This window comes from Oryzomonas japonica, assembly GCF_008802365.1.
GTDB classification, from domain to species: Bacteria; Desulfobacterota; Desulfuromonadia; order Geobacterales; family Pseudopelobacteraceae; genus Oryzomonas; species Oryzomonas japonica.
In genome coordinates this window covers 344,069-459,411 of record NZ_VZQZ01000001.1, presented here as the reverse complement: position 1 = coordinate 459,411, position 115,343 = coordinate 344,069, and the positions used below count along the sequence as shown (strand labels likewise).

General features: G+C 59.9%; 93 protein-coding genes, 3 tRNA genes and 1 riboswitch (1 of these 97 cut by a window edge). Of the genes, 42 read left to right on the top strand and 54 right to left on the bottom strand.

Features of this window, described 5'->3' with window-relative positions; all coding sequences use genetic code 11:
- Positions 1-111 precede the first annotated feature (111 nt).
- Entirely contained in the window at positions 112-822 is a 711-nt protein-coding gene (locus F6V25_RS02035) for an RluA family pseudouridine synthase (protein WP_151126753.1), read from the bottom strand.
- A 193-nt stretch (positions 823-1,015) separates the two neighbouring features.
- Between F6V25_RS02035 and F6V25_RS02030 the strand changes: the two genes are divergently transcribed.
- Entirely contained in the window at positions 1,016-1,468 is a 453-nt protein-coding gene (locus tag F6V25_RS02030; protein ID WP_246166929.1) for a hotdog fold thioesterase, read from the top strand.
- A gap of 224 nt (positions 1,469-1,692) precedes the next feature.
- Here the strand turns inward: F6V25_RS02030 and F6V25_RS02025 are convergent, their stop codons facing one another.
- The gene (locus F6V25_RS02025) at positions 1,693-2,721 is read right to left on the bottom strand and encodes a transglutaminase family protein (protein WP_151126751.1); all 1,029 of its coding nucleotides are present in this window, start codon (positions 2,719-2,721) and stop codon (positions 1,693-1,695) included.
- 344 nt (positions 2,722-3,065) lie between these two features.
- Here F6V25_RS02025 and F6V25_RS02020 point away from each other — a divergent pair, with 344 nt between their 5' ends.
- From F6V25_RS02020 to F6V25_RS01970, 11 genes are all read left to right on the top strand, one after another.
- Complete coding sequence (locus tag F6V25_RS02020) at positions 3,066-3,695, top strand: nitroreductase family protein (RefSeq protein WP_151126749.1); 630 nt, start codon at positions 3,066-3,068, stop codon at positions 3,693-3,695.
- Positions 3,696-4,146: 451 nt separating this feature from the next.
- The gene (gene fdnG / locus F6V25_RS02015) at positions 4,147-7,179 is read left to right on the top strand and encodes a formate dehydrogenase-N subunit alpha (protein WP_151126747.1); all 3,033 of its coding nucleotides are present in this window, start codon (positions 4,147-4,149) and stop codon (positions 7,177-7,179) included.
- A complete protein-coding gene (locus F6V25_RS02010; protein WP_151126745.1) occupies positions 7,176-8,024 on the top strand; it encodes a 4Fe-4S dicluster domain-containing protein in 849 nt (282 codons plus the stop codon). Before fdnG ends, F6V25_RS02010 begins: the two co-directional genes overlap by 4 nt.
- Positions 8,021-9,232: an NrfD/PsrC family molybdoenzyme membrane anchor subunit gene (gene nrfD, locus F6V25_RS02005; RefSeq protein WP_151126743.1), complete on the top strand. Its 1,212-nt coding sequence runs from the start codon at positions 8,021-8,023 to the stop codon at positions 9,230-9,232. The genes F6V25_RS02010 and nrfD overlap by 4 nt, the downstream gene beginning before the upstream one ends.
- A gap of 91 nt (positions 9,233-9,323) precedes the next feature.
- Positions 9,324-10,739: a formate dehydrogenase accessory sulfurtransferase FdhD gene (fdhD, locus tag F6V25_RS02000; protein ID WP_151126742.1), complete on the top strand. Its 1,416-nt coding sequence runs from the start codon at positions 9,324-9,326 to the stop codon at positions 10,737-10,739.
- Positions 10,740-10,794: 55 nt separating this feature from the next.
- Positions 10,795-10,911: riboswitch (molybdenum cofactor riboswitch) on the top strand.
- A gap of 112 nt (positions 10,912-11,023) precedes the next feature.
- Positions 11,024-11,842 (top strand): ABC transporter substrate-binding protein, encoded by an 819-nt coding sequence (locus tag F6V25_RS01995; RefSeq protein WP_338045575.1) that lies wholly within the window; start codon positions 11,024-11,026, stop codon positions 11,840-11,842.
- Positions 11,843-12,529 (top strand): ABC transporter permease, encoded by a 687-nt coding sequence (locus F6V25_RS01990; RefSeq protein WP_151126740.1) that lies wholly within the window; start codon positions 11,843-11,845, stop codon positions 12,527-12,529.
- A gap of 3 nt (positions 12,530-12,532) precedes the next feature.
- The gene (locus F6V25_RS01985; RefSeq protein ID WP_191966041.1) at positions 12,533-13,267 is read left to right on the top strand and encodes an energy-coupling factor ABC transporter ATP-binding protein; all 735 of its coding nucleotides are present in this window, start codon (positions 12,533-12,535) and stop codon (positions 13,265-13,267) included.
- Positions 13,268-13,293: 26 nt separating this feature from the next.
- The gene (gene mobB / locus F6V25_RS01980) at positions 13,294-13,806 is read left to right on the top strand and encodes a molybdopterin-guanine dinucleotide biosynthesis protein B (RefSeq protein ID WP_151126737.1); all 513 of its coding nucleotides are present in this window, start codon (positions 13,294-13,296) and stop codon (positions 13,804-13,806) included.
- Positions 13,793-14,773 (top strand): GTP 3',8-cyclase MoaA, encoded by a 981-nt coding sequence (gene moaA, locus F6V25_RS01975; protein WP_151126735.1) that lies wholly within the window; start codon positions 13,793-13,795, stop codon positions 14,771-14,773. Before mobB ends, moaA begins: the two co-directional genes overlap by 14 nt.
- Position 14,774: 1 nt before the next feature.
- Positions 14,775-15,215 carry an MOSC domain-containing protein gene (locus F6V25_RS01970; RefSeq protein WP_149307379.1) on the top strand — a complete coding sequence of 147 codons (441 nt, stop codon included), beginning with the start codon at positions 14,775-14,777 and terminating at the stop codon, positions 15,213-15,215.
- Between the two features lie 70 nt (positions 15,216-15,285).
- Here F6V25_RS01970 and F6V25_RS01965 read toward each other — a convergent pair whose 3' ends face one another.
- From F6V25_RS01965 to F6V25_RS01915, 11 genes are all read right to left on the bottom strand, one after another.
- A complete protein-coding gene (locus F6V25_RS01965) occupies positions 15,286-17,259 on the bottom strand; it encodes a sensor histidine kinase (RefSeq protein ID WP_151126733.1) in 1,974 nt (657 codons plus the stop codon).
- Positions 17,259-18,653: a sigma-54-dependent transcriptional regulator gene (locus tag F6V25_RS01960; RefSeq protein ID WP_151127198.1), complete on the bottom strand. Its 1,395-nt coding sequence runs from the start codon at positions 18,651-18,653 to the stop codon at positions 17,259-17,261. The genes F6V25_RS01965 and F6V25_RS01960 overlap by 1 nt, the downstream gene beginning before the upstream one ends.
- Positions 18,654-18,921: 268 nt before the next feature.
- A complete protein-coding gene (locus tag F6V25_RS01955) occupies positions 18,922-19,338 on the bottom strand; it encodes a F0F1 ATP synthase subunit epsilon (RefSeq protein WP_151126731.1) in 417 nt (138 codons plus the stop codon).
- Between the two features lie 39 nt (positions 19,339-19,377).
- Positions 19,378-20,793, bottom strand: a complete 1,416-nt coding sequence (atpD, locus tag F6V25_RS01950) for a F0F1 ATP synthase subunit beta (RefSeq protein ID WP_151126729.1) — start codon at positions 20,791-20,793, stop codon at positions 19,378-19,380.
- A gap of 54 nt (positions 20,794-20,847) precedes the next feature.
- Positions 20,848-21,714 (bottom strand): ATP synthase F1 subunit gamma, encoded by an 867-nt coding sequence (gene atpG, locus F6V25_RS01945; protein WP_151126727.1) that lies wholly within the window; start codon positions 21,712-21,714, stop codon positions 20,848-20,850.
- A gap of 18 nt (positions 21,715-21,732) precedes the next feature.
- Positions 21,733-23,241, bottom strand: a complete 1,509-nt coding sequence (gene atpA, locus F6V25_RS01940) for a F0F1 ATP synthase subunit alpha (protein WP_151126725.1) — start codon at positions 23,239-23,241, stop codon at positions 21,733-21,735.
- 8 nt (positions 23,242-23,249) lie between these two features.
- Positions 23,250-23,792 carry an ATP synthase F1 subunit delta gene (atpH, locus tag F6V25_RS01935; RefSeq protein ID WP_151126723.1) on the bottom strand — a complete coding sequence of 181 codons (543 nt, stop codon included), beginning with the start codon at positions 23,790-23,792 and terminating at the stop codon, positions 23,250-23,252.
- Positions 23,789-24,403 carry a F0F1 ATP synthase subunit B family protein gene (locus tag F6V25_RS01930; RefSeq protein ID WP_151126721.1) on the bottom strand — a complete coding sequence of 205 codons (615 nt, stop codon included), beginning with the start codon at positions 24,401-24,403 and terminating at the stop codon, positions 23,789-23,791. Before F6V25_RS01930 ends, atpH begins: the two co-directional genes overlap by 4 nt.
- 1 nt (position 24,404) lies before the next feature.
- Entirely contained in the window at positions 24,405-24,830 is a 426-nt protein-coding gene (locus tag F6V25_RS01925; protein ID WP_151126719.1) for an ATP synthase F0 subunit B, read from the bottom strand.
- Positions 24,831-25,020: 190 nt separating this feature from the next.
- Complete coding sequence (locus F6V25_RS01920; RefSeq protein ID WP_151126717.1) at positions 25,021-25,875, bottom strand: ParB/RepB/Spo0J family partition protein; 855 nt, start codon at positions 25,873-25,875, stop codon at positions 25,021-25,023.
- Positions 25,868-26,641, bottom strand: a complete 774-nt coding sequence (locus tag F6V25_RS01915) for a ParA family protein (protein WP_151126715.1) — start codon at positions 26,639-26,641, stop codon at positions 25,868-25,870. The genes F6V25_RS01920 and F6V25_RS01915 overlap by 8 nt, the downstream gene beginning before the upstream one ends.
- A 195-nt stretch (positions 26,642-26,836) precedes the next feature.
- Here F6V25_RS01915 and F6V25_RS01910 point away from each other — a divergent pair, with 195 nt between their 5' ends.
- Positions 26,837-27,103, top strand: a complete 267-nt coding sequence (locus tag F6V25_RS01910; protein WP_151126713.1) for a cytochrome c3 family protein — start codon at positions 26,837-26,839, stop codon at positions 27,101-27,103.
- Between the two features lie 159 nt (positions 27,104-27,262).
- Here F6V25_RS01910 and F6V25_RS01905 read toward each other — a convergent pair whose 3' ends face one another.
- Positions 27,263-28,141, bottom strand: coding sequence for an RluA family pseudouridine synthase (locus F6V25_RS01905; RefSeq protein ID WP_151126711.1), 879 nt, complete (start codon positions 28,139-28,141; stop codon positions 27,263-27,265).
- Between the two features lie 270 nt (positions 28,142-28,411).
- Here F6V25_RS01905 and mnmM point away from each other — a divergent pair, with 270 nt between their 5' ends.
- From mnmM to F6V25_RS01865, 8 genes are all read left to right on the top strand, one after another.
- A complete protein-coding gene (gene mnmM / locus F6V25_RS01900) occupies positions 28,412-29,002 on the top strand; it encodes a tRNA 5-(aminomethyl)-2-thiouridylate-methyltransferase MnmM (RefSeq protein WP_151126710.1) in 591 nt (196 codons plus the stop codon).
- Position 29,003: 1 nt separating this feature from the next.
- A complete protein-coding gene (gene hpnI / locus F6V25_RS01895; protein ID WP_151126708.1) occupies positions 29,004-30,143 on the top strand; it encodes a bacteriohopanetetrol glucosamine biosynthesis glycosyltransferase HpnI in 1,140 nt (379 codons plus the stop codon).
- A gap of 267 nt (positions 30,144-30,410) precedes the next feature.
- Positions 30,411-31,181: an MlaE family ABC transporter permease gene (locus F6V25_RS01890; protein ID WP_246166928.1), complete on the top strand. Its 771-nt coding sequence runs from the start codon at positions 30,411-30,413 to the stop codon at positions 31,179-31,181.
- On the top strand, positions 31,178-31,924 hold the full coding sequence (locus F6V25_RS01885) for an ABC transporter ATP-binding protein (RefSeq protein WP_151126704.1): 747 nt from the start codon (positions 31,178-31,180) through the stop codon (positions 31,922-31,924). Before F6V25_RS01890 ends, F6V25_RS01885 begins: the two co-directional genes overlap by 4 nt.
- A 30-nt stretch (positions 31,925-31,954) precedes the next feature.
- Positions 31,955-32,398 carry an outer membrane lipid asymmetry maintenance protein MlaD gene (mlaD, locus tag F6V25_RS01880; protein ID WP_275937951.1) on the top strand — a complete coding sequence of 148 codons (444 nt, stop codon included), beginning with the start codon at positions 31,955-31,957 and terminating at the stop codon, positions 32,396-32,398.
- A gap of 16 nt (positions 32,399-32,414) precedes the next feature.
- Positions 32,415-33,797 carry a TolC family protein gene (locus tag F6V25_RS01875; protein WP_151126702.1) on the top strand — a complete coding sequence of 461 codons (1,383 nt, stop codon included), beginning with the start codon at positions 32,415-32,417 and terminating at the stop codon, positions 33,795-33,797.
- A 13-nt stretch (positions 33,798-33,810) separates the two neighbouring features.
- The gene (locus F6V25_RS01870; protein WP_151126700.1) at positions 33,811-34,401 is read left to right on the top strand and encodes an MlaC/ttg2D family ABC transporter substrate-binding protein; all 591 of its coding nucleotides are present in this window, start codon (positions 33,811-33,813) and stop codon (positions 34,399-34,401) included.
- Positions 34,402-34,618: 217 nt separating this feature from the next.
- The gene (locus F6V25_RS01865) at positions 34,619-34,822 is read left to right on the top strand and encodes a cold-shock protein (protein ID WP_149307399.1); all 204 of its coding nucleotides are present in this window, start codon (positions 34,619-34,621) and stop codon (positions 34,820-34,822) included.
- A gap of 37 nt (positions 34,823-34,859) precedes the next feature.
- On the opposite strand, the gene F6V25_RS01860 is transcribed toward F6V25_RS01865, so the two are convergent.
- From F6V25_RS01860 to F6V25_RS01835, 6 genes are all read right to left on the bottom strand, one after another.
- Positions 34,860-36,695 carry a YgiQ family radical SAM protein gene (locus F6V25_RS01860; RefSeq protein ID WP_151126698.1) on the bottom strand — a complete coding sequence of 612 codons (1,836 nt, stop codon included), beginning with the start codon at positions 36,693-36,695 and terminating at the stop codon, positions 34,860-34,862.
- Complete coding sequence (gene argC, locus F6V25_RS01855) at positions 36,692-37,732, bottom strand: N-acetyl-gamma-glutamyl-phosphate reductase (protein ID WP_151126696.1); 1,041 nt, start codon at positions 37,730-37,732, stop codon at positions 36,692-36,694. The genes F6V25_RS01860 and argC overlap by 4 nt, the downstream gene beginning before the upstream one ends.
- Positions 37,733-37,974: 242 nt before the next feature.
- Positions 37,975-38,367, bottom strand: coding sequence for a 30S ribosomal protein S9 (rpsI, locus tag F6V25_RS01850; RefSeq protein WP_149307402.1), 393 nt, complete (start codon positions 38,365-38,367; stop codon positions 37,975-37,977).
- A gap of 21 nt (positions 38,368-38,388) precedes the next feature.
- A complete protein-coding gene (rplM, locus tag F6V25_RS01845) occupies positions 38,389-38,817 on the bottom strand; it encodes a 50S ribosomal protein L13 (RefSeq protein ID WP_151126694.1) in 429 nt (142 codons plus the stop codon).
- Positions 38,818-39,075: 258 nt separating this feature from the next.
- Positions 39,076-39,480, bottom strand: a complete 405-nt coding sequence (gene mce, locus F6V25_RS01840) for a methylmalonyl-CoA epimerase (RefSeq protein ID WP_151126692.1) — start codon at positions 39,478-39,480, stop codon at positions 39,076-39,078.
- 156 nt (positions 39,481-39,636) lie between these two features.
- The gene (locus tag F6V25_RS01835) at positions 39,637-41,292 is read right to left on the bottom strand and encodes an acyl-CoA mutase large subunit family protein (RefSeq protein ID WP_151126690.1); all 1,656 of its coding nucleotides are present in this window, start codon (positions 41,290-41,292) and stop codon (positions 39,637-39,639) included.
- A gap of 170 nt (positions 41,293-41,462) precedes the next feature.
- On the opposite strand from F6V25_RS01835, the gene F6V25_RS01830 reads away from it, so the two are divergent.
- Entirely contained in the window at positions 41,463-41,678 is a 216-nt protein-coding gene (locus F6V25_RS01830) for a hypothetical protein (protein WP_151126688.1), read from the top strand.
- A 114-nt stretch (positions 41,679-41,792) separates the two neighbouring features.
- Here F6V25_RS01830 and F6V25_RS01825 read toward each other — a convergent pair whose 3' ends face one another.
- The 10 genes from F6V25_RS01825 to F6V25_RS01780 form a co-directional block, all read right to left on the bottom strand.
- Positions 41,793-44,693, bottom strand: coding sequence for an ATP-binding protein (locus F6V25_RS01825; protein WP_151126686.1), 2,901 nt, complete (start codon positions 44,691-44,693; stop codon positions 41,793-41,795).
- Between the two features lie 33 nt (positions 44,694-44,726).
- A complete protein-coding gene (locus F6V25_RS01820; protein WP_151126683.1) occupies positions 44,727-46,451 on the bottom strand; it encodes an acyl-CoA carboxylase subunit beta in 1,725 nt (574 codons plus the stop codon).
- Between the two features lie 138 nt (positions 46,452-46,589).
- A complete protein-coding gene (locus F6V25_RS01815; protein WP_149307409.1) occupies positions 46,590-47,153 on the bottom strand; it encodes a helix-turn-helix domain-containing protein in 564 nt (187 codons plus the stop codon).
- Positions 47,154-47,293: 140 nt separating this feature from the next.
- Positions 47,294-48,571 (bottom strand): (Fe-S)-binding protein, encoded by a 1,278-nt coding sequence (locus F6V25_RS01810; protein WP_151126681.1) that lies wholly within the window; start codon positions 48,569-48,571, stop codon positions 47,294-47,296.
- A gap of 414 nt (positions 48,572-48,985) precedes the next feature.
- Complete coding sequence (locus F6V25_RS01805) at positions 48,986-50,467, bottom strand: glutamate synthase subunit beta (RefSeq protein WP_151126679.1); 1,482 nt, start codon at positions 50,465-50,467, stop codon at positions 48,986-48,988.
- A 60-nt stretch (positions 50,468-50,527) separates the two neighbouring features.
- On the bottom strand, positions 50,528-55,108 hold the full coding sequence (gene gltB / locus F6V25_RS01800; protein ID WP_151126677.1) for a glutamate synthase large subunit: 4,581 nt from the start codon (positions 55,106-55,108) through the stop codon (positions 50,528-50,530).
- Between the two features lie 354 nt (positions 55,109-55,462).
- A tRNA-Lys gene (locus tag F6V25_RS01795) sits at positions 55,463-55,538 on the bottom strand.
- A gap of 43 nt (positions 55,539-55,581) precedes the next feature.
- A tRNA-Glu gene (locus F6V25_RS01790) sits at positions 55,582-55,659 on the bottom strand.
- Positions 55,660-55,667: 8 nt separating this feature from the next.
- A tRNA-Lys gene (locus F6V25_RS01785) sits at positions 55,668-55,743 on the bottom strand.
- 64 nt (positions 55,744-55,807) lie between these two features.
- Positions 55,808-57,109 carry a sensor domain-containing diguanylate cyclase gene (locus F6V25_RS01780; RefSeq protein WP_151126675.1) on the bottom strand — a complete coding sequence of 434 codons (1,302 nt, stop codon included), beginning with the start codon at positions 57,107-57,109 and terminating at the stop codon, positions 55,808-55,810.
- 104 nt (positions 57,110-57,213) lie between these two features.
- Here F6V25_RS01780 and F6V25_RS01775 point away from each other — a divergent pair, with 104 nt between their 5' ends.
- Positions 57,214-58,362: a DUF362 domain-containing protein gene (locus F6V25_RS01775; protein ID WP_151126674.1), complete on the top strand. Its 1,149-nt coding sequence runs from the start codon at positions 57,214-57,216 to the stop codon at positions 58,360-58,362.
- On the opposite strand, the gene F6V25_RS01770 is transcribed toward F6V25_RS01775, so the two are convergent.
- From F6V25_RS01770 to gatC, 9 genes are all read right to left on the bottom strand, one after another.
- The gene (locus F6V25_RS01770) at positions 58,359-58,799 is read right to left on the bottom strand and encodes a TraR/DksA family transcriptional regulator (protein ID WP_149307415.1); all 441 of its coding nucleotides are present in this window, start codon (positions 58,797-58,799) and stop codon (positions 58,359-58,361) included. The genes F6V25_RS01775 and F6V25_RS01770 overlap by 4 nt on opposite strands.
- Positions 58,800-58,901: 102 nt before the next feature.
- Entirely contained in the window at positions 58,902-60,218 is a 1,317-nt protein-coding gene (gene rimO, locus F6V25_RS01765; protein WP_246166940.1) for a 30S ribosomal protein S12 methylthiotransferase RimO, read from the bottom strand.
- Positions 60,219-60,316: 98 nt separating this feature from the next.
- The gene (locus F6V25_RS01760; RefSeq protein WP_149307416.1) at positions 60,317-60,802 is read right to left on the bottom strand and encodes a YajQ family cyclic di-GMP-binding protein; all 486 of its coding nucleotides are present in this window, start codon (positions 60,800-60,802) and stop codon (positions 60,317-60,319) included.
- A 116-nt stretch (positions 60,803-60,918) separates the two neighbouring features.
- A complete protein-coding gene (locus tag F6V25_RS01755) occupies positions 60,919-61,635 on the bottom strand; it encodes a LolA family protein (RefSeq protein WP_151126670.1) in 717 nt (238 codons plus the stop codon).
- Positions 61,636-61,734: 99 nt separating this feature from the next.
- The gene (locus F6V25_RS01750; RefSeq protein WP_151126668.1) at positions 61,735-63,366 is read right to left on the bottom strand and encodes a chemotaxis protein CheA; all 1,632 of its coding nucleotides are present in this window, start codon (positions 63,364-63,366) and stop codon (positions 61,735-61,737) included.
- Positions 63,367-63,369: 3 nt separating this feature from the next.
- Positions 63,370-63,735, bottom strand: a complete 366-nt coding sequence (locus F6V25_RS01745) for a response regulator (RefSeq protein ID WP_151126666.1) — start codon at positions 63,733-63,735, stop codon at positions 63,370-63,372.
- 87 nt (positions 63,736-63,822) lie between these two features.
- Complete coding sequence (gene gatB, locus F6V25_RS01740) at positions 63,823-65,265, bottom strand: Asp-tRNA(Asn)/Glu-tRNA(Gln) amidotransferase subunit GatB (RefSeq protein WP_151126664.1); 1,443 nt, start codon at positions 65,263-65,265, stop codon at positions 63,823-63,825.
- 197 nt (positions 65,266-65,462) lie between these two features.
- A complete protein-coding gene (gatA, locus tag F6V25_RS01735) occupies positions 65,463-66,920 on the bottom strand; it encodes an Asp-tRNA(Asn)/Glu-tRNA(Gln) amidotransferase subunit GatA (protein ID WP_151126662.1) in 1,458 nt (485 codons plus the stop codon).
- Positions 66,921-67,078: 158 nt separating this feature from the next.
- Complete coding sequence (gene gatC, locus F6V25_RS01730) at positions 67,079-67,366, bottom strand: Asp-tRNA(Asn)/Glu-tRNA(Gln) amidotransferase subunit GatC (RefSeq protein ID WP_151126660.1); 288 nt, start codon at positions 67,364-67,366, stop codon at positions 67,079-67,081.
- A 513-nt stretch (positions 67,367-67,879) separates the two neighbouring features.
- Here gatC and F6V25_RS01725 point away from each other — a divergent pair.
- From F6V25_RS01725 to F6V25_RS01710, 4 genes are all read left to right on the top strand, one after another.
- Positions 67,880-69,460: an alginate export family protein gene (locus F6V25_RS01725; protein WP_151126658.1), complete on the top strand. Its 1,581-nt coding sequence runs from the start codon at positions 67,880-67,882 to the stop codon at positions 69,458-69,460.
- Between the two features lie 168 nt (positions 69,461-69,628).
- Positions 69,629-71,164: a VCBS repeat-containing protein gene (locus F6V25_RS01720; RefSeq protein WP_151126656.1), complete on the top strand. Its 1,536-nt coding sequence runs from the start codon at positions 69,629-69,631 to the stop codon at positions 71,162-71,164.
- Positions 71,165-71,297: 133 nt separating this feature from the next.
- The gene (locus F6V25_RS01715; protein WP_151126654.1) at positions 71,298-72,620 is read left to right on the top strand and encodes an ATP phosphoribosyltransferase regulatory subunit; all 1,323 of its coding nucleotides are present in this window, start codon (positions 71,298-71,300) and stop codon (positions 72,618-72,620) included.
- A 140-nt stretch (positions 72,621-72,760) separates the two neighbouring features.
- Positions 72,761-74,053 (top strand): adenylosuccinate synthase, encoded by a 1,293-nt coding sequence (locus F6V25_RS01710; RefSeq protein ID WP_151126652.1) that lies wholly within the window; start codon positions 72,761-72,763, stop codon positions 74,051-74,053.
- A 74-nt stretch (positions 74,054-74,127) separates the two neighbouring features.
- Here F6V25_RS01710 and F6V25_RS01705 read toward each other — a convergent pair whose 3' ends face one another.
- The 5 genes from F6V25_RS01705 to F6V25_RS01685 all read right to left on the bottom strand — a co-directional run bounded on the left by F6V25_RS01705 (position 74,128) and on the right by F6V25_RS01685 (position 83,412).
- A complete protein-coding gene (locus F6V25_RS01705) occupies positions 74,128-76,104 on the bottom strand; it encodes a hypothetical protein (RefSeq protein WP_151126650.1) in 1,977 nt (658 codons plus the stop codon).
- Between the two features lie 196 nt (positions 76,105-76,300).
- Positions 76,301-77,119 carry an AAA family ATPase gene (locus F6V25_RS01700; protein ID WP_151126648.1) on the bottom strand — a complete coding sequence of 273 codons (819 nt, stop codon included), beginning with the start codon at positions 77,117-77,119 and terminating at the stop codon, positions 76,301-76,303.
- Between the two features lie 4 nt (positions 77,120-77,123).
- The gene (locus tag F6V25_RS01695) at positions 77,124-77,879 is read right to left on the bottom strand and encodes an NADH-quinone oxidoreductase subunit B family protein (RefSeq protein WP_151126646.1); all 756 of its coding nucleotides are present in this window, start codon (positions 77,877-77,879) and stop codon (positions 77,124-77,126) included.
- Positions 77,818-81,372 carry an alpha-amylase family protein gene (locus F6V25_RS01690; RefSeq protein ID WP_151126644.1) on the bottom strand — a complete coding sequence of 1,185 codons (3,555 nt, stop codon included), beginning with the start codon at positions 81,370-81,372 and terminating at the stop codon, positions 77,818-77,820. The genes F6V25_RS01695 and F6V25_RS01690 overlap by 62 nt, the downstream gene beginning before the upstream one ends.
- A gap of 96 nt (positions 81,373-81,468) precedes the next feature.
- Positions 81,469-83,412: a tetratricopeptide repeat protein gene (locus tag F6V25_RS01685; RefSeq protein WP_151126643.1), complete on the bottom strand. Its 1,944-nt coding sequence runs from the start codon at positions 83,410-83,412 to the stop codon at positions 81,469-81,471.
- A gap of 181 nt (positions 83,413-83,593) precedes the next feature.
- Between F6V25_RS01685 and F6V25_RS01680 the strand changes: the two genes are divergently transcribed.
- Positions 83,594-84,439 carry an HDOD domain-containing protein gene (locus tag F6V25_RS01680; RefSeq protein WP_151126641.1) on the top strand — a complete coding sequence of 282 codons (846 nt, stop codon included), beginning with the start codon at positions 83,594-83,596 and terminating at the stop codon, positions 84,437-84,439.
- A 19-nt stretch (positions 84,440-84,458) separates the two neighbouring features.
- Here F6V25_RS01680 and F6V25_RS01675 read toward each other — a convergent pair whose 3' ends face one another.
- Positions 84,459-84,644, bottom strand: a complete 186-nt coding sequence (locus F6V25_RS01675) for a hypothetical protein (RefSeq protein ID WP_151126639.1) — start codon at positions 84,642-84,644, stop codon at positions 84,459-84,461.
- Between the two features lie 166 nt (positions 84,645-84,810).
- Between F6V25_RS01675 and def (F6V25_RS01670) the strand changes: the two genes are divergently transcribed.
- Genes def (F6V25_RS01670) through F6V25_RS01660 form a run of 3 tightly spaced genes read left to right on the top strand, consistent with a single transcriptional unit; the run spans position 84,811 to position 87,079 of the window.
- Positions 84,811-85,326, top strand: coding sequence for a peptide deformylase (gene def, locus F6V25_RS01670; RefSeq protein ID WP_151126637.1), 516 nt, complete (start codon positions 84,811-84,813; stop codon positions 85,324-85,326).
- Positions 85,323-86,282 carry a methionyl-tRNA formyltransferase gene (fmt, locus tag F6V25_RS01665; RefSeq protein WP_151126635.1) on the top strand — a complete coding sequence of 320 codons (960 nt, stop codon included), beginning with the start codon at positions 85,323-85,325 and terminating at the stop codon, positions 86,280-86,282. Before def (F6V25_RS01670) ends, fmt begins: the two co-directional genes overlap by 4 nt.
- Positions 86,282-87,079 carry a DUF116 domain-containing protein gene (locus F6V25_RS01660; protein ID WP_151126634.1) on the top strand — a complete coding sequence of 266 codons (798 nt, stop codon included), beginning with the start codon at positions 86,282-86,284 and terminating at the stop codon, positions 87,077-87,079. The genes fmt and F6V25_RS01660 overlap by 1 nt, the downstream gene beginning before the upstream one ends.
- Positions 87,080-87,124: 45 nt before the next feature.
- Here the strand turns inward: F6V25_RS01660 and F6V25_RS17350 are convergent, their stop codons facing one another.
- Genes F6V25_RS17350 through mtnA form a run of 3 tightly spaced genes read right to left on the bottom strand, consistent with a single transcriptional unit; the run spans position 87,125 to position 91,612 of the window.
- Complete coding sequence (locus tag F6V25_RS17350) at positions 87,125-87,379, bottom strand: GSU3128 family (seleno)protein (RefSeq protein WP_274596130.1); 255 nt, start codon at positions 87,377-87,379, stop codon at positions 87,125-87,127.
- An 18-nt stretch (positions 87,380-87,397) separates the two neighbouring features.
- Complete coding sequence (glnE, locus tag F6V25_RS01645; RefSeq protein ID WP_151126632.1) at positions 87,398-90,568, bottom strand: bifunctional [glutamate--ammonia ligase]-adenylyl-L-tyrosine phosphorylase/[glutamate--ammonia-ligase] adenylyltransferase; 3,171 nt, start codon at positions 90,566-90,568, stop codon at positions 87,398-87,400.
- A gap of 3 nt (positions 90,569-90,571) precedes the next feature.
- Positions 90,572-91,612 carry an S-methyl-5-thioribose-1-phosphate isomerase gene (gene mtnA / locus F6V25_RS01640; protein ID WP_151126630.1) on the bottom strand — a complete coding sequence of 347 codons (1,041 nt, stop codon included), beginning with the start codon at positions 91,610-91,612 and terminating at the stop codon, positions 90,572-90,574.
- Positions 91,613-91,915: 303 nt separating this feature from the next.
- Between mtnA and F6V25_RS01635 the strand changes: the two genes are divergently transcribed.
- Entirely contained in the window at positions 91,916-94,423 is a 2,508-nt protein-coding gene (locus F6V25_RS01635; RefSeq protein WP_151126628.1) for a helicase C-terminal domain-containing protein, read from the top strand.
- Between the two features lie 98 nt (positions 94,424-94,521).
- On the opposite strand, the gene F6V25_RS01630 is transcribed toward F6V25_RS01635, so the two are convergent.
- On the bottom strand, positions 94,522-95,010 hold the full coding sequence (locus F6V25_RS01630) for a hypothetical protein (protein ID WP_151126626.1): 489 nt from the start codon (positions 95,008-95,010) through the stop codon (positions 94,522-94,524).
- 98 nt (positions 95,011-95,108) lie between these two features.
- Here F6V25_RS01630 and F6V25_RS01625 point away from each other — a divergent pair, with 98 nt between their 5' ends.
- From F6V25_RS01625 to F6V25_RS01605, 5 genes are all read left to right on the top strand, one after another.
- Positions 95,109-96,029 carry a metal ABC transporter substrate-binding protein gene (locus F6V25_RS01625; RefSeq protein ID WP_151126624.1) on the top strand — a complete coding sequence of 307 codons (921 nt, stop codon included), beginning with the start codon at positions 95,109-95,111 and terminating at the stop codon, positions 96,027-96,029.
- A 1-nt stretch (position 96,030) separates the two neighbouring features.
- Complete coding sequence (locus F6V25_RS01620) at positions 96,031-96,966, top strand: sensor histidine kinase (RefSeq protein WP_151126622.1); 936 nt, start codon at positions 96,031-96,033, stop codon at positions 96,964-96,966.
- A gap of 13 nt (positions 96,967-96,979) precedes the next feature.
- On the top strand, positions 96,980-97,684 hold the full coding sequence (locus tag F6V25_RS01615; RefSeq protein WP_149307441.1) for a response regulator transcription factor: 705 nt from the start codon (positions 96,980-96,982) through the stop codon (positions 97,682-97,684).
- Between the two features lie 193 nt (positions 97,685-97,877).
- Complete coding sequence (selB, locus tag F6V25_RS01610; protein ID WP_151126620.1) at positions 97,878-99,788, top strand: selenocysteine-specific translation elongation factor; 1,911 nt, start codon at positions 97,878-97,880, stop codon at positions 99,786-99,788.
- Positions 99,789-100,399: 611 nt separating this feature from the next.
- Entirely contained in the window at positions 100,400-104,755 is a 4,356-nt protein-coding gene (locus tag F6V25_RS01605; RefSeq protein ID WP_151126618.1) for an NACHT domain-containing protein, read from the top strand.
- An 84-nt stretch (positions 104,756-104,839) separates the two neighbouring features.
- Here F6V25_RS01605 and F6V25_RS01600 read toward each other — a convergent pair whose 3' ends face one another.
- The gene (locus F6V25_RS01600) at positions 104,840-106,852 is read right to left on the bottom strand and encodes a molybdopterin oxidoreductase family protein (protein WP_151126616.1); all 2,013 of its coding nucleotides are present in this window, start codon (positions 106,850-106,852) and stop codon (positions 104,840-104,842) included.
- Positions 106,853-106,965: 113 nt separating this feature from the next.
- On the opposite strand from F6V25_RS01600, the gene F6V25_RS01595 reads away from it, so the two are divergent.
- From F6V25_RS01595 to F6V25_RS01580, 4 genes are all read left to right on the top strand, one after another.
- The gene (locus tag F6V25_RS01595) at positions 106,966-107,526 is read left to right on the top strand and encodes a glycine cleavage system transcriptional repressor (protein ID WP_151126614.1); all 561 of its coding nucleotides are present in this window, start codon (positions 106,966-106,968) and stop codon (positions 107,524-107,526) included.
- A gap of 3 nt (positions 107,527-107,529) precedes the next feature.
- Complete coding sequence (gene def, locus F6V25_RS01590; protein ID WP_151126612.1) at positions 107,530-108,036, top strand: peptide deformylase; 507 nt, start codon at positions 107,530-107,532, stop codon at positions 108,034-108,036.
- Between the two features lie 8 nt (positions 108,037-108,044).
- Entirely contained in the window at positions 108,045-108,593 is a 549-nt protein-coding gene (amrA, locus tag F6V25_RS01585; RefSeq protein WP_151126610.1) for an AmmeMemoRadiSam system protein A, read from the top strand.
- 120 nt (positions 108,594-108,713) lie between these two features.
- A complete protein-coding gene (locus F6V25_RS01580) occupies positions 108,714-109,895 on the top strand; it encodes a methyl-accepting chemotaxis protein (protein ID WP_151126608.1) in 1,182 nt (393 codons plus the stop codon).
- Positions 109,896-110,119: 224 nt separating this feature from the next.
- Here F6V25_RS01580 and ppdK read toward each other — a convergent pair whose 3' ends face one another.
- Positions 110,120-112,780, bottom strand: a complete 2,661-nt coding sequence (gene ppdK / locus F6V25_RS01575) for a pyruvate, phosphate dikinase (RefSeq protein WP_151126606.1) — start codon at positions 112,778-112,780, stop codon at positions 110,120-110,122.
- A gap of 136 nt (positions 112,781-112,916) precedes the next feature.
- A complete protein-coding gene (gspG, locus tag F6V25_RS01570) occupies positions 112,917-113,357 on the bottom strand; it encodes a type II secretion system major pseudopilin GspG (RefSeq protein WP_151126604.1) in 441 nt (146 codons plus the stop codon).
- Between the two features lie 441 nt (positions 113,358-113,798).
- Between gspG and F6V25_RS01565 the strand changes: the two genes are divergently transcribed.
- Positions 113,799-114,065, top strand: coding sequence for a cytochrome c7 (locus F6V25_RS01565; protein WP_149307450.1), 267 nt, complete (start codon positions 113,799-113,801; stop codon positions 114,063-114,065).
- Between the two features lie 205 nt (positions 114,066-114,270).
- Here the strand turns inward: F6V25_RS01565 and F6V25_RS01560 are convergent, their stop codons facing one another.
- Together F6V25_RS01560 and uvrB are read right to left on the bottom strand one after the other, a co-directional pair.
- Positions 114,271-115,137: a winged helix-turn-helix transcriptional regulator gene (locus F6V25_RS01560; RefSeq protein WP_246166927.1), complete on the bottom strand. Its 867-nt coding sequence runs from the start codon at positions 115,135-115,137 to the stop codon at positions 114,271-114,273.
- A gap of 185 nt (positions 115,138-115,322) precedes the next feature.
- Positions 115,323-115,343 carry the final stretch of an excinuclease ABC subunit UvrB gene (gene uvrB, locus F6V25_RS01555; protein ID WP_151126602.1) on the bottom strand. It continues 2,037 nt past the right edge of the window, so 21 of the gene's 2,058 nt are visible here — the last part of the coding sequence; the start codon falls outside the window, past its right edge; it ends in the stop codon at positions 115,323-115,325.

Here is a 115,343-nt window from a genome sequence, read left to right as displayed (position 1 = left end):
GCATTGTGGACAAATCGCCAGCCCCGCCCCCCTCCGCTCAACGGCCTTTCCTGCCCCCATATATCCTACCCCGCAGCGCAGAACTATTCCACGCGACGACGCAGGCAGACATCAGGCCACCGATATGTCTATTCGCCCCATCAGGCGGATAAAAAAGTCAGGGATCGCAGTTTCGAAGGAGAGCCTCCTGCCGTTCACCGGATGGGTGAAGGAGATGGAGCGGGCATGGAGCGCCAGGGTGGCGTAGCCGTCGTTTCTGCCGTATTTCCGGTCCCCCGCCACCGGATGCCCCTGCTCCGAGAGATGTACCCGGATCTGGTGCTTGCGGCCGGTGAGCAGGTGGATCTCCAGCAGGCTGAGCCCTTTAGCCTCCTTCAGGACCGTGTACTCGGTGCGGGCCAGCTTGCCCAGCGCCGGGTCCGGGGTGGAGTAGACGTTCAGGGCGCTGTTCTCGGCCAGGTAGCTGGTGATCGTCCCGCTCTTCGGGTCGAGCGTGCCGTGGACGATGGCGAGGTAGCGCTTGTCGGTCTCCTCCCAGTGCCCCTGGAGGAAGATTTTGGCCGCTTCGCTCTTGGCGAAGATGAGGATGCCGGAGGTGTCCCGGTCCAGGCGGTGGACGATGTAGACCCGGTTCCGGGAGCGTGGGTCGCCCTTGCGCACGTAGTCGTTGAGGATGGTGTGGGCCGTCCGCGACTTGTCCCGGTCGGTCCCCATGGTCAGGAGGCCGCACGGTTTCTCCACCACGATGATTGCACTATCCTCGTACAGGATCGGGAGGCCTTTGGGCTGGTATTTCCCCGAGGGGCGTTTGGCAGGAGCCATGGCATCTTTCGCACAAAAAGAAGGGTCACACGCGAGGCCGCGGTGTTTGAGACGCGAGAGACGTACAATCCCTCGGCTCCAGGTGAGGCTATCATATCTTGAAGCGCGGGAACAGCATTATGCCGGCCCGGTTCCCGGCGAGCTTGACACGCCAGACCACTCTGCTACCCTCCATACAAGACAAGAAGTGCCCGTGCGACGCCAGAGAAAGGAAACCGCCATGCCCATCTGGAAATCCCCGGCAACCCTGGAGCAGATCACGGAGAGATCGAGAAACACCCTGATGGAACACCTGGGGATCGAGTACCTGGAGATCGGCGACGACTATCTGAAGGCGCGGATGCCGGTGGACGAGCGGACCCGGCAGACGGCTGGCATCCTCCACGGCGGGGCCTCGGCGGCCCTGGCCGAGACCCTGGGGAGCATCGCGGCCGGGTTGTGCGTGGACCGGGAGCGGCAGCGGATCGTGGGGCTGGAGATAAATGCGAACCACATCCGCCCGGTGACGGAGGGGTGGGTGACCGGTATCACGAGACCGATCCACGTGGGCAAGACGACCCAGATCTGGGAGATCAGAATCCACGACGAGCGGGACAAACTGGTCTGCATCTCCCGGCTGACCGTGGCCAACATCGCCAAAACCTAAAACATCTGTCCACGAAAAGCACGAACGGCACGTACACAAACAGATGACCGCAAAAAACGGCTACACCGTGCGGTTCCCGTACCTTTAGCGGTATCGGCCCGACGTTTTGTGCTTTTCGCGTCTTTCGTGGACCGGAAGGCCTTCCATGAGTGGGGATGCACAAAAAGGGCGTGGGATAGTTCCCCACACCCTTTTTGCGTTTGCAGGCCGTGCGCTGTTACGACCTAGCGCGCCGTATAGATGATTGAATACTTGAAGGTGGCCGGATCGAGGGAATCGATGATCTTGTCCCCCACCCGGGCAAAGGGGTACATGAGGTAGTTGACCGGGCCGCCCGGCTGGGGCGGGTTGAGGGTCAGGTCACGGCCGGCGGAGAGCTTGACCCGGTAGGCGTCGATGGCGCCCCAGAAGTAGGTACGGTATTCCTTGGTCTTGGCGTCCTGCAGCTTGAGGTTTTCCACCAGCATGGCCTTGCGCACATCGGCCGGGTCAACCGGCACCCAGCCGTAGCCCGGGAGGTAGAATTCGGCCCAGCAATGCTGCCAGGTGGACACATCTTCGGTCTCCTTCTTCCCCATGCGGATGCCGAACGCCTCCCGTGCGGGGACGCCGGCCGCCCGGGCCAGGGCGATGAACACGGAATGGATGTCGGCGCACTTGCCCCCCGGCTGTTTGAGCAGGGCGCACACATCACCGGCGCCGCAGCCCCGGGTCTTGGGATCGCGGTAGGTGTTTTCGCAGGTCCAGTCGTAGATCGCCTTGGCCTTCTCTAGCACCGTAGTCTTGCCGGCGGTAATGGTCTTGGCCAGTTTGCCCACCTCGCCATCCAGCGGTCCCAGGCTGGTGGCGGCCAGATATTGGGCGAAATCGGCCCGGTTCCAGGCCCCCTCCACGGCGGGGAAGTCCCGGCGGATGACCTCGCTGCGCTCGGCCTTGAACGTGAAGGTCAGCTTGCGGCTCGTGGCCCCCTTGCTCCAGCGGGCATACAGCATGGGGGTGCTGAAGGTGGCATCGGCGTACACGGCCGAGGCGGCGAAGTTGCCTTTGACCGTGACGTCGGTGATCTTCTGGTCCCGGTCCGAGACCGGATAGGGGAGCCACAGCTCCGCTTCCCCGGCCGGATCGTAGGCGGACAGGTCCACGGTGGTGGTGATGGTGCCGGAATGCTTTTTAGGGGCCGCCCACGAAGCCGGGGCAAGGGCAAGGACCGCGAGCAGCGCCGCTGTCGTGGCCAGAAAGCTACTGGTTTTCATGTACTTCTCCTTTGTGGTTCAGTCAACAAATGCGGCCACACTTATAGCGTGACGTCCCGGCCAGGTCAAATTGGTAGTTTCAATCGATACTGCTGCCATGTAGTCATAAAATAGATACGTCACCCGGCCACGGCAGGCAAGACTGCCAGAGGTGCAGCAAGGAAACTGGATCCCTGCCCTGCAGGGCAGGTCCAGGGAAAATCACTTTCAAGAGGCGGGAAATTGTGCTAATGAGGGAATGACGCATCGGGCATCTGCGGTGCCGGTCCCAGCCCTCACCTTTGCCCCGCAAATTGTGGCAATCCGCCACCGTTGCTCTCCCCCATATTTCAATCGAGGTAATCATGCTACCAGAAGAAACCATCTTTTCCACAAACGAAACCCTGAAAACCATAAAGGCGCGGCGGAGCATCAGGACCTTTGCCAAGGAGGAGGCGGTCTCCGATGAACAAATCCATATACTCCTTCGAGCGGCAAACGAGGCCCCTTCCGCCCACAATCAACAGTCATGGCGGTTTATCGTCCTCAAGGGGCAAAAGAAGCATGAGCTTGCCGAGCTGGTGTCTGAAGGCGCTTCCCGTTTCTCCAAGCCGGCCCAGGCACTCCTGCGCATGTCGGCACGGAGCATCGCCAGTGCGCCGGTCGTGATCGCCGTTGCGAACACAGGAGACCTGATCGATCACGGCACGGAACTCTTCAAAATGGAGAAGGAGATGGCCTACGACTGCTTCAGGACCATGGAGATCCAAAGTTCCGCGGCGGCCGTTGAAAATATGCTGCTTGCGGCCACATCCCTGGGGCTTGCGGCGGTCTGGCTCGGCATCATGTTCCTGATGAAGGACGAGGTGCTGGCATTCCTGGGGGAACCAGCGGGGGAGTTCATGGCGGTGGTCCCCGTGGGGTATGCCTCCAGGGAGGGAGGGAGCGGGCCCAAGAAAGAGCCGTTCGAGATGAAGGTGAGATACCTGGATTGACCCGCACTCGGCGCATGAAATCGGGAGCGGAAACGGGGCAGGCCACGGTATCTGCACGTAATGATTAAGAATCAGCCCGTACCGTTTCCCCTCCTGAGTCCACTTCACCCTCCAGCCACAAAACCCTATCCCCCATGACAACGTCGCCGCCCTAACGCGGCCTTGCAAACACCCCCACCAGGCTCCCAACCACCATTAAAGACCCATTTAATCCGATTGACAAAAGGGTGCACCACCTGGTCAAAAGGGATCACCTCGCCATACCTTTCCCAATGTCCCCGCAAAGACGGCCAACAATAAATATTAAATAATTACGAATACTTGACAAATACATCCGCCATTTTTCCCGTTGGGCATACCATTTGCTGTATACGCGTGACCTCAAAGGCGCCGGGTAGCCATCTGTCCTCAGCTACCCGGACAATTATTCATAGTGAAGGGAGTTAGCTGTATGGGAATGTCACGAAGAGACTTCCTGCGGGGAGGAGCGCTGGCGGCAGCCGGCGTGGCCCTTACCGGCAGGCCGGGCGAGGCGAGCGCCGATGCCCCGCAGACGAGGATCAAGGGACTTAAGAGTTCCACCACCATCTGCCCCTATTGCGCGGTCGGCTGCGGCCTGCTCGTCCACACCAAGGACGGCAAGATCGTCAACATCGAGGGTGACCCCCAACATCCGATCAACCATGGCTCGCTCTGTTCCAAGGGGAGTTCGCTCTTCCAGGTGGCGGTCAACGAAAACCGGTTGCAGAAGGTCATGTACCGGGCACCGGGTTCGGACAAGTTCGAGGAAAAATCGTGGGACTGGGCCATGGACCGCATCGCCCTGCGCCTGAAGGAGACCCGCGACAAGAACTTCAAGGCCAAAGAGATCAATAAGAAGGACAACAAGGAATACGTGGTGAACCGCACCGAAGGCATGGCGTTTTTCGGCGGGGCCGGACTGGACAACGAGGAATGTTACCTCTGGTCCAAGTTCTCCCGCGCCATGGGCGTCGGGATGCTGGAACACCAGGCCCGACTTTGACACTCCGCTACAGTCGCCGGTCTGGCGGCTTCATTCGGTCGTGGTGCCATGACCAACCATTGGATTGACCTGAAAAACAGCGACGCCATCTTCATCATCGGCTGCAACCCGGCCGAGAATCACCCGATCTCCTTCAAGTGGATCGAAAAGGCCATGGACGACGGCGGAAAGCTCATTGTCGCCGATCCCCGCTACACCAGAAGCGCCTCCAAGGCGGATATCTACGCCCAACTCCGCCCGGGGACCGATATCGCCTTTTTGGGGGGTATGATCAATTACGCCCTGCAAAACAACATGATCCACGAGGAGTATGTTCGGGAGTACACGAACGCCGCCTTCATCATCAACGAGAAGTTCAATTTCCAGGACGGCCTGTTCTGCTCTTTCGACGATCAGGAAAAGAGTTACGACCTGAAATCCTGGGCCTACGAGAACGACGCAGCCGGCAACCCCAAGCGGGACATGTCCATGAAAGACCCGCGCTGCGTCTATCAGTTGCTCAAAAAGCATTATAGCCGTTACGACGCGGACATGGTCTGCTCCATCACCGGCACCAAGAAAGAGGATTTCCTCAAGGTGGCCAAAACCTTCTGCGCCACGGGCCGCGCCGACAAGGCCGGTACGATCCTCTATGCCATGGGCATCACCCAATCGACCCACGGCACCCAGAACGTGCGCGCCGTTGCCATGCTCCAGATGCTGCTGGGCAACATCGGCATCGCCGGCGGCGGGGTCAACGCCTTGCGCGGCGAGTCCAATGTCCAGGGTTCCACCGACTACGGCCTGCTCTTCAACAGCTTGCCCGGCTATCTCAAGCTGCCCGAGTTCGCCAACACGGACTTCAAGGCCTACATCGAGAAGTACACCCCCAAGACCAAGGACGCCAAAAGCGCCAACTGGTGGGGCAACACCCCCAAATACATCACCAGCCTGCTCAAGGCGTGGTACGGCGACAACGCCACGCCGGAAAACGACTTCTGCTACAACTACCTGCCCAAGTGGAGCAGCAACTATTCCTACTCCAAGATCATCGAGCGGATGGGCAAAGGCGAGGTGGAAGGGCTGGTCTGCATGGGCATGAACCCGGCCATGGGCGGTCCCGACTCAAACAGCGCCCGTGGCGCCCTGGACAAGCTGAAGTGGCTGGTGACGGTGGACCTGTGGCAGACCGAGACCTCCATCTTCTGGAAACGCCCCGGCGTCAACCCGAAGGATATCCATACCGAGGTATTCATGCTGCCGGCCGCCTCTTCCGTGGAGAAGGAAGGTTCCATCTCCAACTCGGGGCGCTGGGCCCAGTGGCGCTACAAGGCGGTGGAACCGGTGGGCGAATCCAAGAGCGATCTCTGGATCATCAACCAGTTCTTCAAACGCGTGCAAGCTCTCTACACCAAGGACAAGGGGGTATTCCCCGAGCCGATCACCAAACTTGCCTGGAATTACGGCGACGGGCACGAGCCCGACGTCCACTTGGTGGCCAAGGAGATCAACGGTTACTTCACCAAGGACACGACCATCGTGGACAAGGACAAGACCCTGGAGTTCAAGAAGGGGGACCAAGTCCCGATGTTCAAGTACCTGCAGGCCGACGGTTCCACCACCAGCGGTTGCTGGATCTACTGCGGCTCCTATACCAAGGAAGGAAACCAGATGGCACGACGCGACGCGTCCGACCCCACGGGCCTGGGGCTGTTCCCCAAATGGTCCTGGTGTTGGCCGCTCAACCGCCGCATCATCTACAACCGGGCATCGGTCACGCCGGACGGCGCGCCGTTCAACCCCAAGCGGCCGGTCATCGCCTGGGACGCCCTTGAGAAGAAGTGGAAGGGCGATGTGCCGGACGGCCCCTGGCCCCCCATGAAGGACGCAAAGGAAGGCAAGTACCCCTTCATCATGCTGGCCGAGGGGCATGGCCGGCTGTACGCCCTGGATATGAAGGACGGCCCCTTCCCCGAGCACTACGAGCCGATGGAGAGCCCGGCCCGGAATCAGCTCTCCAAGGTGCAGAACAACCCGCTGGTGAAGATCCCGGCCAACATCAGCAGCGACCTCGTCAAGTTCCCGCTCATCGGCACAACCTACCGCATGACCGAGCACTGGCAGACCGGCGGCATGACCCGCAGCCTCCCCTGGCTGGTGGAACTGGTACCGGACATGTTCGTGGAGATCAGCGAATCCCTGGCAAAGCAGAAGGGGATCAAAAAAGGGGACAAGGTCAAGGTAACCACCGAGCGTGGCGCCATCGAGGCGGTGGCCCTGGTCACCTCCCGCCTGAAGCCTTTCAACGTGGACGGTAAGTCGGTGGAACAGGTCGGCATGCCGTGGCACTTCGGCTACTCCGGCCTGGCCAAGGGGGACAGCGCCAACCTGCTGACCCCGACCGTGGGATGCGCCAACACCAATATCCCCGAGTTCAAAGCGTTTCTCTGCAATATCGAGAAAGGGGGTACGAAGGCATGAGTGGCGGACACATTGATTTCAATAAAACCAAGTCGTTCCTGATCGATACGACCAAATGCACCGGCTGCCGCGGCTGCCAGGTGGCCTGTAAGCAGTGGAACCAACTCAAGGCGGAGAAGACCGTGTTTTTCAGCGGCGAAGGGTACCAGAACCCCCCCGCCATGTCCGAGTACACCTTTACCCGGATCAAGTTCCGGGACTACCAGAAACACGGACAGAACGAGTTCGCCTTTTACAAAGAGATGTGCATGCACTGCAACGAGCCGGCCTGCGCCTCGGTCTGCCCGGTGGGTGCCTTCAAGAAGACCGCAGAAGGCCCGGTGGTCTACGACGAAAAACGCTGCATCGGCTGCCGTTTCTGCATGGTGGCCTGCCCCTTCGGCATCCCCAAGTATGAATGGAGCAAGGCCTTCCCCCTGGTGCGCAAGTGCACCGGCTGCTACAGCCGGGTCAAGGAAGGGCTGCAACCGGCCTGCGCCACCGCCTGCCCCACGGCCATCACCTACGGCAACCGGGCAGACATGCTGCAAGAGGCGGAACGACGCATCAAAAGCCGGCCTGATCGTTATTTCCAGGCCATCTACGGCAAGGAAGAGGCCGGCGGTACCAGTGTCCTCTACCTGACCCACCAGCCCCTGGACGAATTGGGCTTTAAACAGGTGACCAAGCGTCCCCTCCCCTCCTACACCTGGCAGGCCCTGCGCCTGGTGCCGGGCATCTTCCTGGGGGTCGGCGGCACCCTCTCGGCCATTACGTGGTTCCAGCACCGCAAGGAGCGCATACGTCGTGAGGAGGAGTTCAAAAATTCCCGCGTGAAGCCGGAGCAGAAGGAGGAGGACCAATGACCGCGGCCAAGCTGGTTATCAATGAAATCAAAGGCTATCACCGTTTCATCCAACTGATGATCGCCCTGACCGGAGTCGGCGCCCTGGCCGCCCTGGCACGCTTTATCTTCGGCCTGGGGGTCACCACCAACCTGAACGACACCTACCCCTGGGGCCTGTGGATCTCCTTCGACGTCGTCACCTCGGTGCCCCTGGCGGCCGGGGCGTTCACCATCGGCGTCGTGGCCCACGTGTTCCACATCAAGAAGCTGGAGCCCCTGGTCAGGCCGGCCATCATCACCGGCTTCCTGGGCTACTCCCTGGTCTGCATCGGCCTGCTGCTCGACCTGGGGCAGCCCCAGCGCGGCATCAACGTCCTTCTGTACTGGAACGTTCACTCCCCCATGTTCGAGGTTTCCATGTGCATCATGGCCTATACCACGGTCCTGACGCTGGAGTTCCTTCACCCGGTGGCCGAGCGCTTCGGCTGGCACCTGCCGCTGCGCCTGCTGCGCACCCTGGAGATCCCCTTTGCCATCCTGGCGGCCATGATCTCTACCCTGCACCAGTCAACCCTGGGCACGTTCTTCCTGATCGCCGTGGATAAGCTGCACAACCTCTGGTACAACCCGCTTCTGCCGCTCCAGTTCTGGCTTTCCTCCATCTTCACCGGCCTCTCCATCGTCATCTTCGAGGCCAGTTTGGTGCATAAATACATGGGGCAACCGGACGAGTCGGACCTGTTGGCCACCCTGACCAAGATCATCCCCTGGGTCATGGGGGTCTATATCGCGGTGAAGGCCTACGCCCTGGCGTTCCTCTCCCACGGTCCGCTCTTCGACCGGCCGGTGCTCCTGGCCCTGTTTTTGGTTGAGATGGTCATCGGGGTGTTTGTGCCCTTTTGCATGTACCTGACCAACCGAATCCGCACCGACAAGAAATTGCAGCTGCGGGCCGCCAGCTTTGTGTTGTTCGGGCTGGTCCTGAACCGCTTCAACGTCTCCATGTTCGGCATGGAACAGGCGGGACAGCAGATCTACGTCCCGTCCGTCATCGAGTCGCTGGTGACCATGGGCATCATCTCGGCACATATCCTCTTCTTCGTGCTGATCGCCAAGTATTTCCCGATCTTCGAACACCATCCCGAGGCCACCGACTACACGATCCCGGACCATTTCCGCAAATTGGAAAAGGGCTCCGAGGGACTCAAGGCGGCACACGAAGCATAGATCAAGCATCTTGTCCGGGGGTACGGAAGTCATACCGTTCGCGGTGCAGCTTCCGCGCCCCCTTCAACAACTCATAATAGGTTATGCGCGTATGAAAACAACCCATGTGTACCACCAGGGGAGGCTTGAAGAACAGCAGGGCGATACCGTCCGCGAGTTTCCGGTCGTTCTCCATGTCAACGGCCGGGAAATAGCCACCCTCATCGCCTCGCCCCACGATCTCCGCTTCCTGGTGGCCGGCTTTCTCCGCCTACAGGGCTTCGTGACCTGCATCAGTGATTTCCACATGCTGGCGGTGTGCGAAGATTTCGGCACCGCCAATGTCCGCATCAAGGGCGAACTGCCGGAGCGTCTCAAGCCGGTCCTCACCTCCGGCTGCGGGACCGGCATCACCTTCAACCTGCCCAGCGCCGAAGCGCGCACCGTCCCGGCCCCGCCCGCCCGGGTGACGGCGGATACGATCTTTCGCCTGATGGACGAGCTGAACCGCCGGTCGGAACAGTATCGCAGCCACGGGGGTATCCATTCGGCAGCGGTGGGCGACGACCAAGGCATCATCCTCGCCGCCGAGGATATCGGCAGACACAACACCCTGGACCGCATCGCCGGCGAAGCGCTCATAAAGAACATCGACCTGGCCGGCAAGCTGCTGGTCACGTCGGGCCGGATTTCCACCGAGATGGCGGCCAAGGCCGCGTTGCTGGGCATCACCCTCATCGCTTCCCGCACCTCCCCCACCGATATGGCCATCACCATGTGCGAGGAGGCCGGCATCACCCTCATCGGTTACGTGCGCGGCGGCAAGTTTACCGTGTACAGCCACCCCGAGACCATTGCCGCCGAGGTGGGCCGGCACGCTTCCCCCACGGGCAGGTCGATTCCAGGCGTCACGGGCGTCATCCTGGCCGGGGGCAAATCCAGCCGCATGCGGAGCAACAAGGCGCTCCTCCCCTACAAGGGGGGACGCTTCATCGAGGCCATCTACCGCCAGATGTCGGAATTGTTCGACGAGGTCATTCTCGTCACCAACACCCCGGATGAATATGCCTTCCTCCCCTGCCGCAAAGTGCCCGACCTGCATCCCGGCATGGGAGCACTGGCCGGATTGCACTCGGGCCTGCATCACAGCGACACCCCCCATATCTTTGCCGTGGCCTGCGACATGCCCTATCTGAACAGCGCCTTGATCAAGAGGCTGGCTACCCTGAGGACCAAGGCCGACGTGATCATTCCCGAAGGGGAAAAGGGGTTGGAACCGCTGCACGCCTTTTACGGCAAACAATGCCACGACGCCATGGAAAAGGCGCTCCAGTCGGGTAGCAGGAGGATCGTCTCCTTCTTTCCCGAGGCCAGGGTCTGCGTCTTTTCCCGGGACGAGGTCACAACCTTTGACCCCTCGCTCGACTCCTTCAGGAATATCAATACCCCGGCCGACTACTTCGAGTTGCGCGACGGCGAGCGGGTAAAGAACCATCCCGAAGCCGCCCTTGCCGTCCACAGCGGCTAGGGAGACGTCGTTAAGAGGAAATTGACTCGGCTCTACTGAACAGGTAGTATATATAAGACATACACATCTCCGAGCCGTTCCGCCTGTCGGGTTACCCCGTGGCGGCCGGTCAATGGGCACTGCGGGAAACGGCTGCGCCTCCCTTTTGGAAAGGAGACCCGATAGCGATATGCTGCTGTCTTGCACGCTCAAAGGGTTCTTTCCATAAGGAAGGAGCCCTTTTATGTATCGAGGTTTCAATGTTTTTCCAGAGAGCATCACATCTATCCGTGCGGAGGAATGCAGTGAAAACGCTTTTGAAATTCGGAATGACCCTTGCCCTTATGCTGGGCCTGTGCAGCGTTGCCGCAGCCGGCGAACGCCTGCGCATGTCCACCACCACCTCCACCGAAAACTCGGGGCTGCTCAAGGTGCTCCTGCCCCCTTTTGAAAAGAAGTACAACTGCGCGGTGGATGTCATCTCCGTCGGCACCGGCAAGGCCCTGAAACTGGGGGAGACCGGCGATGTGGACGTGGTGCTGGTGCACGCCCGCGCCCTTGAAGACGCCTTTGTGGCCGCCGGTTTCGGGGTCAACCGCAGGGACGTCATGTACAACGACTTCATCATCATCGGACCGGCCGGCGACCCGGCGCGGGTCAAGAGCGCCAAGACCGCGGCAGAGGCCTTCAAGCGCATCGCCGCCGCCCGCTCCCCCTTCGTCTCCCGCGGCGACGAGTCCGGCACCCACCAGAAGGAAAAAGAGATCTGGAAGGCTGCGGGCATGAAGCCTGGCGGCTCGTGGTATGTGGAATCGGGCCAGGGCATGGGTGAGGTGATCACCATGGCCACCGAACGGCGGGCCTATACCCTGGCCGACCGGGGCACCTACAACGCCTACCGCTCCGGCAAGACCGACCTGAAGACCGTCTTCGAAGGGGAAAAGGGGCTTTTCAACCCCTACGGCGTCATCGCCGTCAACCCCAAACGCTTCCCCCATGTCAAGAGCGCCCTGGCCATGAAGTTCATCGACTACATTACCGGCCCCGAAGGGCAGAAGGTCATTGCGACCTTCCGGGTCCACGGTGACCCGGTCTTCTTCACCTACGGCACGAAGGGGCGTTAAGTGGGGTTTATCGCCGAATCCCTGCATACCTCGGTCGCGCTGATCGCCTCCTTTGACCCGGAGGTCTTTGCGACGGTGACGACGTCCCTGGCGGTTTCCGGCTGTGCCATCGTCCTGGCGGCGGCGGTCGGGATTCCGGCCGGGGTTGCGGTGGGGCTGCACGAATTCCCCCTGAAGCGGGCCGTCATTACGCTGCTGAATACGCTCATGGCCATGCCGACCGTCGTGGTGGGTCTCGTGCTCTACGGGATACTGAGCCGCCAGGGGCCGTTGGGGGCCATGGGGCTCCTGTTCACGCCATCGGCCATGGTCATCGGCCAGACCCTCCTGGCGGTGCCGATCGTTGCCAACTATACGGTCAGCGTCATCCAGGGGGCCGACCCGCGCATCCTGCCCACGGCCCTGACCCTGGGGGCCAGCCCGCTCCAGGCGGTGTTTCAGTTGATGCGCCAGGTGCGTTTCGGCATCATCGCCGCCCTGATCGCCGGCTTCGGGCGGATCATTGCCGAGGTAGGGGTGGCCATGATGCTCGGCGGCAACATCCGCGGCTATACCCGGACCATGACCACCGCCATCGCCCTGGAGACCAGCAAGGGGGAGTTCGCTTTCGGTCTCGCCCTGGGCATCATCCTGATGACCGTGGCCCTGGTGATCAACCTGTTTCTCAATACACTCCAGCAAAGGTAGTCCGTGGACGACATCTACAACATACATGAGCTTACCATGGTTTTCGACGGCCAACGGGTGCTTGACGTGCACCGTCTGGCCATCGGGGGGAGCCGCCTCCACATCCTGACCGGCGCCAACGGGGCGGGCAAGAGCACCCTCCTCAATGTCCTGGCATTTCTGGCCCCTCCCACGTCAGGCCGGGTCATCTTTGACGGTACCCCGGTGCCATGGGGGAGCCCCTCCCTCTTCAGGTTGCGGCGCAACGTCACCCTCATGCAGCAGTTTCCCTATCTCTTCGCCGGCAGCGTCTTTGAGAATGTCGCCTACGGCCTCGGAGTGCGGGGCATCGGTGCAGCTGAGCAGCGGCAGCGGGTTGACGCGGCCCTGGCCCAGACCAATCTGGGCGGTTTCGCGCGGCGCAATGCGCTGCAACTTTCCGGCGGCGAGATCCGCCGGGTGGCCATGGCGCGGGCACTGGCCCTCAAGCCGCGGGTGCTTCTGCTGGATGAGCCGCTCGCCAACGTGGACCACGAAACAGCCCGGTTGCTGGAATCCCTTATCATCTCCCTCCCCCGGCAAGGGGTATGCACCATCATGACAACCCACGAACCGAACCATGCGGACCGCCTCGGCGGCAGGACCATTCACCTGGTTGCCGGGGGTATCGGGCAGGCGGATCTCGTCGCCGAGCGCCCCGTCCCGGCAGGCATCGGTGTTCCCGTTCACCAGATCGCGGCGTCGGCCGCGACGTTTTAAACCCCAAAGCCTGTCTGGAGGTACCTATGCTCTCCCACGCCGTTTCATTCGTCGCCAAATCGGGCACCGGCAAGACCACCCTGCTGGAGAAGGTGATTGCCGAGCTCAAGAGCCGGGGCTACCGGGTCGGGGTCATCAAGCACGACGCCCACCACTTCGACATCGACCATCCGGGCAAGGACAGCCACCGCCTGACCCAGGCGGGCGCCGACACCATGTTGATCTCCTCGCCGGAGAAGCTGGCCGTGATCAAGAAGCACGCGGAATCGCCCCCTATCGAGGAGTTGATCGCCGTCTACTTTGGCGATGTTGACTTGGTTCTGACCGAAGGTTTCAAGAAAAGCGGCCTCCCCAAGATTGAGGTCCATCGCCGGGAACGGAGCGACACCCTGCTCTGCCGGGGCGAGGCGCATGATCCCAGCCTGCTGGCGGTGGCCAGCGATGAACCATTGCAGTTGGATGTGCCGGTACTGGATCTCAATAGCCCGTCACAGGTAGCCGATTTCGTGGAAAAACGGATCATCCATGCAACTGACTGACTCCCTCGGGAGAACCATAAACTATTTGCGTCTTTCGGTGACCGATCGCTGCAACATGCGTTGTTCCTACTGCATGCCCGCCGAAGGTGTCACCCGGAAACGCCATGAAGACGTCCTGCGCTACGAGGAACTGCAGCTGATCGCCGAAACCGCGGTCAGCCTGGGGATCGAGAAGATCCGCATCACCGGCGGCGAGCCGCTGGTGCGTGCCGGCATCGTCGAATTCCTCTCCCGCCTCGCGCATATCGACGGCCTGCGCCACCTGGCCATCACCACCAACGGCCTCCTGCTGGACAAGATGGCCGGAGACCTGTATCAAGCGGGTGTGCAGCGCCTGAACGTCAGCCTGGACTCCCTCCACCGGGAGACCTTTGCCGCCATTACCCGGGGCGGCGACCTGGACCGGGTCTTGTCCGGGCTGGATGCGGCCGAACGGGCCGGTTTCCCGCCGCCCAAGATCAACATGGTCGTCATGCGCGGGGTCAACGATGGGGAGATCCTGGATTTCGCCGAACTGACCCGGAGCCGGGGCAACTCGGTACGCTTCATCGAATACATGCCGGTGATCAAGGAAGATGCTTGGCAGCGCTACTGCATCTCCGGTGAGGAGATCCTGCAACGTATCGCAGCCCATCACACCTTGGAGCATGTGTGCAAGGGGGCCTTTGCCGGTCCCTCCTGCGACTTCCGCATCCAGGGCGCCCAGGGGACCCTCGGCATCATCACCGCCGTATCGGGCCACTTCTGCGGGGAGTGCAACCGCATCCGGGTGACCTCCACCGGCCAGGCCAAGGGCTGCCTGTTTTCCGACGAGACAACGGACCTGGTGCCGTATCTGCGGCCGCCTGATCCCGCAGCCCTGACGGAGGTCATGAAGGGGATCGTCATGGCGAAACCGAAGGGGCACCACATCACCAGCAACGGGTATGAACACAAAAATTTTACGATGGCACAGATTGGAGGATAGGATGGCACACGTCGTCGCCGTCTGCATCAGCGAGAAAAAGGGCGAGCGTAAAACACCGGTGGCAGAGGTTGCGGTGAAAGAGAACCACGGCATCGTGGGGGACGCCCACGCCGGTGACTGGCACCGCCAGATAAGCCTTTTGGCCGAAGAGAGCATCGACAAGATGCGGGCCCTGGGGTTGAACGTGACCGCCGGTGCCTTTGCCGAGAATATCACCACCAGCGGTATCGAACTGGTAACGTTGCCCATAGGAACCCGCCTGCAGGTGGGGGAAACCCTGCTGGAGGTAACCCAGATCGGCAAGGAGTGCCACACCCGCTGCGCCATCTACTATCAGGCCGGCGACTGCGTCATGCCCAAGGAGGGCATCTTCGCCAAGGTCATCACCGGAGGGAAGATCCGGTCGGGGGACCAGGTGCAGATCATCGGCCCCACCTCATAGGACGTATAAGGCTTATAGGACCTATACGTCCCATAGGCCCCATAAGTCCTGGCAACCCTGCGGCCTATCCCTAAGGGATGGTCACCCGGAATGTCGTCCCTTTCCCCTCCACACTCGACACCTTGATGTCCCCGCCGTGATCCTTGATGATGCCGTAGGAGATGGAAAGCCCCAGGCCGCTGCCCGTATCCTTGGTGGTGAAAAAGGGGGTAAAGATCTTCTTCAGGTGCTCGGGTCCGATCCCCGGGCCGGTATCCGAGATGCTGACCTCACAACCATCCAGAGGGGCCACCCCCTTGGTCGCCAGGGTCAGTACCCCCTTGCCCCCCATGGCCTGAACCGCATTGAGAATCAGGTTGGTGAAGACCTGCCGGAGTTGGTCCCCATCCCCCCGGATCATGGCCAGATCAGACGCGTACTCCCTCACCACGGTGATGGCGTCCATGGGAACCTGGTGGCCGATCTGGCCAAGGATGCCGTCCAGAAGGTCATGGATGTCGACCTGCCCCTGGTGCAGCTTTTTCTGCCGGGCGAATACCTGCAGATTACCCACGATCTTGGCGATCCGCTCCACCTGCTGGCTGATGATCCCCACCTCCTCCCGATTGGCGTGATCGGGCGGCAGACACATCTCCAGAAACTCGATGTTGCCCCGGATGACGGCCAGGGGGTTGTTGATCTCATGGGCCACGCCGGCGGCGATAACGCCCAAGTCCGCGAGTTTTTCCGCCTTGGCGAGATCCGCCTGGGTTTCCAGAAGAAGCGCATTCTTTTCTTCGAGTTGCGCCGTCCGCTTCAGCACCTTCTGTTCCAGGCTGCGATTCAGCATGGTAATCTCGGACTCGCGGTGGGCCAGGGCGCGCGTCATCTGGTTGAAGCCTCCGGCGAGGTCCCCCAGTTCATCGGCCGAACGGACGTCTATGTGCAGATTCCGCTCGCCGAGCGTCACCCTGCGGGTGAGTTGCTCCAACTCCTTGATGGGGGTGGCCAGGTGGGTGCCGATAACGCCGGAAACCGCCAGCCCGATCAGTGAGCTGATTAACAGGACAACGACCAGGATGGTATTGACGTTGTTCTTCAGGGCGCTGTACTGCTTTTCCAGCATCCCCACATACAGGGAGCCTATGACCTCGCCCCGCAGGCCTACAATCGGCTCGTAGGCGGTCAGGTACCAATCGTTCACCACAAACGCCCGTCCCACCCACTTTCGGTTTTCCAGGATGACCCTGTTGTAGACCTCTGCGGAGAGTTGCGTGCCGATAGCCCTTCTGCCGTTTGACGCGTGCACGTTGGTGGCGATGCGGGTATCGCCGAGGAACAGGGTGGCGGTGCCCACATCCTGCCCCTTGAACTTCACCCCCTCGTAGACGGTGTCCTTGATCTTGTCCACCAGGTCGTTATTGTTGTTAAGCAGTTCCGCGCAATACAGCGCGCCGGCAACCCGGCCGGCGCTATCGAGCACCGGCGCCGCCGAGACCATGACCATCCCCGCCCGCTCCACGGAACTCTGGCGGGGCCGGGAGTGGGGTGTCGTCACCACGTCGATACGCGCCTGGGCCGTCAGTTCGTCTTTTTCAGCGGCCAGTTGCTCGGGGGAGAGGACCGTGGTGCCGGTGACCGTTTTCCCCCTCAACGCCTGGTCGATAAAATAGGTGTCAACCGGTGTGTCGCCGAACCGGGCCGGATTGTGGGCCCGAAACAGGACCCGCCCCTTCTTGTCCACGGCGGTCAGGATATCCAGATGTTTCTTATGCAGGAGGGGGGTGAGGAGTGACGAGATGGCCGGACGGTTGCCGGAACTGATGGATAGGGCGGCAAAGGGGTTGTCGGCGGTGAGTTCCAGCAGTTCATTGATATGGTGCAACTCGTTGCGGTACGCCTCACGGGCCGAGTTCAGGTCGGTTCTGACCTTTTCCTGGGCCTGGCTGGTGATTTTGGCGTCGATGATATAGAGACCGGTGAGCGAACAGATGAAAAAGGCGACAAACAGCGGCGCCAGCGCCCCAACGGTCAGTTTGGCACGGATGGGAAAGCGCCGCGGCATCAGGGATCGTCCGCATCCGCCGGAGCGGCCTTGTCCTGCATGCCGTATTCTTCAAGTTTCCGGTCCAGGGTCCGGCGGGCGATATTGAGGATCTTGGCCGTCCGGCTCTTGTTGCAACCGGTTTTCTGGAGCACGTGGAGGATATGCTCGCGTTCCACGACCTCCAGGGGGAGAAGCCGCTCCCCTTCCTCCCGCTGTTCGGCAGCAAGCGGGGCGCTTTTCCAGACCGGCAGGTTTTCGGCGGAGATCACCGTGCCCCGCGCCAGGATAGCCGCTCGTTCGATGGCGTTCTCCAGCTCCCTGATATTTCCCGGCCAGGAGTAGGATTGCATGAGCAGCAGGGCCTCCGGGGTGAAGTTGACGAATTCCTTCTTCATCCGCTGGGAGATCCTGTGTAAAAAGTACCTGGCCAGGGGCTCGATGTCCTCGGCACGTTCGCGCAGAGGCGGGAGGTGGATGGAGATGACGTTCAGCCGGAAGAACAGGTCTTCCCGAAACCGCTTCTGGCGTACCTCCTCCTCGAGATTCTTGTTGGTGGCCGCCAGAAAACGTATATCCACGGACCGGGCTTTGGTTTCACCCACGGGGATGTAGTCACCCTCCTGCAGGACCCGCAGCAGCTTGGCCTGGATGGTGGGGCTCATGTCGCCGACCTCATCCAGGAAGAGGGTTCCGTTGTTGGCCTCCTCCAGGAGCCCCTTCTGGTGGGTTACCGCGCCGGTGAAGGCCCCGCGCACATGGCCGAAGAGCTGGCTTTCCAGGAGCGTATCCGAGAGGGTGGCGCAGTTGATGGAGAGAAAGCGTTGCTCCTTGCGGGGGCTCACGCTGTGGATCAGACCGGCGATCAGCTCCTTGCCGGTTCCCGACTCCCCAAGTATGACCACGTTGGCATCGCTTTGGGCCACCTGAACGGCCATCTCGTGGACTTGGCGGAACGCATCGCTGGTATAGACCAGGTAGCCCGACGGGGCGGACTTGCCCAACTCGTCCTTCAGGGCGGAGTTTTCCTTGAGCAGTTCCTTGCGTTCCAGCACCTTGTCCAGTATCCCGAAGATCTTCTCCTTGGGGAACGGCTTGGTGACATAGTCGTACGCCCCCAGCTTCATGGCCTCAATGGCCGAACTGATGGAGGCGAAGGCGGTCATCATGACCACCGGTATTTCCAGCTTGAGTTCCTTGACCCGCCGGAGGATCTCGATGCCATCCACATCGGGCATCTTCACATCCAGCAGCAGCAGATCGCTTTCCTCCAGTGCGCGATGCTCCAGGGTGCGCAGCAGGGCCTCGCCGGAAGTGAAAATCTCCACCTCAAGTCCCCGGGTGGTCAGGATCTTGTTCAGATAGCGCACTATTTCGACTTCATCGTCGCAGATGATCACCCGTGCATCGTACATTTCCGGTACCCGTTGTTTTTTGCCGCTCGTGGCGACAGCAAGGCTGTTATCCATCTCTAATATCATGTAGTGGATTTTACACCGCTTGGAAGTAATGGACAACTATTAGAAAAGCTGAGACCCCAATTATTCATCCCCATCGACCGGGGCTTTGAATTGCTTGCCGTGCCGACGAGTGATTGCAGTGGCTCGACAGCCAGGATCGGCAGAGTACAAACAAAAAGAGCGGCATTGCTGCCGCTCTTTGCATACGGATATTTCAATAAAGCTACTTGCGAACCGCCTTGCCCGCAACCTGCATGCGGATCAGGGCGCGTTCCAGGGCTGCTTCGTAGACCTTGAACTGCTTGTCTTCCGTGGTCAGGTGCTTGAGCTTTTCCTCGGCGCGCCCCTGGGCTGCCTTGGCCCGCTCGACGTCGATCTCTTCGGCCAGTTCGGCGGTCTCAACCAGGACGATGATCCGGTCGTCCTTGATCTCGAAGTAGCCCCAGTTGAGGGCCATGTGCTCGGCCTTGCCATCATACTTGTAGGCCAACTCGCCGATCTTGAGCGAGGTCAGAAACGGGGCATGACCCGGCAGGACGCCAAACTCGCCCAGTTTGCCGGTGGCGGTGACCTCATCCACTTCTATGTCAACCACCTTCTTGTAAGGGGTGACGATCTCCAGCTTCATCTTTTCAGCCATATATCAGTCCTTGAAAGGGGTGTCCCCCGTAAGGTTAATTTATACCGCAGCCAGCTTGGCGGCCTTTTCGATGGCCTCTTCAATGGAGCCGACCATGTAGAAGGCCTGCTCGGGCAGGGCGTCGTGCTTGCCGGCCACGATTTCCTGGAACCCCTTGATGGTGTCCTTCAGTTCGACGTATTTACCGGGAGAACCGGTGAAAGCCTCGGCAACATGGAACGGCTGGGACAGGAAGCGCTGGATCTTGCGGGCGCGGGCCACGACCAGCTTGTCTTCTTCGGAGAGTTCGTCCATGCCGAGGATGGCGATGATGTCCTGGAGGTCCTTGTACTTCTGGAGCACGAACTGGACGGAACGGGCCACGGCGTAGTGTTCCTCGCCGATGACCTGGGGATCGAGGATGCGCGAGGTGGAGTCCAGCGGGTCAACGGCCGGGTAGATACCCAGCTCGGCGATCTGGCGGGACAGAACCGTGGTGGCGTCCAGGTGGGCGAAGGCGGTGGCCGGAGCCGGGTCGGTCAAGTCGTCGGCCGGGACGTAGATGGCCTGGACCGAGGTGATGGACCCTTTTTTAGTGGAGGTGATGCGCTCCTGCAATTCACCCATCTCGGTGGCCAGGGTCGGCTGGTAACCGACGGCCGAGGGGATACGGCCCAGAAGGGCGGAAACCTCGGAACCGGCCTGGGTGAAACGGAAGATGTTGTCAATGAACAGAAGAACGTCCTGGCCTTCTTCGTCGCGGAAGTATTCGGCGACCGAGAGGGCGGTCAGGGCGACGCGGGCGCGGGCGCCTGGGGGTTCGTTCATCTGGCCGTACACCAGGGCGGCCTTGTCGAGAACGCCGGATTCCTTCATCTCCATCCAGAGGTCGTTCCCTTCGCGGGTACGCTCGCCGACGCCGGCGAAAACGGAGAAACCGCCGTGCTGTTTGGCGATGTTGTTGATCAGTTCCATGATGAGAACGGTCTTGCCGACGCCGGCGCCGCCGAACAGGCCGATCTTGCCGCCGCGGGCATAGGGGGCCAGGAGGTCAACGACCTTGATGCCGGTGGTGAAGGCTTCGACCTTGGTGGACTGGTTTTCGAACGAGGGGGCTTCGCGGTGGATGCCGTATTCCTTCTCGTTGCCGATGGGGCCCATCTCGTCAACCGGCTCGCCGATAACGTTCATGATCCGGCCCAGGGTCTTGTGACCGACCGGGGCGCAGATCTGCTTGCCGGTGTCGATAACGGCCTGGCCTCGTTTGAGGCCGTCGGTGGAGTCCATGGCAATGGTGCGGACCGAATTCTCGCCCAGGTGCTGGGCGACTTCGAGAACGAGGTTGTTCTCCCGGTCATCGATGGCCGGATTGGTCACCCTCAGGGCGTGGTAGATCTCCGGCAGCTTGCCGGGCTCGAATTCGACGTCGATAACAGCGCCGATGACCTGCGAAATTTTACCGATGTTCTGACTCATGGAACTCTGTCCTCCTGTGGCCGTGAAGCCTCATATAGTGATTCGGTTCTCTTGTTATCCTTTGATCGATTCGGCGCCGGAGATGATCTCCGTCAGTTCGGTGGTGATGGCGGCCTGGCGCGCCCTGTTGTACTGAAGGGTCAGCTTGCCGATCATCTCGTTGGCGTTCTTGGACGCGCTGTCCATGGCGGTCATGCGGGCGCCGTGCTCGGCGGCCACCGACTCCAGCATGGCCTTGAAGATCTGCACCTCGATGTTCTTCGGCAGGATCTCTGCCAGAAGCTCGGCAACCGACGGTTCGTAGATGTACTCCACCGGGGTTTCGTCGCCCAGGGTCTTCTCCTCAGGCTCCACCGGCAGGAGCTGCTGGAAGGTGATGTCCTGGGACATGACCGTACGGAAGGCGTTGAAGAGCAGGATGACCTGATCGTACTCCTCGGCCAGATAGCCGTCGATCACCTCGTGGGCCAGCATGGCCGCGGTCTGGTAGTTCGGCTTGGCCAACACGTTGGGGAAGTTCTTGGCGATCTCGTGGCGGTGCCTGAGCGCTTCATACCCCTTGCGCCCGACCGTCATCAGCGAAATTTCCTCGAACTCGCCCTGTTTGTCCTTGATGAAATGCTCAGCGGCCTTGCACAGGTTGCCGTTGAAACCACCGCACAGGCCGCGGTCGGAGGTGACCACGATCAGGAGCAGCTTCTTGGCGTCGCGTTTCTCCAGAAGCGGATGAAGGTCCCCCTCCAGATTGCCGGCCAGGGACTGCAACACTTCGGCCAGCTTGCCGGCATAGGGACGCGCCGCAACGACGTTTTCCTGGGCGCGGCGCAGCTTGGCGGCCGAGACCATCTTCATGGCCTTGGTGATCTGGCGGGTATTCTTTACGGATGCGATCCGTTTTTTTATGCTTTTAAGGCTTGCCATGTCTCAAACCGTCCTTGTTTACGCGGTGAATTCCTTCTTGAACTGCTCCAGGGCGGCAACGATCTTGCCCTTCAACTCATCGCCGATGGCCTTCTTGTCGCGCAGTTCGGCCAGCACATCGGCCTGGCGGTTATCGAAAAAGGCGTACATTTCCGGCTCGTAGCGTTTGAGCGCCGCGACCGGGTAGTCGTCCAGGAAACCGTTGTTGGCGGCGAAGATGACCAGAACCTGCTTCTCGTTGGGAATCGGGCGGTACTGGGGCTGCTTGAGAATCTCCACCAGGCGCTCGCCGCGGGCCAACTGCATCTGGGTGGCCTTGTCCAGGTCGGAACCGAATTGGGCAAAGGCGGCCATCTCGCGGTACTGGGCCAAGCTGAGGCGCAGCGTGCCGGCTACCTGCTTCATGGACTTCGTCTGGGCGGAACCGCCGACGCGGGAAACCGAGAGGCCGACGTTGATGGCCGGGCGGACGCCGGAGAAGAACAGGTCGGTTTCCAGATAGATCTGGCCGTCGGTGATGGAGATGACGTTGGTCGGAATATAGGCGGACACGTCGCCGGCCTGGGTCTCGATGATCGGCAGGGCGGTGAGCGAACCGGCGCCGCACTCGTCGGACAGTTTGCAGGCACGCTCCAGCAGGCGGCTGTGGAGATAGAAAACGTCGCCCGGGTAGGCTTCACGCCCTGGGGGGCGACGGAGCAGCAGGGAAAGCTGGCGATAGGCGACGGCCTGTTTGGAAAGGTCGTCGTAGATGATCAGGGCGTGCTTCTTGTTGTCGCGGAAGTACTCGCCCATGGTGACGCCGGTGTAGGGGGCGATGAACTGGAGCGGGGCCGACTCCGAGGCGGTGGCGGCGACAACGATGGTGTAATCCATGGCACCGTGTTCGCTCAGTTTGGAAACGACCTGGGCGACCGTGGAACGCTTCTGGCCGATGGCGACATAGATACAGACCACGTCGCCCCCCTTCTGGTTGATGATCGTGTCGATGGCTACGGCGGTCTTGCCGGTCTGACGGTCGCCGATGATCAACTCGCGCTGACCGCGCCCGATCGGGACCATGGAGTCGATGGCCTTGAGGCCGGTGGCCATGGGCTGATGCACCGACTTGCGGCTGACGATGCCGGGGGCCTTGATCTCCACCTTGCTGAAGCTCGTGGTGTTGATGGGGCCTTTGCCGTCGATGGGCTGACCGATGGCGTTGACAACGCGGCCGATCAGGGCGTCGCCCACCGGAACCTCGGTGATGCGGCCGGTACGCTTGACCGTGTCGCCTTCCTTGATCTCGGCGAATTCACCGAGAATAGCGGCGCCGACGTTGTCTTCCTCCAGGTTGAGAACCATGCCGGACACGCCGCCGGGGAACTCCAGCAACTCGCCGGCCATGGCGCCAGCCAGGCCGTGGATACGGGCGATACCGTCACCGATGGAGATAATTGTGCCGGTTTCCGACACCTCTACCTCCTTACCATACTCCTTGATCTGTTTCCTGATGATCTCGCTGATCTCTTCGGCTCTGATTTCCATGGAAGCATTTACCCCTTCTGTAGTATATCTTGAATCCGTTTAAGCTGAGTTTTCACGCTGCTGTCAAAGGCTGTATCGCCGATCTGGGTCACGACGCCGCCCAGCAGGGTCTGATCGACCGTCACCTGCGGCACCACCTTCTTGCCGGTCTTCTTCTCCAAGGCGCCTTGAATGGAGGCCACCTGGGCGGCGTCCAGAGGGAAAGCGGTCCTGATGAAGGGACGGATCACGCCGGAATGTTCATCGGCCAGTTTCTTGTAGGTTTGAACGATCTGGTCGAGGAAGGCCACGCGGTTTTTGTCCACCAGAAGGAGCAGGAAGTTGCCGACCAGTTCGGAGCAGTTGGCCTTTGCCACCAGATCCTTCATGATCCCCTTCTTCTGCTCGGCGGTGAAGGCCGGATTCCCAAATGCGGCCCGCAATTCCCCATTGCCGGCGAAGAGGCGATCCATCGCAGCCAATTCCTCGCTGAAGCGGTCGATCAGGTCGGCCTCCGAGCCAAGCTGCACCAGAGCCTTGGCGTATCGTCTCGCAATCGTATTGTTGATCACTGGATCTGTACCACCTTGTCAAGATATTCGCCGACAAATCGGTCGTGGTCGGCCTTCTGGATGGCGCCGGTCAACTTGCCGGTGGCAATCTCCACCGCCAGGCGGGCAGCCTCGGCACGCAGTTCGGCACGGGCCTTGAGGGTTTCCTGCTCGGCCGACTGGGTCGCCTGGAGGGCGATTTTCTGAGCGGCGACCTTTGCCTCGGCGATAATACGCTCTTTCTCCTGCTCCCCTTCACGGATGATGGCGGCATGGAGTTCATCGATTTCCTTGGATGCCTGATCGAGCTTGGTACTGTACTCGGCCAGCTTGGCCTCGGCAGCGGCCTTCCCCTCCTGGGCATCCTTCAGATCCTTTTCGATCTGGGTCTGCCGGGCGGCCAGCGTGCCCTTGACATTGGCCTTTTTCAGGGCCCACACGATGATGCCGACCAGAACGGCAAAGTTGAGCACACGCCAACCCAAATCCTTCATCTGGGCGGCGGCGTGGTCGGCTTGGTGCGCGCCTTCGCCCCCCTCGTTGGCAAAGCCGGTCGAGGCGGCCAGAACGATGGCGGCAACATAGACCAGGGAGAAGGCGATTTTTTTCGTACGATCGGATACCATCAACATGTTACAGGCTCCTCCCCAGGATTTTCTCGCAGATGTCGCCGGACAGGGCCTCGGCCTGCTGTTTCAGCAACGCGCGGGCATCGGCGGCCTCCTTGGCCACTCTATCGCGAATGGCCTCCAAAGAGGCGGTTGCCTCCTTGCGCGCCTTCTCCAATACCGCCGTCTCCTCACTCTGTGCTTCCTTGAGGGCCTCGGCCCTGCGGCCGGCGGCTTCGGTTTTGGCGTCCCGCAGGCGGGCCTCATAGCGGGCCATCTTTTCCTGGACCTCCAGATCAACGGAGGCGGCCTTTTCACGGGCAGAGTCGATTACCTGGCGGCGGTCGGCCAGAACCTTGCGGATCGGCTTGTAGAGGAAAACGTTGAGAACAAGGACGAGGATTCCGAAGTTAATGACCTGGACAACGAATGCTAAATTTAATTCAATCACGACCTACCCCTTGCAGGCATGCATAAATTGTATACTTGTATACTGTATCCATCAGATATCGGACCTAGCTACCACATATTTCAACACTTTGTCAAGATGTATTGCAAAGAAAACTGTCGGATTTCAGCGGGAAGCGGTGGCAGGCACCTACCAACGGAACGGGGACAAGCGGTATTCAGCCCCGCAGTTCTCACTGTTCGAGCAGATCGACGATACGGGTCAGTTCATCGGGGTCGCTGAAGTGGATCTCCAGCCTCCCCCCCTTGGTGCCGACCCTGCGGATGGCGACCCGCGCCTGGAATCGTTTCTGCAACTGCTCCTCCAGGGCGCCCATGAGCAGGTCGGGTTGCTGCGGGCGCTTATGCGGCCCCGGGTGGGGGTTCATCTTCAGCCGCCGCACCAGGTTTTCAGCTTCACGGACGCTCAACTGGCGCTGCACGATCTCATGGCGGGCCTTGAGGATCAACTCGGGACTTTCCAGGGCCAGGAGCGTGCGGGCATGCCCCATGCTCATGCGTTCCTCCACGATATCCTGCTGAACATCAGGGGGCAACTTGAGCAGGCGCATGGAGTTGGTGACGCTGGTGCGGTTCTTGCCGACCCGCTTGGCCACGTCCTCATGGGAGATGCCGAAATGCTCCACCAGGGAGCGATAGGCCTGGGCCTCCTCGATGGCGTTCAAATCCTGGCGCTGGATATTCTCTATCAGAGCCAGTTCCAGCACCGCATCTTCGCTGGCCTCGCGGATAACCACCGGCACTTCCCTGACACCCGCCTTCTGGGCGGCGCGCCAGCGGCGCTCGCCGGCAACGATCTCGTAGAAGTCGTCCTTCTTGGTCACCACCAGCGGCTGGATGATACCCTGCTCACGTATGGAGGCGGCCAACTCGTCCAGCTTGTCCGCTGCGAAAAACTTGCGCGGCTGGTTGCGGTTGGGCCGAATTTTTTCGATCGGGCAGATGAAATAATCGGAGCGGCCCTCGGCCGTATCCACAACTTGCAGCAGCGATGCCATCCCTCTCCCGAGGCCGCCTTTCTTAACCATTGGCTGTCTCCCTCTGGATTATTTCCCGGGCCAACTGTAGATAACTGGCGGCGCCGCGTGACGATATGTCGTAGTGAATGACCGGCTTGCCGTGGCTGGGGGCTTCGGCCAGGCGAACGTTGCGCGGAATGACCGCATCGAAGACCTGATCGGGGAAGTGGGTCCTGATCTCCGCGACCACCTCTTTGCCCAGATTACCGCGGGAATCGAACATGGTCAGCAGGATACCCTCTATCTTCAGCAACGGATTAAGCCCTCTCTGAATCAGACCGATGGTATGCAGTATCTGGGAAAGCCCCTCCATGGCGTAAAACTCGCATTGGAGCGGGATCAGCACGGAATCGGCCCAGGTCATGGCGTTGACGGTCAACAGATTGAGCGATGGGGGGCAGTCGATGATGATGTAACGGTACTGTTCCACCAGGGGGGCGAGGGCGAACTTGAGTTTCAACTCCCGGCCGATTTCGGAGGCCAGCTCCAGTTCCGCGCCGGCAAGGTCGGAGTTCGCCGGTATGACGTGCAGGAAGGGCTGTCCGATGTCCACGATCAGGCTCTGGGCATCGACCTCGTCGACGAGGGCGTCGTAGATGGTCTGCTTCAGCCGGGACTTGTCGATTCCCACCCCGCTGGTCGCGTTGCCCTGCGGGTCGATGTCAACCAGCAGCGTCGGCTTCTCGGCCGCCGCCAGCGAGGCGGCCAGATTGACGGCGGTGGTGGTCTTGCCGACCCCACCTTTCTGATTGGCGATGCAGATTATCTTGGACATGACAGCATGGGCCTTGCCTGATACGAATTGCGATTATGGAGCTGAAGAGCGAAAAATTACCATAAAGTTCCCAAGGTGCAAAGCATATTTTTCCAGAGACCATCCGTGGTTTATTGACAACGGTCAAGTATTTTTCGTCGGGAGCGGCTTAAGATCAGGTCGAATTGATCATGTATGAAGCGAGGTTACATCCACATGCAAAAATTGCTCACGCCACTCTGTGCCCTGGCAATCAGCCTCTGCGTGACTACGGGTGCCGAGGCATTCGAATGCAAGGTCTGCCACAGCAAGAATCCCCGCATGGTTGCCATGCACACGGCCCTTCAGGGACAGAACTGTTTCGGCTGTCACAAGGTAGGAGACCGGCTGATGGGCAAGAGGGAACCAAAAGACATGGAGAGCTTGCTGAAACGCAGGGTCGCCGCCGCGGAATGCATAAGGTGTCACGGCAAAAAGGAATGAATGCGGACGATTAAATATTCCGGACGGCGTATCGCTCCAGGATTTTCATCCCGTCGGGGTCGAGTTTTCCAAGATCCGGGCATAGCATGTTTCTACGGTCCGGGCACTGACGGCAAAGGCCGTGCGCAACCGGTATGCGGCAAAAGATCGCCCGCGGCATCAGGGGATCCCGCACTGCCGCAGACAGGCTTCGAATGCCCGGTCCAGGGGGGCTTCGAGACGGATCTCCGTACCCTTTTCATTTTTGAAGGAGAGCCGCGCACAGTGCAACATCATACGCTCCGCCGGTGCGCCGCCATAGGTGGCGTCGCCGACGATGGGCAGCCCCGATGCCTCCAGGTGGACGCGGATCTGGTGGGTGCGTCCGGTCAGGGGATGCGCCTCTACCAGGGCGCCCCCGGCGGCGGCAGCCACCACACGGAACTCGGTCAGGGCCGACCTGCCTCCCGCCATGATGCCGTAGCGCGACGTGCCCAGCTTGCCGATAGGGCCATCCATCCGCCAGGCCTCCTGCTGCGGCTGTCCGCTGACCAGGGCCAGGTACCGTTTGTCCGCCAGCCCGTCGTGAAAGCGGGCCGAAAGCCAGGCAGCGGCCCTCTTATCCTTCGGGAACACCATCACCCCCGAGGTGCCCCGGTCGAGGCGGTGGATCACCCGGGCCGGCTCGTTGATCCCGTGCTGACGAAAGTATTCGGCGACCCAGAACTCCATGGTTCCCTTGAGTTGATAGGGGGTTCGCTGGGTATTCGCCCCGGCCGGCTTGTTGACCGCAATCAGCTCGTCGTCCTCGTACAACAGCGCCTCGGGCGGAAGGACGAGCTCCTGGAACCGACCCGGCTCCATCACGCCGACCTCAACCGCATCCCCCTGTTTGACGGTGCGCGACGCCACCCGGACCATGGCGCTGTTGACGCTGCAGCCGCCCCGGTCGATGATCCGCCGTGCCTCGGACTTGCTGAGGCCGTCGAACAAGAGCGCCACGGCATCGTCCAACCGGCGTCCCCCCTGATTTTCTGCCACTGTTTTCTTACATATCATGATCCCGTTACTACCCCGATTCCCTGTTGCGATGCAATCAAAATCCTGAATCCGCGATACCGGAATGCCGCAGTGGCCGGAAGAGCCGGAGCTCGCACGCCGCCCGTGACGTAGCAAACCACTCACTCTGCCGGTCCTCCGCCGAGTTGTCGTTATCTGCCGTACAGGCAAAGGCTGAGGCCTTCCGGACAAGCGGAGGCATGGAGGCGTCACGGATTCAGGAAAATTCCCTGTGGAAAAAGGGGTCCGACTCTGGTACCCTCTGCCGCCATGACTTCTGACGCCCCCCAGCATATCCCGCTCTTGCGCGGCCCGGTACCGTTGACGCATCTGCTGTTGCGGCACTTTGTCCGCTCCGGCGACAGGGCCGTCGACGCCACCTGCGGCAACGGCAACGACACGCTCCTGCTGGCGGAGCTGGTGGGGCCAACCGGCAGGGTCTGGGGCTTCGACATCCAGCAGGAGGCCGTGGACGGCACTGCCCGCAAACTGGCGGCACGAGGGCTCGAGGAGCGGGTTACCCTGGTGGCCGTGGGTCACGAGACCATGGCCGAACAGGTCGAGGCCGGCCTGAGCGCCGTGGTCTTCAACCTGGGGTACCTGCCGGGGGGCGACCGCAGCCTCATCACCCGGCCGGAAACCACCGGGGCTGCGCTGGAGCAGGCCTTGGACCTCCTGGCGCCGGGTGGCATCGTGGCGCTGACCGTCTACCCCGGCCACAGGGGAGGCGACGCAGAGCGGCGCCTGGTGGAAGAATGGGCGGGGCAACTCCCGGCACCACTGTTCCACGCCTGGCGCATGGGGCAGACCAACGTCACGGCCGACGCGCCCTACGTCATCTGTGTCCAGAAGGGTGCCTGACATGCTGCGCTCCCTGCTCCCCTTCATCGTCGTCCTGCCCTCTTTGGCCTACAGCCTGATTGCATTTGTCTGCGCCCGCCGCTTCTTCTCCGTACCGCCACCCCGCTCGCCGGAGGCCCCGGCCGTGACCATCCTGAAACCGGTCAAGGGGATGGATGCCGGGAGTTATGAGAACTTTGCCTCCTTCTGCCGGCAGGAGTACGACGGGGAGGTGCAACTTCTATTTGCCGCGGCATCGGCCGATGATCCGGTCATCCCGGTCATTCAGCGGCTCAGGGAGGAGTTTGGCGGTAACCGCGTTGCTCTGGTGATCAACCCGGCCATCCACGGGCCGAACTACAAGGTTTCAAACCTGATCAACGCCTTTCCCCACGCGCGGCACGACATCATCATCGTCTGCGACAGCGATATCCGCGTCCCCCCGGACTACCTGAAAAGCGTGACCGCCCGCTTCAGCGATCCCCGGGTGGGGCTGGTCACCTCGCTCTACCGCAGCTCCAGCGTCCCAACCATCGCCACCGCCATCGAGGCGACCGGCTTTACCGCCGAGATGATCCCCAACGTACTGGTTGCCCTCCAGTTGGAGGGTCTGTCGTTCGCCCTGGGCGCATCCATGGCCGTACGTCGGGAAGCCCTGGCGTCCATCGGCGGTTTTGAGGCCCTGGCCGACTACCTGGCCGACGACTACCAACTGGGGAACAAGGTGCATCGCGCCGGCTGGCGCATCGCACTGGACGGCACCTTTGTGGAAAGCATGCTCAAGGCGGAAGATGTGGTGACGGTGCTCGCACGGCAACTGCGCTGGGCCCGCACCATGCGGGCCAGCAGACCGGGAGGCTACCTGGCGTCCGGCATGACGCTCCCCTTTCCCGGGGCGCTCCTGGCGGCATTCGTCGCCCCATCGTTCCCCCTGGCATTGGCCGCAATTGCCCTGCTCTATTGCGTGCGCTTGGCCGTCACCACCGCCTTCAGCCGTCGCTTCGTCCGCGACAACCTTCTCCCCGCCTGGCTCTGGCTGATCCCGCTCCGGGACATGCTGGGCTTCTTCACCTGGGCGCTCTCCTTTCTGGGCAACCGCGTCGAATGGCGCGGCAGCCGTTTCCGGCTCAGGCCGGGGGGCAAGATCGAAGAACTCGCCTGACGATTTCGTCCCCCTGGCACATCAAGGACACCCGCGAGGCAAGCTGAAGAGGCAACGTCCACAGGCTACCGGACGGCAGCCCGCTTGGCCGTCGTTTTTCCCGATACACAATTCTCTTGATTGGGAAAATTCCATGAAGTGCTTGACAAATGGTTGTGCGAACACTATAAATATGAATGACTATTCATTCAAAACCAGTTTATGCTTTACGTTTGCCAATGACGTGTCGTAGAGGATGATCTTTCATTATTTCAGAGGATGTGCGGCGTGTTCAGTCCGGTTCAGGCCTTAGGGCAGATAACAATAAAACATGTGCGGGACCTGGGGAGGATGGGATGGTTCATCCTGTATTCCCTCTATATGATTGCCCGCCGGCCGGGCCGTCCCCGTTACATACTCAAACAGATGCGCTTCATCGGCACCAAGTCGCTGTTCGTCATCGTGCTGACCGCCGCCTTCACCGGGATGGTCCTGGGCCTGCAAGGCTATTACACCCTGGCAAAATTCGGTTCCGAGGGGATGTTGGGGACCGCCGTGGCACTCTCCCTGATCCGCGAACTGGGCCCGGTACTGTCGGCCCTGATGGTGACCGGCCGGGCGGGCAGCGCCATTACCGCCGAGATCGGCATCATGCGCATCAGCGAGCAGATCGACGCCATGGAGACCATGGCGCTGGACCCCTTCAAGTACCTGATTACCCCGAAGTTCATCGCCGCCATGATCTCGCTGCCGCTGTTGTGCGCGCTCTTCGATGTCGTCGGCATCTATGGCGGCTGGCTGGTGGGGGTCAAATTGCTGGGCGTCAATCCCGGTGCCTATTTTTACGAGATGGAGAAATCGGTGGAATGGCGCGATGTCTACTCAGGCATCGTCAAATCATTCTCGTTCGGGATTATCATTGCCTGGATCGGCTGCTACAAGGGCTATTTCAGCGGCCATGGCGCCGAGGGCGTATCCCGGGCCACGACGGAATCGGTCGTGCTTACCTCCGTCATCATCCTGGTGTGGGACTACTTCCTGACCTCAATACTCTTATGATCAAACTGACCGACGTACATAAATCCTTTGGCACCCAGAAGGTTCTCAACGGCCTCGACCTCGAGATCCCCGAGGGTATGATTACGGCCATCATCGGCCCCAGCGGCGAGGGCAAGAGCGTTCTGCTCAAGCACATCATCGGCCTCCTGCAACCGGATAGCGGCAGGATCGAGGTGGACGGCGAGAGCATCCAGGGATTGCGGCGTTCCCAGTTGAACCGGATCCGGGAAAAATTCGGCATGCTGTTCCAGAATGCGGCCCTGTTCGATTCCATGAGCGTGTTCGAGAATGTAGCCTTCCCGCTCCAGGAAAAAACGAAGTTGTCCGGGGCCGAGATCCGCCGGCGCGTGCTTTCGGCCCTGGAGGATGTGGGGCTCAAGAACGTGGAAAACAAATTCCCGGACGAACTCTCCGGCGGGATGAAAAAACGGGTCGGACTGGCGCGGGCGGTGGTTCTCAACCCCAAGATCATCCTCTTCGACGAGCCGACCACCGGGCTCGATCCGGTCATCAAACGGGCCATTCACCACCTGATCCGTGAAACCCATGCCAAATTCGGCTTTACGGCGGTGATCGTTTCCCATGAAATACCGGAGATTTTCGATATCGCCCAGAACGTGGCCATGCTCTACCAGGGCAAGATCCTCCAGCACGGGACGCCGGAGGAGATCCAGAATTCGACCCACCCGGTCGTCAGGCAGTTTATCAGCGGAAGCCTGGACGGCCCCATTCATATGGTGTAAAAATATAATGAGGAAGCAGGAATCATGAACATGGCAAAATTGGAAATGATGGTCGGCGCATTCATGATCATCGGCATACTCTGCCTGGGCTACCTTTCCGTCAAACTTGGGAAGATGGAGTTGATGGGGGGCGACTACTACACGGTTTCGGCCAAATTCGACTCGGTGTCGGGGCTGAAGCAGGGGGCGCGGGTGGAGATCGCCGGCGTGGAGGTCGGCAAGGTTGACCGCATCGAGCTCGATCCCAAGGGATGGGACCAGGCTCTGGCCTACCTCAAGATCAAGAGCGGCACCCGGATCGGCGACGACGTCATCGCCTCCGTTCGTACCAGCGGCATCATCGGCGACAAGTTCATCAAGCTCAAACCGGGCGGCTCCGACCACTTTCTCAAGAACAACGACACGATCCGCGAGACTGAATCTGCCATCGACATAGAAGAACTGGTCAGCAAGTTCATCCACGGAAAGGTATGATCCAAGGGAAAGCGCCATGAAATCGCTCTTCACATCTTTTTTGATCGCCGGAGTGCTCCTCGCCCCCCTTTCCAGCAGCCACGCCGCAGAAGAGGCCCCCCAGGGAAAGCTGGTGCTGGGGCTGAACGACTGCATCCGCATGGCCCTGAAAGCAGCGCCGGAACTGGGCGAGGCCCAGGCCGACATCGAGCAGACCGCCAGCAAGCTGGATGAAGCAAAATCCTACCGTTATCCCCAGATAGAGGTCATGAGCTTGTTCGGCCCGGCACCCCAGGCCCGTGCCCAGGATATTACCCCCATCATCGCCACCGACAGAAGTACCAGATTCAGCAAGCTCACCTGGTTTACCAGCGCCGACGCCACGCTGATCCAGCCGCTCTACACCTTCGGCAAAATCTCGGAGAACATGAAGGCCGCCACCCACGGCATCGAGGTAGACCGTTCCCGCAAGGAGCAGCGCGCCAACGAGATAGCCCTCAAGGTGCGGGAGTACTATTACGGCCTGATGCTGGCCAGGGAACTGAAAGAGGTGGTGCTCGAGGTCCAGGAAGACTTGGCAGCGGCGCGGAAAAAGGCGCAGAAACTTCTGGACGATGGTTCCGAATCGGTCGACCAGATCGATATCTACAAACTGGACGCCTTCTCCGGTGAAGTCGCCAAACTGCTGGAAGAGGCCCAAAAGGGCGAGAAGCTGGCCCTGGCGGCACTCAAGACGCGCCTCGGGCTTTCGGCTATTACCCCGCTGGACATCGGCAGCGAGCGGCTGACCATGGACGAGGAGGCGGTCCCCTCCTATGACGCCTTTGTCGACAAGGCACGTTTGCGCCGCCCCGAATTCCGCCAGATAGCGGAGGGCATCAAGGCCCGGGCAGCGCTGGTCGAGGCGGCAAAGGCCAACTATTATCCCGATGTCTTCCTGGGCGGCCTTGTCTCCTGGGCCTACGCCGATGACCGGGACCGCATCAACAACCCCTATATTACCGACCAGTACAAGCATTTTTACGGCGGGGCCGCCCTGGGGCTGCGCTGGAAACTGGATTTCGGCATCACCGGCGCCAAGGTGGCCGGCGAGCAGGCCCAGTATAACCGACTGCTCAGCACCAAGGAGTTTGCCGACGCCAATATCCCGTTGCAGATCAAAAAATTCTACCTGGACCTGAAGGAAGCCGAACAAAGCGTTACGGCAACCCAATCGGCCTACTCCAACGGGAAAAAATGGGCGGTGGCAGCCCTGGCCAACTTCGATTTCGGCGTCGGCCCCGCCAAGGAGATATTCGATGCCCTGCAGGCCTACGCCCGCATGCGCGCCGCCTATTTCCAATCCATCTACAACTACAAGATTGCCAGGGCAAACCTGGATTATGCCGTCGGCGAAGCACCCCTGGACGGCGCCAAATAAGCGGGAGGAAGCGATGTTGAAACGTTACACCGTAGCTGTCGTCACCGGACTGTTCCTGGCAAGCAACGCCTTTGCCGGGGTGACCGACGATGTGAAAAAGACCGTGGACGAGGTGGTCCGCGTCGTCTCCGACAAGAACCTGAAGAAGCATGACCAACAGAGGCGTCAGGCCCTCAAGAAGACCATCAGCGTTATCTTCGACTATTCCGAGATGGCGAAACGCTCCCTCGGCAAGCATTGGAACCAGCGTAGTCAGGCGGAACGCAGGCAGTTCACCGACCTCTTCGCCTCGCTCCTGGAAAACTCCTATGCCGGCAAGATCGAGTCCTACAACAACGAAAAGATCATGTACCTGAAGGAAACCGTCGACGGGGACCATGCCGAGGTCAGGTCCAAGGTGATCACCCCGAAACGCGACGAATACTCGCTGGACTACCGCCTGCTCAAAGAAAACGGCAAATGGATGGTGTACGACGTGGTCATCGAGGGGGTCAGCCTGGTCTCCAACTACCGCACCCAGTTCAACAAGATCATCACGACCAACGGCTACAATGAACTGGTAAAAAAACTCAAGACGAAAACCGATGAACTGAAGGCCCCGTAACAGCTTAACAAGGCACGAATTTTTATCGTTAAAAGTTCTTGACACGCGCTTTGTGTCTATGATAAACGACACGGGCAGCAAGTTTCGGAAGTTTTTGCAGAACGTTGCAGCAGCAAGTTTTACCAAGCTTGGCGGTTTTCCTGCATCAAGACTCCGGAAACTTAAGCGGTAACCCATCTGTTCCGGCGACGGTCCGGAGAAAAAAGGAGGTAGGAAAATGGCACAGGGCAAGGTTAAATGGTTTAACGACACCAAAGGTTTCGGCTTTATCGAGCAGGAAGGCGGCGAAGACGTATTCGTACATTTTTCCGCCATCGCAGGCGACGGCTTCAAATCCCTCGCTGAAGGCGACGCGGTCACCTTCGACATTACCCAGGGCCCCAAGGGCCTTCAGGCTTCCAACGTCAACAAGATCAAGTAAGTTAAACCACCTAGAACGCCAAAAACCCGCTGCCACCTCAGCGGGTTTTTTTTGTCCTTGGCTTCGCAACAGACGGCCGGACAGCTATCTTGCCCGCCACCCCCAACATCACCGCCGCATCTTCACGCCCCATCTCCCTGAGCGCTTCCAGCACCTTGTTCCGCTCGTCCGGCTGGTGCCACAGCAAGAGCGCCTTCTGCTGCCCCTTCTCCCGGTCGCTGGCCGGGACATACACCCGATTGCCGTTTTCCGGATCGATGCCGGTGTAGTACATGCAGGTGGAGAGCGTCCCCGGTGTGGGGGTGAAATCCTGAACCTGTTCGACGGTCAGCCCCAACTTCTTGAGCGCCAGGGCCAGATCCAGCATATCCGCCACGGTACAGCCGGGATGGCCCGAGATCAGGTAGGGTATGAGGTGCTGCCGTTTGCCGAGGCGAATGCTCTCCTCGCGAAAACGGGCCAGGAAACGTTCGAAGGCCTTCCTCCCCGGCTTGCGCATCAGGGCCGTGACATGCTCCGCGAGATGCTCAGGGGCGATCTTGAGCAGGCCGCTCACATGGTGCCCCACCAGTTCCCGGAAGTAGCCCGGCTGCCGTTCCATGAGGTCGTAACGCACCCCTGACGAGACCGCCACGTGCTTAACCCCCTGCCGGTTCCGTACCCGCTGCAAGAGGGCGACGGCACGCTTGTCGGTCGTATCCAGATGGGCGCAGATGGCGGGAAAAATACAACTCTCCCGGCGACAAACCCGCATGGCTTCGGGGTTCTTGCAGGCAAGACCGTACATATTGGCGGTCGGCCCGCCCACGTCGCTGATGCTGCCCCGGAACCACCCCTGACGGGCCAGGGCGTCCACCTCGGCGATGATGGAGGCCTCGCTGCGGGACTGGATCACCTTGCCTTGGTGCATGGTGATGGCACAAAAGGCGCAACCGCCGAAACAGCCCCGATGGCTGGTGATGGAGGTCTTGATCTGCTCCCAGGCCGGTATCTGCTCGCGGTAGGAGGGATGGGGCGTCTTTTCATAGGGAAGCGCATAGACCTTATCCATCTCCGCCTGGTTCAGGGGGAGGGCCGGCGGGTTGCACACCAGCAGGCGGTCGCCGTGAGGCTGGACAAGCGTCCGGGCGGAGAAGGGGTTTTGCTCTCGGTAGGCCAGGCGGAACGCCTCGGCGAACTTTTTCTTGTCAACGGCCACATCGTCAAAGGAGGGGATGGACACGCTCCCCTTGCTCTCGGGATCTGTCGGGCCGTCTTCAGCCCCCCGCCCGACACGGCAGGTGCCCCGCAGGTTGCGTATCTCCGCAAAAGGTTCTCCACCTGCCATGCGCTTAGCCAATTCCAGCAGGGGCGATTCCCCCATGCCGTAGATCAGCAGGTCGGCCTTGGCGTCCAGGAGAATAGAGCGGCGCACCTTGTTCTCCCAATAGTCGTAGTGGGCAAAGCGGCGCAGGGAGGCCTCGATGCCGCCGATGACCACCGGCACGTCCTTGTAGGCCTCTTTCAGCCGCGAGGTGTAGATGATGGTGGCGCGGTTGGGGCGGGCACCGTGGCGGTTGCCCGGGGTGTAGGCATCATCGTGGCGCAGCTTGCGCGCCGGCGTATAGTGGGCCACCATGGAATCCATAGCCCCGGCCGCTACGGCAAAGAACAGCCGGGGACGCCCCAGCGCCATGAAGGGTTCCTTTGAGCGCCAGTCCGGCTGGGGGATGATTCCCACCCGGAAGCCGTGGGCCTCCAGCCAGCGGGCCAAGAGCGGAATCCCAAAGGCCGGGTGGTCGATGTAGGCGTCCCCGCTGACAAAGACGACGTCCAGCTCGTTCCATCCCCTGGCCCTCGCTTCAGCGAGGTGTATGGGCAGGTGTCCGGTCACGGGAAGAGCGCCAGGCCGTCCAGGCCCAAGGTCTCCGGGAACCCGCAGGCGAGGTTCATATTCTGCACCGCTTGGCCCGAGGCACCCTTGACCAGATTGTCGATGGCCGAAACCACGATGATCCGCCCGGTACGGCCATCCACCAGTGGTGCGATATCGCAGAAGTTGGAGCCGCGCACGAAAGCGGTCGAGGGAAGACTCCCCTGGGGGAGCACTCGCACGAAGGGCTCGCCGCTATAGAACTCCTCGTAGAGGGCGACCAGCTTTTCGGTTGTCGCCACCTTCGTCGGGGTCGCGTATATGGTGGAGAGTATCCCCCGGTCCATGGGGACCAGATGCGGCGTAAAGGTGATTTTAAGCCCCGCCCCGGCCAACAGCGACAATTCCTGCTCGATCTCCGGCGTATGCCGGTGAGCCCCGCCGACGCCGTAGGCCTTGAAACCTTCATTAACCTCGCAGTATAGGCCGTCGACCTTGGCCGACCTGCCGGCGCCGCTCGTGCCCGAGGCGGAATCGGCGATGATGCTGTGCGGATCGATCAGCCCCTTCTTCAACAGCGGCGCCAAGCCAAGAATGATGCTGGTGGGGTAACAGCCGGGGTTGGCCACCAGCCGGGCGCCCTTGATCTTGGTCCGCCTGATCTCCGGCAGGCCGTAGACCGCCTTTTTCAGGTTGGCCGGGTTGAGGTGTTTTTCATACCAGGCTCCATAAACCTCAGGGTCGGAGAGCCGGTAGTCGGCCGACAGGTCGATCACCGTTTTGCCCAGCTTCAGAAAGGTGGGCACCACCTCCATGGCCGCCTTGTGGGGCAGGGCCGTGAAAATGACGTCGGCTTTTTCCGCAACCCGCACCGGCTCCAGATTCTCAAGCACCAGATCGCAGCGCCCCCGCAGGGTGGGAAACACATCGGAGACCCGCTTCCCGGCGCTCTGCTCGGAGGTCAGGCAGGTCACCGCGACCTCGGGATGACAGTACAGGATGCGGATCAACTCCAGGCCGGTGTAACCGCTGGCTCCAACAATGGCGACGTTCAACATGGCAACCCCCCTCTGGGCGGTTGTTGAAAAACAGCCATCTCGCCGTCGTCCTCGAAAGCCCTTTTGTGCGGCGTAGCGCTGCTACGCCTCCGCGGGTCTTTCTGCGGGTACGACGATCTGACTATTTTTGAACAACCTGAGTTTTTCAACAGTCTACTAGTGGTCTTCGATCCTGAAAAGCAAAAAGGGGAAACCCTTGCGGATTTCCCCTTCTACCATACCAGTGCGGTGTAATCCAGCGATTAACGCTTGGAGAACTGGAACCGTGCGCGGGCTGCGGCTCTACCGTATTTCTTACGCTCTTTCACGCGGGAATCACGGGTAATGAAACCTGCCTTCTTGAGCACGCCGCGCAATTCGGCGTCGGTTTCCAGCAGGGCCTTGGTGATGCCGTGCTTGATGGCGCCGGCCTGACCGGAGTCGCCGCCCCCCTGAACCGTTACGTAGATATCGTACACGCCGACCTTCTCGACCAGCTCCAACGGCTGACGCACGACCATTTTGGAGGTCTCGCGGCCGAAATACTCGTCAAGAGTCTTGTCGTTGACCGTGATCTTGCCGGCGCCCGGCTTGAGCCATACGCGGGCTATCGAGCTCTTGCGTTTTCCTGTACCATAATAGCTGACTGCTGCCATATCGTGTATCTCCTCAGAGTATTAAAATGCCAGGTTCTTGGGCTGCTGGGCGTCGTGGGGATGGCTGGCGCCTGCATAGACCTTGAGCTTCTTGAGCATGTGCCGGGCAAGTTTGTTCTTGGGGAGCATGCCCTTGACAGCCTTGCGGATGAGGTCTTCCGGTCTTTTCTCCAGAAGCTTGCCAGCAGTGATCTCTTTCAGTCCACCCGGAAAACCGGTATGGCTGTAGTAGACCTTGCCATCCAGCTTGCGGCCGGTCAGCGCGATCTTCTCGGCGTTCACCACGATGACGAAATCACCGGTGTCCACGCTGGGGGTAAAAATGGCCTTGTTCTTGCCGCGCAACACATTGGCTATCTGGGTGGCAAGGCGTCCCAACACGACATCCTGCGCGTCCACAACATACCAATCACGTTTTACGTCTTCCGCTTTTGCAACTTCGGTTTTCATAGCTTCCTCACATGCTGCACGATCTGTTAGAGACAGACCATGGTTTTTTCGAAGAGATGTAACTTACTTAAAGAATGTCAGCCTGTCAACAAAAAAATCAGCAGCATCATAGTTTGTGTAAATCTTTTAGTTGCCCCGGTTATTCAAAAATAGTCAGATCGTCGCACCCACAGAATGCCCCGAGGAGGCGTAGCAGCGCTACGCCGCACGAAAGGGCGGTCGAGGAGGAAGGCCTGATGGCTGTTTTTCAACAACCTCCTAGTGCCCCGGCTGGCACAACTCCGTCAGGACGCCGTTACTGCTTTTGGGATGCACGAAAGCGATCCGCGTCCCATGGGCGCCGGTGCGCGGCCTCTGGTCGATCATCCGTGCGCCCTCGGCCAGCAGCCGGGCGATGGCGGCCTCGATATCCTCCACCTCGTATGCCAGGTGATGGATGCCGGGGCCGTTCTTTTCCAGGAACTTGGCCACCGGGCTGTCCTCGCTGGTCGGCTCCAGGAGTTCGATCTTGGATTCGCCCACCTGCAGCATGGCGACCCGCACCTTTTGTTCGGCGACCTCTTCGATGCCCGCAAAGGCCATCCCCAGATTGTCCCGGTAGAACGGCAGGGTCTCATCGAGGGACCGCACGGCAATGCCGATATGATTAATCCTGGTCAGCATGGGAACCTCCTTCTGGAAGGTTGTTGAAAAATCCAGGTTGTTCAAAAATAGTCAGATCGTCGCACCCGCAGAAAGCCCCGAGGAGGCGTAGCAGCGCAACGCCGCACGAAAGGGCTTTCGAGGACGAAGGCCTGATGGCTGTTTTTCAACAACTTTCTACAGTACCACGGTCTCGTGGTGTTTGCCGAACACCTCCCTGAAGACATCCGCGATCTCGCCCAAGGTCGCGTAGGACTTGACCGCCTTCAGGATGTGGGGCATGAGATTGTCATCCCCCCTGGCGGCCGTTTCCAGGGCACCTAGGGCCGCCTGTACCGCCGCGGCGTCCCGTCCGGCCTTCACTGCGCCCAGGGACGCTTTCTGGGAGATCTCCACCTCCTCCTTGACCTTGAGCAGTCCGGAGGGCGGCGGTTCCTGGACGGTGAATTTATTGACCCCCACGATGACCATATCGCTGGACTCGATGGCTTTCTGGTAGGCATAGGCCGAATCCTGGATCTCCTTCTGCTGGAAGCCGCGGGAGATGGCCTCCACGGCCCCGCCCAGCTGGTCGATCTTCTCGATGTACTCCATGGCCGCCTTTTCCACCTGATCGGTCAGGGACTCCACCAGGAACGAGCCGGCCAGGGGGTCGATGGAATCGGCCACGCCCGATTCGTAGGCGATTACCTGCTGGGTGCGCAGGGCGATGCGCACCGAGTCCTCGGTCGGCAGGGCCAGGGCCTCGTCGCGGGAGTTGGTGTGCAGCGACTGGGTTCCACCCAGCACGGCCGCCAGGGCCTGGATGGTGACACGCATGATATTGTTGTCCGGCTGCTGGGCGGTCAGGGTGCAGCCGGCGGTCTGGGTGTGGAAGCGGAGCATCTGCGACTTGGGGTCCTTGGCGCCGAAGCGTTCCTTCATGATCCTGCCCCAGATACGGCGGGCGGCGCGGAACTTGGCCACCTCCTCCAGCAGATTGTTGTGGGCGTTGAAGAAGAAGGCCAGGCGCGGGGCGAACTCATCCACGTTCAGCCCGGCCTTGATGGCGGCCTCCACGTAGGCGATGCCGTCGGCCAGGGTAAAAGCAACCTCCTGCACCGCGCTGGAACCCGCCTCGCGGATATGGTAGCCGGAGATGGAGATGGTGTTCCACTTGGGCACGTGATCCTTGCAGTAGGCGAAGATGTCGGTGATGATCCGCATGGACTCTTTCGGAGGGTAGATATAGGTCCCGCGGGCCATGTACTCCTTGAGGATATCGTTCTGGATGGTGCCGGAGATCTTGTTCGCCGGAACCCCCTGTTTCTCGGCCACGGCGATATACATGCAGAGCAGGATGGCGGCGGTGGAGTTGATGGTCATGGAGGTGGAAACCTTGTCCAGTGGGATGCCGTCGAAGAGGGTCTCCATATCGGCCAGGGAGTCGATGGCGACGCCGACCTTGCCGACCTCGCCGGCGGCCATGGCCGCATCGGAGTCATAGCCCATCTGGGTCGGCAGGTCGAAGGCGACGGACAGGCCTGTCTGGCCCGCCTGGAGCAGGTACTTGTAACGTTCGTTGGACTCCTTGGCGGTGCCGAAACCGGCATACTGGCGCATGGTCCAGAAACGGCCGCGGTACATGGTCGGCTGCACACCACGGGTGTAGGGGTACTGGCCGGGAAACCCGAGCTGTTCGTCATAGCCGGGGTAATCGAATTCCGGTGTAAAACAACGCTCCATCTCGATGTTGGAACTGGTGCGGAACTCCGGTTTACGCTCCGGCGACTTGGCGATACTTTTCGCAACCGCGCCGTCCTGCCACGCCTTCTTGTCTTCGGGAATACTCATGTGATGATCTCCTCACCATTGAAAATGATAGAACTATCCACCTATATACACGATTAGCATGTCTTTATTTTTGTATGCAAAAACATGGATGGCGCTATACTAGAGACATACCTCACCTACCCCTTTGTCGCCACAGTTCTCAATATATCCGACGGAGAAAGGATGAGATCATGAAATGCCCCGTATGCAGCAGCTACGACTACAGCGCTATCGACCTACAGACCGACGGGTTTGCCGAGCAGATCATGGAATGCCGTTCCTGCGGGACCGTATGGTCGGTCAATCACTGCGCTGTCGAGATCGTCAAGGACCCCCACAAAAAATCGTTTCTGCAGGCACAATCGGAGTGCGTGGAGGGGGACGACAATAACTCCTCCGGGCCGTAAGCGTTCACGAAATCAGCGGACCCCCGTTTCAGGCGAGGTCCGCTGATACATCGAAGAATCCACAACCGGCTCCGGTCCTGATGCAGTTCCTTACTCCATGAACCGGATTGCCGGTCAGATGACCGCCTTCAGGTATTCGGCCGTCCGTTCGCGTTTCTCGCGTTCCAGAACTTTGGGGTCTACCTCGACAAATTTCTCGTCAGGCGTGATCTTGAAGAGTGGTTGCCCCTTCTGCACGATCGTCCCGTCGCCGCCGTCCATGATGATCTTGTCGATAGTCCCGGAGAACTGCGCCTTGATCGTGTTGAACATCTTCATGACCTCGATGATGTAGAGCGGCTGGTCCTTCTCGAAATGCATCCCCTCATATACGAACATGGGGAGCCCCGGCGCTTCCTGGCCATAGTACATTCCCCCACAGGCGGCGACGATTTCATCGGCCTTGGTTGCGGGCGGCGGCACCAGAACCTTTTTCATCCGCGCCTGCAGGTCTGGGTCGGTGAGGTAATCGGGAATGACGATCTCCAGATCGTCCTGGACATGCATATCCCAGAACCGGGTGTTTCCGCCGACCAGGAACAGCATGCCGAGCAGTTCGAGTCCGGCTTCGTAGCCGAAATGGGCTGAACGGATCTGGTCCCACTGTTCGGCGTCAAAGCCGCCCTGGGGTTGTTCCTTTTTCAGCAGTTCGTTGAGCTGGAAATATTCGTCGCGCGCCAGGCCCAACTTCTCGCGCAGGGTGCGGTAGAAATGCAGCGACTGTTGGAGCAGTTCGTTGTCATGGTTCCAGATGATCTCGGCCGCCGGTTTGTGCGGACGATAGGACATGTGCATATATTCGTACGTCTCGTTGAGGACGCCGAGGGGATTCCGCAGCCAGATGACGCGGCCCTTCTCGATGCGGAAGTTGATCGTATTCATGCTCAGCCAGCCGGAGAGCAGGTGGGGGTCACCCAGGAGGCGTTCCATGGGACGGGTGATCAAGGTCCCCTTGCGGTCCAGCAGGGCCGACATGTGTTTGCGCTCCCTGGCACACACCTCGGGCTGGTCGGCATATTGTTCGCAGACGAGCTTGTCATAGTGTTTCTTCATCTGCAGGAAGGCGTACACCGGGTCCAGCCTGTTGGCCTCTTCCTTCAGGGTTCCGACCAGGGTCAGGTACGGGACCACGAACCGGGTGGTCGGCTTGGCCATGACGTTCCTGCCCAGAAACCAGTTCACGAGGCCGTAATGGAACTCAAGATTGGTTGCCAGGGCGCTGCCCCGCAAGGTGGTGCTGCGCAGTACCTCGGACAGGTGTTCGTAGCTGGCAAAGCGGTCCTCACCCTTGGTCAGCAGGAGGGCAATATTGGAATCATAGGCCCCGGCCACCTTGTACTTCATGAAGACGGCGGTATCCGGGTTCAGCATGCTGATCCCCTGATCGTCCCGGATCTCCCCTTCGATCGGCTTCGACCAGTAGCGGATCATGCCGCCGGCGTGGGGGGAGAGAGAGGCATCGGTGGCGTTCAGGCGGGCCTCTACGGCCGCATTGAAACGGACGATCCGCTCCGGCTTGGGGAGGCGCTTCTTGTGCCGCGCCAGGAGGGCCATGGCCTCCACCAGGGATTCGACGACAAAGAAGTCGTTTTTGTTCTTGGGATTGACGAACTTGAGGCTGTAGCAGAGTTCCGTGACCCGGTGTTCCACCTGGATGCGGGTGTTCACCTCCATGAAATAGTGCCGGTCGCGGTCAACGATGCACTCAAAGGTCGAGGCCGAGTCCAGGCCGACCGCCTGACCGAAACGGGCCGATTCCTCCTCCATCCGCTGGAGCACCTTGAGGTCGCTCTCCAGGGCCGCGACCTCTTCCTTCCTGCCCGCAGCCTTTGCCTTGGCAATGGCGTCAGCCAGGCTTTCCTGGGTGACGGAGACCTCCAGCAGTTTCTGTTCATGCATCTGCAGGGAACAATCACGCCCGCCCAGGGCGATGCACCATTCGCCGTTGCCCAGCAACTGGATCTCGTTGTGGCGGGTCTGCTCGATGTTGAGTTCGATCAGGATGTTCTTGTTATCGCCGACGCCGTTGGCCTTGACCTCGTTCAGGATCTCCCGGACCATGGCCGGGGCCTCGGCGGCCGCCTTGGCGATCATCTTTTCGTCGGCATTCTTCGCCGCCAAAAGCGCGGCGCCCACAATGCGCTGTCCCTTGCCGCCGCCGCCGCCGATGGCCTTCAGGCGGAAACGGTTGCGGGGGTAGTTGCGGAACAGTCCGGCCACCTCATTCTGGACCTGGGCGCACAACTCCTCGATGGTAAAGAGGTCGATCCCCTTGGCATAGGAGGCGGTCAGGACATGGTCGGCCAACGCTTCAAGCGACACCTTGGCGTCCTTGAGCACCTTGGCATCACAGACGAGCCCCTCGGCCTTGACCAGCGCCAGGAGCTTCTCGCGGGTGGGATGTTTCTTGAGCAGGGTCAGGGCCGTTACGTTGTTGACACCGGGGGTGACGCTGACATTCACCGTCAGGGCGGTCCGCTTGGCTTCGTCCTTCTTGCCGGCCCGGGCCTGGGTGTTTGCGCAGGGGCCGATGAAGGTGAGTCCGGCCTTCTCGATCTCGGCAACGAATTCCTCATCCTCGGCCATGAAACCATAACCGGCAAAGATCGAGTCGTAGCCGTTATCCTGGGCGATCTCGATGATCTGGTGGATACGCTCCACCCGTTCTTCCTTGCTGGCGCCGGTATAGTCGGGCACGCGGTGCACCCGGTTGGAATCGGTCAGCTGGCGCAGTTCGGGGGCCAGGGCGGTGGGATACACGATGGAATCCTTTTCGGAGAGCAGGATACCGAAGTGGGTGATGCCCATCTCCTGGTACACATCCATCGCCTCCTTCCGGATCGGGCCGCGGCAGACGATGAGCGGTTTCAGGTCCTCGCAGGAAAAGGAGCGCACCCACTCGGAAGCGGCACTGCTCAGGCGACGAGCCCGATGGGTCAGGGGGTTGTTCAGGTAGTAATCGGAAGCTTGTGACATGGGTCTCTATCTCCAATCTCTTCGTAAAATAGATTAGTGGAACTCGCGCTGCACCGCCTGCATTGGAGAAGGCTTGTAATGGCGAAGGAAGAAATTCAGGTTCTCGCCAAGCACCTTGCGCAGGTCCGTGGGCATCACGAGTGAGGAGATGGAGCCCAGACTGAGCGCTTCTTTGGGGTTCATCAGCTCTTTTTCATACCGGAGGTTAAGCTCGGCCTCCCGCGCCTTCAGCCACTCGGTCGCATCCTTTTCGGCCTCTTTCTTGGCCTCGCCAGGCTCCATGCCGGCGGCGGTCCGTTCCTGGGTCCCCAGCTTCACCTGCTCGGCGACCGCGTTGCGCACCTTGCGGAGTTCATCCTTGTAGACGAACTCCTTGCCGGCCGGCCCCATGACCGCCAGGCGGGTGGTCGGCAGCGCCAGCACCAGGTCGGCGCCGGTGGGGTAGTTGTTATAGGAGGCATAGGCCCCGCCGTAGGCGTTGCGGATGATCAGCAGGATGCGCGGCGTTCTGATATCCACGATGGAATCCAGCATGGCGCGGCCGGCCTGCACGATGCCGCGGGCCTCCTGCTCGCGTCCCGGCAGGAAGCCGGTGGTATCCTCCATGAAGATCAGCGGGATGTTGTAGATGTTGCAGAAACGGTTGAAGCGGGCGATTTTGTAGGCCGCATCCACGTCGATCTGGCCGGAGGCCACGGCGCTGTTGTTGGCCACGAAGCCGACCACGTTGCCCCCCAAGCGGCCAAAGGCGGTGATGGCATTGCGCGCCCGATCCCGCTGCATCTCGAAATAGTCGCCATGGTCGCAGATCTGCTGGATCATGATCGACACATCGAAGGGGGTATTGAAGCCGGTGGGGGAGTTGAAAGCCTTTTTCAGGAGCGTATTGATCTCCCAGGTCTTGCGGTCCAAGGGGTCGCTCGTCTGTTGGAAGGGAGCCAGGACGCTATTGTTGTCCGGCAGGTAATTGAGTAATTGGAGCGCGCTTCTCAGGGCGCCCACCTCGTCCTCCACGGTGAGGTCGGCGACGCCCGACAGCCCGTGCACCTTGGGGCCGCCGAGCTCCTCGGGGGTGACATCCTCTCCCAGGACCGACTTGACGACGCCGGGGCCGGTCAGGCCGAAGAACGTATCGTTGGGCTGGATCACAAAACTGCCCTGGCGGGGGAGGTAGCTGCCGCCGCCGGCATTGAAGCCGAACATACACATGATGCTGGGGACAACGCCGCTGATCTTGCGAAGCGCCGTAAAGGCCTCGGCATAGCCGTCCAGGCCGCCGACCCCCGCAGGCACGTAGGCACCGGCGCTGTCGTTCATGCCGATCAGCGGAATGCCCTTTTCCCCGGCCATCTGGAACAGGCGGGCCAGCTTGTTGCCGTTGGTGGCGTCCATGGAGCCGGCCCGGACCGTGAAGTCATGGCCATAGATCGCCACATCCCGGCCGCGGATATTGAGAATGCCGGTGACCAGTGAGGCACCGTCGAGATTCTTGCCCCAGTTCTGGAACAGGATATTCGGTTCGTTTTCGGTAAGGACGCGGATCCTCTCCCAGACGGTCATCCGCTTTTTGAAGTGCTGCTTTTCGATCTGATCGATCTTGACCGATCGGATGGGGCGATGAATCAGGTCATGCCCCTCCTTCATCACCTCTTCATAACCGCCGGTCTTACCGGGAATCTCTCCGGGAATCGTGAATTTGACAACCTCAGGCGGGGCAAAGGGGTTTTCCAGTGACGGTTTAATCGCTTTCTTGGACATCTCCGCTATCCTTCCGATACAGGGGATTTTTTAGCAGTGCCAGGTTCTATTCAGAAACACATCTTGTTATTGCGCATGAAATTGCCATGGGAACAGAAGGGGCGGCAGGAGCGGACTTGCCGTATCCCGGAGGGAGAACTATCTCGTCACGACGGCCAGCACCTTCACCTCTTCCCCGTCCTTGGAAAGCAGGCGATGCTTCAGGGCGGAATCGAAGTAGACGCAATCCCCCTCATAGAGCGTGATCTTGCGGTCATCCAGCAGCAGGTCGGCCGTTCCTTTCATGACGAAAAGGAACTCCTCGCCGTCGTGGCTGTAGGTGTTTTCCTCAAGCGCCTTTTCCGCGACCGTAAGAAGAAAGGGCTCCATCTTCTTGCTCTGCTTGCGGAAGGAAAGCGATTCATAGGAATAGCCCTGGCTGGTGCCGGCGCGGGAGATCACCCGCGGAATAACCTTGCGCTCGTGGGAACGGACCACCTCGAAGCGGCATTCTTCCTCGTCCTCGGCAAAGAACATCCCGATTTTGACATCAAAGAACTTGGCAATCTTGGACAACGTGGCAATGGGCGGAGAGACGTTGTTGTTCTCGATCTGCGAGATGAGGGCGGGAGAAAATCCCGTTTCCCTGGCCACTGCCTGAAGGGTCATTTTCTTCGCGAGGCGCAATTTTTTGATTTTTGCCCCAATATTGAAGTCGCTCATTCATACCCTACCAGAAATAGAACCCATTTTTATGCCGGGCTTTGTATACAATTTGTATTGTTATGTCAATAAAAAATTTTTATCAAGAACAAAGAAGATAAGCAGTGATAAAAAACCTTTAGCGACAATAAAAAGACGTATCACAATTTCAGTTGACGGGCAAGAAGTTGCAATGTGTGCAGCACCTGGACGCGGGAACCGTGCTGTTTCAAACCATCGGAAAGTTGCATCATGCAGCCGGGGCAACCGGTCGCCACGACTTGGGCGGCGGTATCGATGATGGCGCGGCTCTTGGCGTCGTTGATGGTCATGGACGAACCGTAGTGGTAGACATTGAACGTGCCGCCCAGGCCGCAGCAGCGGTCGGCCCCTTCCATCTCGGTCAGTTCGATGCCCGGCGTCCCTCGCAAAAGCTCCCGGGGCTGTTTGGTCAAGCCGCGGGTGCGCAGGTGGCAGGGATCATGGTAGGTCACGCGCACAGCGTCGCCCGCGCCGGTCTCGGCGGGGCTGAGCCCCAGGTGGTGCAGCAGTTGGGAGGCATCCACGGTCTTTGCCGCCAGGGCATCCAGCCGCGCCCGCAGTTCGGGATTGCGCTTGCCCACCACCAGCGGGTAGAAGCGATGAAGGGCGCCGCTGCAGGTGGCGCAGGCGCTCATGACATAGTCGGCTTCATATCGTTCCATCTCCGCCAGATTCTTCTCGGCCAGCCCGCGCACCGTGGCGATATCTCCACCGGACATGGCCGGCAGGCCGCAGCACTGCTGCCCCTTGGGGATGATCACCGTGCAGCCCAGGTGACGAAAGAGCGCCAGGGCCGCTTCGCCGATCTCGGTATAGACGAAGTTGGTCATGCAGCCGACAAAGAAGACGATCCGCGGCTTGCCCGGTTCGCCAGGGATAACCTCGGGATGCCGGTCCATGAACGGTTTTTTGGCGATGGCCGGGATATGGCGTTTCCGGCCGATAAACGGCACCGGGAAGCGCAGCCGTAGCCCCGATGTTTCAGGAACCTTTCTGAAAAAGAGCGGGCCGAGGATGCTGGCCATCTTGGCGCCCATCTTCATCAGGGTGCGGTGTTTGATCACCTGGCCGACAGCCGCGTGGAAGGTGGTCAGGCCGCGCCGCGCCGCCAACGCTTCCCGTGCGGCAACAACGATCTCGTCGGTCGGCACCTCGTTCGGGCACTTCTCCACGCAACTGCCACACAACAGGCACTTGGACATGGCCACATAGGTCTGGTCGTCCAAATCGATGTCGTTTTTGAGAATATGTTGGGCCAGGGCCACCTTGCCGCGGGCAACGGCCGGCTCACGCTGGAATGCGGTGAAGGCGGGGCAATTTGCCCGGCAGGCGCCGCATTTCACACATTTTTTCAGGTCTTTTTCAACTCGCTTGAGGGGGTCTTGAGGGTGTTCCACAGATACGTTCCTTTTCCCTGTACTGCAAAGTTTGTCCGTATGCACGCCCCACTGGAATCGGGGAGCAATACGGAATTTCTAACAATACCACAAAAATACAATTGGATACTAGACTAGTACTGCAAGCAACGACTGTCAAACGATTAATCAGGTCTTTTTACTGGTATATGGCACGATGAGGCACGATAAATGTGTGGCGGATACCGCCGGGAGAGAAGGCAACGGGGGAGGCAATTTACCGTGAGCGGCAACGTTCTACGGCGACGACGAGAGGGGATGCGGGACGATTTCTCCACGCTACCCCTGCAACGAAAAAGCGCCGGCAGTCGAATGAAATTCCTCTGCCGGCGCGCGGATGGTTGCATATCCAAGAAGGTTGCAGCGGGGTGCCGTTTCCGGACCGCCACGATTAATTTACGGCAATTCCGTGGAGCCCATCAGGTAGCGGTCGCATTCCCGCGCCGCGCCGCGTCCCTCGTTGAAGGCCCAGACCACCAGGCTCTGGCCGCGGCGGCAGTCCCCGGCGGCAAAGACACCCGGCAGGCTGGTGGTGTACCGGCCATAGTCGGCCCTGACGTTACTACGCGGGTCCCGTTCCAGCCCAAGTGCGTCGAGCAGCGCCTGTTCCGGCCCGAGAAAGCCCATGGCCAGCAACACCAGACCGGCAGGGCGCACCTGTTCGGTGCCCGGCACCGGCTTGGGCGTGAACTGCCCACGGTCGTTCTTTTCCCAGGCGACCTCAACGGTGCGGACCGCCGTGACCGTGCCGTTCCCGTCCCCTTCGAACCCCGTAGCGGTAGTCAGGTACGTCCGCGGGTCGGCGCCGAACTTGGCGGCGGCCTCCTCCTGGCCGTAGTCCACCTTATGTACCTTGGGCCATTCGGGCCAGGGATTGTCGGCGGCGCGTTCCTCGGGCGAACGGGGCATGATCTCCAGTTGGGTGACCGAGCGGCAACCATGGCGCAAAGAGGTGCCGACACAGTCGGTGCCGGTGTCGCCGCCGCCGATGATGACCACATCCTTGTCCCGGGCCGAGATGACGTTGCCGGTTCGGTTGAGCACCGCCTTGGTATTGGCTGTCAGGAAATCCATGGCAAAGTGGACCCCAGCAAGGGCACGCCCCTCGACGGGGAGATCGCGCGGTACGGTCGCCCCGGTGGCCAGAACCACGGCGTCGAACTCGCTACGCAGCCGGTCGGCCGGGAAGGCCGCGCTGCCGATTTCGGTGTTGCAGACAAAGGTAATCCCCTCCGCCTCCATCAGCTTTATACGACGCTGGACCACCTGACGCTTGTCGAGCTTCATGTTGGGGATACCGTACATCAAAAGCCCCCCGGGCAGGTCCTCCCGTTCGAAAACCGTCACGCTGTGACCAGCCCTGTTGAGCTGCGCCGCCGCCGAAAGGCCGGCCGGGCCGGAGCCGACCACCGCCACCCGCTTGCCGGTGCGGACCTGGGGCAGTACCGGAACGATCCATCCCTCGTCAAAACCGCGCTCCACAATGCTGACTTCGATATTCTTGATGGTGACGGGTGGGTCAATGATGCCGAGTGTGCAGGACCCTTCACAGGGGGCCGGGCAGACCCGCCCGGTAAACTCGGGGAAGTTGTTGGTCTTGTGGAGCCGGTCAAGCGCCTGTCGCCAGAGATTGCGGTAGACCAGATCGTTCCACTCCGGGATCAGGTTATTGACCGGGCAGCCGCTGGCCATGCCGCTGATGAGCTTCCCGGTATGACAAAAGGGGATGCCGCAATCCATGCAGCGAGCCCCCTGGGTACGCAGGGACTCGTCGTCCATATGGAGGTGAAACTCGTTCCACCCCTTGATCCGCTCCAACGGCTCCCGGTCGGCCGGCACTTCCCGCTGGTATTCCAAAAATCCGGTTGTTTTTCCCATGTCGTTTTCCTATATCGATGTGTTTGAATTCGAACCCATTCCGCCTAACGCACTGACGGCCTATTTCCCCTCGAGCCGGGCGTTTTCCTCGAAAGCGGCGGCCAGTGCCTCATCGCCGCTCAGGCCGGCGGCCTGCGCCCTTTCCAGGGCCTGCACGACCCGTTTGTAGTCCTTGGGCATGACCTTGACAAACCGTGGAAGGAATCCATCCCAATCTGCCAATACGGCCGCAGCACGCTCACTCCCGGTCAACTCGCCATGGCGGCCGATCATGCCTTTGAGGGTGGCCGCATCCCGCTCGTCCAATTCCTCGAGTCCGACCATCTGGGTATTGCAGCGGCCGCTAAAATCACCCTCTTCATCGAGCACGTAGGCCACGCCGCCGCTCATGCCGGCCGCAAAGTTGCGCCCCGTCGGGCCGAGGATCACTACCGTACCGCCGGTCATATACTCGCAGCCATGGTCGCCCACCGCCTCTACCACCGCATTGACGCCGGAGTTGCGAACACAGAAGCGCTCACCGGCCATGCCGCGGATAAAGGCTTCACCGCTGGTGGCGCCGTAGAAGGCCACGTTGCCGGCTATGATGTTCTCTTCCGCCTTGAAGGGCGACCCCTTGGGGGGATAGACCAGGATCGTGCCGCCGCTGAGCCCTTTGCCCAGGTAGTCGTTGGCGTCGCCGCACAACCCCAGGGTGACCCCCCGGGGAACGAAGGCCCCGAAGCTCTGACCGGCCGAACCGTTGAACAGCAGGTTGACGGTCCCGTCCGGGAGCCCTTGGGGGCCGTGATGGCGGGTGATCTCGTTGCCGAGGATCGTCCCCACCACCCGGTCGACGTTGGTGATGGGCAGTTCCGCGTCAACCCTCTCCCCCTTTTCGATGGCGGGCTTGCAGAGGTCCAGCAGCCTGGTCATGTCGATGGATTTCTCCAGGCCATGGTCCTGGGGCTCCGTGCAGTAGCGTCCCACATCCAGGCCGACCTGGGGCTGGTACAGGATGTTGGAGAAATCGAGCCCCTTGGCCTTCCAGTGGGCAATGGCCTTTCGGGGTTCCAGAACGTCCGCGCGTCCGACCATCTCGTTCAGGGTCCGGAAACCGAGTCGGGCCATGATCTCCCGCAACTCCTGGGCCACGAAGCGCATGAAGTTGACCACGTATTCCGGCTTGCCGGTGAACTTGGCACGCAGGGCCGGGTCCTGGGTGGCTACGCCGGTCGGGCAGGTGTTGCTGTGGCAGACCCGCATCATGACGCAGCCGAGGGAAACCAGCGGCGCGGTGGCGAAGCCGAACTCCTCGGCCCCCAGCAGGGCGGCGACGGCGACGTCGCGACCGGTCTTGAGCTGACCGTCCGCCTCGATGACGATGCGGCTGCGCAGGTTGTTCAACACCAGGGTCTGGTGTGTTTCCGCCACGCCCAACTCCCAGGGGAGGCCGGCGTGCTTGATACTGGATACCGGCGAGGCGCCGGTGCCGCCGTCGTAGCCGCTGACGAGCACCACATCGGCATGGGCCTTGGCAACGCCGGCCGCGATGGTGCCGACCCCCACCTCGGACACCAGCTTGACGCTGATGCGGGCGCGGCGGTTGGCGTTTTTCAGGTCATGGATCAGTTCGGCAAGATCCTCGATGGAATAGATATCGTGGTGCGGCGGCGGCGAAACCAGACCGACCCCCGGGGTGGTATGGCGGGTCTTGGCGATCCAGGGAAACACCTTCTGGCCGGGCAGCTCGCCCCCCTCCCCCGGCTTGGCCCCCTGGGCCATCTTGATCTGGATCTCCCGGGCGTTGGTGAGATAGTCGCTGGTAACACCGAAGCGGCCCGAGGCCACCTGTTTGATGGCGCTGTTCTTGGAATCGCCCAACTCGTTGGTCCAGGTGAAGCGTTCCGGGTCCTCCCCCCCCTCGCCGGTATTGGAGAGACCGCCGATCCGGTTCATGGCGATGGCCAGCGCTTCGTGGGCCTCCTGGCTGATGGAGCCGTAGGACATGGCGCCGGTCTTGAAGCGCTTCATGATCTCTTCCACCGGTTCGACCTCCTCAATCGGCACCGGGACGGTCGTTTCCCGGAAATCCATCAGGCCGCGCAGGGTGTACAGGCGGGTGTCCTGTTCGTCGATCAGCGACGAGAACTGCTTGAATTCATGGTAGTCGCCGGTGCGGACCGCTTTCTGGAGCGAACTGATGGTGAGTGGGTTGTACTGGTGTTCCTCCCCGGCCTCGCGCCACTGGTAGACCCCGCCGGCGTCCAGGGTGGGATCGGCGGGCACCCGCTCGGGCCAGGCCCGGTGATGCCGCGCCAGTAATTCGGTGGCGATCCCGTCCAGATCGGTGCCCCCGATACGTGACGGCGTCCAGGTAAAGTACCGGTCGATTACCGACTGATGCAGGCCGACCGCCTCGAAGATCTGGGCGCCGCGGTAACTCTGCACGGTGGAGATGCCCATCTTGGCCATGGTCTTGACGACCCCCTTGATGGAGGCCTTGATAAAGTTTTTCACCGCCTTCTTGTAGGTGATGTCCGTCAGCATCCCCTGCCGGATCATGTCGTCCAGGGACTCGAAGGCCAGATAGGGGTTGATGGCGTTGACGCCGTAACCGAGCAGCACGGCAAAGTGGTGGACCTCTCGCGGCTCGCCCGATTCGAGCACCAACGAAACCCGCGTGCGGGTGGCCGTCCGGATCAGGTGATGGTGAAGCCCGGAAACCGCCAGCAGGGCGGGAATGGCGGCATGGTCCTTATCAACTCCGCGATCGGAGAGGATCAGAATGGTGGTGCCAGCCTCGACCGTTATGACGGCGGCTTCGAAAAGCCTCTCCAGGGCCTTCTCCAGTCCCGCGGTCCCCTGTGCCACCGGGAAGAGCAGCGACAGGGTTACGGCCTTGAAATCGGGTTTCTCCACATGGCGCAGTTTTTCAAGTTCCTCGTTGGAGAGCAGAGGGTGTTCCAGCCTGATCATGCGGGCGCTGGTAGCGGTCGGCTTGAGCAGGTTGGCCTCGGAGCCGATCAGGGTGGTTGTGGAGGTGATGATCTCCTCGCGGATCGGGTCGATGGGGGGGTTGGTCACCTGGGCGAAGAGCTGCTTGAAATAGTTGTAGAGCAGTTGCGACTGATCGGACAGCACCGCCAGCGGCGTGTCAGTGCCCATGGAACCGAGCGGCTGGACGCCGTTCAGCGCCATGGGCCCCAGGATGACGCGCTGATCCTCGAAGGTGTAGCCGAAAGCCTGCTGGCGCTGAAGTACCGTATCATGGTCCGGTCCGTACACATGGAGCGCATCGGGCAGGTCCTCGAGAAGGATATGATTATCCCGCAACCACTCGCCGTAAGGACGGGCGTCCGCCAATTCGCGTTTGATCTCCTCGTCCGGCACGATGCGTCCCTGTTCCGTATCCACCAGGAACATCCGGCCGGGCTGCAGGCGCCCCTTCAGCAGGACGCGCTCCGGCTCGATCGGCAGCACCCCGGCCTCGGAGGCCATGATCACGAGATCATCGCTGGTGACATAATACCGTGACGGCCGTAGGCCGTTGCGGTCGAGTACGGCGCCGATGCTGCGGCCGTCGGTAAAGGCGATGGCCGCGGGACCGTCCCATGGTTCCATCAGACAGGAATGGTACTCGTAAAAGGCCTTTTTGGCGGGCTCCATGGTCTCATGGTTTTCCCACGGCTCGGGGACCATCATCATGACGGCATGGGGCAACGAGCGGCCGGCCATGACCAAAAGCTCCAGGCAGTTGTCGAACATGGCCGAATCGGAACCGTCGGTGTTTATGATCGGCAGCGCCTTCTTGATGTCGTCCCCGAACAGGTGGCTGGCAAAAAGCGACTGGCGGGCATGCATCCAGTTGACGTTGCCGCGCAGGGTGTTGATTTCGCCGTTATGGGCCAGGAAGTGATAGGGGTGAGCCCGGTCCCAGCTGGGAAAGGTATTGGTGGAAAAACGCGAATGCACGAGCGCCAGGGCGGTCTCCATGTCGGGATCGCGCAGGTCGGGGTAGTACTGGTCCACCTGAACCGGCATGAGCATGCCTTTGTAGATCATGGTCCGGCTGGAGATGCTGACCACGTACCAGCACTCGTCGACCCCGGCCCGGCGGATCTCGTTGATGGCGCGTTGATTGACGATGTACAGCTTGCGGTTGAGCTCCTGTTCGTCGGCGCACTCCTCGCAGGTTTTGAAAAACAGTTGGCGCACCACCGGTTCGCTGGCCCGGGCGGTAGCGCCAAGGGACGCGTGGTCAGTGGGCACATCACGCCAGCCGATGATCGCGAGCCCTTCCTCGGCCACGATCTTTTCCAGCACATGGCGAGCGCTGTTGCGCTCGGTCGGGTTGGGCGAGGTGAACACCATGGCGACCCCGTAGCGGAACGGCTCGGGCAACTCTATGCCCAACGGCGCGCAGACTTTGCGCAGAAACCGGTCCGGCATCTGCAAGAGAATGCCCGCGCCATCCCCGGTATTGGGTTCGCAGCCGCAGGCACCGCGGTGATCGAGATTTACAAGGACTGTCAGGGCCTGCCGCACGATTTCGTGGGATTTTGCCCCCTTGATATTGGCCACAAAGCCGACACCGCAGGCATCGTGTTCGAACTGGGGATCGTAGAGGCCCTGTTTTTTAGGTGGTTCGATGTTTTTCATATGGCTACCTTTATGTATGGTGCTGGTATCTTATTATGTACCGCTCGACGGTGAGGCGGGTAGAGGATGAACGTGATACGGTGCATGCTCTTGCAACGGGGATGTTCAAACGGCGTTTAAAGGAGTTAACATACCTATTTGCACGGATATTTTCAACACCAAATGCCGAGTGTGACAAGAAAGCGCGATATTCGGGCGCACGAGGGGAGAGGGAGATGAGTCGGGAACCGGGGCACGGACAAACGGGATGTCTGCGCCCCGCTCGGGAAACGGTGGTGTTCATCGCCCCGGGGTGCGGAATCCTGGACATCAAAACAAAAAAAGGACCTGACAAGGTGTCAGGTCCTTAAATTTTGGTGGGCACAGACGGGATCGAACCGTCGACCTGCCGATTAAGAGTCGGCTGCTCTACCAGCTAAGCTATGTGCCCAACGAAATAAGGCCCCGGACGTAATGTCCAGGGCCGTTGTTTTTGGCGTCCCCTACCGGATTTGAACCGGTGTCGCCGCCGTGAAAGGGCGGTGTCCTGGGCCGGGCTAGACGAAGGGGACGTTTTCAGTGGTGAGCCGCGTTGGGATCGAACCAACGACCACCTGATTAAAAGTCAGGTGCTCTACCAACTGAGCTAGCGGCTCAAAGAGAATTGCATTTTTACAATATAAATAAGATTGAGTCAACAATTATTTTCATCCTTAACAATTAATCTCCGACAATGCCATCATCCTCAACGAGAGGCTGCTCTGCCGTGCGCCCTTTTTTGTCGTACTTATCCTGATACATGCGCCGGTCGGCCAGCTTGAGGGCGGCGGGGAGTTCGGATGCGTCACAGGCAGTTGCCACCCCCAGGGACAGGCCGCGCGAATAACCGTTTTTTTCCCTTCTTGGGTGGCATTCATCTTGGATGATGCGCCGCACCGCTGCCTGGGCGGTTTCCAAGTCGGTGTGCGGCAGCAGCACGGCGAATTCATCCCCGCCGATACGGGAAACGACGTCACCGGCCCGAAAGGCGGACAGGAGCAAATCTGCAGCCATGCGAATCAACCGGTCCCCCTCATCATGACCGTAGTTGTCATTGATCGTCTTGAGGCCATCAATATCGGCGATGACAATACTGACCGGAAAATCCCGGCTGGCCGCCAGCCGGCTCATCTCGGCCTCGAAATACGCCCTGTTATAAAGGTTGGTGAGCGAGTCGTGGGTGCTGAGATACCGCAGGTTCTCTTCATAGTGCTTGCGCTCGGTAATATCCTGGGATACCTTGAGATACTTGATGACGGACCCCTCGGAGTTGCGTAGCGGGCAAAACTTTGCCAACTCCCAATAAACCTGGCCGTCCTTGCGGCAATTGGCCAACTCGCACTCCCACTCCTCTCCCGCCCTGATACTGTTCCAGAGTTCCTGGTAAAGTTCGGGGGGGGTGAGATCCGACTTGAGGATGCGCGGATTCTGCCCGATGACCTCCTCAGCGCTGTAGCCGGTCACCTTGGTAAATGTCGCATTGACATATTCTATGGTGCCGTTGAGGTCCGTGATGAGAACCGAGGTGGGGGCCTGTTCCATGGCCTGGGAGAGCAGATTGAGGGATTCGTCCTGTTTTCTGAGACGGCGCTTGAGGTTGACGTAATCACAGCATTGGGCCACCGCCTCCGTAAGCTTGGCGAAATCGACCGGTTTGCCGATGTAATGGTTGATGCCGATCGAGACGCAATCCAGCAGGTATTCGGTATCGCTGAATGCCGACAAAACGATGACGGGGCAATCCGGCTGAAGGCGACGAATTTCGTGAACCATGGTCATACCGTCCATGGCCGGCATCCTGATATCGGTCACCACGACATCAGGGGCATGGGCCCGGTACATATCGAGCCCCGCCCTGCCGTTGGCGGCGACATAAAGGGTACCGACCACACGCATGAGCAGGCGTGAAACCGTATCCCTGGTGATTTGATCGTCCTCGACATACAGCAAGGATATGTCGTTATAGAGAACCGGTGGCGCCATGGCTTCAAACCGATTTCGTATTGGATTCCCCTGTATCCACCAGTGTATCGCATAATCGGCCCGCCGCAAGTAGGTCGGCGGGGCGCCCGACAAAGGAAGCCAGAATGAAAAAAGTAAGCCTTGCCCAGTGCAACGATTATGATCCCACCCGGGTGCGGGAGGCAATAGTCTCGCTTCTGGAGCCGTTGGGCGGCATCGGGGCCTTCGTACGGCCGGGAGAGCGGGTCTTGCTCAAGCCCAACCTGCTGGCCGCCAAAGCTCCGGAAGCGGCGGTAACCACCCACCCTGCCGTTGTGAAGGCTGTTGCGGAATTGGTCAGGGAGGCCGGAGGCCGGGTTCTGATCGGCGACAGCCCCGGTATCGGCGGGTTCCGGAAGGTGGCCGACAAAAGCGGCATCAGCCAGGCGGCCCGGGAGAATGGCGCCGAACTGGTTGCATTCGACGAGACCATCGAGCTCAATGGCGCGGGGACCTTCCGCCGCATCGCCATAGCGCGGGCTTACTGGGAGGCGGACAAGGTCATCAACCTGCCCAAGCTGAAGACCCACGAGATGATGACCATGACGTGCGCGGTGAAGAACCTTTTCGGCGTAGTTGTGGGGGCGGAAAAGCCGGCGTGGCACCTCAAGGCAGGAACCTCGCGCGAACAGTTCGCCCGGCTGCTGCTGGAGATCTATCTGCTGAAAAAACCGGCCCTGAATATTGTGGATGCCATCGTGGCCATGGAGGGGAACGGCCCCGGAAGTGGCGACCCGATCAAATTGGGCGCATTGATCGCCGGCGTCAATCCGGTGGCGGTGGACACGGTGGCCGGCCGCCTGGCCGGGATACCCGCAGAGCTGCTCCATGTGGAACGGGAAGCGGCACGCATGGGGCTGCCGGGGACGGAGATCGGCGCACTGGAACTTTTCGGCGTGCCCCCCGACCGCTTCGGGGGGAAGCGGTTCAAACTCCCCACCGGCCTGGATGTTCAATTCGGCCTGCCGACCTTTATCAAAAATGGCCTCAGGCGCCACCTTCTGTCATTCCCCGTGGCCGACGCCCGCCGCTGCGTGCTGTGTGGCATTTGCCGGGACGCCTGCCCGCCGAAAGCCATACAAATAAAAAACAGCTCCCTGGTGGTCAACCAAAAGAGCTGTATTCGTTGTTGGTGCTGCCGCGAATTGTGCCCCCACGACGCCATGCAGGTGCGGCGAGGGGCGCTATTGAGGATAGCAACGGCCTTCAGCCGTTCACGGGGAAAACGGCGCTAGGCGTCTTCTTCCTCGCCGCCGAGGGGAATCTCGCGGTAGGTGCGGTCCTCCTCAAAGCGCTTGGTCTGGGCCTGGAGCTTTTCCAGATCGGATTTGCACTTGACGCAATACCGCGCGAACGGCATGGCCTTGAGCCGCCCCAAGGGGATTTCCTCTTCACACTCTTCGCAAAGGCCATACTCTCCCTCGTCGATTCTCAGGAGGGCCTCGTCGATATTGTGCAATTTTTCCCGTTCCCGGTCACCCAATAAAAGCCCGAGTTCGCGATCCCGCTCCGATGAGGCCTGGTCATAGATGTCGCCGCTCGGTTCTCCGACGGCTGTGGTTTCGGCGCCGTTCTTGACAGTTTTGGATATTTCCCGCAGGGTATCCTCCTTCATTTGTTGAAGGATTTCCCTAATTTCCTGCCATTTCTTTTTTGCCGGTTTCGTGGCCATGTTGCCCTCACTCCCCTGGTCTGCTTTCGTACCACCCCTGAAAAGGGGGCAAACTATTGCAGAAAACAGATTGTTTGTCAAGCCAAACAACCGGAGGCATTATCAGACGACTATTTCACCGATCAGGTCGTAATCCGACGAGTCCGTGACCTTGAGAGAAACGATATCACCCACCTCGGCGGTTCCGGCGGTGATATAGACCTGCCCGTCGATATCCGGCGCCTGGCGCGACGAGCGTCCCCTCAGGAGCAGGTCGGTTTCTTCGCTGTACCCCTCCACGATGACCTGTTCCGTGGCACCGATGAGGGCCCGGTTGCGACGGAATGACAGTCGCGCCTGGGCGCGCATCAACTTGCGGTAGCGCTCGCGCTTGACCCGTTCCGAGACCTGGTCCGGCATGGAGGCTGCCGGCGTATTCTCTTCCCGGGAGTAGCAGAAGACCCCGAGGCGATCGAATTGGGTCTGCTCGATGAACTGCATCAGGCTGGCAAAATCGTCCACCGTTTCGCCCGGAAAACCGACGATCAGCGAGGTGCGCAGCGCAATGCCGGGGATCTCCCGGCGCAAGGTAGCGATCAGGTTCCGAATCTGAGCCTCGCTGCTCCGGCGGTTCATCCGTTTGAGAACCGGGTCGGCGATATGCTGGATCGGAATATCCAGATACTTGCAAATCTTGGGTTCGTCGCGAATCAACTCGATCAGGCCGTCGGTGATCCCGTCGGGATATGCGTACAAGAGACGAATCCACCGAATCCCCTCAATGGCAGCCAACCGGCGCAGCAATGTTTCTAGGGTGGAACCGTCGTCCAGGTCGCTGCCGTAACGGGTGACATCCTGGGAGATGACATTGATCTCTTTGACCCCGCGGGCGGCCAGCCGCTCCGCCTCGGCCACCAGCGACTCCAGCGGCCGGGACCGGTAGGCGCCCCGTAGCTGGGGGATCACGCAGTACGAGCAGCAATTGGAACAACCTTCGCCGATTTTGAGATAGGAATACCATGCGGGCGAAGAGTTGAGGCGCGGCAATGTTTCGTCATAGATGTAATCCGGGTCGCCGACGTAGCGCAGCTGGCCGTCGGAACCTTTCTTCTCCGCCAGAATCTCGGCAATGCGGGGGTAATCGCCGGTGCCGATAAAGATATCCACCTCGGGCAGGTCGTTGGCCAACTCCTCCTGATACCGCTGCGGCAGGCAGCCGGAGACGATCAGGGTGTGGCAGCGCCCGTCGTGTTTGCGTTCCGCCAAGTCCAAAATGGCGTCGATGCTCTCCTGCTTGGCCTCCTTGATGAACGAGCAGGTATTGACGATGATCACGTCCGCATCCTTTTCGTCGGTCGTAATCTCGTAGTCATCCTTGGCAAGCACACCGAGCATGACCTCGGCATCCACGAGGTTTTTGGGGCAGCCCAGGCTGACCATACTGACTTTTTGTTTAACGCTTTCGCTCACGAACACCCCTTTTATTTGAATAACTGCGCAGAGGATGGAAAATCCCCCGCTCTTCATACCGGCCGAAGCTACTCCCTGAAATTCACGAACTGCATCTCCACCCCCAGGTCCTTCCCCTTGAGGAGTTGAATCGTTTCCTGCAGGTCGTCCCGGTTCTTGCCGGTTACCCGCACTTGGTCATCCTGGATTTGCGCCTGCACTTTCACCTTGCTTTCCTTGATGACGGCTATGATCTCCTTACCCTTCTCCTTGGAGATTCCTTGCTGGACCGTGATGAGCTGCCGCACCATCCCACCCGAGGCAGGTTCGACCTTGCCGTACTGCAAGGCCTTGATGGAGATATTGCGCTTGAGGAACTTGGACTGGAGCACGTCGACCACGGCCTTGAGCTTGTAGTCGTCGTCAGCCAAAATCTTGACGGCATCCTTCTCCTGGCTGATCTCGCTCTTGGACCCCTTGAAGTCGTAGCGTTGGCCGATTTCCTTGATCGCCTGATTGATCGCGTTGTCCACTTCCTGCATATCCACTTTTGAAACGATGTCGAATGACGGCATAGAGACACCCTCCGAAGATATACTAGTATAATACATCCCATCGAAACCGTACAGGGGATGCACTGCAAACGTTCGGCCCGGCATGCTTGCGAGCCCTTGTGATGGATAGCGCCGCCTTATGGCTTGACGACTGCAACCCCTGCGGGGACCTTGAAGTTGAACTTGTTGCTGTCCAACCCCTTGTTGACCCTGACATGGCTGTAGTCGATGCGGGTCTGGTTGCCGCCGGCATCATGCACGACCGACGCCTGCACCGGGAAGAGGTCCTGCACGTTTCCCTGGCGCAGAAAACGCTCCACCGCCTCTGCCGAAACCGTCAACTGGAGCCGCGCCAGGACCGGCGTAGGCTTTTTGGGGATCAATTCCAACTGGTAGTCGCCGTGTTTATCACGCTGTTCCTTGGCAAAGGAAACGGTGAAATCCCGCGACACATGGCCCAGGCCGGTCAGATAGGAGAGCGCGATGGCATTGCCACCCTTGAACATTTCGGCCACCGTGCTGACCATCACCTGCCGGTTTTCGGGCAAGTAGAACCAGACCTGTTTGCCGTTGGAAACGATCTGCTGTTTGGGCTTTGCATAGTTGAAACGGAACATGGCTGTGCTGGAAGCGGGCCGTTTCAGGAATACTTCGCCGCTGCCCTTCTGTTCGCGGCCGACCCCGGCGATAAGCGTCCGTTGAGAAAAATCGGCGTGAACATCCTGCAGGCCTGCATACCCTTTTTCCAGCGCCCCGATCACATCTTTGAGACTTGCAGGCTTATCGGCAGCCTGCAACGGTGTCCAGACCAAAACCAGCAGAAGGGACAAACTGCATGTTAACCAGCGTATCATGGTGTAACCTTTCCTGAAAAATGCAAAATGGCGTAACCCGGTCGTTAATTTTGCCACAGGACCGCATCTATCGCAACCGCTTTTGAAAATTGGGTCGCATTACAGCGCAGTGGCATCAATGACATATACGATACGGCCATCCCCCGTGATGGCCCCGCCGGTAAGTCCTTTGATGCGGCTCAGCGGAATACCGAGCGGCTTCACAAAGATCTCTCTCTGGCCGAGCAGACGATCCGTAGCCAGTCCGAGCGTTGTGTCACCCGCTTCGATCACGACCGTCGGGACAAACGCCCGCGCATCTGGTGTCGGCGCTTGTCCGAGCAGACGGTTGAGATTTTTGAGAGGCACCTGCCTGCCGTCGAGCATGAAAAAGAACTGCTCCCGCTCCTGGAATATCTCCTCGCGCCTGAGTTCAATGGTGCGCTTGACGGCATTGACCGGAAAGGAGACCGTCAGGGGGCCGCACTCCACCAAAAGGGCATGGATGATCGAGACCGAAATGGGGAGTCTTAGCAGGAAACGACTTCCCCGTCCCACCTCCGATTCGATGACGAGTCCGCCCCCCAAGGCGTGCACAGCAACCCTGACGGCATCCATGCCAACACCACGGCCCGAGATGTCGCTTACGGTTTCAGCCGTGGAAAAACCGGGGGCACAGATCAGCATGAGCGCCTCATGCCGCGTCAGGGCATTGGCCTGTTCCCTGTTGATCATCCCCTTTTCCACCGCCTTTTCGGCGAGCCTTTCGGGGGCCATGCCCCGCCCGTCGTCGGCAATGACGATATTCACACAATCCTTGTCGCGGGTTACGACGATGCGGATCGTACCGAGGCCGGGCTTGCCGACAGCGATCCGCTCTTCGGGCATCTCCATGCCGTGGTCAACGGCATTGCGCAGGATGTGCACCAGCGGTTCGCTTATCTCCTCGAGAATCCCCCGATCCAGTTCAATCTCCTTCCCCTCCACCTGGAAGAGGATCTCCTTGCCTTGCTTGCGAGACAGATCGCGCACCAAGCGGGGGAAACGGTCGGCAACAAAGGAGAAGGGGAGCATGCGGGCCTGGAACACCTCGTCCCGCAGTTCCCGCAGCAGCATGGAAAGACGGTTGAGCGGCTCTTCGAGTTGTGCGCCCTCGCAGCGCAACGCACGGTCGGCCAGGCGGTAACGTGTTGTGAGCAACTCGCCGGTGATGTTGACCAACCGGTCCAGGGTTTCTGTCTTGACGCGGACGCTTTTGAAGGAATCGGTGTGTCGGGGCTGATGATCCGGGGCCGGGCCGCCCTGATCGCGATCATCGATTCCAGGTGCAACATCTGCGGCGGCGACCGGTGGTGCAGGGGGGGATGGATTGCCGGCAGCGTCGAAGCCGGCCAGTCGATTGATCAGGTCGGTGGTATCCGGCAAGCGCTCGTCATCGGCTTCGATTGCCGAGATCATTGCGGTGAGGGCGTCGCTCCCTTCCAGCAGGATGTCGGCCAGGCCCGGGCTAAAACTGAACGCTCCGCTCCGCACCTTGCCCAAAAGGTCTTCCATGCGATGGGCAAGGTCGGCGATGGCTTGATACTGCATGGTTGCCGCCATCCCCTTGAGCGAATGGGCATGGCGGAACAACTCGTCGATGGCGCTCTGGTCGGCGGGGCTATCCTCAAGCATGACAACCAGCTCATTGAATACCTGGATGTGTCCCTTGGATTCTGAGACGAACAAATCCCGGTATTGGGACATATCCATGGGTCATTCCCCCAGGCTTTCCAGCGCTTCCGCAATCTTTTCCGGGCTGAAGGGCTTCTGGACATAGAACCGGGCGCCCAGATCCAGCCCCTTCTTGACAATCGCCTCCTGGCCGATGGCCGAGCAGAGGATCACCTTGGCCTGCGGCTTCATCTTATGAATAAAATCGAGCAGTTGTATCCCATTGGCGTCGGGCAGGATGATATCCAGGAAAATGATGTCCGGGTCGCAGGCGTGGAGTTTTTTCATGGTCTCTATGCCGCTGGCCGCCTCGGCCGCAACGGTATAGCCCTTGTCTCTCAGGATTGTGCCGAGAATGGTGCGCATGAAAAGGGCGTCATCGACGATCATCACCTTAGCATTACTCATTGTGGCCTCCATTGCACTCATGGGCAGCAAATCGGGTACATAAACAGCGAGATGCGGCGCGAAACCATCCGTGACGGCTACCGGGTATTATCCTTTGAGTTTGGCCAGTAAAAGCTCGTTCACCACCGCCGGGTTGGCCTTGCCCTTGCTGGCCTTCATGACCTGCCCGACAAAGAAGCCGAACACCTTTTCCTTGCCCCCCCGGAACTCTTCCACCTGGGCGGCATTGGCGGCAATGATCTCATCGATAACGGCTTCAATCGCTCCGCTGTCGGAGACCTGGGCCAATCCCTGTTTTTCCACGATCGACTTGGGGTCTCCGCCGTTTTTCCACATCTCTTCAAAGACCGTCTTGGCAATCTTGCCCGAAATGGCGCCACTGTCGATCAGCTTGATCAGTTCGGCCAATTGGCGCGGGATGACGGGACATGCCGCGATGGACGTTCCCGAATCGTTGAGCGCCCGGGTCACCTCGCCCATCAGCCAGTTGGATACGGCCTTGGCATTGTGGTGAAAGGCCACGCACTCTTCAAAGTAATCGGCCAGTTCGTGGCTGGCGGTGATAACCTCCGCATCGTACTCCGACAACCCCATCTCGGTGATGAAACGCTGCTGCCGATGCTCGGGGAGTTCCGGCAATTCCTTTTGCGCACGCTGTACCCAATCGGCGCTGATTACCAAGGGCACCAGGTCGGGATCGGGGAAATAACGGTAGTCGTGGGCCTCTTCCTTGCTGCGCATGGAACGGGTCGCCCCACTGTTCGGGTCAAACAGGCGCGTTTCCTGAACCACGCTGCCCCCGTCCTCGATCAGGTCGATCTGGCGCTGGATCTCGTACTCGATGGCCTGTTTGACGAATTTGAACGAGTTGACGTTCTTGATCTCGGCCCGGGTGCCGAGGGTATCGGAACCGACCGGCATGACCGAGACGTTCGCGTCGCAGCGAAAACTGCCCTCTTCCATGTTGCCGTCGCAGATCCCCAGCCAGGTCACGATCCGGTGCAACTGTTTCAGATAGGCCACCGCTTCATCCGATGAGCGCAGATCCGGTTCGGAAACGATCTCAAGAAGCGGCGTGCAGGCCCGGTTCAGGTCAACCCCGGAGCCGTTCTCCAGGCCGGGGACGTCGCCATGCACCAGTTTGCCCGCATCCTCTTCCATGTGGATACGGGTGATGCCGATACGCTTGGGCCCCTGCCCTTCCAACTGGATATCGAGCCACCCCTTGCGGCAGATCGGATCCTCGAACTGGCTGATCTGGTATCCCTTGGGGAGGTCGGGATAAAAGTAGTTCTTGCGGGCAAAGACGCTATGATGGGCGATGGTGCAATTGGTGGCCAGCCCGGCCCTGATGGCAAATTCAACCACCTTCTTGTTGAGCACCGGCAAGGCGCCCGGCAGCCCCAGGCAGACGGGGCAGGTCTGGGAGTTGGGCTCGGAACCGAAGGTCGTGGAACAGCCGCAGAATATTTTTGACCCGGTTTTTAGCTGAGCATGGACCTCAAGGCCGATAACAGGTTGGAATTTCATGGGTAGTTACTCCGAAAAACTAAGTTTAAACCCTCAATACACAAATAAACCTGCCACAGGGACACGGAGACACAGAGGTTCACAGAAATTTCATCGAGAAAAGCAGCCGTGACCATGAAAAGGGGTTGTTTCTTGAAGACACACAAAGATTTTCTCCGTGTCTCTGTGTCTCTGTGTCTCCGTGGCAGATTTTAAAATTAAATCTCCGCCTTCCTCATATGCCACTCCGTGGCCTGTTCGAAGGCGTGGCCCGCACGCAGGATGGTCTCCTCGCCAAAGGGCTTGCCGATCAGTTGCAGGCCGATGGGGAGGCCGGAAGCGGAGAAACCGGCCGGTACGGACATGGCGCAGGTACCGGCCAGGTTGACCGGGATGGTGAAGATATCCGACAGGTACATCTGCAACGGGTCATCGACCATCTCGCCGATCTTGAAGGCCGGCGTCGGGGCCACCGGGGTCAGGATCGCATCCACATGCTCGAAGGCGCGGGTGAAATCGCCCATGATCAGCGTGCGCACCTTCTGGGCCTTGACGTAATAAGCATCATAGTAACCGGAGGAAAGGGCGTAGGTGCCCAGCATGATGCGGCGCTTGACCTCGGCCCCGAACCCCTCGCTACGGCTTTTGGTCATCATGTCGATCAGCCCTTCGGCCTGCTCGCTGCGATGCCCGAAACGGACGCCGTCGTAACGAGCCAGATTGGAGCTGGCCTCGGCAGTGGCGATCAGATAATAGGTCGCCACGGCATAGTCGGTGTGGGGCAGGGATATTTCAACGAATTCCGCCCCCAGCCGGCGATAGGTCTCGATGGCCCGGTCCATGGCCGCCTGAACGTCCCGGTCGAGGCCATCGATATAGTACTCCTTGGGCAGGCCGATCCTCAGGCCCTTGATGTCGCCGGTCAAGGCGGCCGTGTAATCGGGAACCGGCGCGTTGACGCTGGTGGAATCCTTGGGGTCGTAGCCGGCAACCGCCCCCAGCATGATGGCACAATCGGTTACGTCCCGCGTGATCGGGCCCACCTGGTCAAGGGAGGACGCAAACGCGATCACGCCGTAGCGCGAAACGCGGCCATAGGTGGGCTTGAGGCCGACACAGCCGCAGTGGGAGGAGGGCTGACGAATGGAGCCGCCGGTATCGGTGCCCAGGGTCGCCGTTGCCTGTCGGGCGGCAATGGCCGCCGCCGAGCCGCCGGACGAACCGCCCGGGATGCGGGCGGTATCCCAGGGGTTGCGGGTAACGCCAAAGGCGCTGGATTCGTTGGATGACCCCATGGCGAATTCGTCCTGATTGAGCTTGCCCAAAAGCACGGACCCGCAGTCGCGCAGCCGCTCCCAAGCGGTGGCGCTGTAGGGGGGGATAAAGTTGTGGAGCATGCGCGAACCACAGGTGGTGCGGATACCTTCGGTCAGAAAGATGTCCTTGAGGGCCAGGGGAATCCCCGTGAGGATGTGGGCATTTCCGGAAGCGATGCGCCGGTCGGCGGCTGCCGCTTCGGCCAGGGCCGACTCAGGGGTCCGGGTGATGAATGAACCGACACGGTCCTCGACCGATTCGATGCGCTCCAGCATGGCCCGGGTCGCTTCAACGGATGACACCCTACCCGCATGCAACCAATTATTTAGTTGCTTAATAGTGCATTCAAAAATATCCATTTGAAGAGCATCTCCAATTTTTAGAGCATTTCACAGCAAAATCTTGCCCGTAACGCAAACGAAACATTACGGCAACTCCATCTCCAATTTTGCAGCGTATGGTGTGCAACTTATGTGCTTTGAACCTTGCGGCAAGCAGGCCCGCCACACAGGCATCATCATTCGATAACCTTCGGCACGCGGTAGAAGCTGTCGGCCTTGTCCGGAGCATTGGCAAGGGCCTTCGCGACACCAAGGGAAGGGCGGGTTGCGTCCTCGCGGAAAGCGTTTTCCACCGGAACGGCATGGGAGGTGGGGCGGATATCGGCGGTGTCAAGCTCATTCAACTTTTCCACATAGCCGAGAATCGCATCCATCTGGCCGGCAAAAAGGTCCGTTTCGGCCTTGTTCAACTCCAGGCGGGCCAAACGGGCCACATACTCAACGTCGGCAACCGATATTTTCATGACACCATGCTCCACTAACAGAGAAATTAGTCCTTGCGAGGAGTGTTTTGTAGCATGAAACAGGGTTCTTGACAACCACGTTCACGGCACCGCCCACGGGCTGTGAAGCCCCGTGGAAACCACTTTTTGCTTGACTTCGGTTTTATTTATTGTATATTTTGCTCAACTTTTTAGAACATATCCTGAAACAGACGATCCGCCAAAATAGCTATCCTGTTGTTATATTGTCACTTTTATTCTTTCAAGCGACAACGACCAAGGGAGCGAATGACACTGTGAACCGTTTCGGAGAATCATCGAAAAAAGCGCGAAGGTCTTCTATTACCTCCAGGCAACCTGTCTCAGACAGGATGTTTGGAGGTATTTGTGTTTTATAGCCATGATTTCACAGCAGTTACGACGTTGCCTGATGCCAAATTTCGTAATGAAAGGTGGTGATCATCGAAAACGAAATTGATCTGTTTGCAGTTCGCAGTAGTATCAAGCATTTAATAAAAATTGAAGGAGGCACACATGAGTATCAAAAAAAGGATTCTGGCAGTTGCAGCAGCAAGCGCCCTCGGCGCCATGGCCGCTGTGCCGGCAATGGCATTCGAGAACGAATTCCACGGCAGCTACACCCTGAAATATTTTCTGTCCAACTATGAGCAGGGCGGCGGCGGCATTATTCTCCCCTCCGCCAACACCGCCACTACGGGTACAGGTGTTTCGGGCAATACGACGGCAAACCTGAAAACCAACAACTATTTCGAGCAGCGCGCCCGCCTGTTCTACACTGCCAAAGCCAATGACGACCTGAAACTGGTGACCGGTTTCGAGATCGACTCCGTCTGGGGCGACAGGGCCCAGGGAAATACATACCGTAACAGCGGCGCCGCCCTCGAATCCGACGCCGTCAACCTGGAAACGAAATGGGTCTATCTGCAATTCAAGATACCGTCCACCCCCACCACGGTCATTGCCGGTGTCCAGCCCTTCAAGGACAACCTCAAAGGAATCTTCGCCGATTTTGACGCCGCCGGCGTCGTTACCTCGACCAAGATGGACAATGCTACCGTTGTTGCCGGCTATTTCCGCGGTTACGATGGCGCCTTCGGCGGCAGCCTGACCACCAACTCCAGCACCGGTACCAACGTCAACGGCACCACCAACGGCGTCGCAAAAAGTGGCATCCTCGGCAACCAGGACCTGAATATCGGCGCCCTTGAATTCAAGTATGCCCTCAGCAAGGATGCAAACATCGGCCTCGACTATTACGTCTATGAGGATGGCCGCAACACCAACCTCAATACTACCGCGTCCCCTGTCACTGCCAGCGACCTCCTGGTGCATGTCTTCGGACTCTACGGCGATGCCAAGGTCGGTCCCGTGACCCTGAGCGGCTTTGCCGCCTACCAGGGCGGGGTTATCAGGAGCATCAACGGCTCTGCCGATAGCGCCTATCTGAACTCCCTGGCCTACAACGTAGCCGCCAAGGCCGCCGTCGGCCCCGGCAGCCTGCACAGCGCCCTGCTCTTCACCTCCGGCAACAGCAGCAACCCCGGCAAGCACTTGACCGGTTGGGTCGGCACCACCCAGACCCAGGGCGCGACTTCGAATGGGTCAGCCGTATGGAACAGCACTGGCGGCAACGGCACCTGCTCCTACAACGAATCCGGCATGATGCTCCTCAACCGCAACGCCCTCAGCCAAGGCACCACTTCCGACTATGGTATCGCTTACAATACCGGCAACGGCACCAATCCGGTCAATGCACAGGGCATGTACCTCTACACCCTGGGTTATGACCTTTCCGTCACCCCCAAGGCCTATGTTAACACGAATGTCGGCTTCCTCTGGACCGCTCACAACAACTCCCTGAAGCCGAAGGATCTCAACACGAATGCCCAGAACAGCAGCAACTTCCAGGGCACTGAAATCAACGTGGAAACTGGTTACAAGATGTACGACAACCTGACCGCCAAGTTCCAGGCTGCCTATGTTATCCTGGGCGGCTACTACAAAAACTCTGCATACAAAGCCGGTAACTCCGGAGCCGCCACAGACCCGGACAACCCCTACACCGCACGTGTTGTGCTGAGCTACGCATTCTAAACCGTTTCATCTGTAATAAACCCTTGAGGGCGGGAGCAATCCCGCCCTTTTTTTTTGACATGTCCGGCCTATTTTGCGATAATCCCACGGCCTACTGTTATTCATCATTTCAATACAGAATTGACCGTCCCGAAACAAATGTTCCCCGAAACAGGCTGAGGAGAAACCATGAAGAAACTAATCGTCCTGCTTGCCGTGCTATTCCTTCCGCTGGTGGCACTGCCTGCTTTTGCAGCCCAGGTGCGGGTGTTCGTGGCCGACATGAACGCCATCGGCGTGCCGAACAAAGATGAGATGAAAGCCACACTCCAGGCCCTGCTGGCCGCACGCCTCAATAGCGACAAGATCATAGCTGTCGGCAGCGCGGCCGAGGCCGATGCCGTGGTGAGCGGAACCTATATCGTTCTGGGCAAGGTTTTTAGCATGGATGCCATGGCCAGGACGAGCGCCGGCAAAACCCTGACTCGCGCCTACATCCAGGGCGACAGCAGTGAGGAACTGATCCCGTCGGTGGGAAAACTGGCGGAAAAGCTGGCTGCCGAACTGGACAAGGTTTATTTCAGCGGGCAACCGGCACCCGGCGCTCCCGTGGCTGCCATTCCCGGGGTTGCAGCAGCAGTCACCGTAGCCGCTCAGGCACCGCTTGCTGCGCCAAAGTCCGATATCATCAAAAAAGAGCAGGTTAGCGTTGCCCCGGTCGCTGAGTTCATCAAACCCAAGGAAACGGAGCAGGGGAACACCGGCGGCTGGCAGAGCAAGCGCCTCACCGGTGCAGCCAATCTGGTGGCCCTGGGGGATACCCTGCCCGACGGCAGCCGCGAGGTGTTTCTGGCCGAGGACCGCCGCCTCTCCTACTATCGCAAGGGCAGCACCATGAAACTGGTTGCGGAGACGGAATTCAGAAATTCCGAGAAGATCCTCTCACTGGATACGATCACAGGCAGCAAGGGCCTTGAGATCTACGTGACGCTCATTCGCGGCGACGAACTCGCCTCCCAGGTCTGGCAGGTACAAGGCGACAAGCTGGTGAAGCTTGCCGGAGACCTGTCCTATTTCTTCCGCACCTTCAGCTTGGCCGGCGGGCCGAAAAAACTCTATGCCCAGGCAATGGGCCGTGACGCCGATTTCTATGGCGAGGTATTCGAGGCGACCCGCTCCGGCAACGAAATTTCCGTGAAAAACCCCATCAAGATGCCGCGCTTCGGCGACATCTACTCCTTTAACCAATTCCGCGACCAGGACGGCAAGATGTTTACTGCCGTCATCAACCCGGATGGTTACCTGATCATATACGACCAGGACCGGAAAGAGCTATGGCGCAGTAACGACAAGTTCGGCGGTTCGGAGTTGTATTTCCAGAAAGAGGACACCACGGTCAATGCCCGTGTAACCGGGGATAAATATCGCTGGATATTCATGAACATGCGTATTCAGGTAACAGCCGGAGGACTTATCCTGGTGGGCAAGAACGACGGGTTCTGGGTGCTGGGCAATGCCCGGGCCTATAAGAAGGGCACGGTCTACTGCATGGCTTGGAACGGCTCGACCCTGGAAGAAAAGTGGCGTACCCGCGATACCCAGAATTACATGCCGGACTATTATTTCGACGAGGCCAAAAACGAGCTTTTGATCCTGCAAACCGTGCAGCGCCCCGGGGTAACCACCCGCGGGGCGTCATCCCTGGCGATCAAGAAGGTGGAATAGTCCACCCACCCGGCCCCTAGGCAACACGGACCGGGAAGCCTCCCCTTCTTGTGGACGGCTTCCCGGTCCGAATTCTTTGTACTCGTCGCAGGCCGGGCGTGTGAAAGACAATCCTTTTCAGGAATAGATCTACATGACCATGTTATCACCCGACATTTCACTCCCCCGCGGCGTCAGCGACTTCCTGCCCGACGCCGCCGCCAAGATCGGTTTTATAGAAGCGAAGATTCGCCACGTCTTCGAGCTGTGGGGGTTTCGGCGCATTATCCCCCCTAAGCTGGAATATGAAGATGTGCTGACCATCGGCATGGGAGAGGAGCTGAAGGGCAAAACCTACCGTTTCGACGACCGTCAAACCGGGCGCCTGCTGGCTTTCCCGCCGGATATTACGCCGCAGATCGCCCGTATCGTGGCGACCCGCCTGTCCGGCTGGCCCCTACCCCACCGCATCAGCTACAGCGGGCGTGTCCTGCGCCAGACCGAAAGCCAGACCGGCCGCAGTCGGGAACTCTTCCAGTCGGGGGTGGAACTGATCGGTCTCGACTCGCCCGAGGCTGATGCGGAAATGGTGACCATGGCGATCGAGGCCATGCAACAACTCGGCTTCGACAACTTCAAGATCGACCTGGGACAGGTGGAGTTCTGCCGCGGGATCATGGCCGCCTCCGGCCTGGACGGCCAGCCGCTGCGGGAGTTGCAGGAGGCCATCGCGCGCAAGGATGTGTCGGCCGTGTCGAAGGTGCTGGCCGCCAGCACGGTTACGGAAGCATCCCGTCGCGAGATCGCAGCCCTGCCGCGCCTTTTCGGCGGGCGCGAAGTAGTGGCGGAGGCAGAGAAAGTGGTAGTCAACCAGCGTTCCCGCTCGGCGCTTGCGAACCTGCGCCAGGTGTTGGATATCCTGGATATCCACGGGGTCAGCGACCACCTGACCATAGACCTGGGAGAGATTCGTGGGCTGGGCTATCATACCGGCATCACCTTCGAGGGATTTGTCAGCGGTCTGGGCGAGCCGGTCTGCAGCGGCGGCCGCTACGACAACCTGACGGCCCGCTATGGTTTCGCCGCCCCGGCCACCGGCTTTACCTTTAACGTGCTCAGCCTGCTCCAGGCGCTGGAACGGCGGCCCGACGTTGAGGCCAGCACCACCCGCGACTTCCTGTTGTTCAACAGCCGCGACGACCGGCGCGAGGTACTGGAGGTGGCGCGCCTGCTCCGTTCCCGCGGTTACACCGCCGCACGGGACATCATCCGCAGGGAGTACGAAGACTCTCTGACCTATGCCCGCCGCATGAATATCCGCAGCATGCTGATCATTGGAGATGAAGCGTGCGGCAACGACACCTATACCGCCGTGCGTGTCCGTGACGGCAAACGGTTCAAAATCACCAGGGAAATGCTACTGAACGAAGATCTTGTTACTTTTATTGAAGAAAACCAGCAGGCTATTGAAAACTAAGGCTGTTCAAAAATAGTCAGATCGTCGCACCCGTAGAATGCCCTGAGGAGGCGTAGCAGCGCTACGCCGCACAAAAGGGCGTTCGAGGATGAAGGCCTGATGGCTGTTTTTCAACAACCTTCATAGGGAGACCACGAGACATGGCAAACGTTGTAGTCGTAGGAGCCCAATGGGGCGATGAAGGCAAGGGCAAGGTTGTCGATATCTACACAGAGCACGCCGATGACATCGTACGCTACCAGGGGGGCAACAACGCCGGCCATACCCTGGTGGTGGGGAGCGAAAAGGTCGTTCTGCACCTGATCCCCTCGGGCATACTGCACGAGGGCAAGCGCTGCATCATCGGCAACGGAGTGGTGCTGGACCCGGAGGTATTCATCCGGGAGATCACGAAACTGAAGGAGTCAGGGCGGATCAGCGACGATTCCTGCCTGCTGCTCTCCGAATCGCTGCACATCATCATGCCCTACCACAAACAGATCGACATCGCCCGTGAGGCCCAGAGCGGCGACAAGAAGATCGGCACCACCGGCCGCGGCATCGGCCCCTGCTACGAGGACAAGATCGGCCGGCGCGGCATCCGCCTGATGGACCTGCTTGACAAGGACATCTTCACCCGCAAGCTGCGGGAGGTACTGACCGAGAAAAACGTCATCCTGGAAAAACTGTTGGGCGAGGCGCCCTGCGACTTCAATGCTATCCTGGCCGAATACAGCGGCTATGCCGAGGTGTTGAAGAAGTACGTCGCCGATACCTCGCTGGTCCTCAGCAAGGATCTGAAGGCCGGCAAGAAGGCGCTCTTCGAGGGGGCACAGGGGACGCTCCTGGACGTGGACCACGGCACCTACCCCTACGTCACCTCGTCATCCACCTGCGCCGGCGGCGCCTGTACCGGCTCCGGTGTCAGCCCGCGTGATATCCACGAGATCATCGGCATCTCCAAGGCCTATGTCACCCGCGTGGGGAGCGGCCCCTTCCCGACCGAACTGCTGGACGCGACCGGCGAGCAGCTGCGCCAGGACGGTGGAGAATTCGGCGCAACCACCGGCCGTCCGCGGCGCTGCGGCTGGTTTGACGCCATGGTGGTCCGCTATGCCGTGCGGGTCAACGGACTGACCGGCATTGCCCTGACCAAGCTGGATGTGCTCTCCGATTTCGACACCGTCAAAATCTGCACCGGCTACACCTGCAACGGCAGGACCCTGGAGACCTTGCCCGCAAGCCTGGAACTCTTCGAACAGTGTCAGCCGGTCTACGAGGAACTGCCCGGCTGGAAGAGCGATATTACCGGAGCCCAGACCTATGAGGACCTGCCGCAGCAGGCCCGCGATTACGTCAAGCGCCTGGAAGAACTGGCCGGCTGCCCGATCGTGCTGGTTTCCGTCGGTCCGCGCCGCGACCAGACCATCATCCTGCGCAACCCGTTCGAATAACCGCTCTTTGACCAATAAAAAGCCCCCCGAGGTCTGAAGACTTCGGGGGGCTTTTTTATTGTCCGCCCCACCCGCTACCAGATGTAGTCCTTAGCAATCTCCCGCTTGTCATGTCCAAACAGCAGGTGCATCACCCTGATCCGCTTCAGCGCGGGGGGAGACAGGCTCCCCAGGGGGATGTAGACAATCTTCTTCCCCATGCCGGCCGCGATGCGCTTGAAGATACTGCGCGGCGGGCGGGCGGCCGCATAGACCACATGGGGATCCGGAGAATAATCGAGGGCGGCCATGAGGAGGATTTCGGCCTTGGTCCCCCATCCCCGGTATGATGGGTCCTGCCACACATCCCGCATCCGGCGCGGCGGATAGGAGAGCAGCAGCCCGCCGTACTCGCAACGGCAGATGCCCGGTCCGCTCACGTTGTCGCTCGGTTCGGTGGCGTAAAAGGCCATGTCGGATTCCTGTTCGTGCTCTCCCAGCCAGGTCATGGCAAAAGGGTAGCGGTTGCGGCGATCCTCGTCGAAGATGACCACCACACTTCCCACGCCGCCTTTGATCCGCATCCGTTCCCACACATAGATACGCCCGTCGTGTGGTTGGTTGCGGATCGTTTCGCGCAGGTCGATGCCGTCCAGCAGCGAGGTACTCAGGGGCTCCACCCGGCTCTGCTCCTCGGAGAGTTGCCGTATCCCGGTCCGCCGCAGAAGCTTGCCGTAGTTTTCGATGATGATGTCCTCGGGCGGCCAGGAGCAGATCGAACCCTCGTTGAATCCCTCCAGCCATTCGCCCGGCCGCTGTTCCCGTTTCCGCTTGAGGAACCGCAAGCCGGAGCGCCCCTTGTCCGACCGCTTGCGGGGGCGAAAGCGGATCGTGCGGCTCTGGTCCCACAGGTCCTCGACCCGCAGGCGCAGCAGCGGAATCTCCGCATCCTCCCGTTGCCAGGGATAGCATTCGGCCAACCGCCAGAAGGCGTAGGCGAAGTTGTCGTCCACGCACCCCCGGGCAGCGGTCAGGAGTTGGAAGAGGTCGGGGAGCAATTGTCCCGAAAGGGCGGCATAGTTGCGACAGAAACGAAAAAAGGCCCGTTTCTGCCAGTAGTGGATCTGTTCTCCCGTTTCCTGCCGGTAATGCCGGGCGGCCTGTTCGAACAGGCGCAGATGGATACGCTGCCGGTCCGGCATCTCCCCGCTCGCTCCCACCTTTCGCGCGCTGCTTTCCATGGCCGCGCGCATGACCTCCTGTTCGGGAATAGCCTGTTTCCCCCCCGCGATCAACTCCAGCGCGTTAAAGCGCCGCCGCAGGGAGGGCGCCGCCCCTTTCCGCTCCGGCGGCAGGCCGTTGCGGCGCATCTCGTAGATGGCCGAGGCAAAGGGAAACTCGCCCATGACCTCTCCGCAGGAGTCGGGATGGAGACTGGAGATGCGGACATCGTTGCGGCGCACCCTGCCCAGCGGTTCGCTGCGCGGTTGCCCGTAAAACTCCTTGATCCGCCTCACATGGGCCATGCCGCCCACAAACAGGATGCGTTCATGGCACGGTGCCAGTTGTTGCAACCGGAAAGCCATCCCCTGTTCGCGCCGGAGGTCCTCTCGGCGCGGTGCTGTACCCTCCGTGGCACGGCAGTATTCCCGAAAATAGTCGGCCAGCCCGATGCGCTGGATGGCATAGGAATCGGGCAAAAACTCCTTCACAGCAGGGTAGTCGTCCAGGTCGACATCCACCAGATGGAGCGGGATTGCCTGTTCCAGGGCGCAGCGGGCGGCCTCCGCCAGCGGGTCGGCCGGTTCCACCAGCAGATAGATGGTTTTGTTTGAGGCGGCGTTGGGAGCGGAACGGGGGGTGGAATCGTAGGAGATGACCGAGACCTGCGGCAGTCTGCGCACCGCCTGGATGAACCGCTCTTCCAGTGTGGAGGGGAGTTCAATGGCGATGCAGTCGGGCCTGACCTGCAGGACGGCTTGGCGCACCAGATGGGCGAACTCCAACCGGTAATGCAGAATGGGCAGGGCGTGGACGGGGCCGAAGGTTTCCAGGTGAAGGCGGCTGGGCATAGGTCAGGACTTTCTTACCTGAAACCGTGACGCCGGAATGCCGCAGTGCCCGGAAGAGCCGGGGCCTGCCCGCCGCCCTGCCGCGTCAAACCACTCGCTTCATCGGTCCTCCGCCGACCAGGTGCGCACCTTCTCGAGGGCAAGGGCAGAGGCCCTTCGGACCAACGAAGGCATGGAGGCGTCACGGTTTCAGGTTCTATTTCAGATACTCCAGGGCCTCGTCCCCCAACACCCGTTCCACGGCCAGGGGGAGCAATTCGGCAGCCTCCGTTCCCTGCATATGCATCATTTTGAGGGCATAGCGGGCGATATTGATGCCGTCCCGCACGGAATAGGCTTCATCGGCGGCATGGGCGCGCTGTAGGAAATCCACCACGTACTGCAGGATGCGGCCGCTGCTGAAGGGGAGGTTCTCCCTGAGGATCAGCAACTCCTCGTCGGCAGCCGGGAAGTCGATGTAGATCTGGGGCTGAAGCCGGGAGTGGATGTATTCCGGCACCTCGAAGGTTGAGGAGTCCTCGTTCATGGTGACGACGATGCGAAAATCCCGGGCCGCCGGGATGCGCAGGCCGGTGACGATGGACTCCACGTAGCGGCGGTCGTCCAACAGCGGCGCCAGTGAGGCCCAGGCCTTCTCGCTCATACGGTTCCCCTCGTCCAGTATCAGCACCCCTCCGGCGAGCATCGCCGAAACCAGGGACGAGGCGGCGTACTGGATCTTGCCATCCGGGCTGATCACCGGCGAGATGATCAAGTCTTCGGGCCGGGTGTCCATGGTGGCCTGATAGAGATAGACCGGTCGCCCCAGACGCAGGGCCGCTGCATAGGCCAGGGTGGTCTTCCCCACCCCCGGCCGCCCCACCAGGCGGGGATTGAAGGGGATGTCCCGTGCGTCGATCACCATCCAGGCCGCCAGCAACTGGGTGAGCAACTCCTCCTGCCCCACCCATTTCAGCGTAAGGTTCACCGGCGAGGCGAGGTTCAGGGCTATACCGTCTATGGTCGTCTGCTTCATCGGCCTATCTCCTCCCCAACAGCCGCAGCAACCCGTCCAGGATGGTCAGGGGATGGGGTGGGCAGCCGGGGATGTAGAGATCCACCGGCAGAAATGTATCGACCCCGTCATGCACCTCGTGGTGCCCGTGAAACGGGCCGCCGTCGATGGCACAGGCCCCGGCGGCAATGAGCACCTTGGGGCCGGGGATCGCCTCCCAGGTCTTGAGCAGGGCGATACGCATGTTCTCCGTAACCGGCCCGGTGACGAACATGCCGTCGGCATGACGCGGTGAGGCCACGAACTGGATGCCGAAGCGCCCCAGGTCGTACCCGACCGTGGAGAGCACATTGGTGTCGGCCTCGCAGGCGTTGCAGCCGCCGGCGCTTACCTCCCGCAGCTTGAAGGAGCGGCCGTACAGGGACACCAACTCTTTGCCCAGGTCATGGGCCAGCCGGCGTTCTTCCCCCTCCCGGACCACCAGGTCCTCGCGTTCCGACGTGGCCAGCTTTTCGTCGGCGGTGAAACGCACCGCGCCGGTGGGGCAGGCCCGTTCGCATTCGGGGCAGAAGAGGCATTTGCCCAAGTCCACGGCCAGACCATTGGCGTGGTAGATGGCAGCCACCGGGCAGACCTCGGTGCAGCAGGTACAGCCGGGCGGGCACCTGGCCGGGTCGAGCTGCGGATAGCCCCGGAACAGCTCCGGCAGGGACGCCGGCTCAGCGGGGTAGCGTGTCGTCCGGTTTTTTTGACGTATGCGCTCGAGCGTCGCCTTGAGCATCCGTGCCCTTTCCTTTCGCTCGTTTTACCGGAGTTCCAACGCCGGTTTTCAGCGTCGGTTCCAATAATTGCTGAAACAGGTTGCTGCGGTAGCCGGCATGGGCGGCCAGAGCGATCCAGGCTTCCCGTTCCCGGCTGGCCGCGGTCAACCACGCCGAAACGGTGCGGCTGGTCGGTCGTTGCAACGCCAATTCCACCAGGCCGATCACGGTGAGCCATGCGGCCAGTTCCTCAAAGCGCTCCTTGTTGAACCACTCGACGCCGCCGCTTTCGTGAACCAGCATGAAATCACGGCAGGCCGGAGAGGAAAAGACTCTCGCCATGGCAGCCGTTGGCATCCCTTCCTGTCCGAAGCCATCCGGGGCGGCCCCTGCCAGCAAGGCTCCGAGGAGTTGAGCGGCACGGTGCGCTCCCTCCCGGTCCGAATCTTCCTTTAACACGCGTCGCATGGTGCAATCGAGCCCAAAGGTATCCAGGCACTCCGCCCCGGCATCTCGCAGGAGCAGCCACCCCAACAACACCCGGGCGCCCACAGGGGCATCCAGCAGTTCCACCAGCCCGGCGTGCGCTGACCGGGCGGCCTTGGCAGCCGGTTTCAGTGCCGTGAAGGCCGTCATGAACTCGTGCCAGACGGATATGGTCTTCAGCACGGCATCAGCCCCGCTCACACCCCCAGCCAGGTGGGCATGCAGAACCGCCAGGAAACGCTGGGCAGCCCGGGCCACATTTCCCGGCTTTGCCGCAACAGCGCTCTCCTTGGGTACCGGGACCAGTTGCAGCACAGCCTGGAAGGCGGCATTCAGGGAGGCGTAACGCTGCTGTTTGCGTTCGTCCTCCAGATTTTCCACGCCGCGGCCGCCCAAGGTCGCACAGAGTTTCCGCCAGCTTCCCTCTCCATCATCGCGGATCTCCCGAAAATCCATGAAGACGTGGAACTGGTATTCGCCAAGCTCCACATAGAGCCCCTTTTCCGCCAATTCTCGACCGCTACGCACATACTCCAGCCCCTGAGTGTGGTCGCGGAAAGCGTAATAGAGATGATCGTCCGCCGTAACGCCGAGGGCGGCGCCCAGTGTCGTCCGGCGCAGTTCGGTGGCATCACCTGCGGCCTTGGCGGCAAACGCGGCGGAATCTTTGATCCATCCCGCGCAGCTGGCGTACCGGTTGTGGTACAAGACCAACGCCCGCTGTTCGCCCACCCGGTTCGAATAGGCGAAGACATTCTCGTCAACCGTGGGGCCGGCGTAGAAATCGTACAGCACGAAGTTCTCCGCACCGGAGAAGAGCCAGCGCCGGCGCAGCAGCGGGAAGATCCACATCTCGTGGCCGCGCACCAGCCCCGCGTCAACCGCCTCGTCCCAGTAGGCCCGCTTGTACTCCATGCCGTACTTTTCGTGGAAACCCTCAATCTGGCCATGGCCGAGCATGGGCAGCCCCGGCATGGTGGCCAGCAGCACGCAGGCGCCGAAGTACTTGCCCTGGGCCCCGAACTGTTCCACGGCGGTCTTCTCGTCCGGGTTGTTCATGAAATTGACGAAGCGCTTGAGCACCTCGGGATTGAATTCCAGGACATTCTTGATGGTCTGGCGGTACTTGGCGTTTTCCTCCATCTTGAGCATGTTCATGAAGGCGCTGTTGTAGACCCGGTGCATGCCCAGGGTCCGCACGAAATAGCCCTCCATCAGCCAGAAGGCCTCGGCCAAAAGCAGGGTGCCGGGCGCCTCGGCCGCCACCCGGTCCACCACCTCGCGCCAAAACTCCACCGGGAAGAGGGCGTCGAACTCCTCCCGGCTCATGCCGTGTTCGGCCCGTGACGGGATACCGCCTCCCAAGCCGCGGATCGGGAACCAGAGGCGCTGGTAGTGCTTCTTGGCCAGGGTCATGGCGGCGTCGAAACGGATGATCGGGAAATTGTGGGCCACATGCAGGATGGTCTGGATGACCGCTTCCCGCACCTCGGGAATCAGGTAGTTAAGTTGGGCCGTGTCGTTCCAAGGGATGCTGGTGCCGTCGTTGCCGTGGTAGATGTAACGGATGCGGCCGGTAGCGCGTTCGATCAGCCGGAAGACCACGGCGGCCTCGGTCTTGGTCCAGTAGCCATCCTCGATCTGGATGCAGGCGTCGCCCGAACGGGACAGGTCATCGCCATTGAAGTGATAGGTGGGGAACGGGGGATAATCAGTCTGGACGAACCAGTCCGGGTGTTGGATGACCCAGCGGGAATAGATGCCGGTGTGGTTGGGGACCATGTCGCTGGCCAGGCGGATGCCCCGCTGGCCGGCCCGCTCCCGCAGGCTGCCCAGCGCATCCCATCCCCCCAGGTCCGCGGCGATCTCGTAGTCGTACAGGGAATAGGCCGAGGCGATGGCATCGGAATTGCCGCACAACTGTTTGATACGCTGGGAGGCCGGTGAACGCTCCCACACCCCGATCAGCCAGAGCCCGGTGATGCCGGCGGCCGCCAGCCGGTCCAACTCCCCGTCCGGCACCTGGTCGAGGCGGGTAATGGGCCAGCCGTACTGCTTCGCGAGCTGGTCGAGCCAGACATAGACCATCTTGGCGATCAGCACCACGTTGGACATCCAGTCCGCATCCGGCGAGAACCCCTCGTACTCGGGGTAATCATAGCCTCCGAAGACCGAACTGCCCCCAGCCTGCCCCTGATGACCGGCCCGGCCGAACTCCAGAACCGGCGGCGGTCCCGGTTCCCCGGCACCGCCCCACTCCCGCTCCTCTTCAACCAGGATATCGAAGGCGACCGCCACCTCTTCCAGCAGTTCCGGCGGCAGCAGCTTGGTCCATTGGGTGCGGATAAAGCCGAGTTGCCCGGCGAGAGAGGTGGGGGCCGAGTTGATGGGCGCCCACAATGCCTCACCTAGGGTACAGCGCAACTCCGCCAGAAGAGGCCCCTGTTTCAGGGCGGTCTGCATGCCGGCGGCCATGGCCGGGTATGCGGTCTCATCCGCCAGGACCCGGTCGTCGAGGATAGGGCGAAAGCTGTCGAGGGCCGGGTTTTGGGCGGCCAGCCTGAGCAGCAGCAGTTCCCGGAGGACCAGGCGGCGTCCCCTTTCACCGGCGGCACCAAGCCACTCGTCGCTCTGTTGCACGCCTTGCAGGACATCGTCAGGTGGAAAGAGCGCCACGAAACGCTCCAGGGTTGCCACCGTTCCAGCCCCAGCGGGATCATACCCCCCGCGTTGCAGGGCATCCACCATCACCCCCGGTGTTGCGCGCTCCCCATAGACGTCGATGATATGGCGGTAGACCTTGAGCAACATGGCGTACAGGACAAGATGGCCGGCGTGAACCGGCGGCGCAGCGGGACCTTGGTCGCGATTCAGCTTGAAGGCAAGCTGGCGGTAAAATATGACGGCGGGTATGCCGCGGGTGGCAATGAGTTGTGAAAGCGCTCCCAGGTCGAGGTCGCGCCAATGTTGGGCGGATATCTGGATGGTGCGGGGGAAGTAGGCTAGTGCGCTGCTCAGTTCAGTCATATCTGTGTCCAGCCGTGAGCGTGAGGGGATACGGCGGCGGGAACGCCGGAACGGGACTGCCCGTAATCCGCCGAACCGATGAACGCAACATGAGTGCTAATGTTTTTTCTTGGCTTTGCTCTTTTCCGTTTTTGTGGACTTGCCGCTCTTGGACGCTTTCGTCTTCTTTGTCTTTTTGGCCTTGATTTTCTTGTTCTTACTGCTGACCTTACTGCTGATTTTTCGCGGTTCCGGGCTGAACTCGTCACGGATATTGTTCAACAGCACCGAGGCTTCTTCAAGGGACGGATCGGCCTTTTTGGCCGCTTCGAGTGCCACTTTTGCCTCTGCGAGCCGGCCGGTCTTCAGGTAGAGGCGTCCCAGCGCGTTAAGAGAGCGGGCGTGGTCCGGTTTCAGCGCCAGGGCCTTTTTATAGCAGGCAATGGCATTTTCGTAGTCTTTCTTGAAATCGTAGATCAGGCCCAGCTTGTAATGGTTGTTGGGGTCATCGGGGAAGAGTTCCGCCGTGCCCTTGAGCAGGTCGGTAATCTCATCGTAGCGTTTGTCCTTGACGTAAAGCGACACCAGGGCGTTGCGCGTTTCCACGTCGTCTTTCTGTTGCGCCAGCACCCTTTTGTAATGCTCGATGGCCTTGTCGTTCAAGCTTTTGGTCTTGTAGAGGGCGGCGATCTCCCGGTTTGCGTCCACGTTGTCGGGCGACTGCTTCAGCACCGCCAGATACCCTTCGATGGCCAGATTCGTTTCCTTGTTGCGGGCAAAGAGCCGGGCCAATTTGAGCTGGATATCGGGACTGTTTGGCTTGAGCTTGAGAAACTCGCCGTACTGCTCCACCGCCGGGGCGTTGCTCCCCCGGTTCAGGTAGATATCGGCCAGGCGCAGCCTGGCATCGGCGTTCTGCGGTTTGACCTGAACAGCCTGTTTGTAGGCGACCACCGCCTCGTCCAGCATATCCTGTTTTTCATAGAGAATACCGAGATTGAGGTACACGTCACTATTGGTGCTGTTGCGATAGGCCGCTTCCTTATAGGCCGCAATGGCTTCGTTATCCATACCCGCGGAACGGTACAGGTTGCCGAGTTCTTCGTACGACGCCACGGCATCGGGTTGATCCTTGATGGTCGCCTTCAGCCTTTCGATCGCCTTTTCCAGCTCTGCCTTGGGGCGGGGGGCGACAACCGGCTTGGCAACAACTGGTGCCGGGGAAGCGAGCGGGGGCCGGACGATGGCCGGGGCAGCTGGAGTGGCCGGGGCCGGCTTACCTTTGCCCCCCAGGAGTTTTTCATACTCGGCCTGTTTGCTATCGCCCTTTTTCGTATAAATATCGGCCATCATCAGATGGATTTCGCGATTTTGCGGGCTGGCCAGCGAACCCTTTTTGAGTTCGTCCAGAGCCTTGTTCAGATCGTTGCGTTCCAGATGGATGGCGGCAATGCCCATATGGGCCTTTTCGGAATTCGGATCGGCCTGGAGCGCCCGGCGATACTCCTCCAGTGCCTTAGCCTGTTGGCCGATGGCGACGTAGATCTCTGCCAGACCGGTGAACACGCTGGCGTCCGTGGTCAGTTCGCGGCCCGCTTCATTGAAGTGATAGATGGCCAACGGGTAAACCTTGCGCTCCGCCAGGATCAGGGCCATGGCCTTATGGTATTTGGGATTGGAAATCGTCGCCAGGCCGCGGGCCAACTCCACCGAGGCCTCGTCGTTCATCCCCTTCTGAGCGTACAAGAGCCCCAGATTGCCGCTTGCCAAGGGGAAAGACCGTTCCAGCTGCAGCGCCTTGCGATACTCCGCAATCGCTCCGTCCAGGTTGCCGACCCGCTCTAACTGCAGGGCAGTGACGTAATGACCGGCGGCGCCGTCGGGGCAGATGGAAAGGATCTCCGCCTCGGCCTGACGCACCTGGGCTTCATCGCGAAGCGCCCCCAACTGCCCGGTAAGTTCCAGGGCCTTGGGGCATTTGTCGGCCCCGAACCCCCAGGTGAAACCGGTCAGCATGAGTACCGCGCAGGGCAGGGCAAGATATGAGCGAATCATTGGCATGTTCTTGGATTGTCCTTGGCAAGATCGATGTGTTGGGAGCGGATTATACATGGCGCCCGTTCAAAATTCAATTATTTAGGCAAATATCTTTGATTATTTACATTTTTATGCAATAATTCTCCCCGTGTGAGACCTGCCGACCGCACACGCCCGCAGCCGGTACGCGTTAAGGAGCAGAGAGATGAATCAAGAGCTAGAGACGTTGATCATGAATGCCAGCGACCTGCCCACCATCCCGGTGGTTGCGACCAAGGTCATGCAGCTTGTCGGAAGCGAAACCACCACATCGGAAGAGTTGGCCAAGATCGTGGCGGCCGACCCGGCCGTTGCCGCCCGCGTTCTAAAGATCTCCAACTCCTCATTTTACGGGTGCCAGCGTCAGATTCAGACACTGTCCCACGCCATCATGATCTTAGGTTTCAGCACCTTGAAGAGCCTCGTGGTGGCGGCCTCGGTCAAACAGGTGTACAAACCCTACGGCTTGACCGAGAAGATGCTGTGGGAACACTCCTTCGGCGCCGGCCTTGCCGCCCGCATCATTGCCGGCGTAACCCGGCTGGTAAATGAGGAGGAGGCATTCCTGGGGGGGTTGTTCCATGACATCGGCAAGATCATCATGAATACCATGGACAGCCAGCAGTTCCAGGCCGTCATGCAGAAATGCTATAATGACAGGATCTCGTTCCTGGAGGCCGAACGACAGGTCTATCCTTACAGCCATGCCGATGTAGGGGCGCTGGTAATCAAAAAATGGAACTTCCCCACGATCCTCATGCAGGCGGTCCAGAAACATCACACCTTTGATTTCGCCGACGACGAGGACCCCTATCAAATGCGCCTGACCAGTGTCGTCGGGCTGGCAAATCTCTTTTGCCACCGGGTTGGCGCGGGCATGCGCGAACCGGAGGAGATTTCTCTCCACGAAACACCGCCCGCCATCATTCTCAACATCGATGAGAAAGAGATGAATTTCCTTCTGGAAACCTTCGTGGAGTCATTCAACCGGGACAAGGTCTTCTTCAGCTAGAAAAGGCACCGGAAACATTTTAGGGACCGTTCCCCGCCTTTTCTTCCAATGCCTTCTCACTGGCCTCCCTGGAAATATCGATACGGTCCTCTTCCGGCTCATTCCCGTGCCCCACCCCCTTTCCCCGTTTGAAGACGCCCCCGCCCTGGGAGCTGTTCCTGCCGGTCTCCCGCACTCCGCTGATACCTCTGACCGAATCCGTCATATACCCTCCCACGCCATCGACCAAGATGATAAATTGATTTTTTCCGTCTGAAATAGTATCGTTATATTTTATATGATGTCAGAATAGTCGATGAGTCTCTAAACTCTCAACTCAGGCAGCGCCCCGTGATGGCGCCGAGCATACCGAATACGCCGCAAGGATGTCTATGATCCGTACAATTCTCACCTATCCTAATCCCGAACTCAAAAAGAAGTCGGCACCCGTCACCGTTATCAATGATTCCGTCCAACAGCTGGTCAGGGACATGGCAGAAACCATGTACGACGCACCGGGGGTCGGCCTGGCCGCACCGCAGATCGGCGTACACCAGCGCATCGTGGTGATAGATGTCTCCGCCAAGGACGAACCGCCAGCATTGATTGTAGCAATCAACCCGGTCATTGTCCATGCCGAGGGGGAAGCCTACGAAGAGGAGGGGTGCCTTTCCGTTCCGGGGTACTCCGCCAATGTCCGCCGCCATGCCAGCGTTGTGGTCAAGGGTCTTGACCCGGCCGGAAACGAAAAAACCTGGCGGGCGGAAGATCTGCTGGCCATCGCCTTCCAGCACGAGATCGACCATTTGGACGGAATTCTTTTTGTCGATCACCTTTCCCCCCTCAAGCGCGACCTATTCCAGCGCAAGTTCCGCAAGGCCGCCGAAGAGAAAAGGGGCGACAAATGACCGGCTGGCGGATAATTTTCATGGGGACTCCCGAATTCGCGTGTCCCACACTGCAGGTCCTCATCGACCGCGGCGAAAACCTGCTGGCAGTGGTCACCCAGCCGGACCGGCCCAAAGGGCGCGGCCAGAAGCTGATGCCGACGCCGGTAAAGGAAGTGGCGCAGCGTCACGGCATCCCGGTGTACCAACCCCTCAAAGTGCGCGACCCCGCCTTCATAGAAGAGATCCTCCGGCTCGAACCGGATGTGATCGTGGTGGTGGCCTTCGGGCAGATTCTCCCCAAGACGCTCCTGGAAATCCCCCCCCATGGCTGCATCAACGTCCACGCTTCGCTCCTGCCCCGGTACCGTGGGGCGGCACCCCTCAACTGGTGCATCGTCAACGGCGAGAGCGAAACCGGCGTTACGACGATGCTGATGGATGTCGGTCTGGATACCGGCCCCATGCTGCTCTCCCGGGCCACCCCCATTGACGAGAACGAGAATATCGCCGTTCTCCACGACCGCATGTCCGTAATGGGCGCGCAATTGCTGGCCGAGACCCTGGACGGGCTCAAGACCGCCTCCATACCGCCCCGGGAACAGGACAATGCCGCATCATGCTACGCCCCCATGCTGAAGAAGGAAGACGGCCTGATCGACTGGTCCCGCGACGCCCGCGCCATCCACAACCAGGTGCGCGGCCTGAGCGTCTGGCCCGGCGCCTATACCTTCATGGACGGCCATGTGCTCAAAATCTACCGCACCCGGGTCGCTGGCGGCAGCGGCCAACCCGGCACGGTATTGCGGGCGGCCAAAGGCGCGTTCGAAGTTGCCTGCCTGGCCGGAAGCATCATTATAGAGGAATTGCAGACGGCAGGGAAAAAGCGCTTGGATGCTGCCAGTTTCCTGGCCGGCTACCCGGTTTCGGAAGGTTCCCTGCTTGGGACTGAAACCAGTGGCGGAGAGACACCGTAATGACCGATACAAAAGGGGGCACCACCCCCCCCCGCAAACGCCTGTTCGTCTCCCTGATGGGCTTCACCTGCCTGATCGTGGTCGGCCTGACCTTTCTAGCCTGGTGGGTACCCAATCGCGGCCTTGCCAATATCCACCCCCAACTGCCCCACATCGTCGGCATCGTCGTGGCGGTGCTCTCGGGGGTGGCCATCTTGGGAACCGGCCTGCTGGTGCTGACCACCGCCCTGGGCAAGGATATTTTTTTCACCCGTTTCATGCGCCTGGTGGTCATCAAGTTTCTCCTGCCGATGATCGAACTGGTCGGCCGGGGGCTGGGGCTCGACAAGGACAGCATCCGCCAGTCCTTCATCGCCATGAACAACAGCCTGGTCATCTCCCAGCGCCAGAAGGTCAACCCCGACCGCATCCTGGTACTGCTCCCCCACTGCATCCAGTTGTTCGACTGCGAGATCAAGGTCACGGGCGACATCAAGAAATGCGTGCAGTGCGGCCGTTGCGACATCAAAGGATTGGTGGGCATCGGCAAAAAGTACCATGTGGACATCTCCGTGGCCACCGGGGGCACACTGGCCCGCAAGGTGATCGTGGAGAAGCGCCCGAAACTGGTGTTGGCCGTGGCCTGCGAACGCGACCTCACCTCCGGCATCAAGGACTGTTATCCCTTGCCGGTAATCGGCATCCTCAACGACCGACCTTTCGGTCCCTGTTTCAATACCACCGTCGATATCAGCAAGATTGACGAGGCGTTGAGCCAGGTGATCCTCCAGGAAGAGCCGACTTCAAAAACCGCCTGATACACAAAAGATACGGGCGGAGACCTCTCCCACCCGTATCTTTCGCTATTCCTTTTCTATCTCCGCCAGCATGTCCAGAGCAAAATTCTTGGCCCTGCCACCGGGGGCTATCGCGCCGTAGGCGATCGCCTCACGGAGTTCCGCATCCGTAGCGCCATGGGACTTCGCGGCCGCGAAGTGTTTCTTCAGTCAGGTGGGGCACCCCACGGCGATGGCGCACCCCACACGGATCAGCTCGCGCGTGCGGCCATCCAGCACCTCTTCGTACTCATAGTCAAGGAACTTCTTGCGGATGTTCATGGCTCCCTCCTCCCCTTATTACGTCAATTCCCCCAGGATCCGGGCGTAGCAGTCCCGGATTTTCCCGGTGATCTCCTCGTAATCGCTGATCAGCGCCGCGCCCGGGTTTTTCAGGGCAGGATCATAGCCCAAGCGCCGGGCCAGCTTGTTCATGTAGTTTTTCGACCCGGCCAGATCGTTCACCGAGTAATCATGGATAATGCGCAGGCGATTTTCCAGCTTGCGCAGGAACGTAAAGCCGGAGAGCAGCACCTCGGCGCCGTTATCCGGCACAAGGCCCAACCCCTCGATCTCCTTGAGAGCCACGGAGGTGCTGGTGGTGCGCAGTTCCGGGTACCGGTACCCGTACTTGAGTTGCAGATACTGGGTAACGAACTCCACGTCGACGATGCCGCCCCGACCGGTCTTGATATTGTAACTGCCGTTCTTTTCCCGCGCCAGTTCGTTCTCCATGCGCATCCGCAGCCGATGAATCTCGCGACGTCCCTCATCATCGATCGAGGTCCCGTAGACCGTATGACGGATCACGTCGTGCAACTGGATCCCCAAATTATCGTTCCCCAGCACCACCCGCGCCTTGGTAAGCGCCTGGCGTTCCCATATCTGCGCTTCCTTGCGGTGATATTCCAGGAACGAATCCAGGGAGGTGACCAGCGGTCCCGCGTTGCCCGACGGTCGCAGTCGGGTGTCGATCTTGTACACATACCCCTCACGGGTCTGCATGCTCAGGATCGAGATGATCTTTTGGGCCAGTTTGGCAAAATATTCGTGATTGGAGATCTGTTTCTCACCGTTCGTGGTACCCTGGCGATCATAGACGAAGATGATATCCAGGTCGGAATGATAGTTGAGGTCGCCTCCCCCCAGTTTGCCCATGGCGATCACCGCCAGCGAGGCCTCGGCATCGTCCCCCTCGAAACGGAACATCGGACGGCCGAAACGCTTCAGATCCTGCACCGCCAAGCGGTAGGCCGCCCCCAGGCAGGCCTCACCCAGTACGGTCAACTGGGCGGTGGCCTCTCCCTGGCCCAGCTTGCCATGGATATCGTTCAAACCGATGCGCAGAAATTCCTCGTTGCGGTATCGCCGCAGCACGTCCAACTGCTCTTCGAAATAGTCGGACCTCTCCAACAGCCCCACCAGTTCACTGTCCATCACCTCCCTCGGTTTGAGCGTGGAGGCATAACTGCGGGCCACCATGCTGTCCAGCAACTCCGGATGGCTGATCAGGATCTTGGAGAGGAATTCGGACATGCCGAACAGGGAAACCAGCAGCTTGAGCGTCTCACGATTTTCGGCCAAAAGGGCATAGTAGGAGGAACGGGTGCCGATGACGGCCAGAAAACGTTCCAGGTTGGCAAGGGCCATATCGGGGTCGGGCGACAGGAAGATCTCCTGCAAAAGGAGGGGAGCGATCTTTTCCAGGGTGCGGCGGCCGCGCTCGGTGAGGTTGCCGCTCTCAGGACCGCGCCGCAGCGCCTGGAGGTTCTCGTAGGCACGCTCCACATCCTCGAAACGGCGCTCGGCCAGCATATCCTTGACCAGGTCGGGATCGGCCTTGGCATCGAGGAAAAGGAGCACCTTGGGGTCCACATCCTGTTTGAGCTTCTCGTCGCGAGAAAGGAACAGATTGCCGTAGATGGAGGATACATTACCGCGATGTTCCTCCAGGGTTTCCATAAATCGTTCCGGGCCGTTGGGGCGCAGAAAACCGCAACGGCGGGCCAGGGCCTCCAACTCCTCCTCTTTGGCGGGCAGATTATGGGTCTGGCGCTCCTGAACCACCTGGATACGGTGCTCGGCCGTGCGGAGAAAACGGTAGGCCTCGGAAAGTCGGCGATGGTCGTCGTCCGTGATCAGGCGCGCCGCCAGCAGGGTGTCCAACGCCTTGAGCGAATTACGCTCCCGCAGATGGGGATTCTTGCCGGCATAGACCAGTTGCAGGGCCTGGATAAAAAACTCGATCTCCCGTATTCCCCCGCGCCCCAACTTGAGGTTGACCTCCCCCTCCATGGAGCGGGCCAGGGAGGCATCGATCTTCTGCTTCATGTTCTTCATATCCTCGATCAGGTTGTAATCGAGGTATTTGCGGTAGACAAACGGCTGGAGCATCTTCAGCAACTGATTGCCCAGTTCCAGGGAACCGGCCACCGGCCTCGCCTTGAGCATGGCCGTACGCTCCCAGGACTGGCCCCATGATTCGTAGTAGATCTCCGCAGAACGCAGAGAAATCGCCATATCGCCTGATTTGCCCTCCGGTCGCAGCCCCACGTCCACCCGAAAGACAAAACCGTCCTCGGTAACCAGGGAGAGCGCCTTGCTGATCATCTCGCCCAGTTTGTTGAAAAAGGTGTGCAGGGAGACAACCCCCTTCCTCACACCGGGGCCATTCTCTATGCCACTGGTCTCTCCACGGTCCGACTCATAAAAGTAGATGATATCGATATCCGAGGAGAAGTTCAGTTCATTCCCCCCCAGCTTGCCCATACCGATCACGGTCATCTCCGCTTCCCGGAGGCCGTCTTCGCCCTCCACCAGTGGGTTACCGTATTCCCGGATCAGGCAACGGCGGCAGACCTCGTAGGCCACCTGCAGCGACGCAGCCGCCAGGCTGGAAAGTTCTCCGGTCACCTCCTCCAGGGAGGCCAGGCCGTTCAGATCGCGAGCGGCGATACGCAGAATCTCGGCCCGTTTGAAACGGCGCAACACCCTGAGCAGTCCCGTAAAATCGATTCCCTCATCCACCCGGGAGCGGAGGGTGGCCAGCATCTCCCCATCCTTTCGGGCAAGATCGATGGCGTTCTCCAGAAACAGCCAGCGGAATGTGGCGGGGGTCTTGTAGATCAGGTTGACCAGGAACGGGGAGGAACCGCACACCTGGATAAATTGTCCCAGACGCTTTCGGCGCTGGGCCACTTCGGCCAAGTCTTGGGTGGGGATGACGCCGGTCAGGCGTTCAAAGGCGTTGAGCGCCATGTCGGGCAAGGGGGTCAAAAGCGAGCCGACAATAATGCGGTGCAGCGCATCGACGGAAAAATGCGACCCGGACAGGATAGCATTTTCTGCCGAACGCTCACCGTGGAGATAGCCGTGGGACTCCAGAAAGGAAGCCAGCGCCCGTGCCCGGTCGCCCTGGTCGGCAAGGCCCATGATGCGGCTGAACTCATGGGAAAAACGTTCCACGTGCATAGGTCAGATACCCGCGGCCTTTCTGAGCCCGAAGAGGTAATCACCGCTGACGATCCCTCTTTCGGTGATGATGGCGGTAATGTAACGGGCCGGCGTAACGTCGAAGGCAGGGTTGCGCACGCTGATCCCCGCTGGGGCGATGGCAATACCCTTGATGTGGGTTACCTCGTCCCTATGGCGCTCTTCGATGGGAATCTGGCTGCCGTCGGCGAGGGAGAGATCCAGGGTCGATATCGGCGCGGCCACATAAAACGGAATATTGTTCTCCTTGGCTAGCACGGCCACCGAATAGGTGCCGATCTTATTGGCCGTGTCACCGTTGGCGGCGATCCGGTCGGCCCCAACCACACAGCAGGTAATCTCGCCCCGGTTCATGAAAAACCCGGCCATGTTGTCGGAGATCAGGGTGGCGGGGATTCCCTCCTTCACCAGTTCCCAGGCGGTCAGTCGAGCCCCCTGTAGCCAGGGTCGGGTTTCATCGGCAAAAACCTTGATATCCTTGCCCGCCTCATGAGCGGCCCGGATCACCCCCAGGGCGGTGCCGTAGCCGGCGGTCGCCAGGCCTCCGGCATTGCAGTGGGTCAGGATCGTGGCTCCCTGGGGGATCAGGGTGGCGCCCCATTTGCCGATATTGCGGCAGATGGTCAGGTCCTCCTCCTCGATACGGATGGCCTCCTTTTTGAGCGCCTCCCGAATCTGATCGAGGCTCTTGCCGCGGTGGGCCTCGGCCACCCGCTTCATGCGCTCGATGCCCCAGAACAGGTTGACCGCCGTGGGACGGGTGCGGGCCATGATCTCGCAGACGTTCTCCAACTGGCGGAAAAAGGACTCGTGGGTATCGGCGATGATCTCCCGCGCCCCCAGGGCGATCCCCATGGCCGCCGCAACCCCGATGGCCGGGGCTCCCCGGATGATCATCCCCTTGATGGCCTCGGCAACGGATTTGAAATCCTCATAGGTATTGTAGACCTCTTCCCCCGGCAGACGGGTCTGGTCGATCATGATCACGGCGTTGTCACGCCACTCAATGGTGCGGAAGGACATGCAAAGCTCCTTTAGGTTGTTGAAAAACAGCCATCTCGACGCCGTCCTCGAAAGCCCTTTCGTGCGGCGTAGCGCTGCTACGCCTCCTCAGGACTTCCTGTGGGTGCGACGATCTGACTATTTTTGAACAACCTCAGTTTTTCAGCAGTCTGTTAGTACAATAGTGCAACCGCTTGATATATGTATCACGGAGGCCCGGAATCAGGCAATCATTTCAACCGGGCACCGCCCGCTTTTTCCTTGCCGCTCCCCGGCAGCGCTGCTAAACTTGATAAAATCTGTATGAAAGAAGTCCATAACTCAATGCACAAATATTTTAGCGACGACGCGTTGCTGCTGATGCGCCACGAGATAGAGGCGGCCGCCGGCAACGAGGTTTTTTTCATCGGCCGGGCCACCATCGAAGGCATCGTTTTCGAGGTGGAGGCCATCGCCCGCGGCAGCAAGCAGGCCGTACCGGCCATTCTCACCCGTGCGGCCTGCGGCGACGTGGTCATCCACAACCACCCCTCCGGCGACCTGACCCCTTCCGGGGCCGACATGGACATCGCCTCCGTGGCCGGCAACCAGGGAATCGGTTTCGCGATCATCGACAACGGCTGTACCCGCTGCTACCAGGTAGTATCCCCCTTTACCGAAAAAAAGGGGGAGTTGCTCTCCTTGGACGAGATCGCCCGGGTCTTTGCGCCGGACGGCATGATGGCCCACCTCAAGGGGTACGAGCAGCGGGATGAGCAGGTGCGCATGGCCTTCGCCGTGGCCGAGGCGTTCAACCACGACCGGGTGGTCCTGGTGGAGGCCGGCACCGGAACCGGTAAATCCCTGGCCTACCTGGTGCCGGCCATCCTCTGGGCGGTACGCAACAACCAGCGGGTGGTGGTTTCCACCAATACCATCAACCTCCAGGAACAGTTGATCCGTAAGGACCTCCCCTTTCTGGCGCGCAACTCCTCGATGGAATTCAAGGCGGTGCTGGTCAAGGGGCGTGGCAACTATGCCTGCCTGCGCAAGCTGGAAAACGCCGAGGCCGAGCCCTCCCTCTTCCCGGACGAGGCGGCGGCGGAGTTGACCGCCATCATCGAATGGAGCAAAAGCTGCCAGGACGGCTGCCGCAGCGACCTGGCTTTCACCCCGCGGGAAGGCACCTGGGAGGAGGTCTGCTGCGAGGCGGACCAGTGCAGCCGCTCCCGCTGCAAGCACTTCAACCGCTGTTTCTTCTACCGGGCCCGGCGCGATGCCTCAGCCGCCAAGGTGCTGGTGGTCAACCATGCCCTGTTGCTGTCGGACATTGTCCTGCGCAAGGAGACCGGCTACGACGCCACCGCCATCCTCCCCCCCTTCACCCGCCTGATCTTCGACGAAGGGCATCACCTGGAGGACGTGGCGACCAACCACCTCTCCCTGATAATCTCCCGCGGCGGCATCCTGCGCCAGCTGTATCGCCTGGTCCCCCCGAAGGCCACCCGCAGCGGCCTTTTGACGATCATCTCCGCCCGCCTGGCCCGGGATCTGCCGGACACCATGGAGGCGCTCTATACCGAGCTGTCGGCCCTGCTTGAGAGCCACCTGCTCCCCAAGGCCCACGACCTGACCGGCCTGACCGAACAGTGTATGGATTGGCTGGCCCTGGCCGTCGAGCGGGAGGCGGGGGGCGAAGGGGGCCGGGAACGCAAGCTGCGTATCACGCCGGCGCTGGAGCAGGGCGCTTTCTGGCAGGAATGCCGAGGGCGGGCCCATGCCCTGGCCGATGCGGTGAACGACTACACATCGGCCCTGCGCAGCCTGTTGCGCCGTTGCGAGGACCTTCCGGACAAGCTGCGGGAGAAGATGGCCGACCAGTTGCTGGATGCCGGCGGCATCGAAGGGCGCCTCCAGACCATGGCCGACGGCCTCCTGTTCTTCATCTCCGATGCCGAGGGCTACTGCCGCTGGATCGAGGCCCGTTCCGGCCACCGCGGCGTGCAGGCTCGTTTCTGCGCCGCCCCGCTGGACATCTCGGGCCAGGTCAAGGAGACCATCCTGGACCGGATCAAGACCATCATCGTCACCTCGGCCACCCTGACCGTGGGGGGCGATTTCGGCTACCTGAAGAAGCGTACCGGCTTTGGCCTTCTGGCGCCTGAGCGCCTGGGAGAACTACGCCTGGCCTCCCCCTTCGACTACGCCTCCCAGGTCTTCGCCGGCATCCCGGAGGACATGCCCGAGCCGACCGCGCCCGGGTTTCGCCAGGCGCTGGAGGAACGCATCCTGCAAGCCGTGACCATCTCGAAAGGGGGGGCCTTTATCCTGTTCACCTCCTACGACCTGCTCAACCGCGTCCACGGCGCCCTGGCCCCGGAACTGGCCAGACTGGGGCTGGTGGCCCTCAAACAGGGCGAAACCGGCCGCCATGCCCTGCTCTCCCGCTTTCGCAAGGAGAACAACGCCGTGCTGTTCGGCACCGATTCGTTCTGGGAGGGGGTGGATGTCAAGGGGGAGGCGCTCAGGCTGGTGATCATCGCCCGGCTCCCCTTCCAGGTGCCGACCGAGCCGGTACAACAGGCCCGCACCGAACAGATCCAGGCTGCCGGCGGCGATCCGTTCCGCGAATTTTCCGTGCCCCAGGCGGTCATCAAATTCCGCCAGGGGTTCGGTCGCCTGATCCGCAGCAGGGATGACCGCGGCGCGGTGCTGATCCTCGACCGGCGGGTGACCACCAAGAATTACGGCAGGATTTTTCTGCGCTCTTTGCCCGATACGGCGCTGGTGAAAGGCACTACGGAGGAGGTTTTTAGAAAAATGGCGGTGTTTTTTGGCGGGCCGGCCTCGTAAGGATGCAACCGATTCCACCGCGCAAGGTGGTTGCTGCACCTGGCAAGGGGATACAGCATGACGACATCGCTGCCGCGATCCTTCTTAGGGCGTCCCTCTCACTCCGTCTGTTTCAGACGCTTCCTGACACTGAAGTTGAAGCACTGGAAATAGGCCAGGCAGGCGAAGAGGAATGAGAATAAAGTGCTGGAAAGCACCAGCGGCGCCGCCTTAGCCTTTGTCTGGTCGGGGGCCAGGACGACGAAGGTGAGAAAAAAGATGACGGCGCAGGATTTCCACAGGTCGCCCAGCAGGCGTCTCTTACGCAACGCGGCCAGTTGTTCGTTGGACAGGCCGGGCACGCTCCCCTCGATCTCGATCCCGGCGTCGCGCCAGGCAAGCCGGTAAATCGGATAGATCAGGATCAACTGGACCACGATGGCGGTGACGATGCTGGTGATGAATTGGTCCGGCCGGCCGCGCAGGGCAAAGAGCCTCTGGAAATTGAACGCCATATATCCCAACAGGGCAATCAGCACAACCTGGACAACGCGATAGACGATCATGGTGCGGTGAACCCGCTTTACATCGGGATTGGGCATGGTCATTTATTCTCCCCGGTGGTAATAATGGATTGCGTTGGCGGCGCCCTGAGTTTATAACAGAATAACACGGTTATACGCAAGCCTTCATAAGGAGCTGTCAGATGGTGGTAACATCGCTCAGAACGATCACGGTCGTGATCCTCTGGCTTACCGTTCTCCCCTTTGCCGCTTCGGCGGCCGATGGGCCGATCAGGGTGGTCGGCACGGTATCCCCCTTGAGTGACATTGTCCGCAAGATCGGCGGGCGGCAGGTGGTGGTGTCCACCGTCCTCGCGCCCGGGATGTACCCCTCCGAATACCTCTTTCGCGAAGGGTACCTGGCAAAAATGAAAGGGACGGAACTGGTCATCCGTATCGGGGAGGGGGGAGACCCCTGGAGCGACCGCCTCATCGCGGCGATCGGCGCAAGGGTACCGGTCATCAACGCCGCCCGCCAGGAAGACCTTGCCGTCGCGAACCGCTTCTCCAGGTCTCGGGAATCGGCCGCTGCCGGAGGCCCCTCTATCCCGCAACTCTACGTCTGGCTGGACCCGCGGATCGTACGCGACCGCATCGCGCCCGCCGTATTGCAGGCCCTTGTCGAGTTGCGCCCCGCGCGGGCGGCGGAATTCAAGCGCAATTCCCGCCGCTTCTTCTTTGAACTTTCAAAGATGGATAACGAAACCGGCGCCCTGCTGGCGCAGATGCCTCCCAAACCCTTTATGGTCCAAACCGGGGCCTGGAGCTTCCTCTTCAACCGCTATGGTCTGATGCCTGTGGAGGTGGTCGTGCCCGATGAGAGGACAGAGATCAGCGCGGAAAGGATGTCGCGGATGATCGCCAGGGGCAGGCTTGCGGGGGTGCATCTGATCTTCCGCAACCACCGTCCCCCTACCCGGCCGCTCACGCAAATCGCCAAAAGGATCGATGCAGCCCTGGTGCCCCTGGGGGTAATGGGAAACGAACATCCGGATATGATGAACGGCAGCTATCTCGAACTGATGCAGGTCAACATCAAAAAACTGCTCATGGCGTTCCACTGATATGCGACTCCTCCGACGCATATTGAATCCGGTCATGGCGCTGATCGCCGTCCAGGTGGTCTGGATTACTCTGGTGGTCTGCTGGATCTATTGGTTCATCGGCAAGCACCGCGAGTTTCGCAAGCTGGCGGAGAAATACCGCCCGGAGCTGTTGGGCCAGGGGTACAACTGGCCGGTCATGGTCGAAGGACTGGCCATGCTGGTGGCCATACTGGTCGGCGTGTACGTCATCTTCCACTTTTGGAACCGCCAGTCGAACCTTTACGCCCAGCAGCGTAACATCATCTCACAGGTAACCCATGAGCTGAAATCGCCCCTGGCCTCCATCCAGCTCCACCTTGAAACCATCCGCCTGCGGCGGCCGTCCGAGGAAAAGCTGGACAACTTCGTGGGCACCATGCTGGCCGATACGGAACGCCTGCACTACCTGATCAACAACCTGCTCATGGCGGCGCGCCTGGAACAGCGCCGCAAACCGCCCGAGCGGCGTCTGACCGATATTTCGGCACTCCTGGAAGAGCATGTGGAGCGGGAACGCAGCAAGTTGGCCCAAGGGGGGAATATCTCCCTGGAAACCGAGGCGGGGCTCAAGGCCTCCGTCGATCCCGAAGAAATGGGCATGGTGCTGCGCAATCTTTTTGAAAACGCCGAACTCTATTCGCCCGAGTCCCCCGATATCTCCGTAACACTCAGCAAAGCCGGGACCCATCTCATTCTCTCGGTCAAGGACTGCGGGCGCGGTTTGGAATATAAGGAACTGAAAAAAATCTTCGAGATGTTCTACCGCGTCCGCCAGACCGACGAATATGTGCGGGGGACCGGGCTGGGGCTCTATATCGTCCAGTCGGTCGTCAAGGGATACGGCGGAACGGTCGGCGTAACAAGCGAAGGGCTTGGCAAAGGAAGCACCTTTACCATCAAAATCCCCGCTGCTTGAGGATATGCAGAGTATGACAAACGATAAACCCCACATCATGCTTGTCGAGGACGAGATCCACCTGGCCCGCGGCATCTGTTTCAACCTTGAGGAAGAGGGTTGCCGCGTCAGCCATTTCGACTCGGGCGAAAAAGCGCTGGTCACCCTGGAGGTGGAACATTTCGATCTGATCATCCTGGACGTCATGCTGCCTGGCATGGACGGCTTCCAGGTCTGCCGCGCCGTGCGCAAACTGGACCCGCGCGTGCCGATCCTCATGCTGACCGCCCGCTCCGAGGATAGCGACCGGGTAGAAGGGTTGGAGAACGGGGCCGACGACTACCTGACCAAACCGTTCAACCTGATGGAGTTTTTGCTGCGGGTGAAGGGAATGCTGCGCCGGTCGTCCTGGTATCGACCCGACCCGGTGGAGGAGGGGTATCGCTTCGGGGCCAACGAGGTGTTTCCGCTTTCCTACCGCGCCCGCACCGCCCAGGGGGAGATAGACCTGACCGAGATGGAGGTGCGCGTCCTTGCGCTCTTCTTTCAGAAGGAGGGAGAGATCATCCCGCGGGGCGAGTTGCTCCAGTCGGTATGGGGCTACACCAGCGACACCGAGACCAGAACCCTGGACAACTTCATCGTCCGCCTGCGCAGGTACTTCGAGCCCGACCCCGGCAAACCGGTCCATTTTCAGACCGTGCGCGGGGTGGGCTACCGCTTCAGCCGGCAGGCATAACGCCCCTTTTCCCGTCCCCCTCACGGGACTGAATCCCAGCAGACTGTTGGAAAACTCAGGTTGTTCAAAAATAGTCAGATCGCCGCACCCGCAGAAGGCCCTGCGGAGGCGTAGCAGCGCTACGCCGCACAAAAGGGACTTCGAGGACGACGACGAGATGGCTGTTTTTCAACAACCTCCTGAAGGAAATCCCATGAAACATCTCATTCTCGGCACCGCCGGGCATATCGATCACGGCAAGACCTCGCTGGTAAAGGCCCTGACCGGCATCGACACCGACCGTCTCAAGGAGGAGAAGGCCCGCGGCATCACCATCGAGTTGGGATTCGCCCACCTCGAACTAGCGGGCGGCATCCGCTTCGGCATCGTGGACGTGCCGGGCCACGAAAAATTCGTGCGCACCATGGTGGCCGGCGTGGGTGGGATGGATCTGGTCATGCTGGTGATCGCCGCCGACGAGGGGATCATGCCCCAGACCCGGGAGCACCTGGACATCTTGCGGCTTCTGGGGGTGAAGAGCGGACTGATCGCCCTGACCAAGCGGGACATGGTGGACCCGGAGTGGCTGGCCCTGGTCACCGAGGAGGTGCGGGAATTCACGGCCGGCAGTTTTCTGGAAAACGCGCCGATCATACCGGTCTCGGCGCGCACGGGCGAGGGGCTGGATGCGCTGAAGGCAGAACTGGGCAGACTGGCGGACCTGAGCGCGGAAAAACGGCGCGAAGGGCACTTCCGCCTGCCGGTGGACCGGGTCTTCACCATGGCCGGCTTCGGCACGGTGGTGACCGGCACCCTGCTCTCGGGCGAGATCAGGGTGGGCGACGAGCTGGAACTGCTCCCCTCGGGCCGGGAGGGGCGGGTGCGCGGCATCCAGGCCCACGGCAGCAAGGTTGATACCGGGATGGCCGGGCAGCGCCTGGCGGTGAACGTGCAGGGAGTGGACCTGGATCAGGTGCACCGGGGCAACGTACTCGTGCCGCGGGGGGTCTTCCGGGCGACCCGGACCGTGGACGCGCGCCTGGACCACTTGGCCTCGGCGCCCCGGGAGTTGAAACATCGCGCCACCTTGCGGCTCCATTCCGCTACCTACGAGGTACCGGCCCAGGTGATCCTGCTGGACCGTGACACGCTGCTGCCGGGAGAAAGTGCTTTCGTGCAGTTGCGCCTCAAGGAACCGGCCTTGCTGTTGCCGGGGGACAGCTATATCCTGCGGGTTGCTTCTCCCGCCACAACGGTGGGGGGCGGCGTGGTGCTGGACCCCTTCCCGCCCCGCCGGCGCCGGCGCAGCGACGAGGCGCTCCAGTTGCTGGAGGTGCTGGGAAGTGAAGAGCACCAGCGCATCTGCGCCTTGCTCGTCAACCAAAGCCTGCTCTCGGGGATCGCCTTCGAGGAGATCCTGCTCCGTTCCGGCATCCCGCGCAAAGCGGCCGAGACGGCCCTGGCCGGGCTGCTCCCCTCCGGGGAGATCATTCAGGTGGTACGGGAGCCCCGCACCTTTCTGTCACGGGAAGCGTTTGCGACCTTGAAAAGCGGTCTGCTGGGAGAGGTCACCGCCTTTCTGGCAACCAATCCGCTCAAGGAGGGGATGGGCAAAGAGGAACTGAAAACGCGCCTGCCCAAACGGAGCGACCAGCGCTTCTTCACCCCGCTGCTGTCGGCCATGGAGCGGGACGGCACCCTGCTCTCGGAACGGGATATCGTCAAACCGGCCGGCAGGGTGGTGCAAAGTTCCGCCTCAAGCGACAGCCTGGCCGGGAAAATCGCCACGTTTCTGGGGGAGAAGGGGAGCGAGCCGCCGACGATCAAGGAGACCATGGAGCGGTTCCGCTGCGACGAAAAGACCGTCCGCGACAACCTGGCCCTCTTGGTCAGGAAGGGGGAGGCGGTGCGCATCTCCAGCGATCTGTTCTACGCCGCCCCGGCCCTGAACGGCCTGCGGGAGAAGCTGGTGGCACTCCTCCAGGCCAAGGGAGAGATCACCCCGCCCGAATACCGGGAACAGACCGGCCTGTCGCGTAAGTACCTCATCCCGCTGTTGGAATACTTCGACGGCGAGAAGCTGACCATCCGGGTGGGGGACAAGCGGGTGCTGCGGAAGAGGTAGGTCCCCTCGGCTTTCCTCTCACCCGGCGCTCCGCGCCACCCTCTCCCGGTGGGCGAGGGAAACATTCACACCCTTCTCCCTCAGGGAGAAGGTGCCCCGGAGGGGCGGATGAGGGGGTTTTTGACGTGCGACAAAGAGCTAACCCAACATTACTGACTAAGACAACATCTCCGCAATTGAGCACACCCTGTGATTGTCCTGCTTTTCCCCGGAGATATAAAGGAGCACCAATATAATGCGACGCGCTGGCGAACGACCTCACGAAGTTCATGCCAATACAGAACAGATAAATGCTTCCCAGCGCCGCAGGGCTCGGCTTATGGAAGCCAGCATGAAGGTCAGGCCCGAGAGCATGCTGGTAAATTCAGAATTTGGAGAGATTGAGGACACTACTCATGCGTAATTTGGCAAAATGGTATGAGAGAGGTCAGCAAGGGACAGGATTTCGATTCTGTCCTTTTTTATTGCCTTCTTCCAGCGGGAGAGGGTGCCTGAAGGTGGCGAGGGGCGTTGGCCTTTTACCGCAGGTTTACCTTGACATGTGAAAATGTTGGGGGTTTGATAAGACACAATTTTACACACTATTGTGTTCAAATCGTCCGGGAGACAGAATGAAGCTATTCAAAATATTTTTATCGTCCCCAGGCGATTGTAACGATGAGCGTAACGCCGTCCATCAATTGGTGGCACGTCTTAACGCTGACCCACTTGTTGAAGCGCTCACACATATTGAGGTTGTTGCGTGGGATTGGGGCGCGGGAGTGCCTTTGGATGCATTGCATTCACCACAAGGCTCAGTAAATGAGCATATGCCTACTCCTGAAGTCTGTGACCTTTTCATCGGCATTTTTCGATGCCGGTTTGGTACCCCGTTACCAAGGGATGAGTTTAGAAAAATAGATGGAACTCCTTATCTATCAGGCAGCGAATATGAATTCCATAGAGCATGGCAAGTCCGTCGCCTTGGACAAGGACATCCACGCATCCAGATATACCGATGGGAAATCAACGATGCAAGCTGTTGCAATGACCATGAGCAACTACAACGTTTGAAATCCTTTTTTGAAGCCCCACCGTTCCACGATGGAACAAACTGGACTGGTTCCTTACACTCTTTTCAAGATACTGACAATTTCATCAAGCAGGTTGAAAACCATATCAAACGTTTCCTGAGCCAACTGTCGCCTGGCCTAACACCACCTCTGTCGACTTGGTGCAGGCATCAGGCGGAGAAGCTCACCCAGCTTGCAGGTCCACGCTATACCTCCCAAGCACATATTGAAACAAGCGTGGGCAAGGTGTTTGATTGGCTACTCATTAGGCAGGGAGCTATTGAGGAACTTGACGACGGTCTAAAAAAGGTATGGGAACGCCTACCTACCGAACAGGCATTCGAAGATGTTAAAGGAGCCTTAGGAAAGGTCGCTGAAGGGTTGCGAAATGATACCCTTTGGCACAAACTGCCAGATTTCAATTCACTAATTCAGCTGCTTAAAAAAATAGAAACCCTTGCTTGGTCGGAATACGAAAAACTTCGAGATTCAGAGCCAAAGGGTTCAACATCGGAAAAACTCAACCACCTAAAGTGGACACTGCAGGAGGCTAGTTCGAACACACATACCGTTACGCACCTGATACAGACATATTCAACATTAGCAACAAAGCGCGTTCTTGTATTAACCGGTCCTGCCGGGCAAGGAAAAACGCATTCTCTTGTACACGAGGTACACCGTACCTTGAAATTAGGTGGACTGGCTATTGGCATTTTGGGCCAGCAACTCTCAGGAAGCGGGACTCTTTGGGAAGAAATCAGACAATGCCTTGATTATTCGGAAACTATTTCCAACTTTCTTGATACTCTGGAGAGCGAAGCGGCACAATTAAATCAGCGTGTCTTGATTGTTATCGATGCCCTCAACGAAACAAACCATAGAGAGCGCTGGGCTCGGCAACTGCCGGGCATGCTTCATGACATCCTGCGGCATCCCCACTTGGCAGTAACACTGAGCATTCGCTTCGATTACTTATCTTTTGTGCTTCCACAAATACCAGAAGAGACAGAAACTCCATGGGTAATCAAGGGGCACCCCGGATTCGTCGGAATGGAACCAGATGCTTTAATCAAATATTTTGCTCACTTTGGTGTTAAAGCTCCGATTGCACCGCCAGTTGGAGAACTCGGCAACCCGCTTTATGTACAATTACTCGCCAAAAGCATACAGGGTCAAGACGAACTGCTTCATTGGCGGCCTTCATGGTTGGATGTCTGGAACACGTGGATTGACCGTTTGGAAAAGGATGCCGCTGAGAAACAAATCCTAAATGATCCATCCCGGAAAAAACCAATTCGTCGGACCCTGATAAAACTCGCACAGACAATGCTTGAATCTGGAAGTTTTACCCTATCCCGCGAAAACGCTGATGATATTGCACGGCGTATATGTGGAGTAGACAATGTGATTGCTTTCCTTTGTTCAGCGGGCGCTCTCACCGACTGGGTTGAAAATAACCACGAAGAGATAATTGATTTTGCCTATGAGCGGTTAAGCGATACGTTCCTTGCAGACACACTAATTACAGACTTATTTAAGGGGTTAGTCACGGCAGAAGCAAAGCGCGAAGCCTTCACAACAGCCACCTTACAGGACGGCAAGCTATACCCATTAATTGATCCTGAATGGGGCGAAAGCCCATTATATTATCGCCGTACAGGCTTATTACGCGCCTTTTGCCTCACTGTCCCACGGCAAATCGGCTGCGAGCTTCCTGGTCTTTTTGCAGGACGCAAAAATAAAATTTGCGGAGAGTTGAGTGATGCATTTACCGATAGCCTGCGTTGGCGAAATAGTTCAGAAGAATTTGCCGCCACGCCAAAAGAATTATGGGAATTTTGGCAAACATGGAGTGGGAAGAGGATAGAATACGTTGAAATCGACGAGATATTAACGTTTTCCTTAATTCCAGAGCATCCTTTTGCCATGGGCAAACTGTTGCATCCATGGTTACTTACGCAGGAATCCCCTGGTGCCCGGGATGCCTGTTGGACAATACACCTCATACCGCTTTATCAAAACGATGATTCAACGCTCAACTTGTTAATGCGATGGGCTGTCGAAGCCAACCTAGAAGGGCTACGCTCTGAAATTGCTTTGCCAGTGGCACAAATTCTTGCCTGGTTCTCGGCGACATCGCATCCAGGAATGCGAGAAAAGGCAATCCAGGGATTAACCCGTGTGGTAACTGCATGCCCGAAGATTGTTCAAGACTTTCTGCCGGATTTTTTGTCAGCCAACGATGCCTATGTTGTGGAAGCCGTTTTGATAGCAATATGGGGCATGGTAATTGATGATCACTCCCGGGATGCTGCAACGTTTGTAGCCCAAAGGATACTGCACGATATCTTCCCTAGAGGCAGTACACGCTGGTGCCATGTAACTATACGTCATTACGCTCGAAAGATTGTTGAAAGAGTGTTCGAACGGGGATGCTTGCCTGGATTAGACGTCAATATAGTTCGCCCTCCCTATCAGAGTACACTCCTCCTCAGCGAAGTCCCGGACAAGGCAGGAATAAAGGCTCTGAACGATTCTCTGGGATTTGGTCGAATTGTACATTCGGCCACTGATTGGGACTTCTTCCGCTATGTAATGGGGGGGAACTGGGGCTCAGCTCCATTTAGTTCTATACCCAAAGCGACTACAAGAGAAGTCCCAAGGCCATACATTGTCTCGGAACGAGACATTCCGACCCCTGCTAAGCAAAGTAGTTTCGATTTAGCCCTTGCCGGACGTTTTGTCGCATGGAATTGCCTCAATCTCGGTTGGACTTCCGAGAGGTTCAATAACTTCGATACGGGACATTATACGGAAGAATATGGAAGAATTTCTCATCATGGCCGTACGGAGCGTATTGGGAAGAAATATCAGTGGATAAGTTGGTTTACGATGCTGGCGTTTATGGCTGATAACTTTGAAATGATAGGTGACGGGAATGGAGAAACTATAGAATATGATAGTCCAGCCCAACTCAGCTATATTGACCTATATGATCCATCCCGCTGGATAAACAGCACTTCAACCCAACATAGATCTGAAGAAAAAACAGATTTTTGGGCGTTGCCAAACCTTCCCAAATGGCCTTTGCCTAAGCCAGATAGTATCAAAGCATGGGGAGAGTCTTTGAGCCATGATCTTCCTCCTACAGATATTATTTCATGGATACCGGAATTGCCCAAAGAATGGAGTAATGGCCCATGGATACGAGTTGCTGCAGAGCACATTTGGGAGGAAAGCTTTGCACCTGGTCAATGGGGAGTAAACAAAAAATTTCATGCTGATATTTGGTGGCAAATTTCACCGCGCCTTATTCTCAACAGTGACTTCCCGAACCTTTTGGAACTGCTGGGAGAACCAGAATTTTTGAAGCATTTCCGAGAAATTGGCCGCGTCGATTTACCGTGCGCCAGGGATACAGAATTACCTGCCTGGAGTGTTCTTGAGGGCGCGTTTGCAGAAGGCTTTATTGACACGTCTGATAGCCACTGGAGAGACTGGTTTCCTGTCCCATGGATGCATTTTGTAGGAGAATGCGGAGATTCAGACCGTCGAGATTCCCATGGGCCAGTAGTAATGCCTTGGCCTCGGCTAATTCGTGAGTGGCAGCTTGAGCTTGATCTTCGGCGGGGTGTTATGCATAAAAACGGTGAAATAATTTTTGGACTCGCAGGGTGGATATTGGGAAAAGACGCCCTTATGGCGCGTTTGGACCCACTCCAGAGATTACTCATGGAGTCGGGCTATAAACTTATTTGGTTGTTGCGTGGCGAGCGCAGAGTTTTTTTGAATTTGTCGCTGCCACATGATGACCCAAGTTCATGGGTTGACTTGTACGGACTTGCATATCTGGGAATGTATGGCCATGTTCAGACAGCTTGGCTTGATCGAACGCTGAAGTTGAGACAGATATAGCTAAACCTCTCCCGGTGGGCGAGGGAAACATTCACACCCTTCTCCCTGAGGGAGAAGGTGCCCCGGAGGGGCGGATGAGGGGGGTTACGCCCCCCGCACCTCCACCGCCACATCGTACAACGTGCTCCCCCTTCCGCCGTCGGTCAGACGTTGCGACGTCAGGGCGTTTACCCCCCGTTCGCCGGGGCGGAATTCCCGCCACCAGACCCCTTCCGTGACCACGGTCCCCGCCGGGACCCATTCCGTGACCCCCAGGACAAACAGCACCTCTCCGAGGGAGTTGTAGGCGATCACCCGCTGGCCGTCCGCCAGCCCCCGCTCAGCCGCATCCAGCGGGTGCATCCTCAGGGCCATGGGCACCTGTCTCTCCCGCAGGTCGTCCTGCTCGTAAAAGCTGGAATTGAGGGCATAGGGGGTGGTTGCCGGCTGCAGGCGCAGGGGAAAGCCGTCCCCTGCGGCATGGGTGGGGAGCAGGCACGGCAGGGGCTCCGGCTCCCGGATGTTCAAGATCTCGATCTTGCCGGAGGGGGTCTTCCAGTCCCCTTTGGAGTTTGAGGGGGGCGTCAGCGGCACCGTCTCCCCCTGGCGCAGGCGTTGGGTCGTCTCCCGATCCCGCCAGGAGGTGTCGAAATCCAGCAACTGCTCCACCAGATCGTCGGCAGACTGCCGGAAAAAGGGCTCGTCCCATCCCATGCCCGCAGCCAGGAGCGAAAACACCTCCCAGTTGGATTTGGCCTCCCCCACCGGAGGGATGGCTGCGCTGCAACGCTGGCTGTGGTAGCCGCCGTAACAGCGGTACAGGTCCGGCTGCTCCAGGGATGAGGTGGCCGGCAGGACGATGTCGGCATAGCGGGCCGTATCGGTCAGGAAGCGCTCGTGCACTACCGTAAACAGGTCGTTGCGCTCCAGCCCCCTGATGACGGCGTTCTGGTCGGGGGTCACGGCGGCCGGATTGGAGTGATAGACGTAGAGGGACATGACGGGCGGGTCGTCCAGTTCGGTCAGCGCATGCCCCAGTTGATTCATGCTCACCAGGCGGGTCGGCCGTTCCATGAACTCCTCCCGCGTGATCCGGTGCAGAGGAAAGGCGCCCCCGGTGGAGGTACCGGGGAACACGCCGCCTCCGGGGCGCTGCCATGCCCCACTGACGGCGGGGAGGCAGGCGATGGTGCGGACGGTCATGGCGCCGTTGCCGTAGCGGGAGAGGCCGCTCCCCAGGCGGACAAAGGGGGCCTTTGCCGTTGCAAATTCCCGCGCCAGCCGTTCGATGACACCGGCGGGAAGGCCGCAGGCCTCGGACATCCGCTCCGGGGCGCACTCGGGGAGCACCTTTTCGGCGAACTCCTCGAAGCCGAGCACGTTATCCCGGATAAAGTCATGGTCCGCCAGGCCTTCACGGACCATGACGTGCATCATCCCCAGGGCCAGGGCGCCGTCGCCGCCGGGACGCACGATAAAGGCCTCGTCCACAGCCTCGCAGGTCGGGGTGCGGTAGGTGTCGATGGCCCACACCCGGGCGCCGCGCCGCCGCGCCGCCTGGACGTCCCGCATGGCGTGGATGCTGGTGGCGCTGGCGTTGATTCCCCACAGGATCACCAGGTCGCTCTGTTCCATCTCCCCCGGCTCCATGGCCGGGGTATCCCCCATGATCGCCTTCCACCCCGCATCCTTGGCCGGCGAGCAGATGGTCCGTTCCAGACGCGAGGCCCCCAGTTTGTGGAAGAAGGGGTGCCCGCTGTTCCTCTGCACCAGTCCCATGGTGCCGGCATAGGAATAGGGGAGGACGCATTCTCCCCCGTAGCTGGCGATCAGCCCCTTCCAGCAGGAGCAGATGCGCTCGATCGCCTCCGGCCACGAAACAGGTTCGAAGCGTCCCTCCCCCTTGGGACCGGTGCGCATCAGCGGGGTTGTCAGACGACGCGGCGAGTGGACCGTACGCTCGTAGTGATGCATCTTGGGGCAGAGCAGGCCGCGGGTCATGGGGTGGTCGGGGTCGCCGGCAACACGCACGGCACGGCCATCCTCCACCTCCACCAGCAAACCGCAGGCGTCGGGGCAGTCGTAGGGACAGACGGAACGAACAATGTTGGGGTTCATGGAGATTTTCCTTCCTGATATGAGGGATAAAATATTATACTTGGATTTTCTTTCTTGTGCAGACCAAATCCGATTCCGTCACGAAGACCATGACCGAATCCCGTGGGGGTTATATGACACCGCAGCCTGACATCCTGCATTATGCCGTATCCGTTGTCGGCAAGGACCGCACCGGCATCGTTTCCGGCATTGCCGCAGCGCTCTTCCGCCTGGGGTGCAACCTCGCCGACTCCAGTTGCACCATGCTGGCCGGCGAGTTTGCCGTGATCCTGATCGTATCCCATGTAAAGCCGTTCAGCAAGAGCCGCCTCTACGACGAACTGAAGCCGGTCTGCGACGGGCTCGGCATGTCCCTGGCCGTACGCACCCTCCAGGCCGACGAGATCGCCCGTCTGGAACCCCCGGGGGAGATTTGCCTGATCTCGGTCTACGGAGCCGACCAGCCGGGCATCGTCTACCGGGTGACCCAGGAGCTGGCGGAGCGGGGCGTCAATATCACGGACCTGAATACCAAACTGATCGGCACGGACGACGAGCCGGTCTACGTGATGATGCTGGAAGCGGCCCTGCCGGACGGGCAAACCCCGGAAGAGCTTGAAGCGCTGCTGGGAGATCTGAAAAAGGAGCTGAACGTGGAAATCGGCGTGCGGGTGGTTACGCCGGTGGCCTTCTGACATATGGCAACTCAACCTATTCTGCGCTATCCTCACCCGGTGCTTAAGAAGCTCTGCCACCGGGTTACAACCATTGACAACGCGATACATGACCTGATCCGGGATCTGCTCGACACCATGCGCGAGGGACCGGGATCGGTGGGAGTGGCAGCGCCCCAGATCGGCGTCACCCTACGGGTCTGCGTGGTGGACGTGTCGGCCAGCCGGCACGGCAAGGACAACAACCACGGCCAACTGTGCATGATCAACCCGGAGATTACGGCCCGGAGCGGAACGGCCGTCATGCGCGAGGGATGCATGAGCGTGCCGGACTATACCGGGGATGTGGAACGGGCCACCGAGATCACGGTCAGGTACGACGAACCGGACGGAACGGAACGGATTTTCACCGCAACCGGATTCGAGGCGGTGGCCATCCAGCACGAAATGGACCACCTGGACGGCATCCTATTTCTGGACCGGATCGTCAGCCTGAAGACCGGGCTGTTCCGACGCAAGAACTACAGGTAGGAGGCGTTATGGCGGAACTCTTGACCAAAAAGGAACAGAAGGAACTGCTGAAGATTGCCCGCAACACCATCGTTGCCTATGTCGCCACCGGGCAGATCCCCCCTGTCGGGACCACCTCGAAAGGACTCGCCTGCGAAAACGGCTGTTTCGTGACCATCAAACAGCACGAGCGCCTGCGAGGCTGCATCGGCAACTTTGTCTCGGACAAGCCGCTCTACAGCCTGGTACAGGAGATGGCCGTGTCGGCCGCAACCCGCGATCCGCGTTTCTACCCCATGAAGTCCCAGGACCTGGACGATTTTAACCTTGAGATATCGGTGCTCTCCCCCCTGGAGAAGATCACATCGGTTGATCAGATTCAGGTGGGAAAGCACGGCATCTATATCGTCAAGGACAGCTACCGGGGTGTTTTGCTCCCCCAGGTGGCCACCGAATACGGCTGGGATCGTGACACCTTCCTGAAACATACCTGCATCAAAGCCGGTCTGCCCGAGAACGCCTGGCAGAAGGAGTGCGACATCTACATCTTTAGCGCCCTGGTGTTCGGCGAGGAGTAATCGCGAAGCGATTTCTCCAACAGGGGCTGATATCGCATCATCCGGACCTGTGGCTTGTCGTCTCTGAGCCGATGGTTTGCCGGCTCGCGGTCCAAACATTGCACAGAATGGGGAAGTTCAATGAAAACTCTCTGGAACATGTATCTTAACCTGACCATCCGCGTCCGCATCATCATCCTCTGCATATGCTACAGTTTCTGCATCATCGCAGCCGGAGCGGTCGGCCAGACCCAATCCCTCTCGGCCACATCCCTGGCCGTCATACTCTTCACCATTCTCGGCACCCTGTTCAGTGGGATCAACATCTGGTCCATCACCTCGCCCATCAACAGGACCATTGGCTATCTCAAGGAAATGGCCACCGGCGACCTGCAGCGGGATATCCAGATCAAACGCAACAATGAGGTGAGCGCCATACTGCGTTCCCTTCGGGAACTTCAGCACTCAATGCGGGGAATCGTCATGGGGATCCAGACGACGTCGGGCCAGATCGCCGCTTCCTCGGAGCAGTTGCGGCAGACCTCCGCAACCATCGCCGACGGCACCGAAAGCGCCGCCACCCAGGCTGCCTCGGTCAGCGCCGCGGTCGATAACCTGGCGACCGCGAGCACGGACATATCCACCAGATGCCTCGAAATGTCCGACATGGCCAGGGAGGCGGAGCAGGTGTCACGAGAGGGGGAACAGATCATTTCCGGCATGTCCGGAACCATGGGGGCCATCGAGGGGGTAATCACCGAGACCACCGAGGCGGTAAAATCCCTGGGGGACAATTCAACGCGCATCGGCGACATCCTGGCCACCATCGGTGACATCGCCGACCAGACCAACCTGCTGGCCCTGAACGCAGCCATTGAAGCGGCGCGGGCAGGCGAGCAGGGACGCGGATTCGCGGTGGTCGCCGACGAGGTGCGCAGCCTCGCCGAGCGGACCACGTCGGCGACCCGCGAGATCCAGACCATTATTGACGCTCTTCAGAAGGATGTCGGAAACGTGGTCTCTTCCATGGAGCAGAGCTCAGGCAGCGTACGCGAAGGTGGCGAAGGGGTACGCCACTCGTGCGAGGCCATTGGCGCAATCCTCCGTCAGATCGGCGTCCTCCACGGCCAGGTGTCCCAGGTGTCGACCGCCGCCACCGGCCAGTCCACAACCACCTCGGCCATAACCGAGAACATGCATCTCATTACCCGCGTCATCAGCGAGGCCGCCTCCGGGGCGGAGCAGACGGAGTCGGCCGCCTCCGGCCTGGCCACGTCGGCCGCGGAGCTCCAGCAGATGGTGAACCGTTTTAAACTTTCCTAGCCACGTTTATACCTGTGGCAACCACTTTTCGAGCAGTTCTGCCACGAGCCAGGAATGGAAACGGAGCCGATATCTAAAAGAGGAGTAATTTAAAATAATTACCCGCATATTCGGTGCGTTAAAACGTTGAGTCCCAACAACGCTGGTAAGGAATTACGAAGGCCCCCCGGAAAGAACTATTCCGGGGGGCCTTCGTAATCAGGCTCTGTTGCGGGGAAGCGGGATCAGGGGGCCAGGGCCGCGTGGGCCGCTGCCAGCCGGGCGATGGGTACCCGGAAGGGGGAGCAGGAGACGTAGTCCAGCCCGGCCTTGTGGCAGAAGATGACCGATGACGGGTCGCCGCCATGCTCGCCGCAAATGCCCAGCTTGATCTTCGGGCGGGTGGCGCGCCCCTTCTCCACCGCAATTTTGACCAGTTGGCCGACGCCGTTCTGGTCCAGCGACACAAAAGGATCCTCCGCCAGGATACCGTGGTCCACGTAGAACGGCAGGAATTTACCGGCATCGTCCCGGGAAAGACCAAAGGTGGTCTGGGTCAGGTCGTTGGTGCCGAAGGAGAAGAATTCGGCCTCGCCGGCGATCTCGTCGGCGGTCAGCGCCGCGCGGGGCAACTCGATCATGGTGCCGATCAGGTACTCCAGCGTGACGCCGTACTGGGCGATGACCTCGTCACAGATGGCCACGGCGTTCTGCTTGAGCACCTGAAGCTCCTTGACCGTGGCGATCAGGGGGATCATGATCTCCGGGACGATGGAGAACCCCTCATTTTTGACCAGTTCGCAGGCCGCCTCCATGATGGCCCGCACCTGCATGTCGTAGATCTCGGGAAAGGTGATGCCCAGGCGGCAGCCGCGATGACCGAGCATCGGGTTGAATTCGTGGAGGAACTCCACCTTGTGCCTGAGGGCGCTTACCGGCACCTTCATGGTTTTGGAAAGCTCCTCCAGGTCCTTTTCTTCCTGGGGCAGGAACTCGTGCAGCGGCGGGTCCAGCAGACGGATCGTTACCGGCAGTCCCTTCATCTCGCGGAAGAGGCCGATGAAATCCCCCTTCTGCATGGGCAGAATCTTGGCCAGAGCCTTTTCGCGACCTTCCACCTCCTCGGAGAGGATCATCTCCCGGACGGCCGCGATACGCTCGGCGTCAAAGAACATATGTTCGGTGCGGCACAGGCCGATTCCCTCGGCGCCGAACTGGCGGGCGACCTTGGCATCGTGGGGGGTATCGGCATTGGCACGGACCCTGAGCTTGCGGTAAGTATCGACCCATGCCATCAATTGGGCGAAGTCGCCGGTCATGGCCGGGGCGACCGTCGGCACGGCGCCCAGCATCACTTCGCCGCGGGACCCATCCAGGGTGATCGTGTCCCCCTTCTTTACCACCACGCCGCCCCGGGCCGTAAAGGTTTCGCCGGCGTAGTCCACCTTGATATCGCCACAGCCGGCCACGCAGCATTTCCCCATGCCCCGGGCCACGACCGCCGCGTGGGAGGTCATACCGCCCCGGGCGGTGAGGATGCCTTGGGCGGCGTGCATGCCGTGAATATCCTCGGGGCTGGTCTCGATGCGCACCAGGATCACCTTCTTGCCTAGCTTGGCTTCGGCTTCGGCCTCATCGGCGCTGAAGACCACCTGGCCGGAAACGGCGCCCGGCGAGGCCGGCAGCCCCTTGGCGATGATCTGCTTGGCGGCGGCGGGATCGAGGGAAGGGTGCAGGAGCTGATCGAGCTGGGAGGGCTGGACCCGCAGGACCGCCTCCTTCTCGTCGATCAGCCCTTCCTTCACCATATCCACGGCGATCTTTATGGCTGCCGGCGCGGTGCGCTTGCCGTTGCGGGTCTGCAGCATGAAGAGCTTGCCCTTCTCGATGGTGAATTCAATGTCCTGCATGTCCTTGTAATGCTTTTCCAGGGTGTCGCGGATATCCGCCAACTGCCGGTAGCATTCGGGCAGGACCTCCTCCATGGAGGGTAGCTTGCCGTCCTTGTCCTTGACGCGGTTGATCGGCTGGGGGGTGCGGATGCCCGCCACCACGTCCTCTCCCTGGGCGTTGACCAGGAATTCGCCGAAGAAGTAGTTTTCGCCGGTGGAGGGGTCGCGGGTGAACGCCACGCCGGTGGCGCAATCGTCGCCCATATTGCCGAACACCATGGACTGGACGTTCACGGCGGTACCCCACTCGGCGGGGATGTTGTTGAGCTTGCGGTAGGTAATGGCGCGCGGGTTCATCCACGAGCCGAAAACGGCGCCGATGGCCCCCCACAACTGTTCATGGGGATCTTCGGGAAATTCCTTCCCCAACTCATCCTTGATCTTGAGCTTGAAGGCCCCGACCAGCTCTCGCCAATCGGCGGCCAAAAGCTCCGTATCCTGGTGGACGCCCCGCTGCTCCTTCTTCTGTTCCAGCAGGTGTTCGAGGATATCCTTCTCCATGCCCATGACCACGTCGGAATACATCTGCACGAAACGGCGGTAGGCGTCATAGGCGAACCGTTCGTCCCCGCTCTGGGCGATGATGCCCTGAACCGTGGTATCGTTGAGGCCGAGATTGAGGATGGTGTCCATCATGCCCGGCATGGAGGCGCGGGCGCCGGAACGGACGGAGACGAGCAGGGGGTTCTTGGGGTCGCCGAATTTTCTCCCCATCAGCGCCTCGACCCTTTTGAGGTTTTCGGCTACGGTCGCAGTCAGGGATTCGGGATATGCCTGGTTGTTCTTATAAAATTCGGTGCAGACCTCGGTGGTGATGGTAAAGCCGGGGGGGACCGGAAGGCCGATACTGGTCATTTCCGCCAGATTGGCCCCCTTGCCCCCCAACAGATTTTTCATCTCTGCCCGGCCCTCGGCCTGGCCGTTGCCAAAGAAATACACATACTTCTGCGTCATAGTGCTGCCTCCTCAAGGATGATAGAGAATCGTGCTTTAGACCGGCTAAAAACTTTTATTCATAATTAAAATAATAGGTTAGGCGGTCAACTATAACGCAGAAAAACAAAATTTCAACCTTAAAAGCGAAAAAGGGCTACTTCAGATCCCAACTGCTGATATCGGCATTCTTCCCGTCGCCCCCTTTGGCGCCGTCGGCACCGTAGGAGTAGAGGTCGTAATCCCCATGTTCGCCCGGCGACACATAGAGGAAGTCGTTGCCCCAGCCATCCTTGGGCACGTTTTTGCTCTCCAGATAGCCCCCCTCCTTAAAGTTCTTGGGGATAACCCCCACGGTCGGTTTTGTCACCAGGGAGTTCAACCCCTGTTCCGTAGAGGGATAAGCGCCGTTGTCGAGCTTATAGAGTTTAAGGGCCGACTCCAGGTTTCTGATCTGGGTCTTGGTGGTCTGGATCTTGGCGTCATCGGTGCGGCCCATGATCTTGGGGCCGACCAGAGCGGCCAAAAGCGCCAGGATGACGATCACCACCATGATCTCGATGAGGGTGAAGCCGCGCTTGTTGTTGAGTTGTTTCATATCTCCGTATCCTCCATCAGTGTGATTCCCTGCTTCTAGGGATTTTACATGAACAGGGGCGCATGGCAAGGCTTTTTCAGGCCGCCACCATCTATCCCAAAAGAACAAGCCACCACCTCAATTGCGGTAGAGAACGGGCACATCCCTCCGGCGCCAGTTCAACCAACCAAAATGATTTCACCATATTATGACATCATCATCTTTTGGCACATGATATGTATACAACCAGTGTAACAAACTGCGGAGCATGAGAAAATACCGACGTCCCGCTGACGCAAACGCCCGTGCCCCGGACGAATCGCCAGCCGGAAGCCGCAGAGAAAGCACGGCGCGCAGCCGACAAAAGCGCGGATAAAAAATAGATTGACGGACCTCGGCCTTACAATGCATTATCGCGTATACAAACTTTTGCAGCACACCACCATCAAGGAGAGAGAAACCATGAAAAAGACCGTAATCGCCATCCTCGCCATCGCAGCCTTTGCCGGGACCGCTTTTGCCGCCGACGTGATCACCCTGAAGAGAGGCGTCACGTTCAATCACAAGGCCCACCAGGAAATGCTGAAGGACTGTACGAAATGCCACGCCTCCGCAGCAGGCGGCAAGATCGAAGGCTTCGGCAAGGACTGGGCTCACAAGACCTGCAAAGGTTGCCACAGCACCATGGCCAAAGGGCCGACCTCCTGCAAAGAGTGCCACAAACAGTAACCGTTTGAACGGTTGACGACGTTTCACGAGAGGGCAGCAACGACGCTGCCCTCTTCTCGTTCTAAGAGGTTGTTGAAAAACAGCCATCTCGCCGCCGTCCTCGAAAGCCCTTTCGTGCGGCGTAGCGCTGCTACGCCTCCTCATGGCTTTCTGCGGATGCGACGATCTGGCTATTTTTGAACAACCTGGGTTTTTCAACAGCCTGCTATCCCTTGATCCCCACGCCCTCCCCCTGTTTGCAGAGAAACCCCTCGCGCTGCATGGCCTCAAGATTGCTCTGCACCGCCTCCAACTCGGCGCCGAGCAGTTCGGCCAATGCCTTGGCCGTTATCCCCGGATTCTCCATGACGGCCCGCAACATGCGGCTGCGCAACTGGCGGTTCGACCCCTCGAATCGCGACTGCCGGGTGTGGTGGGCGCTACGGCGGCCAGGATTGGGATGGCTCTGCTTGAGCATCACGCCGTAATCCATCAACCCATAGAACCACGTGCGGGGATCGTCTCGGTCCAAGGTCGCCCCCACCAGGGGCATGATCTCCCGGTCCCCCACCTGGTCCCGGCTGTGGAAAAAGAAATGGATGAAGACCGTGCGGATGTTGGTCTCGATAAAGGGCTCCGTTACCCCGAAGGCGAAGGTCGCCACGGCCCGGGCCGTGTACGGGCCGATACCGGGCAAGGACTCCAACTCCACGATTGTCGTGGGGAATTGGCCGGCAAAGCGCTCCACGATCTCCTCGGCGCACCGTTTAAGGGCCAGGGCGCGGCGGTTGTAGCCCAGCCCCTGCCACACCTGCAATACCTGGGGCAAGGGAGCGGCGGCAAGGTCGGCAAGTGCTGGAAAGGCCGCCAGGAATTCGGCATACTTGGCCTTGACCCGTTCCACCTGGGTCTGCTGGAGCATGATCTCGGAGATCAGGATGCAATAGGGGTTGCGGGTCTCGCGCCACGGCATGGGGCGAGGATTGGCGTGGTGGTGGGCCAGGATACATTTCTGGAAGGCCTTGACCGTTGCAAGGTCGAGGGCGCCGGTTTCGTGGTAGCGGTTGGTGAGGTGTTCAGGGTTCAATGTCAAGCTTCGATCCTATGATCTAAAACGGCAATTCTGCCACAGAGACACAGAGAAAATCAGGCGCAAGACAAACAAAAAACAACGATTCCAGATAATTGTTTTACCTCAAAAAACCTTTTGCCTTTCTCTGTGTACCTCTGTGTCTCCGTGTCTCTGTGGCGGATTTGTTTTTAAAAGATTCGCCGGGTTCACCGCAGCGCCAACTCCAT

Coding starts and splice junctions, on each gene's coding strand:
- F6V25_RS02035 (WP_151126753.1), bottom strand. CDS start 822: ATGGCTCCTGCCAAACGCCCCTCGGGGAAATACCAGCCCAAAGGCCTC.
- F6V25_RS02025 (WP_151126751.1), bottom strand. CDS start 2,721: ATGAAAACCAGTAGCTTTCTGGCCACGACAGCGGCGCTGCTCGCGGTC.
- F6V25_RS02020 (WP_151126749.1), top strand. CDS start 3,066: ATGCTACCAGAAGAAACCATCTTTTCCACAAACGAAACCCTGAAAACC.
- F6V25_RS02010 (WP_151126745.1), top strand. CDS start 7,176: ATGAGTGGCGGACACATTGATTTCAATAAAACCAAGTCGTTCCTGATC.
- nrfD (WP_151126743.1), top strand. CDS start 8,021: ATGACCGCGGCCAAGCTGGTTATCAATGAAATCAAAGGCTATCACCGT.
- fdhD (WP_151126742.1), top strand. CDS start 9,324: ATGAAAACAACCCATGTGTACCACCAGGGGAGGCTTGAAGAACAGCAG.
- mobB (WP_151126737.1), top strand. CDS start 13,294: ATGCTCTCCCACGCCGTTTCATTCGTCGCCAAATCGGGCACCGGCAAG.
- moaA (WP_151126735.1), top strand. CDS start 13,793: ATGCAACTGACTGACTCCCTCGGGAGAACCATAAACTATTTGCGTCTT.
- F6V25_RS01970 (WP_149307379.1), top strand. CDS start 14,775: ATGGCACACGTCGTCGCCGTCTGCATCAGCGAGAAAAAGGGCGAGCGT.
- F6V25_RS01965 (WP_151126733.1), bottom strand. CDS start 17,259: ATGCCGCGGCGCTTTCCCATCCGTGCCAAACTGACCGTTGGGGCGCTG.
- F6V25_RS01960 (WP_151127198.1), bottom strand. CDS start 18,653: ATGTACGATGCACGGGTGATCATCTGCGACGATGAAGTCGAAATAGTG.
- F6V25_RS01955 (WP_151126731.1), bottom strand. CDS start 19,338: ATGGCTGAAAAGATGAAGCTGGAGATCGTCACCCCTTACAAGAAGGTG.
- atpD (WP_151126729.1), bottom strand. CDS start 20,793: ATGAGTCAGAACATCGGTAAAATTTCGCAGGTCATCGGCGCTGTTATC.
- atpG (WP_151126727.1), bottom strand. CDS start 21,714: ATGGCAAGCCTTAAAAGCATAAAAAAACGGATCGCATCCGTAAAGAAT.
- atpA (WP_151126725.1), bottom strand. CDS start 23,241: ATGGAAATCAGAGCCGAAGAGATCAGCGAGATCATCAGGAAACAGATC.
- F6V25_RS01930 (WP_151126721.1), bottom strand. CDS start 24,403: ATGTTGATGGTATCCGATCGTACGAAAAAAATCGCCTTCTCCCTGGTC.
- F6V25_RS01920 (WP_151126717.1), bottom strand. CDS start 25,875: ATGGTTAAGAAAGGCGGCCTCGGGAGAGGGATGGCATCGCTGCTGCAA.
- F6V25_RS01915 (WP_151126715.1), bottom strand. CDS start 26,641: ATGTCCAAGATAATCTGCATCGCCAATCAGAAAGGTGGGGTCGGCAAG.
- F6V25_RS01910 (WP_151126713.1), top strand. CDS start 26,837: ATGCAAAAATTGCTCACGCCACTCTGTGCCCTGGCAATCAGCCTCTGC.
- F6V25_RS01905 (WP_151126711.1), bottom strand. CDS start 28,141: ATGATATGTAAGAAAACAGTGGCAGAAAATCAGGGGGGACGCCGGTTG.
- mnmM (WP_151126710.1), top strand. CDS start 28,412: ATGACTTCTGACGCCCCCCAGCATATCCCGCTCTTGCGCGGCCCGGTA.
- hpnI (WP_151126708.1), top strand. CDS start 29,004: ATGCTGCGCTCCCTGCTCCCCTTCATCGTCGTCCTGCCCTCTTTGGCC.
- F6V25_RS01885 (WP_151126704.1), top strand. CDS start 31,178: ATGATCAAACTGACCGACGTACATAAATCCTTTGGCACCCAGAAGGTT.
- mlaD (WP_275937951.1), top strand. CDS start 31,955: ATGGCAAAATTGGAAATGATGGTCGGCGCATTCATGATCATCGGCATA.
- F6V25_RS01875 (WP_151126702.1), top strand. CDS start 32,415: ATGAAATCGCTCTTCACATCTTTTTTGATCGCCGGAGTGCTCCTCGCC.
- F6V25_RS01870 (WP_151126700.1), top strand. CDS start 33,811: ATGTTGAAACGTTACACCGTAGCTGTCGTCACCGGACTGTTCCTGGCA.
- F6V25_RS01865 (WP_149307399.1), top strand. CDS start 34,619: ATGGCACAGGGCAAGGTTAAATGGTTTAACGACACCAAAGGTTTCGGC.
- argC (WP_151126696.1), bottom strand. CDS start 37,732: ATGTTGAACGTCGCCATTGTTGGAGCCAGCGGTTACACCGGCCTGGAG.
- rpsI (WP_149307402.1), bottom strand. CDS start 38,367: ATGGCAGCAGTCAGCTATTATGGTACAGGAAAACGCAAGAGCTCGATA.
- rplM (WP_151126694.1), bottom strand. CDS start 38,817: ATGAAAACCGAAGTTGCAAAAGCGGAAGACGTAAAACGTGATTGGTAT.
- mce (WP_151126692.1), bottom strand. CDS start 39,480: ATGCTGACCAGGATTAATCATATCGGCATTGCCGTGCGGTCCCTCGAT.
- F6V25_RS01835 (WP_151126690.1), bottom strand. CDS start 41,292: ATGAGTATTCCCGAAGACAAGAAGGCGTGGCAGGACGGCGCGGTTGCG.
- F6V25_RS01830 (WP_151126688.1), top strand. CDS start 41,463: ATGAAATGCCCCGTATGCAGCAGCTACGACTACAGCGCTATCGACCTA.
- F6V25_RS01825 (WP_151126686.1), bottom strand. CDS start 44,693: ATGTCACAAGCTTCCGATTACTACCTGAACAACCCCCTGACCCATCGG.
- F6V25_RS01820 (WP_151126683.1), bottom strand. CDS start 46,451: ATGTCCAAGAAAGCGATTAAACCGTCACTGGAAAACCCCTTTGCCCCG.
- F6V25_RS01815 (WP_149307409.1), bottom strand. CDS start 47,153: ATGAGCGACTTCAATATTGGGGCAAAAATCAAAAAATTGCGCCTCGCG.
- F6V25_RS01805 (WP_151126679.1), bottom strand. CDS start 50,467: ATGGGAAAAACAACCGGATTTTTGGAATACCAGCGGGAAGTGCCGGCC.
- gltB (WP_151126677.1), bottom strand. CDS start 55,108: ATGAAAAACATCGAACCACCTAAAAAACAGGGCCTCTACGATCCCCAG.
- F6V25_RS01780 (WP_151126675.1), bottom strand. CDS start 57,109: ATGGCGCCACCGGTTCTCTATAACGACATATCCTTGCTGTATGTCGAG.
- F6V25_RS01775 (WP_151126674.1), top strand. CDS start 57,214: ATGAAAAAAGTAAGCCTTGCCCAGTGCAACGATTATGATCCCACCCGG.
- F6V25_RS01770 (WP_149307415.1), bottom strand. CDS start 58,799: ATGGCCACGAAACCGGCAAAAAAGAAATGGCAGGAAATTAGGGAAATC.
- rimO (WP_246166940.1), bottom strand. CDS start 60,218: ATGGTCAGCCTGGGCTGCCCCAAAAACCTCGTGGATGCCGAGGTCATG.
- F6V25_RS01760 (WP_149307416.1), bottom strand. CDS start 60,802: ATGCCGTCATTCGACATCGTTTCAAAAGTGGATATGCAGGAAGTGGAC.
- F6V25_RS01755 (WP_151126670.1), bottom strand. CDS start 61,635: ATGATACGCTGGTTAACATGCAGTTTGTCCCTTCTGCTGGTTTTGGTC.
- F6V25_RS01750 (WP_151126668.1), bottom strand. CDS start 63,366: ATGGATATGTCCCAATACCGGGATTTGTTCGTCTCAGAATCCAAGGGA.
- F6V25_RS01745 (WP_151126666.1), bottom strand. CDS start 63,735: ATGAGTAATGCTAAGGTGATGATCGTCGATGACGCCCTTTTCATGCGC.
- gatB (WP_151126664.1), bottom strand. CDS start 65,265: ATGAAATTCCAACCTGTTATCGGCCTTGAGGTCCATGCTCAGCTAAAA.
- gatA (WP_151126662.1), bottom strand. CDS start 66,920: ATGGATATTTTTGAATGCACTATTAAGCAACTAAATAATTGGTTGCAT.
- gatC (WP_151126660.1), bottom strand. CDS start 67,366: ATGAAAATATCGGTTGCCGACGTTGAGTATGTGGCCCGTTTGGCCCGC.
- F6V25_RS01725 (WP_151126658.1), top strand. CDS start 67,880: ATGAGTATCAAAAAAAGGATTCTGGCAGTTGCAGCAGCAAGCGCCCTC.
- F6V25_RS01720 (WP_151126656.1), top strand. CDS start 69,629: ATGAAGAAACTAATCGTCCTGCTTGCCGTGCTATTCCTTCCGCTGGTG.
- F6V25_RS01715 (WP_151126654.1), top strand. CDS start 71,298: ATGACCATGTTATCACCCGACATTTCACTCCCCCGCGGCGTCAGCGAC.
- F6V25_RS01710 (WP_151126652.1), top strand. CDS start 72,761: ATGGCAAACGTTGTAGTCGTAGGAGCCCAATGGGGCGATGAAGGCAAG.
- F6V25_RS01705 (WP_151126650.1), bottom strand. CDS start 76,104: ATGCCCAGCCGCCTTCACCTGGAAACCTTCGGCCCCGTCCACGCCCTG.
- F6V25_RS01700 (WP_151126648.1), bottom strand. CDS start 77,119: ATGAAGCAGACGACCATAGACGGTATAGCCCTGAACCTCGCCTCGCCG.
- F6V25_RS01695 (WP_151126646.1), bottom strand. CDS start 77,879: ATGCTCAAGGCGACGCTCGAGCGCATACGTCAAAAAAACCGGACGACA.
- F6V25_RS01690 (WP_151126644.1), bottom strand. CDS start 81,372: ATGACTGAACTGAGCAGCGCACTAGCCTACTTCCCCCGCACCATCCAG.
- F6V25_RS01685 (WP_151126643.1), bottom strand. CDS start 83,412: ATGCCAATGATTCGCTCATATCTTGCCCTGCCCTGCGCGGTACTCATG.
- F6V25_RS01680 (WP_151126641.1), top strand. CDS start 83,594: ATGAATCAAGAGCTAGAGACGTTGATCATGAATGCCAGCGACCTGCCC.
- F6V25_RS01675 (WP_151126639.1), bottom strand. CDS start 84,644: ATGACGGATTCGGTCAGAGGTATCAGCGGAGTGCGGGAGACCGGCAGG.
- def (WP_151126637.1), top strand. CDS start 84,811: ATGATCCGTACAATTCTCACCTATCCTAATCCCGAACTCAAAAAGAAG.
- fmt (WP_151126635.1), top strand. CDS start 85,323: ATGACCGGCTGGCGGATAATTTTCATGGGGACTCCCGAATTCGCGTGT.
- F6V25_RS01660 (WP_151126634.1), top strand. CDS start 86,282: ATGACCGATACAAAAGGGGGCACCACCCCCCCCCGCAAACGCCTGTTC.
- glnE (WP_151126632.1), bottom strand. CDS start 90,568: ATGCACGTGGAACGTTTTTCCCATGAGTTCAGCCGCATCATGGGCCTT.
- mtnA (WP_151126630.1), bottom strand. CDS start 91,612: ATGTCCTTCCGCACCATTGAGTGGCGTGACAACGCCGTGATCATGATC.
- F6V25_RS01635 (WP_151126628.1), top strand. CDS start 91,916: ATGCACAAATATTTTAGCGACGACGCGTTGCTGCTGATGCGCCACGAG.
- F6V25_RS01630 (WP_151126626.1), bottom strand. CDS start 95,010: ATGACCATGCCCAATCCCGATGTAAAGCGGGTTCACCGCACCATGATC.
- F6V25_RS01625 (WP_151126624.1), top strand. CDS start 95,109: ATGGTGGTAACATCGCTCAGAACGATCACGGTCGTGATCCTCTGGCTT.
- F6V25_RS01620 (WP_151126622.1), top strand. CDS start 96,031: ATGCGACTCCTCCGACGCATATTGAATCCGGTCATGGCGCTGATCGCC.
- F6V25_RS01615 (WP_149307441.1), top strand. CDS start 96,980: ATGACAAACGATAAACCCCACATCATGCTTGTCGAGGACGAGATCCAC.
- selB (WP_151126620.1), top strand. CDS start 97,878: ATGAAACATCTCATTCTCGGCACCGCCGGGCATATCGATCACGGCAAG.
- F6V25_RS01605 (WP_151126618.1), top strand. CDS start 100,400: ATGAAGCTATTCAAAATATTTTTATCGTCCCCAGGCGATTGTAACGAT.
- F6V25_RS01600 (WP_151126616.1), bottom strand. CDS start 106,852: ATGAACCCCAACATTGTTCGTTCCGTCTGTCCCTACGACTGCCCCGAC.
- F6V25_RS01595 (WP_151126614.1), top strand. CDS start 106,966: ATGACACCGCAGCCTGACATCCTGCATTATGCCGTATCCGTTGTCGGC.
- def (WP_151126612.1), top strand. CDS start 107,530: ATGGCAACTCAACCTATTCTGCGCTATCCTCACCCGGTGCTTAAGAAG.
- amrA (WP_151126610.1), top strand. CDS start 108,045: ATGGCGGAACTCTTGACCAAAAAGGAACAGAAGGAACTGCTGAAGATT.
- F6V25_RS01580 (WP_151126608.1), top strand. CDS start 108,714: ATGAAAACTCTCTGGAACATGTATCTTAACCTGACCATCCGCGTCCGC.
- ppdK (WP_151126606.1), bottom strand. CDS start 112,780: ATGACGCAGAAGTATGTGTATTTCTTTGGCAACGGCCAGGCCGAGGGC.
- gspG (WP_151126604.1), bottom strand. CDS start 113,357: ATGAAACAACTCAACAACAAGCGCGGCTTCACCCTCATCGAGATCATG.
- F6V25_RS01565 (WP_149307450.1), top strand. CDS start 113,799: ATGAAAAAGACCGTAATCGCCATCCTCGCCATCGCAGCCTTTGCCGGG.